The sequence below is a fragment of the Flavobacterium sp. P1_E4 genome, from assembly GCF_056405915.1.
This window is the reverse complement of record NZ_JBFUBE010000011.1, coordinates 1-115,343: the sequence shown is the minus strand read 5'-3', so window position 1 is coordinate 115,343 and position 115,343 is coordinate 1. Positions and strand designations below refer to the sequence as shown.

The following is a 115,343-nucleotide window of genomic DNA, read 5'->3' as shown; positions in this document are numbered from 1 at the left end:
TCTCTTGATTTATCACTAATGATTCGATCCTCATTGTAATCATCGGTACGATAATGTTCATCGTCCCCTTCCAGTATTTTGAGATAACTGTTATAACGGGACCAAGCAATTTCATCTTTTTCTAATGCAGCTTTTATGGCGCAATGTGGTTCTTCTTTATGCAAACAATTATTGAACTTACATTGATCTTTCAATTTAAAAAATTCCGGAAAATATCCGCTAATTTCTGCAGGATCCATATCAACCATTCCAAAACCTTTGATTCCGGGAGTATCTATGATTTTGGCTCCAAAAGACAAATCATACATTTCTGCAAAAGTGGTTGTATGTTGTCCTTGTTTACTTGCAACCGATATCGTTTTGGTTTTTAAATGCAAAGAAGGTTCCATTGCATTTACTAAAGTTGATTTCCCCACACCTGAATGTCCAGAGAACATACTTACTTTACCCACCATCATTTCTTGTAAAGCTTCGACTCCCTTATTCTCTGTCGAGGAAACTCGCAAACATTTATACCCTATTTCCTGATACACATGTTGCATATACAACTGTTCATCAAGCGTAACCTCATCCAAAGTGTCTATTTTATTAAAAACCAAAATAGCTTCAATTCCGTAAGCTTCGGCGGTTACCAAAAAACGGTCAATAAAATTGAATGTAGTTGGAGGATTGTTTACAGTTACCAACAGAAACACTCGATCAATATTGGAAGCAATAATATGCATTTGATGAGATAAATTCACAGCCTTACGAACAATATAATTCTTTCTTTCATGAATATTATGAATTGTTCCAGTAATAGTATCTGAGGTTTCTTCAAGCTCGTAATCGACAATATCACCCACAGCAATTGGATTGGTACTTTTAATTCCTTTGATTCGGAATTTCCCTTTCATACGGCATTCTATAAAATCTCCTTTTTCGGATTTTACGGTGTACCAACTTCCTGTAGATTTGTAAACGAGTCCTGTCATTATTTGATTTAAGAATTTTAGATTTTAGATTTTAGATTAAACCTAAGACTTTGCAAAGATAATTAGTTTGTTTTAGGTTTAAATATTTAATAGCATGTAAATATTTAATAAAAAAAGGTTGTGAAAGAATCACAACCTTTTAAAATTTTATTGTTCTAAAATTAATCTTCCCAGTTTATCTTGTTTTTTCCTTGATGAATACAAAATAAATTCACTTTCATTCTTTCTATAATAAACTCCTGGACGAAGTACCAATTCATTTTTCACAACTTCTTCAGGGTCTTTTCTTGTAATCTCTCCTTTTTCATCAAATATAAAAAGAGAAGGAACTGAACTATTATAATTCCCAAGTGCTTTTATTTTTTCAATGTCAGTAATTCCTTTATTTTTAATATTATCATTAAAAATCACATTCAACTTACCATCTCTATACATTGGAATTGCTCCAAGATATTCGGGGCCTTTTCCTAAATCAACTAATGGTATGTTTAAAGATGCTCCAACAGTAAAACTCCCATTTCCTGCAATAGCACCTAATGATAAAGACATTGTAGTAATTGATGCCACTTGTTCTTTTGGCAAAACATTACCCCAATCTAATGACCCGTCAGGATTTAAAGAGGTTACAATAATCTCGTTTTTGGTATAGGTAACCGGGGTAAATTGCAACGGTCCAAATCCTGCACTTTTACCATAATAAACAAATTGCATTTCTGAAAGAACAATTAACCCTCCATCATTTCTTTCAATTAATGTTGTAATGTTATACAGTGGCTTCACGTCTTTTCCGTTTTTAGCTCTTCTCTCTCCTAATAACTTAACTTTTGTTTCATAATCAAATTCATCAAATTTCACTTCTGGTATTGCTGTACTAGCAAGATCTAATGTTGCATTATAAATTCCTTTTAACTCTTTATTTGCTTTACCATTTTCACGGACACTTGAATAAAATCCGACTAGTTTTAATGTGTTTTTTGCAGTAGAAATCATTTTACAGTTAATGATTTCTTTCCCTTTTATATTAATATCGACAACAATTTTTTTATAATCATTTGCTCTTTTGAAAGTATGAATCTGAAATTTCTCAATTTGCTCCTTCTTTTTAGAGTCTCTATAACTTTCATTAACAACTAAAAAAACATCATTTTGAAAATTTAATTCAAAATCTGAAATAGTAAATTCATAATCTTTTTTACTATCATCAAACTTTACTTTTTCTGCATTTGCAAAAAGTACATTTAATTTATTGTCTAGTAATTTCACTTCGTACTGAACAGCATCTTCTTTCGAAAATAAAGAGGTGTGCATAACTAGCAAGTTCTTTTCATCAGGAGAAAGTTTAAAATAAAACAATCCTTTTTCTGATTTTTTTTCAACAACAGAATTAAACAAAAGGATCGATTTTTCGCTTAAAGTACCTTTATCAGAAACTGACACTCCAACCAAATTAAACGTTTTTTCCTTTCTATTATAAACGCTTCCGATAGCATATAAATTCTCGTTTAACAAAAATATTTCTTCAAAATCAACTTCTTTGTCTTCAAGTTTAGGGATAGCGATAGGATTTGAAGAAATTATTTTCATTGTTTTTGATTCGAAAATCTTCAAAAAATAATCTTCTTTACCCGCAATGGCTAAAGCATAAATTTTATCATTGGATTCTCCAATAATTTTCACAATTTTTTGATTATCATCTGGTAATTCTTCACCATAAGTCATGTTCAGTTTTTCAATTTTGTTTTGTGCAGACAAACTCATACAAGACAAACCAAACAATAAAAAAGCAAATGTAATTTTTTTCATTTTTAAATTTTTAATAATACTAATAGTATGTTTTTTTTAGATAACATAAAAAAACCTTCCGCATGACACAGAAGGTTCATTTTATTTAACAATATTAATACTTATTTTTTTAAAATTAAGCGTTTAATACTTTTTCTTGGTGACCAATACTTTCTTGGTGGATATTTTTGAACAATTTAACTATAAATTCTTCTGTTAATCCTTTTTTAGCACCTTCTGCAATCATTTTTTCTTGGATTTCATTCCAACGATTATTTTGAAGAATTGCAACATTATTTTCTTTTTTTACTTGACCAATTTCGTCAGCTACTTTCATTCTTTTTCCTAATAAGTCCAATAAATTTGCATCAAGGACATCGATATTAGCTCTTAATTTGGTCATTTTACTTGTAAACTCATCAGTATCTCCACTCACTTTTCTAACTTTCAAGTCTTTAAAAATTTGTTTCAAAGCAGCAGGAGTTACTTGTTGAGCAGCATCACTCCAAGCATTATCAGGGTCATTATGAGTTTCGATAATCATACCGTCATAATTTAAATCCAATGCTTCTTGAGTTACTTCAAGGATCATATCACGGTTTCCTGTAATATGTGATGGATCAATAATCAAAGGTAAATCAGGGAATTTATTTTGCAATTCAATAGCAATCTGCCATTCTGGAATGTTTCTGTATTTAGTTTTTTCGTAAGTAGAAAAACCTCTGTGAATTACTCCCAATTTCTTAATTCCAGCTGCATATAAACGCTCTACACCACCTAACCATAAAGCCATATCTGGATTTACTGGATTTTTAATCAATACAATTTTATCAGTTCCTTTTAAGGTATCGGCGATTTCCTGAACAGCAAAAGGATTTGCCGTTGTACGAGCACCAACCCATAAAACATCAATATCATTTTCTAAAGCCAATTTACAGTGTGCTGCAGTAGCAACCTCTGTACCCATAAGCAAACCTGTTTCTGCCTTAGCTTTCTTTAACCATTTCAATCCAATCTCTCCAACACCTTCAAATCCTCCTGGACGAGTTCTTGGTTTCCAAATACCTGCTCTAAAAACGCTTACATCTGAATCTTTCAATTCGTGAGCAATTTTCAACACTTGCTCTTCTGTTTCAGCACTACAAGGTCCTGCTATTACAAATGGGTGAGATAATTTGAATTCATTCAACCAATCTCTCATTTCTTTCTTGTTTTCCATCTTTTCTAAAATTATTTACTTTTTTCCCTCTCCTCCCGATAGCTATCGGAACTCCCCAAACAACTGGAGGGAGCAAGAGAGATCTTTATTATTAATTGCTTACTACTACTTTATTTTGTTGTTCTTTTTTATTTTTCTTAAAACGGGTTATTGTTACTTTTTAGCATTCATTCCGTTCAATATTTCCTTAATTCGGTTGACGCTTTCCATTTCGTGGTAAATCGCATCATAATCTTCATTTTCCAAAAGATCTTTAAACTTAGACAGGTTGGAAATGTATTCTTCCAATGTTTTTATCACCTGTTTTTTGTTTTGTTTAAAAATCGGGGTCCACATCGCTGGTGAACTTTTTGCCAAACGAACGGTACTTTCAAAACCGGATCCGGCCATGTCAAAAATATCCTGTTCGTCTTTTTCTTTATTGATTACCGTTTTCCCGAGCATAAACGAACTGATATGTGATAAATGTGACACATAAGCAATATGTTTATCATGCGATTTTGGATCCATATATCTAATTCTCATTCCGATTGCCGTAAAAAGCAACAACGCTTTTTCCTGTAATTTGAAAGTTGTTTTTTCAACTTCGCAAATGATATTTGTTTTCCCTTGAAACAAACCTCTAATAGCTGCCGATGGCCCCGAAAACTCCGTTCCTGCAATAGGATGCGTAGCAATAAAATTCCTTCTTCTTGGATGATCCGAAACCGCTTCGCATATTGGCGTTTTTGTCGAACCCACATCAAAAACAATAGCCGAATCCGAAATTAAATCCAATACCGTTGGCAAAACCACAATCGCCGTATCCACTGGAACCGAAACAATCACAAAATCCGCTTTGGACAAATCATCAAAAGTGGCTGCTTCATCAATAACCCCTAACGCTATAGCTTCCTGCAAATGCTTTTCATTACTGTCAATTCCAAAAATTTTGGCATCAGGATTTAAACCTTTAGCATCCAATGCTATTGATCCTCCTATTAATCCAACACCTATTACGTATATATTCATGTTCTGCTTTTTTGGAGCTAATCCTGCTATCCGTTTCAATCTTTTACTTTTAAAAGAAAAAGTAAAAGGATTTCCACTACTATCAGGGCTAGGGCATCCCGTTTTTTTAGAAATTTTATTTTATAGCTAAGTTTCTAAAATCGATCAATAGCTTCCTGTACTTTCTCTTCTTTTACACAAAGTGCAAATCGAATATAACCTTCTCCATTGCTTCCAAAAATGGTTCCCGGTGTTATAAAAATGTGTTTCTCGTATAATATTTTATCGATAAAATCCTCCGCAGATGCTATTCCTGCAGGCAATTTGGCCCAAACAAATAGTCCAACGCCTTCTTTGTACACTTCACAACCTAGTTTTTCGGCCAATTGTTCAGTAAGTACACGACGTTTTTTATAAACAGCGTTCATCGAGTCAAACCAAGACTGATCACTTTTCAAAGCTTCAACAGCACCCTTTTGGATTCCGTAGAACATCCCACTGTCCATGTTGCTTTTTACTTTAAGAACCGAATCAATCAGCGTTGCACTTCCCAAAACCATTCCTACTCTCCAGCCTGCCATATTGAACGTTTTACTCAAAGAATTCAGTTCCAGTGCCACATCTTTTGCTCCTTCTACCTGCAACAAACTCATCGGTTTATCATTCAAAACAAAACTATACGGATTGTCATTAACTAATAATATATGATGCTTTTTGGCGAAAGCTACCAGTTTTTCAAACAATTCCAAACTTCCTCTCGCACCTGTAGGCATGTGTGGATAACCAATCCACATAATTTTCACTTTGGTTAAATCTAGTTTTTCCAAAGCGTCAAAATCAGGTTCCCAATTATTCACTTCTTTCAAATCGTAATAAACAGGCACAGCTCCAACTAGATTCGTTACTGAACTGTATGTCGGATATCCTGGATTCGGAATTAAAACGTGATCTCCTTCATTCAAGAAAGCCATAGAAATATGCATAATACCCTCTTTAGAACCAATCAATGGCAAAATTTCCACATTAGGATCCAAGGTTACGCCATAATTATTTTTATAAAAATCAGCCATTCCTTTTCTAAGTTCAGGCAATCCTTGATAACTTTGATATTGGTGTGCATTCTCATCTTGCATTGCCAAAATTACGGCATCCATAACTGCTTTTGATGGCTTTAGATCCGGGCTTCCAATTCCCATATTGATAATTGGTTTTCCCTCTGAGGCTAATTGTCTCACTTCTCTCAATTTAGATGAGAAATAGTATTCTTCAATTATATCGAGACGTTTTGCTGTTGTAATCATGCTATTTTATATTTCTCTTTTCAGAGTTTATTTTATCTTTAAAAACTTTTGACTTGTAACTTTTGACTAATTATGGTTTGGTATTTTTATATTCTCCCAATACTTTAAAATATTCAGCCATTATCGTTAACAGTGCTTTTGATTTGGCAAAATCTTCATATTTATCAAAAGTAACATCAACAAAAAAAGAATATTTCCAAGGTGTTTCAATTTTTGGCAACGATTGTATTTTGGTTAAATTCAATTTACAATCACTCATTACATTCAAGACTGCTGCAAGGCTTCCTCTTTTATGATCCAATTCAAATTTAATCGAAGCTCTGCTGATTTCATTTTCGTCTGCAAATTCTTTTTCCTTTTTAATAATGACAAAACGAGTCATATTATTGTTTATCGTTTGAATTTCTGGTGCCAGAATTTCCAAATCATACATTTCAGAAGCTGTTTTGCTTGCAATTGCTGCAATTCCTGTTAACTGTTTTTCGTGAATCCTTCTAGCGGTTTCGGCAGTATCCTTGTCTTCAACTAATTTTATGTTTGGGTATTTTTTCAAGAATTCCATACATTGCAATAAAGCCATCGGGTGAGAATGCACTTCTTGAATATCTTCTATTTTTTGTCCTTTCAGCGCCATTAAATTTTGATGAATATCCAAATAATGTTCACCTATAATATGCAGATTGTTTTTGTCAATTAATGCATAATTTGGAATAATAGGCCCAGCAATAGAATTCTCTATAGCCATTACTGCCTGATCTGATTTTCCCGTCAGTAAACTAGCTACCAATTCCTCAAAAGACAGACATTCGTCCACTTCGATGTTTTGATAAAAATAGTCTTGGGCCACTTGATGGTGGAAAGATCCTTTAATTCCTTGTATTGCAATTTTCGTTCTCATTGGGTCAAAAAAAAATCCTGATTTTCATCAGGATTGTATATTAGTTTTATTTGTTTTTTGTTCTTCAAATAACCATAGCACAATCCCTTACTTCCTAAAGAAGAAATAAAAAGAGTTGCTAAAATAAAAACGGTTATTAGACATGATGTGCTTTGTTGTTCAATTATTTATTGCAAATGTATGACATATTTCGAGTCAGCCAAAATAAAAATAATCTTTTATGTAACAAAAAAAGATTCGTTTGTTAAAAGGGATTTTAATTCATTATTTCATAAAAATAAAGCTCTTTGAGACGTTAAAATTATTGAATTCAAAACAGAAATTAAACACCAAATGGCTATTTGGATAAAAAACAGTGTTTATTTTAATCCATTGCTTTTGAAAGTTGATGAAAAAACGGCTCGTTTCTGGGTTAAACTAAACATCTTGCTAGCCGAGTGAGGGATAGAAGCTAGCTACCAAAGTAGCGGATAGCCCGACCCAAGTGATTTTTTTATGTTATTTAGGTAATACTTTGACTGATCCATTTCTTGCCTTCGGAGATTCTGGTGACTACCATTGCACAGACCAAATCACCATTGGCATTCAGTAAAGTCGCGATTGGATCGACCAAAGTTCCAATAATCATTGCGGCCGGCAAGGCTTGTTCCATCGGCAAACCATAAACGGTTATGGCAAGAATTTCTCCTATATATCCACCATTTGGAATACCACCTTCGACCACGGATACTATTATGGTGATGCCAATTGCTGTTAATAAAGTGTAAGGATCCGTAAAATCCTTGCCGAATAAGGCAAAAATGACGGCGATTTTGACAATCGATGACATACTCGAACCGTCTTTGTGTAAGGGTGCTCCAAGTGGAATTACGAGATTCCGAATGTGACTCGGAATGTTCATTTGCTCTGCGGCTTCGAGATTAGCTGGGATAGTTGCAATACTACTGCACGTTCCCACCGCCGTCAATGCAGGTGTAATGTTGTTTTTCCAAAATATTTTAAGGCCTAGTTTTCCGCCTGCAAAAAAAGCATATAAGCTGAAAAATATGATGAAATAAAAAGTACAAACGGCATAATACAAAGCTAGTGGTTTGGCATAAGCTCCAAACAATTGTGGTCCGAAGATACCGACTTGATATGCAAAATAAGCTCCAAGACCAATTGGAGCCGTTTTCATAATAAGATGCAGTAATTGTTTCATCACTTCGTTTCCAGAATTAAGAAATCTTGCAAAATCTTTTCCTTTTTCGCCAGCGCGCAAAGTTGAAAAACCAATTAGAAAAGAAAATAATATGAGCGCCAGCATATTTTTTCGAGACAATATCTCATAGAAATCATTGACTGTTACCAATTGTGTGATTTGAGAACCAGTGCTGCTTTCTTGAATGTTTTCTAATGCAACTTTTGAAAGTACTATGCCTTGATGAATTGGGAAAATCAAAACACCGATAATCATTATAATAGCCGAAATAATTACAGTTGTTAGAAACACTCCTAAAACTATCCCGAAAAGCTTTCCGAGTTTTTCAGATTTCTGCAAATTGGCAATTGAGGAAGCAATGGTAAAAAACACTAGCGGTATGATTGCCGTAAAAAGTAAATTCAGAAATATATCTCCTAATGGTTTTATGACTTCTACCCCATTCCCGAAAACCAAACCTAATATGCTACCAACGATTATTCCGCCAAGTAGCAACAAAATACTACTATAATTTTTCAAGAAACTGCCTGATTGATTATTTTCCATATTGATTTAGTTTGATTGTAAATATATAAATCTTAATGATAAAGCCATCATTCTTACTAACGTTTGTTAAAGTTCAATACTTTGACAAAAGCTAAAGGTTCATTGTTGGACAAAAACAATAAATAAAAGTTTTTTCTGTTTACTTTTGCAACAAATAAAGTTTTATGTCAATAGAAGTAAAAAACATTTCGAAAAGTTATGGTGCCCAAAAAGCATTGGACAACATTTCTTTTTCTGTTAAAAAAGGAGAGATTGTTGGTTTTTTAGGACCGAATGGTGCCGGAAAATCGACCTTGATGAAAATTTTAACGACATATCTTCACGCCGACTCTGGTGTTGCGCTAGTCAATGACTTTGATGTAAACACCCAGGAAAAATCGGTACAGCTTTCTATTGGGTATTTGCCAGAACACAATCCATTGTATTTGGATTTGTACGTGAGAGAATATCTAGCTTTTAATGCCGACGTTTATAAAGTAGATAAATCAAGAATCGAAGAAGTAATTCAGTTGACAGGTTTGCAAACTGAAAGTCATAAAAAAATAGGACAATTATCAAAAGGATACCGCCAACGTGTGGGATTGGCCAATGCATTATTGCACAATCCCGATGTTTTGATTCTGGACGAACCTACAACTGGATTGGATCCAAATCAATTGGTCGAAATCAGGAATGTGATTAAAAACGTAGGGAAAGACAAAACGGTTTTTCTTTCGACACACATTATGCAGGAAGTGGAAGCGATTTGCGACCGAGTAATTATTATTGACAAAGGACAAATTGTTGCCGATAAAAAATTGGACAATTTAATTTCTGCCGATAAAGAACAGGTAATCGAAGTCGAATTTGATTTGAAAGTGGAAGAAGGCCTAATTCCTCAAATTCCACATTTAAAATCGTTTAAAAACATCAACGGTTGCTCTTGGGAATTGACTTTTGTTTCTGATAAGGATATGCGCCCAACTGTTTTTGATTTCGCATACGATAATGGGTTGAAAACTTTACAACTCAACCAAAAGAACAAGAATTTGGAAGCTGTCTTTAGAGAAATTACGAAGTAAGTTGAAAGATTGCAGATAAAAGAAAGCTCGTTTAAAATGGATTTAAACGAGCTTTCTTTTTTATTTTACCAATGACTTTAAATAGATTGTAAATAGTAATGATAATACGATTGCAGAAAGGCGAACCATATTTTTCACAAGTGCACTATTAAAATTTAATGAAGGTAAATTGGATTTTGTTTTTAGAAAAAAGACAACAAGTTTTTTATACTCTAATAAAATCAAAAACAAAACACCAATCGTTAATACAACAGATTGCAATAATGCACCAGCATTCATTTGATAGAAAATATTAATTAAAGTCAAATTGGCCAGTAGCGAAAACAAAATTATAGCACCTATTAATAATGTTCTTCGAAACAATAATAGATAACCACCGACTATTTGGATAAGTGCTATTATAATTCCAAAAGCCGGTGAGTGTCCAAAATAAAACCAAGTTAACCATTCCCCAGACTGTTGATTCATAGGTAAACTTGCGATTTCTGTTGGCACAATAAATTGAAGTCCATAAAACTTTTTCCATCCAAAACTGGCAATATTAAACGCAATACAATATCTAATACCACTATACAAAAAACCATATACTTTTACAGAATTCATTTTCTGCTTGTGTTCTAAATAATGCCATAGAAAAGGAAATAGAAGAGCACTTAATAAAGTAATCCCAACTAAAGAAAAAACTACTATTGGTGGAAACCAAGAAATATTACCGCCGTTACCAAGCATTAATAGCAAAGCGGAAAACACAAGTCCCAGTATTAAAGTTGTACTGTTTTTTTTGGCTATTGAAGTTGAAACTTTTAGATTTGACTGTTCTAACATAACTTTTTTATTTGAATTAATAGACCTCAAAATTGGCTATTAATCAAATATCAAGCGTTCCGATGTACCCGTTCGAACGTAATTAAATTTCCTTCTTTTCTAAAATCCTATTTGATTTTACAAAATCTGTTGGAGACACTCCTGTATACTTTTTGAAAGTCGTATTAAAAGTAGTTTTGGAATTAAATCCAGATTCATAAGCAATTCCTAGAATGTTTAATCGATTGTATTTCTCAGACAACAATAATCTTTTTGCTTCTTCAATTCGGTATTTATTGACAAAATTATAAAAGTTATCTCCATATAATTCGTTAATCACAAACGAGGCTTCATTACAAGTTGCCTCCATACTTTTGGCTAATTTTGGTAAACTTAAATCATTCTCCAAATACACTTTTTCAGAATTCATAAGTATATGTAATTTTTTATCTAACTCATTCAATCGATTCTCTGAAACTCTTTTTGGGTTCTCTCTTTTATACTCTTTAATAGTCGACAACTCATCTAAATCATTTTTATTAAAATCAAAAATTTCTTTTTGCTGTAAAGAAAAATAAGCTAGAAAAAACACAGATAAAAGATATAATAAAGGGGTAAACCGAGTTATGTTTTCCAAGTTAAAAAAGACAAGATTGAGCCAAGCAATTATAATTATTACTAAAATCAATAAAAAATATTTTAGCCAGGAAAGATCAATTTGCTCCGTTGATGATGAAAATTGACGTATGTATTTTATGTGTGTTTGCAATTTACTAAAAGACAAATACCAATAAACTATAGTTTGGAGAGGCAATGCAATCTGTAGCACAAAAAAAACTATTCTGCCTACAGGATAACTGAATTCAATGTTTTTTCCAGTAATAAAAAATGGAAATCTGAAAATAAAAAAAATTAAAAAGGGCAAAAAATGCCATAAAATTTTCTTGTCAAATTTTTTAAGCAGTGAAGTAAAATATAAAATACTGATATAAAGAGCAGGAGCAGTTAAGAATCGCATCAATCCAATTAAATCAAACAAAACAGGGTGATTTGACTGAAAATTTTCTGAAACTAAAAATATTTCCAACATCGCTAATCCAAGAGTTACAACAAATAATCCCAACCAGCGATTTGCAATACTGTTGATTTTTTGCGGATGCATAATAAGCAGAAAGCCTAATAAAAAGGCTGCCCCAGAAGTAATACCCATTATGATTGGAAAATTCATCATATCAAAAAAATATAATTTTTAAGGTACTGCTAAAAAGAAACAACTTACTTCACAAAATAGTTATTATCTTCAAACCAATCCGTTAATCTTTGTGGCCAAGTCTTTAAAGAATTAGACTTCGCTCTTTTTCCCATGTTAAAAGCATGTCCTCCTTTGGAATACAAATGCATCTCTATAGGAACATTCGCTTGACGGTATTTATTTAGCAAATCAACTATCGGTGCGGAACAACACATATCATCATTAGCAGCCAATAGAAATACTGGTGGCACATCCGACTTAATTTCTTTTGGGATAAACAAAGGACCAGGGTAGATTAGTATTTGAAAGTTGGGTTGTGCATCTTGTTTATCGATTACGTCAGAACTATTTTCTAAAATATTTTTAGCATTATAAGCGACCAAAGCCACAACTTCTCCCCCAGCAGAAAACCCCATTGCACCTATTCGGGTGGGATCTATTTTGAATTCAACCGCCTTGCTTCTTATTAATCTCATAGCTCTTTCGACATCCTGCTTCACATGTGTTTCTAATTTATATGGCGATCCAGCTTCTCTTGCCAAACGGTATTTTAGGATAAAAGCTGTTACTCCAATACTTGTAAAATATTCCGCAGCATCTCTGCCCTCTGAGTTGAAAACCAAATTTTCATGCCCCCCTCCAGGACAAATAAGTACAGCCATACCATTTGGCTTTTCCGGGAAATAAGCCGTTATCGATGGGTTATGAATATTTCTTACCCACCAATCTTTGGCCTGTTCAGGTTCGTCTTTACGATTTTCAAAACCAGGGGCGCCATTTTCCCAAAGAGAAATTTTCAAGCCCTTTTCCTGTGAAAACCCTTTATTACAAATAGTTAAAAAAAACAAACAGACATACAGTTTCACCCTTGTTTTCATTCAAGACACATTTAAAAATACTAGTTTCTAAATATACTACAAAAACATTTATAATCTACTGTGTCACAACTGTTGAAATAATTTCCTTCATTACTTCTATCACTATTTTAATATCATTTTCATTCGTTCTCCAATTGACAAACGAAGCTCGAATTCCTTTGCGGTTTTGATACACTGTTGGCGTCATAAACACTTTGCCTGTATCGTTGAGATGAGTCAGAAATAAATTTACTTTTTCCTGATTTTGTTCTCCCACCAAAGTAAAACAAACATTATTGAGACGAGTTGGCGCCAATAATTCGAAGCTTTCATCATTAGTTATAAAAGAATCCAACTGCAATGCCATCTCAACACTATTTTCTACAATGTCTTGAAATCCCTGTTTCCCATACGCCAATAACGAAAACCAAACTGGCAAAGCTTTTAAACGTCTAGAATTTTCAGGCAAGAAATTCAGGTAACTGAAATTCTCCAATGGATCTCCCAAATATGGGGCATTAGAATTTTGAAACGTTTCCACTTGTAGATTTTTATGTTGTTCCTTTACCAAGTAAAAAGCACTTTCGTAAGGAACATTCAGCCATTTATGGCAATCTATGGTGATACTATCAGCGTTTTCCCAACCGTTTATCAGGTGTTTGTATTTTGGAGAACAAGCTGTGAAACCTCCGAAAGCAGCATCGATATGCCACCAAAAATTATATTTTTCTTTAAGTTTTGTAATTGCATTAAAATCATCAAAATCGGCTGAGTTGACAGTTCCCGCACTCGATATTAAAATAAAAGGCTGACCATTTAGATCTTTAATATTTTGCTCCAAATCAGTTATATCAATAGCTTCACGATTTCCTTCAACTGTTTTTACTTTGGTGAAATTCTTACTTCCAATTCCTAACATCGCTAAACATTTTACTGAAGAGGAATGTGGTGTTGCCGCAAGAATATTTAGGGGTGAGGTAATTCCGTTTTTTGCAAAATCTAGACCCAATTGTTTTCCGAACCATTGTCGAGCTACCGCCAAACTTGTAAAATTTGACATTGTAGCGCCTGTTACAAATCCACCCAAAAATGATTTTGGTAAGTCCAATAATTGCAATAATAGATTAATGGTTTCTATTTCTATCAAAGCCGAAACTCCTCCTTGCGCTTTTGTAGCCTGTGCATTTGGATCATAAATAGTCGTTAACCAATCACCAACTATAGAAGCCGGTGTTGCCCCTCCCGTAACAAAACCCCAATATCTGGGCCCAGCCTGTGAAACCATCAAAGGAGCCAAACGTTGATTAAACTCTTCCAAGGCAGACATTGCTCCTAAACCAGAATCGTTTAGATTCCTATCGGTCGTAATTGTATTTTGGGTTGAAGTGGGAATATCATCAATAACATTAAGAAAATTAATTCCTTGTTGTTTTACTTTTTCGAGAATGTTTTCAATGTCTTTTAAATCTTGTTGGAGGATTGGATTCATATACTTTTATTTAAAGATTAAAAAAAATACCCGATTAGTTAAAAACAACCAATCGAGTATTTCAAATTGAAATTAATAATAATTCTTTATTTAAAAAACCTGGCTTGCTATTTGTCTGATATTTTCTGATTTTCCCATAGAATAATAATGCAACACAGGAACTCCCGCTGCTTTCAATTCTATTGATTGCTGGATAGCCCACTCGATACCCACTTGACGTATTTCGGCGTTGTTCTTGCATTTATCAACTGCGCTTATTAAATCTTCCGGTAAATCGATACGGAAAATTTGAGGCAAAATTTGTAAATGTTTTTGAACTGCAATTGGTTTGATTCCCGGAATAATTGGAACAGTAATTCCCATTTCCCTTGCTTTGGCTACAAACTCAAAATATTTGGCGTTCTCAAAAAACATTTGAGTTACCACATAATCAGCACCTGCATCCACTTTCTCTTTCAGTCTTTTCAAGTCCGACAGCAAAGAAGGAGATTCCAAATGCTTCTCCGGATAACCAGCTACTCCAATGCAAAAATCGGCTTTGTTATCTGCGTCCATAACATCGTGCAAATACTTTCCGCAATTCAATTGATTGATTTGTGAAACCAAATCTACCGCAAAATTATTCCCACCCGCTTTTGGCACAAAAGACTGTTCGTCTTTCATCGCATCACCGCGAAGTGCCATCACGTTATTGATTCCAAGATAATGACAATCAACCAACATATACTCTGTTTCTTCTTTGGTAAAACCTCCACAAAGCAAGTGCGGTACGGTATCCACATTGTATTTGTGTTTTATAGAAGCACAAATCCCCAACGTTCCCGGACGCATTCTGGTCAATTTTTTGTCCAATAATCCGTTGCCCTTATCAATATAAATATACTCCTCACGTGAAGTCGTTACATCTATAAAAGGCGGTTTGAACTCCATCAACGGATCAATATTATCGTATAGCTCCTGAATGCTTTTGCCTTTTTGTGGCGGAATAATTTCGAAAGAGAATAACGTTTCTCCTTTGGCATTTTCTATATGTTCTGTTACTTTCATTTTATTTGTTTCAAGTTTCAAGTTTAAGGTTTAAAGTTCTCTCGAGTAACTTGAAACTTTAAACTTGAAACAAATTTTTTAATCTGCTATATTCGGATTCAACCATTTCTTGGCAACATCTGTTGAAACACTTCTTCTTTTGGCGTAATCAATCACTTGGTCTTCTTTTATTTTTCCAAGACCAAAATACTTACTTTCAGGGTTTCCAAAATAATATCCCGAAACCGATGAAGCCGGCCACATCGCCATACTTTCGGTTAAGGTTACTCCTATTTCCTTCTCTACATTCAGCAATTTCCAGATCGTTGGTTTTTCCAAGTGATCGGGACAAGCAGGATAACCCGGTGCCGGACGAATTCCTTTATAATCTTCTTCGATAAGTGCTTCTTTGCTCAAAACCTCATCGGCTGCATAACCCCAGATTTCTTTACGAACTTTTTCGTGTAAATATTCAGCGAATGCTTCTGCAAAACGGTCAGCCAAAGCTTTAACCATAATCGAATTGTAATCGTCCAAATCCTTTTCGAATTCAGCCGCCCATTCATCTACGCCAAAACCGGTGGTAACACAAAATGCTCCCATATAATCCACTTTTCCACTCTCTTTTGGAGCGATAAAATCGGCTAATGCGATGTTTGGTGCTCCTTTTGTTTTTTGTGACTGCTGACGCAAAGTCAAGAATGTCTGCAATGATTTTCCGTTTTCGTCAGTCAACTCGATATCATCATCATTGATTTGGTTCGCAGGGAAAATTCCGTAGATTCCTTTGGCTTGTAATTTTTTCTCTTTCAAAATTACTTCCAACATTGCTTGAGCATCCGCAAAAACAGAAGTCGCTTGCTCTCCCACAACTTCATCCGTCAAAATCGCTGGATATTTTCCAAACAATTCCCAAGTTCTAAAAAACGGAGTCCAGTCAATGTACGGAACCAATACATCCAAATCTATTTCGACAATTTGCTCCCCTATAACTTTTGGTTTTACAGGTTCAAAATGCCTCCAATCCAATTGCAATTTATTCTTACGGGCTTGCTCAATCGTCAAGAAATTCTTGTCTCGAGAACGATTCAAAAATGTTTCTCTAAACGCATCATAATCGGCTCGAATATCGCTAGCGTAAATTTTTCTGTTGTGATCCAATAAGTTTCCTGCTACTGTAACGGCTCTTGACGCATCGTTTACGTGAATCACTGTTTCTCTATATTGTGGGGCAATTTTCACGGCAGTATGCGCGCGCGAAGTAGTTGCACCACCAATCATTACAGGAATTTTCAGCCCTCTTTTATCTAATTCTTTTGCGAGATACACCATTTCGTCCAAAGACGGCGTGATCAATCCGCTCAATCCAATAATATCAACGTTGTGTTCAATAGCCGCTGCAATAATTTTTTCGGGAGGCACCATAACTCCAAGATCTACAATCTCATAATTATTACAGGCCAATACCACCGAAACAATATTTTTACCAATATCGTGTACATCTCCTTTTACGGTTGCCATCAGGATTTTTCCGTTCCCCGATTTATCGCCTACTTGTTTAGCAGCTTCGATAAAAGGCAATAAATAAGCCACGGCTTTTTTCATTACACGAGCCGATTTTACCACTTGCGGCAAAAACATTTTACCAGAACCAAACAAATCTCCAACAACATTCATTCCCGTCATCAAGTTGATTTCGATAACTTCGATAGGTTTTGTGGCAGCCAATCTCGCTTCCTCAACATCAATTTCTATAAATTCATCCACTCCTTTTACCAAGGAATGCGTAATTCTTTCCTGAACCGTTCCCGAACGCCATTCTTGAACCGCTTTCTCGTTGCTCTTTACATCGCCTTTTACATTTTCTGCAAAATCCAATAAACGTTCAGTGGCATCGTCGCGTCTGTCGAGAATTACATCCTCAACGTGCTCCAATAAATCTTTTGGAATTTCATCATAAATCGAAAGCATCTCCGGGTTTACAATTCCCATTGTCATTCCGTTTTTAATGGCGTGATACAAGAAAACCGAGTGCATCGCCTCTCTCACGGTATCATTTCCTCTAAACGAAAACGAAACGTTACTCACTCCACCACTAATGTGTGCGTGCGGTAGATTTTCTCGAACCCATTTGGTTCCCCTAAAGAAATCCAAAGCATTCAAGCGGTGTTCCTCCATACCTGTTGCTACGGGGAATATATTCAAATCGAAGATGATATCCTGTGGAGGAAAATCTACTTTATTTACCAAAATATCATACGAACGCTGGCAAATTTCAACTCTACGATCGTAATTATCAGCTTGTCCAACCTCATCAAAAGCCATTACGATAACCGCAGCTCCATAACGTTTGATTAGTTTGGCGTGATGAATAAAGGCGCTTTCTCCTTCTTTCAACGAAATCGAGTTTACCACACATTTTCCCTGCACCACTTTCAAACCAGCCTCAATGATTTCCCATTTCGAACTGTCAATCATAATGGGCACACGAGAAATATCCGGCTCGGCAGCAATCAAATTCAGGAATTTGGTCATTGCATAAACGCCGTCAAGCATTCCCTCATCCATATTGATATCGATGATTTGCGCCCCTCCTTCTACCTGCTGTCTCGCAATATCGAGTGCTTCCTCATATTTTTCCTCCTTGATCAATCGAAGGAACTTTCTCGAACCTGTTACATTGGTTCTTTCCCCAACATTCACAAATACGCTGTCCGGCGTAATGATCAAAGGCTCTAATCCCGATAATACAAGGTTTCTTCTATTTTTATTGTGTCCCATTTTTTTATTTTGAGTTACTAAGTTTCTAAGCAGCTTAGATTCTTAGTTTTTATTATTTTGTCTACGGTTTAAAAAACTGTAGGTATATTTTATTTTAATTTCAACTTTATTTGGGCGTGACCACAAGGGTCGGGCTATTCGTTCCCGCTTTTTTTCTTGATGAAAAATCAAGAAAAAAGAGCTCCACTGCTATCCCTCACGCGGGCATTGTGCAATTCAACACTATTTTTCATTCAACTGATAAATTTCATTGCTACAAAATTTATTGTTCCTACGAAACTCATCCACTTTTCCACCCAGCTTGTCATTCCGACGGAGGAGGAATCCCATCAAGTAATTCTCGCAATGTGATTCCTCCTCCGTCGGAATGACAAACTAGACTTAATTCTCTTTGCGGGCACGGATTACAAATCCGCGCTATCGGACGGAATGAATTTACAACCACTCTACACTATCACAAACGTTTTATAAACCACCTGTCTTTTTAAAAGCCTGAATAAATTTCAAGTACTTATTTAATGCTGATTTTATGTTAGAAATATCCTTTTGTGTTTTATAAACATCTCTATCTTCTGAGGTATTTTGCAGATTTACTGTTACTTTGTCAATTATCTCTTTTGTTAATTGTTCATTAATAATATTGTATCGTAATGAAATAAATCTCAACCAAGAAATATAATTGTTTTTAGAATTTTTAGCTTTCGGTCCATTTACAATCATAAATTTTAAAAAACTTTCTTCATATATTATTTCATTCATAATTCCCTTATTTACAAAACATTAATCCCACTAGATAAATCTATCCCCATTAGATTGAATTTCTAATCTATCGATATCCTTATTAATTACATCACCGCAGTCGAAACTCTCGGCTTATAATCCTTTGCGATATCAGCAATCAATTTAATATGATTTGGAGTTGTTCCGCAACAACCGCCTATGATGTTTATTAAATTATCGTCTAAATAACTTTTAATCTGTGCTTGCATTTCTTCCGGTGTCTCATCGTATTCGCCAAAGGCGTTTGGCAATCCTGCATTTGGATGCGCCGAAATGTTGAAAGAAGTGTTATGTGACAAAGTCTGCAAATAAGGTTTCAACAAATCGGCACCAAGGGCACAATTGAATCCCACGCTCAACAATGGAATATGCGAAACTGAAACCAAAAACGCTTCTACCGTTTGTCCAGAAAGTGTTCTTCCCGAAGCATCGGTTATCGTTCCTGAAACCATAATAGGAATATCAAGATTTCGTTCTTCTTTTACTTGTTCGATTGCAAAAAGTGCCGCTTTGGCATTTAGCGTATCAAAAATAGTTTCCACCAAAAGTAAATCGCAACCACCATCCATTAAGGCTTCCACTTGTTGTTTGTAAGCAATACGCAAATCATCAAAAGTTACGGCTCTGTATCCTGGATCGTTTACATCTGGCGACATACTCGCCGTACGGTTTGTCGGGCCAATTGAACCGGCAACAAAACGAGGTTGGTTTGGATTTTTGGCAGTGAATTCATCGGCTACTTCACGGGCAAGTTTTGCCGATTCGTAATTCAATTCATAAACGTATTCTTCCAGGTAATAATCCGCCATTCCGATGGTGGTTCCTGAGAAGGTATTGGTTTCCACAATATCGGCTCCTGCTTCAAAATAAGCTGCGTGTACAGCTTTGATAGCCTGTGGTTGCGTTAAGGACAATAAATCATTGTTCCCTTTCAGCGGATGTGGAAAATCTTTGAATCGTTCGCCACGAAAATCTTCTTCAGAGAAATTATAACGTTGCAGCATTGTCCCCATTGCTCCATCGAGCACGAGTATTCTCTTTTTTATTTCTTCTTGAATTCTTGACATAACTTATTTTAAACCGCTAAGACGCTAGGACGCAAAGCTTTTGATTACTATTTTTCCAAAAATTCCTAATTCTGGCTCTTTAGCCCCGATTGCAGTGAAAATCCTTTTTGTTTTTTCTTTAAAAACAAAAAGATTGCAACGGAAAGCGGGAACGTTGACTGCAAAAAATGCGCCAATTATTCGCTCTAGATACTGAAATGAATTCAGTATGCTAAAATTATCAAAATGTTGTCAGGAAAAGGTTTGAAAAATACAGGGATGTATTCTTGTGTTATCTATCCGCGCAATGCGTGGTAGAATGTAGCACCTTCTTTAAAAAAGTAAAGGGTTGCTAAGGTTTCATCGGGTCTTTTCCCTCCGCCTTTCGTGATAACTTTCAATAAAAATAGGAACAGTGCAAAGAAACGACATAACGCCAACAATTGCAAGTTTTTTTTTTAGATTCTAAGGTTCTGAGCTACTAAGCCTCTAAGTCAAAATTTTCATTCATAATCATTATAAAAAAAACTCAAAACTATATTGCAAGTTTGAGCTTTTTTTGAAAATCTTAGCTTCTCAGCTTCTTAGTAACTCAGAATCTTAAAAAAACAGTTTAGTGCTTTATTTTTTGCTTAGTACCTCTTAAATTAACGATTTCAATTCGTCCCATCTTAGTGTTTATTCTGTAAACCAGATAATTATTTTTATCTATAATTGCTTTATGCAAAAGAGGATGCGTTTCGGATTTTGGGAATAATTCAGGGTAAAGAATTATTAAATTCGTAACCTGTTCTATTTTTTCTTCTAGCTGCAAAATATCTTTTATAGACCAAAATTTCTCCAAATAAATAAGCACGCTTTCTAAACCCTTTTCTGCTTGCGGAGTCCATTTAATCTTTAATGCCATTTCTTGAATTTATCCATAACTGTTGAATGGCTTAACAATTCATTATTGTCAGCTTGAGAAATTCCAATTTCAATTTCTTCTTTTTCTTCTGCTGACATTTCGCTGTACCAATCCTTTTTGCTTGCCTTTACCAACAGTTCCAATTTCTCCAAAAGACTTTCATCTACATTGGATAATTCTTGAATAAAATTATATTTTCTAGTTGCTAAATTCATAATGCACCGTTTTTTACTTATAACAAAGATATAAATAAAAAAGCTCAAACTATATTACAAGTTCGAGCTTTAGTATTTTAAAATCTTAGCTTCTCAGCTTTTTAGTAACTCAACAACTTAAACAATTGCTTTCACTACCGCTTTTGGAGCTTCTTTCCGAGTACCGTCGAATCCGTCAACTCCGGAAACGGTGGTGTATTTCATAACATATTTTTTACCTGGATTGATAATTTGGTAAGCCGCTTGACACATTAAAGTAGCCTCGTGGAATCCGCAAAGAATCAATTTCAATTTGCCTGGATATGTGTTTACGTCACCAATGGCGAAAATTCCAGGAATATTTGTTTGGTAATCCAAAGCGTTGTTTACTTTGATTGCATTTTTTTCGATTTCCAATCCCCAGTGTGCAATAGGGCCTAATTTTGGTGTTAAACCAAAAAGAGGAATAAAGAAATCAGTTGGGATGTTTTGATGTGCTCCATCAATATCTACATCAACAGACTCTAAATGTTCTGCTCCGTTCAAACCAATAACTTCTCCTGGAGTGATCATTTTGATTTTTCCAGCATTTTTTAATTCTTGGACTTTTTCAACAGAATCAAGAGCTCCTCTAAATTCGTTTCTGCGGTGAATTAAAGTAACCTCTGAAGCAACGTTTGCCAAGAAAATACTCCAGTCCAAAGCTGAATCTCCTCCTCCGGAAATAACAACTCTTTTGTCTCTGAATTTTTCTGGATTCTTGATAAAGTATTTCACTCCTTTATCTTCGTAAAATTCGATATCTTCAATAAGTGGTTTTCTTGGTTCAAAACTTCCCAATCCTCCAGCAATGGCTACAACAGACGCGTGGAATTTTTTTCCTTTATTTGAAGTAACAATAAAACTGCCATCTTCTTGTTTTTCGATAGTTTCTGCACGCTCACCAAGAGTAAATCCAGGTTCGAACTGCTTGATTTGTTCCATTAAATTATCCACTAAATCTCCCGCCAATACTTCAGGAAATCCTGGAATATCGTAGATAGGTTTCTTTGGATACAACTCTGATAATTGTCCTCCCGGTTGTGGTAAGGCATCCAGAATATGACATTTTAATTTTAATAATCCTGCTTCGAAAACGGCGAATAGACCTGTTGGCCCGGCTCCTATTATGAGTATGTCTGTTTTAACCATTATATTTAAATTTAACTTCTTTATATTATTTTTATTTTGTGCGCAAATAAACGAATGCTTTCAATTTCTGAATATGATAATTATCAGAGAATTTTATCCGTTATTTCTATATTCATTATTTTTTCAGTCCTTCTGTAATTTCGTTCATCTTTTGAACTTTTTCTTCGAAATTGCCTTTCAAAGTCTTTCGATATTCATTCAGGTTTTGAACCATTTTATTGATGTCTTCCGGAATTACTTCTTCAAAAAACTCGCGTAATCTTTTGGCTGTTGTTGGCGATTTTCCGTTGGTCGAAATGGCAATTTTCACGTTTCCTTTGGTCACGATTCCACCCAAATAATAATCACATAAATCGGGCGTATCAGCAATATTGCAAATGAGATATCTTTTTCGAGACAAATCATATACTCGTTTGTTTACTTTCAAGTCATCAGTACAGGCAATGACCATATTGCGTTTCTTGAGCATTTTTTTCTTGAACTTCGCTTGTGTCAATTTTACCGAAGGATGCTTTTCGACTAATGCTTCCAATTCGGGCAGAAACTTTGTCGCCACCACCTCAACATTGGCGTTGGGACTGGATTTCAACATAAACGACAACTTTTCTAAACCCACATTTCCACCACCAACAATAAGCACATTGATGTTGTGTAGTTTTAAAAAAATAGGATATAATTCGTTTCTTTCCATTATAACTTTATTTCAGCAGCTACAAACTCTTCGTAGAATCCTTTTAACTGATTGCTTTCTTTGACCACTTCTCCAATTACAATAATTGCAGGCGAACTTAATTTATTTTCGGCAACCACTTCTTGAATAGTATCAATTGTTCCAACGCCTATTTTTTCATTTGGTGTTGTTCCGTTTTGAATAATCGCAACGGGAGTTCCTCCTTTGGATTCTTTTTGAAATAAACTAACAATTTGTGATAGTTTACTCATTCCCATCAAAATCACAACAGTCGCTGATGATTTTGCTGCAAGAGCGATATCACTAGACAAATTTCTGTTGGAAGTGGTTCCTGTGATTACCCAAAAACTTTCGGAAGTTCCTCTTTTGGTCAATGAAATTCCCTGATAAGCGGGAACTGCAATCGCAGATGAAATTCCGGGTACTACAAATGTAGGGATTCCAAAACTTTCTGCGTAATCTATTTCTTCACTTCCTCTTCCGAAGATAAATGGATCTCCTCCTTTTAACCGAACCACGTGCCCGTAAGTAAGCGCATTATCGACAATCAATTGGTTGATTTGATCTTGCGAATATTCGTGACATCCGATTCTTTTCCCCACAAATATTTTTATGGCATTTTGAGGAGCATACTTCATTATTTCCTCATTGGCCAAGGCATCATACAAAACCACATTCGCTTCAGCAAGTGCTTTTACGCCTTTAAGCGTAAGCAAGTCTGGGTCGCCAGGTCCTGCGCCTACTAAAGTTACTTTGGGTTGTATCGTTTTATGCATTAGCTAAATCTTTTGTTCTGTATGCTTCTATTTTTCCGAAGAAAGCTATAGCATCTTGTATATATTTTTGTGCAAACGCTTCTGATGGTTCGTTAGCTCTGATTTGATAAACCAAATCTTTGAAATCTGATCCCAATTCTATTTTTTTGCTTTCGATGAAAACAGTATCAAACAAATCAATAATTCCAGCGTGGTGGTTTGTTTTTTCGTTTTCAGCCAATAATAATGCTTTGGCTCCATTTACAAATCCAGCGTAAGCCAAATAAATTGCGTCAGACCATTTTTTATCATCAAAAGCTTCTTGAGCAAACGTTAATTTATCTTTGGCTTCAAATAATAATGTAGCTACTAAATCAATTACAACACCGGCACATTCTCCAACTCCAACTGCTTTTACGTAGTTATCAGCATTACCCCAATCTACGAAATCAGCTTCGGTTAAATTCGTTACATCTGCCAATGGTTTCAAGAACTCATAGAAATATTTCTCTCCTTTGGCATCATAATAATCCACGAAAGGCTGTCCGTTTCCATTGGCTTCAAAATCATTTAAGATTAATCGCAAAGCATCTGGTCCTCTTCTGCTAGGTATTTTGATTACTTTATCCGAAAAACGTCCTACTCCATTTCCAATATTCTTTCCTCCCAACAATACCTGAAGGGCTGGAGCTACCAGTTTTCCTGCATTGATAGACATTCCTTGGAAACCTATTTCGGACATATTGTGCTGTCCACAAGCATTCATACACCCGCTAATTTTTATGGAAATATCAACATTGCTATTAAATTGCGGATATTCTGATGCTATAACTCTTTCCAATTCTTCGGCAATACCAGTACTGCTCGCAATTCCTAAATTACAGGTATCAGTTCCGGGACAAGCCGTGATATCAGCAACGGTATTGTATCCTAAAGTAACAAAATCCAATTTGGCTAATTCTTTATAGAAAAACGGTAGATTTTCTTCTTTGATGTTACGGATAAGAATGTTTTGTCTTAATGAAAAACGCAATTCATTGGCACCATAATTTTTAACCAAATCCGCTAATAATCTTGCTTTGTCGATATAGAAATCTCCCAAAAGAATTTTAATTCCAATAGCAACATATCCAGCTTGTTTTTGTGCAATCACGTTCGATTTTTTCCAAGCTTCGTAAGCTTCAACATTATCAATCGTTACTGAAGGTACTTCCAATAAAGGTTCCGTAATTACTCCTTCAAAATCAGTAGTGTCTATTTCGTATGTATGGAAAGCCAAAGCTTTTTTCTCTTCGTCAACCAAACGCATAAATTCATCACGCCCCAAATCTTTGATTAAGAATTTCAAACGTGCTTTCAAACGTTTTGCTCTTTCTCCGTGACGGTCAAAAACCCTAATTACACCTTCAGCAGTTGGGATAATTTGATTAACCGGCACAAATTCTGAAAGCAATTCAGCGTGGCTTGGTTGTGAACCTAAACCTCCACCTAACATTATTTTGAAACCTTTTTCACCATTTACAATTTTTGGAATAAATCCTAAATCGTGCAAATAACTCAAAGCGGTATCTTTATCAGAAGATGAGAATGATATTTTGAACTTACGCCCCATTTCTTGACAGATTGGGTTACGCAATAGATATTGAAACAAAGCGTGTGCATAAGGCGATACATCAAAAGGCTCATCTACATCAATTCCGGCAGTTTCGCTAGCCGTAATATTTCTTACCGTGTTTCCACAAGCTTCTCTCAAAGTAATATCATCTTTGGCCAAGTCTGCCCAAAGTTCTGGCGTTCTATCCAAGCTCACATAGTGAATTTGAATATCCTGACGCGTTGTGATGTGCAAACGACCTGTAGAATATTTTTCCGACACATCGGTGATTCTTCTCAGTTGTTCGCTAGACACTTTTCCGTAAGGTAATTTAATACGTATCATTTGAACGCCTTCTTGACGTTGACCGTAAATACCACGTGCTAAACGAAGACTACGAAAACGCTCATCATCAATTTGTCCACTGCGGAAAGAAAAAATCTTTTTCTCTAAATCGATAATCTCTTTTTGGACAATTGGGTCCTCTATTTCTGTTCTAAAACTTTGCATATCTTTTTTAGCTTTGAGCCTTGGGCTATGAGCTTTGGGCTGTTATCTGTATTTTAAACTTGTATCTTTTGAGATTTACTCTAAATAATTAATTATTCAAAAGCTCTAGGCTCAAAGCCCATAGCTGAAAGCTTTCAACTATTTAATAAATCCAACTCCTGCTGTTGTATTGGTTGCGGCATCAATTAAGATGAAAGCTCCATTTGATTTGTTATCATTGTAAGCATCAAAATAAATGGCTTTGCTCAATTTAATTGTTACTTCTCCAATTTCATTAATAGCCAATTGACTTGCTGGAGTTGTTCCAGAATAATCAGTTGCGATTACATTTTTCACACTGTCAATTTTGGCCAAAACTCTATTTGTGTTATGTTGTACAAAATATTTTGCACCTGCCACCAATTTTTTACTGTCCATCCAACAAACTGTCGTTGTGATATCTTTTTCAATTTTAGGAAGCTCACTTGATTTTACAATCATATCTCCTCTCGTAACATTGATGTCATTTTCTAATTCGATAGTAATTGAAGAACCAGCCGTAGCTTCATCAAACTGTTGGTCAAAAAAGTGAATATTAGTCACTTTTGATTCTGTTAATGAAGGAAGTACCGTAACGGCATCTCCTACTTTAATTTTGTTTCCGTATAATTTTCCAGCATATCCTCTAAAGTCGTGATACTCTTCAGTTTTTGGACGAATTACTGTTTGAACTGGGAAACGAGCTTGTCCATTATCGTAAATATCTTTTGGCTCTAAAGCTTCCAAATGCTGCAGAATAGTCTGTCCAGTATACCAAGGCATTTTTCCTAATGTTTCCACCACATTGTCTCCTGTCAAAGCACTTAATGGAATGTAGCTTACGTTTTGTTCTTTGTAAGCGCTTTTTGCATTTAATGCTTGAAAATCGGCTTTGATTTTGTTGTATACTTCTTCCGAATAATCAACCAAATCCATTTTGTTTACTGCAACAATCACGTCTTTCACTCTCAACAAATTATTGATAAAAAAGTGACGGTAGGTTTGCTCAATCACACCTTTACGAGCATCAATCAAAATGATAGATACTTGTGAAGTCGAAGCTCCAGTAACCATGTTACGAGTATATTCTACGTGACCGGGAGTATCGGCAATGATGTAACTTTTTTTCGCTGTAGAAAAATAAATATGCGCTACGTCTATAGTGATTCCTTGTTCTCTCTCTGCAACCAAACCATCAGTAGCCAAAGAAAAATCTAAATAATCGTATCCTTTTTGCTTACTGCTTTTTTCAATTGCTTCTAATTTATCGGTAGTTAAAGATTGTGTATCATATAATAACCTTCCGATTAAAGTACTCTTTCCGTCATCTACACTTCCTGCTGTTGCTATTTTTAAAACTTCCATTCTTATTTTTTTGTTTAAAGTTTAAGGTTTAAAGTTTTCCTGAACACCTCTTTACAAACTTCTAAATTTGATTTTTTATTTTAAATGTTGAATTTTAAATTTTAAATGTTTCGGAACAATTCATAATTTATAATTCATAATTTATAATTGTTTTCTAAAAGTATCCTTGTTGTTTTCTTTTCTCCATTGCAGCCTCAGAACGTTTGTCATCGATTCTGGCTCCTCTTTCTGAAATAGTCGAAGATCTGATTTCGCCAACAACTTCAGCAATTGTTGCTGCATAAGAATCTACCGCAGCGGTACAGCTCATATCTCCAACAGTTCTAAAACGAACAATTCTTTCTTCGATTTCTTCATCTTCTTCTTGGTAAACAAAAGGAGAATGTGACCAAATCATACCGTCTCTAATAAACACTTTACGTTTGTGTGAAAAGTAAATCGATGGAATTTCGATTTGCTCTTGTTCGATATAACTCCAAACATCCAATTCAGTCCAGTTTGAAATTGGGAAAACACGAACGTTTTGACCGTTTTCAATTTTTCCGTTCAAAAGATCAAACAATTCAGGACGTTGATTTTTTTCATCCCACTGACCAAAATCATCACGAACAGAAAAAATACGTTCTTTAGCTCTCGCTTTTTCCTCGTCACGACGTGCTCCACCGATACAAGCATCAAATTTGAATTCTTCAATAGCGTCCAATAATGTAGTCGTTTGCAAACTGTTTCTGCTAGAATATTTCCCAGACTCTTCAACCACTTTCCCTTCATCAATGGCATCTTGCACGTTACGAACGATTAATTCCAATCCTAATTCGGCTACCAATTTATCTCTAAATTCAATTGTTTCAGGAAAATTGTGTCCTGTATCCACGTGTAACAATGGAAAAGGAATTTTTGCCGGAAAAAATGCTTTTTGCGCCAAACGCACTAATGTAATTGAATCTTTACCGCCAGAAAAAAGCAAAACGGGTTTATCGAATTGAGAAATCACTTCTCTGAATATGTAAATTGCTTCGCTTTCTAAAGCATTTGTTTTTAAAACTGAACTCATTATTATTTGGTAATTTGTTTATCTGTTTTCCGTTAAACGATTAAACTTATAAACGATTAAACTTTTATTTTTGATGTAAACCACATTCTTTATGGCTTGATTCCCACGACCATCTTCCTGCTCTGATATCTTCTCCTTCGGCAATCGCTCTCGTACAAGGCGCACAACCGATGCTTACAAATCCTTTTTTGTGCAAGGCATTTTGTGGCACATTATTCTCATCAATATATTTTTGAACGTCTTCCAAACTCCATTTCAATAATGGATTGAATTTTATGATATTGAAATGAGCGTCGTATTCAAAGGCAGCCAAATCATTTCTGTTTTCCGATTGCTCAGCACGTAAACCTGTAATCCAAATTTCATTTCCTTTCAAAGCTTTGGTCAAAGGCGCTACTTTTCGAATAAAACAACATTCTTTTCTGTTCTCAACCGATTCATAGAAGCTGTTCGGTCCTTTTTTATTCAACAGATTTTCTACATCGCTGGCCTCTGGAAAATAAGTTTGAATAGCTACTTTGTATTTTTTTATTGTTCTATGAAAAACATCATAGGTTTCTTGAAACAATCTTCCGGTGTCAAGTGTGAATATATTAATTGGTAACTCATTCTTAGCAATTAATGCAGTTATAACCTGATCTTCTTGCCCAAAAGAAGTTGAAAAAATCACTTTTCCTTTGTACTCATTAGCCAAAAAAGCTAATGTTTCCTCAATGGAAAAACCTGCTGTTTTTTCTAATAAAGTATTTGCTACTGCTGCGCTCATTTTCTTTTGCTTTTAATTTTAAATCTATTACCCTATCGGCTTAGTAGATTACTTTGCAAAAGTAACACTTTTTTTTAAATTCAAAATTAATTTTAAATAAATTTTAATAAATTAGAATGCAATGTCTGCCAGAGAGTTACTTTCAAGGATCTTAAGTGTATTATCCCTAACCTGAGTCATTAAGCGACGTGCGGCACAAGTAGTTTCATCATCACAATCATCACATTTTTCATAAAAATTGTGACTTGCGCACGGAAGCAAAGCAATTGGGCCTTCAAGAATGCGATATACTTTGGCCATACTGATATCTTTTGGATCTTTTATCAAGTAATAACCACCGCCTTTTCCTTTTTTGGCACCCAGAAAACCAGAGTTTCTGAGTAATAGCAAAATACTTTCCAAAAATTTAATCGAAATATGTTCATTTTTAGCAATTTCAGCAATTTGAACAGGTGTATTATCTTTTTGGCGAGCCAAAAAAGTAAGTGCCTTTATTCCGTATTTAGTTTTCTTTGAAAGCATTATGATTTTAAATTGTAGATTTTTGATTTGTATTTGTTACGAAACTACAAACTTTATCCTTTTATCAGCAAATTGTATGAATCTTTTTTAAAATTTCGTCACAAATTAAAGTTGCAAAATCTTTTTCAGTATAAAAATTGTGTTCCTTATTTTTTATAATCTGAAAATCTATTGAATACTTTTCAAACCAATCATTGCTTGGTTTGTTTCTGTCATTTTCTCCATAATAGCCTTTTATTGCTCCATTAGGAATTTTATCTTCATATCGCAATCTCGTTGATGAAACGGCAAACAAACTTCTAACATTCAATCCCATCAAAGCAGCTTTCCAAGCAATTGTTCCACCAATACTAAAGGCTAGAATATCGATTTGATTCTTTTCTGTTTTCAAAAGATTGGCAACCGCTTTTTCTATTCCGCCATTAATAAACTGGCGGTGGAGATTTTCTTCGGTATAATTGGTTTTGTCAATTTCTCCCAATTCACAACAATCATAATATTGAATTTCGAATTTATCTTTCAATAATTCGATATAATTAGAAACCCAATCTGATTTTTCTTTTCCCCATAAATCCGATAAAATGATTAATCTTGGTTTCATATGATTTTAAAATGGCTAAAAACCAAATTTACAATTTTAACAAATCAAAACACATTTATATTACAACCTGAATTCTATTATTGTTCTTTTTCTTTTTTCGATGACGGCAAAAAAGCAAAATCTCTCCATTTAGCCCCGATTGCAGTGGAAATCCTTATGTGCCGGGGTTCGGCACATAAGATTGTAACGGAAAGCGGGACGATATTTCCAAAAATGCCAAATCTTTCTGCTCCAAATTAATTGTTTTATAATAATATCTCCACTAAAAACACAAAACCCACGGTTTAAACCGTGGGCTATGTTTATAATTATATATTCTTAAGAAAGCGCCTGTTTCAAATCGGCAATCACGTCTTCTACGGTTTCTAGTCCTACGGATACGCGAACCAAACCATCTGTAATACTCACTGCCAAACGTTCTTCAACAGTTAATTTACTGTGGGTTGTAGAGGCTGGATGTGTAACGATTGTTCTTGTATCTCCCAAATTTGGTGACAACGAACATAATCTTATTTTATCCAAAAATGCTCTTCCTGCTTCAATTCCGCCTTTGATTTCAAAGGCAACAATATTACCACCCAATTTCATTTGCTTTTTGGCTAATTCGTATTGCGGGTGTGATTTCAAGAAAGGATACTTAACGGTATTTACGTTTGGATGACTTTCTAAAAATTCAGCTACTTTCATTGCATTATCACAGTGTCTATCTACACGAATAGCCAAAGTTTCTAAACTTTTTGATAATACCCAAGCATTAAAAGGAGATAATGAAGGACCTGTAAGTCGAGAAAATAAATAAATATCCTTTATCAAATCTGCATTTCCAACGGTGATTCCGCCTAATACTCTTCCTTGTCCGTCAATCAATTTAGTTGCGGAATGCACCACCAAATGAGCTCCCCATTTTATCGGTTGTTGAAGGTAAGGAGTTGCAAAACAGTTGTCGATAATCAAAATCAAATTATGCTTTTTGGCAATAGCTCCCAAAAGTTCCAAATCAATAATATCAACAGCTGGATTAGTTGGCGATTCAGCAAAAAGTATCTTTGTATTTGGTTTTATAAAACTCTCTATGGTTTCCGGTTTATTTAGATCAAAATAAGATGTTTCTATTCCCCATTTTGGAAAATAATTCACAAACAAGGAATGGGTTGCCCCAAAAACACTGCTGGCAGAAACGATATGATCTCCTGATTTCAACAAAGCCGCAAAAGTAGAATAAACAGCCGCCATACCCGATGCAAATGCAAAACCAGCCTCAGCACCTTCCATCGCACAAATTTTATCTACAAATTCGTTGGTATTTGGATTACTGTATCGGCTATAAATATTACGATCTTTCTCTTCTGCAAAAGAAGCACGCATATCTTCAGCATCTTCAAATACAAAACTAGACGTTAAGTACAGAGGAACTGAATGCTCCAAAAATTGTGTTCTTTCTAATTGATTACGGATGGCTTGGGTTTCAAAACCAAATTCTTGTTCGTTCATTTTTTCTAATATTTCACACGAATTGCACACACGAGCGACAGCGAACTGACGAAGTAAATTTGCACGAATTCATATTGTTTTAAATTTCATTGACTAAACAATTCAAAAGTTTTGTTTAGTCTTTATTTTATATGTTTCTTGAAGTTAAATTTAGATTTTGGCTATTTCCTCTCCGTTCACGACTACTTTATAATGAATGGTTACATTTGGTTCCAATGTTTTGGAAACCGAACAATATTTTTCGAATGAAAGTTGTGCTGCTCTGGCCGCTTTCTCTCCGTTTACTGTTCCTTCCAAATAAAATACTACGTGAATATCTTTGAATGGTTTTGCCTCATCTACTTGTACACGTTCGCCTTCAACCTCAGCTTTGAAAGAGGTAATTTCCTGGCGTTGTTTCTTTAGAATTGAAATCATATCAATTCCGCTACAACCTGCAACTCCCATTAATACTAATTCCATTGGACTAGGTCCCATATCACTTCCGCCAAATTCAGGACGACTATCTACATTTACAATATGACCTCTTTCATTTTTTAATTCAAAATGGAAGTTGTCATTTACTCTGTTTAAGGTTACTTTCATTGTTGTTGTTTTTATATCTTAAATCTAAAATTATTATCCTTTATCCGATAATCTCAAAATATCTCCAAATACACCTCTTGCTGTTACTGCTGATCCTGCTCCTGCTCCTTGAATCACGATAGGTCGATCTCCATAAGATTCTGTGTAAATTTCGAAGAATGAATCCGACCCTTTCAATCCACCCAAAGCGGTTTCTTTTGGTACTGAAACCAATTTCACTTCCAGATTTCCTTTGTCGTTTTGCAAGTCACCCGATAATTCTCCAATGTAACGCAATACGTGATTTGGTTCTTGATCTGCTTTAATTTTGGCATAAATCGGATCAAACTCTGACAATTTGTTTAAGAAATCAGAAACATCACCTTCACGTAAATGCTCAGGAATTAAGTTCTGAATCGAAATCTCCTCGAATTCATTTTGTAAGTCCAATTCTCTAGCCAAAATCAATAATTTTCTACCCACGTCGTTTCCACAAAGGTCTTCTCTTGGATCTGGTTCGGTGTAACCGTTATCGATAGCTTCTTTTAATATTTCGCTGAATGGAGCGTCTTTTGCAGAGAAATTATTGAACAAATAACTCAATGTTCCTGAGAATACTCCTTTTATCTTGGTAATATTTTCACCCGAAAGGTGTAATAATTTTATAGTATCAATCAATGGTAAACCAGCACCAACATTCGTTTCATAAAGATACGTCTTTTGATTGTCTTCCAATACTTGTCTCAACTGTTTGTAAAATGAGTAACTCAACGTATTTGCCACTTTATTGGACGAAATCAAATCAAAACTATTCTCTGCTAATTTTATATAATTTTCAACAAAAGAGGTACTTGCCGAATTGTCAATCGCAATCAAATTCTCCAAGTGATTCTCATTGGCATAAGCAATAACATCATCAATAGTATAAGAAGTTCCGTTGGTTTGAATTTCATTTCTCCAGTTTGGAGAAACCCCTTCTTTATTTAAAAGCACGCTTTTAGAATTGGCAATTGCAAAAACATTCAGTTTGATTCCTTTGCGTTTTTCGATAGCTCCAGCCGATTCCAAAATTTGGTTAATCAACGTTCCTCCTACTAATCCGTGACCAAAAATGGCAATATTTATTTTCTTGGAAACCCCAAAAATCTCTCCGTGAATTACATTCAAAGCTTTATTCAACTCCGATTTTTTCACCACCAAACTCACGTTTTTACCCGTAACTGTATTGTTGAAAAGGATAGGGACAATTTTATTTTTGATTAAAGCCGTGTAAGGTTTATGAAAAGTGCTCAAATCCTGTCCAATAATCGAAATCACCGAAACATTGTCCGTAACTGTAATTTTATTGACATCTTTCGAGTAAAAGTCACTTTCAAATTCTCGTTCGAGTTCAATCATCGCGCGAGTCGCTTTATCGGCATCAACCACAATTCCGATTCCTCTTTCAGATGAACCTTGCGAAATGATGCTAACGCTAATTTCGTTATCACCCATCACTTTGAAAATACGGGCATCAACACCCGTTTTTCCTAGCAATCCTCTTCCTTCCAAATTTACCAAAGCCACATTTTCCAAAACCGAAAGCGTTTTAATTCCTTCTTTATTTGCATTTGAAGTAATTAACGTTCCTTGATTTTCGTGATTGAAAGTATTTAAAATACGAAGCGGAATATTTTTTTCCAACAAAGGAATAATAGTCTTCGCGTGCAAAATTGTTGCTCCAAAATTGGCCAACTCATTCGCTTCGTTAAAAGTCAAATGATCTATTTTTTTGGCATCTAAAACCAAATCAGGGTTAGCCGTATAAATTCCGTCAACGTGTGTATAATTTTGAAGTTCCGTAGCATCCAGATAATTTGCCAACAGCGAAGCCGTGTAATTACTGCCGTTTCTTCCCAGTGTCGTTGCTTCATTTTTACTATTGGAACCAATAAAACCGGTAACAACATTCACCGTTTCCCCATTATGTTCCTTAAAATAAGCTACCACATTTTTCTTCGAAAGCTGCTCAACCGGTTGTGCATCTCCGTAATTCGAGTCCGTTTTTATCAATTCTCTCGTGTCTGAAAAATTTGCTTTTATTCCGTTTTTAACTAAAATAGCAGTAAGTAATTTAGCCGAAATCAACTCTCCTTTGGACAGCACTTCGTCCTTAATTTTGACGCTATAATCCCCAATCAGGCTAACTCCTTCAAAAAGTTTTTCCAGTTTATTGAACTCTTCAGACAAATCTACATCATCATAAACGTCTTGTTGGTAGCTTTTAAAATCCTCAAAAAGCGGTTTATAATTACCGTTTTTAGACGCCAAAGCCAATATCTCTTCCAATTCGTCCGTAGCATTTCCACGCGCCGAAACCACAACTGCAATCTGTTCCCCATTATTCACTTTCCCGGCAATAATCGCCACCACCTTATTGATTCCGTCTCCATTTGACAAAGACTTACCTCCAAATTTTAATATTTTCATCTTGATATATTTTTCTAGCTTAAAAAACTCCTTTAAGCAAATTGTCTAATTGTTTATATTCAATCAAGAAAGCATCGTGTCCGTGAATGGAATCAATCTCTTGAAACGTTACATTCTCTTTGTGCTTTTTTAATTTTTCGTATGTCTCTTTATTTTCATTTACCGTAAAAAACAAATCCGAATTGATTCCAATAATATGGATATCAGCTTCTATTTGAGCTGCCACGGCAAGAAAAGATTCTCTATTTCTGGAAATATCTATTGTTTTCAGCAATTGATTCATCAACTTATACGCTGAAAGTTGAAAACGTTTTTGCAGTTTCTTTCCGTGATGATTCAACCAACTTTCAATATTGAAAATAGCCAGTTCCTCATTACTAGTTCGGTCAAATTTTGCCTTAAAAGATTCTGGTGTTCTATAGCACAACATTGCGTGAATACGCGCGTCTTCTATTGGCTTAGCCGAATTATTTAAAATTTGCTCCTGCAAAAAACAATTGGCAATCAACCAATCGGTAGATTTCCAATCAGTTGCAATCGGAATTAAGTGTTTTGTTATTTGTGGTGACAATGCTGCTATTTCCCAAGCAATTCCGCCACCAACAGAACCTCCAATAATGGCAAACAATTGATTAATTTGAAGTGATTTTAGTCCTTCTATAAAAAGTCTGGCCACATCTCTGGCTGTAAAATCCAAATAGTTTTCTATAATGGTATCATCAAAGCCATTTCCCGGAACATTAAAAGCTAGTATCGTGTATTTATTGGTATCTATTGTTCTTTTTTCGCCAATAAGTACATTCCACCATCCCTTTAAACCCACAACTTGTGAATTCCCAGTTAATGCATGATTGACCAAAACAATAGGCGCTGTATGCAATGCCGGACCAAAAAGATTATAACTCAAATTGATCGTAGCATAAAAAGCACCACTTTCGGTAGTGAAATTTTGTATTGTAATTGTGGTTGGTTTATTTTCCAATTTCAAATCTTTTTTGATTTTTTGATTTGTACCTGGAAATATTATGAAGAAAGCTAGAAAAACTAGTTGAATTCTTAGTGTTATCTTTCCACGTTGGGCGTGGTAGAATGCAGCACCTTCTTCGATAAATCGAAGGGTTGCTAAGGCTTCATCGGGTCTAATCCCTCTGCCTTTCTTTATAACATTTCAATACGTTTCTGAACTTAAAGGTGCAAATTAACTACAATTTTATGAAACAACCAAATTATTATTCAATTCATCTTTGAAACAATGATTGTTCATCAATTAAAAAATTGCCATGAAATGCACTAATTCTCACGAATACCTTTTCACTAAAAAAGGATTTCGTGTTTTTATCCGTGCATTTCATGGCAAATAATTTTTACCTACACATTTCTTGAGATACTCATCATTTAACTCTCAAATAAAAAGAGTTTCGTTTTCTTTAGAATACATGTGAAACAATAAAGAACTCTTGCCTTTTCTTGCTTTCAAATCGAAATTCTCATCTACATGAAATCTTGTGTGGTCTAACTCTTTCATCGGGTTAAACGGTTCTGCTTTTATTGCTTTTAATATTCCTTTTTTTAGTAACTCTACTCTGTTTGTGATATATGTTATAGTTTTCATGATACTTTATTTTTGTAATTAATGCTTGCTTTTATGGCTTATATTTTAGTTTTATTTATAGCACAATGAGTTTCGTTTTCTAAAAAATCAATTGTGCTTTTTATGCTTGCAATTCGGTAAAGACTTTTAAAATCTTCCGATCATCTGTTCTTCTCGAGAGTCGAATCAAATCTTTGTTTATTCCCTTGACGACCTGCTCTGCATCTGACATCTGCTGACATCGCATACTGGCTGGGTGCATAATCAAGGACTTGGTATTTTCGATATTGGCCGAAATAGAAAATAACTTTATAATGTTGGCTGTACTTTTCGCTGTAAAATTGGTTGAACTCATAATTCCTTTTTTTTATGGTTATTTTAAACAAAGCTTATTCAGCTTTTATATTCATTCTTTATATTCTTGCTTTCATCTCCCTTGCGGACAGAAAAACAAAAAACCCTTTTAGACACATATCCAAAAGGGTTTTAAGTTGTACATAAACTTATACTTTTGGAATCAACGTATACAAACACACACCATGGCGTACTTACGCATCATAATTTTCTTTGCCTGGCAAACGGTAATGTTAATAGTGTAGAGTTGGGGCATGCTTAATTATTGTTTTACTTAATCTTATTATTTTTTTAACCTTTAAATGGCAAAAAAAAACCTCCCAAATTATTGAGAGGTTTTTTGCTATATATTATTTAATTTAAAATAAAGCTATATACACCTCCCCTTGCAGGTTTTCACCTGAATGGCTTTTTTAGACATATTGCATAAATTAAATTTCATTTTTCCTCTTTTTATTTCTGTTCAACAAATATCTAAACTTTTTTCCAATAATCCAAACGCGAAACGTAAATTTAATAATTAAGAAACAAATAATTAAAATTATAACACATTAAACATCAGATTATTATTTAAAAACAAGATATGCAAGCTATAGTATTCCTATATTTTTTTAACAAAAATTTCTCATTTTACTGCTTTTTGAAAACACAAATTAGGTTGAAAAAAGAAACTCTTGGTATTTTGAATGAATTGTTTGGTAAAATAGCATTCCTACAATTCCTAACAACACGACCGCAAATAACAGAAGTTCATTAGAAAAAAAGGAAAGAGCAATACAACTAATAATACCTATTCTCAAAAATTCTAAATGAAAAATCCATTTCTTTTGTTCCAACATTGCCCCTGTGACAATTACACTCAAAATAATAAATCCCGTGAATAAGAAAATAACATAAGCTGATATGTATTTAGAGAAAAGTATAGTAAAAAACAAAACTACCAATGTTATGATTGTTTTTGTTATAATCGCATTTATCAACTTCTTTGAATACTGAATATCAACTTCTTTTTTAGAAAACTTCCTTTCCAGAAGTAATCGTATCCTACCATCAATGTCATTTGGCCCTCCAAAAATTACTTTTGCTTTTTGTCTGAACGTTTTGGCCATTCTAAATGCTACCATTAACTCCAAAACATAATGAAAATGCTGCCACAAAAAACTGTAACTACCCAACGACTTGGTTAAACCATATTGAGGTTCTACAGTTTCTTCCACATAAGTTCCAAAAATTTTATCCCATATAATAAGCATGTCTCCATAATTTTTATCCAAATATTCAGGATTACTGCTATGATGAACTCTATGATGAGATGGCGTAACTATAATATATTCCAGCCAACCCAATTTTCCCACTAATTGTGTATGCGTAAAAAAAGGATAGGTTCCATGTATCAACAACAATATAGTAATCATTTCTGCTTTGAAACCAATAATTGGCAAAACACACCAAAACAAACCTCTGGCTATGGCCTGAAAAACCGTTATCCTAGCTGCAGCTGTATAATTAAAATCATCACTTTGATGGTGAACAATGTGTGTTGCCCAAAAAAGATTGACCGTATGCCCTAACCTATGATACCAATACCAAAGCAAATCGGTAGCCAAAAACAAAAGAACCCAAGTTGTGACAGAAGATTCTATCGAGAAAAGAGAAAAATTTGCATTGAGCCAAGAAAAAATGAAGAAAAATGTTCCCGTGGTCAGAAGATCAGTGATCCGTTCTGCTATCCCAACATTCAGATTCGCAACACTTTCATTAAAATGATGTACTTTTTTATCTTTTCTTTTACTGATATAATATTCCAAAAGCATAAATGATGCAAAAAAAGGAACTGCAAAAGCAATATAATTTAATTTCATTTGTTTTTTTTATATGACCTAAAGCCAAATTGTTTCTTTTATTTTAATTTTTTCTGCCACTTTTAAGATATCGGTTAAAATTCCCCTGGCTACAGTTGCTGTCTTCTTTCCCGAACTATTACCATGCACGATGATTGGAACATTACCTTGAGATTTAGTATAGATTTCAAAAACAGTCTCTGATCCTTTCAATTGCCCAATCGCCGAAGTAATTGGTTCTGAAATCAACTTTACTTCCAATTTCTCATCAGCAATAGAGATTTCACCCACATACCGCAACACTTCATTTTTTACCTGAGTGATTTTGGCTATTTCAAGATATTTGTCAAGTATATCTGCATCGAAATAAAATTTAGATTTGAGATTTGGCCCTTCTAAATCATTATACAACAGCGAACTGATTTTTATATCCAAAAACTCTGAATCATTCCCTAATTCTCTAGCCAAAACAAGCAATTTCTTTGCAACTTCAATACCCGAAAGCTCATCTCTTAAATCTGTTTTTAGCAAGCCTCTTTTTTCAGCATCATTTAGAATTTTCGAAAAAGGAACATCCTCGGATGAAAACCTATTAAAAATATAACTTAATGAATCTGAAAAAACACCTCTGATTTTAGTAATTTTTTCTCCCGAATAATACAAATCACTAATTAACTTCAAGACTGGAATTCCTGCTTCAATATTAGTCTCATACAGAAAAGTCCTGTCGAACTTTTTTAGGTTTCTTCTTATTTCTTTATAAAAATCAATATGCAATACATTCGCATTTTGATTGACTGCAACAATGTCAAATCCATTTTGAATTAAAGGAATATAATGCTTCACCAACTCCGAACTTGCGGTTGCATCTACAACTATTACATTCTCAAACCCTTGATTTTTGACAAACTCAATAATATCATCTATTGTGAAAGGAATTGCCAATTGGTTAAAATTAGCCTCCCAAACATTTTTGACTCCTTCTTTTTCAAAAAAAGCCAAACTAGAGTTGGTTATTATAGGAAAGCGCAAATCAATATTTCTTTTTTCCAGAAAGAATTGCTGACTCTCCAGAACTTGATTAATTAACGCACTTCCTATATTTCCAATTCCAAAAAGGATAACATTTATTCTAAGCGCTGACATATCTTTGTTCTTTATGAAGGTTAAAAATAGGTCTCAAAATATCTGATAATTGATTGAACTCTATTAGATAAGCATCGTGTCCGTGAATGGATTGAATTTGGTGATAAAAAACATTTTGTTTCTTGTTGGTCAATTCCCTGTAGGTTTTGCGTGTTTCTTCGGCAATAAACAAATAATCCGTATCAACAGTAATAAGATGAATATTGGCCTCAATAGCATTAGCCACTGTTAGGAAATCGGGTCTGTTTCTGGTAATATCAATTGTTTTGAGTAAATGATTCATCAGTTTATAAGCAGCCAATCGATACCTGTTTTTTAATTTAAAACCATGATCCAATAACCAATTTTCAATCTGCAAAACCGATAATTCGTCCAGTTTACTTCTCTTAAATCTTTGATTCACATATTCCGGTGTTCTATACAATAATGTGGCATGTAACCGGGCATCAACAATCGGATCATCTGAATGATTTAGAATTTGGTCTTGAATCAGAACATTGGCAATAACCCAATCGGTAGCTTTCCAATCAGTCGCTATCGGAATCAAATTGTCTATTTTATCGGGTTGTAAAGCGGCCATTTCCCAAGCTATTGCACCTCCTAAACTTCCTCCAATTACTGCATAAACATTTTGAACTTTTAAGAAAAACAATCCTTCCCAAAAGATCCGTGCAATGTCACGAGTACTATAATCCCGGTAATTGTCAATCAAATTATCCACGTTATCGTCAAATCCATTTCCTGGAATATTAAAGGCGATAACTGTAAAATAATCAGTATCAACAGCCTTTTTTTGACCAACGATTCCACTCCACCATCCTTTTTCACCAGTAACAGTAGAATTTCCCGTCAAAGAATGATTCACCACAACAACTGGCGCACTTCCTAATGGTTTACCAAAAACTTGATAAAACAACGGAAGGTAAGCCTTCTGTTTTCCTATTTCTAAATCAAAATTAAAGAGATCTATTTTTTCTAAATTTTCCATTTTGAATACTTTTTTAAGTTATTTTTTTAAAAACTGCCTTAGACTATAATCAATAACTAAGACAGTTTTACCTAACAAAAACTAACACTTTTTTATACCAATTGAGGGGTTTTTATGGTTTCAAAAACAGCTTTCAAATCTGCTTTTAAATCATCTATATCTTCTAATCCAACAGAAAGTCGAATTAAATCTTTTGTTACTCCGGTAGCAATTTGTTCCTCATCGGACAACTGCTGATGTGTGGTGCTGGCAGGATGAATAATTAGCGATTTGGTATCTCCAATGTTGGCCAATATTGAAAACAACTTGGTGTTATCCGCCACTTTTTTGGCAGCCTCAAAACCAGCTTTTAGTCCAAAAGTTACCACTCCACTTTGTCCTTTTGGCAAATATTTTTGCACCAAAACATAATACTTACTCGATTTCAATCCTGGATAGTTGACCCAGGCAACTTCATCTTGAATTTCTAGCCATTGGGCTAATGCCAAAGCATTCTCACTATGCCTTCTGATACGAATTTCTAAAGTTTCTAAACCCTGTATGATTTGAAAAGCATTAAACGGACTCAAAGCTGCTCCAAAATCGCGCAATCCTTCAATACGTGCTTTTGCTATAAAAGCTGCATTTCCCAATGCTTCGTGGTACACCAAGCCGTGATAACCAACAGAAGGTTCTGTGAATTCAGGAAATTTCCCGTTGCTCCAATCAAATTTTCCTGCATCAATGATTACTCCACCTAATGAAGTTCCGTTTCCAGAAATGTATTTGGTCAAAGAATGAATTACGATATCTGCACCATACTCAATTGGATTCAATAAATAAGGAGAAGCAACAGTATTGTCAACTATAAAAGGAACTTTAAAAGCTTTGGCTTCATCCGAAATTGCTTTTAAATTCAATACGTCTAATTTTGGATTCCCCAAACTTTCTACAAAGAAAGCTCTGGTATTTTCCTTGGAGGCTTTGGTGAAATTTTCAGGATTTGTTGGATCTACAAATGTGGTTGTGATACCTAACCTAGGCAATGTCACTTTTAATAAATTATAGGTTCCTCCATATAAACTGTTCGAAGCTACTATGTGATCCCCTGCTTTTAGCAATACCAATAATGCTGTCGAAATTGCCGATGCTCCAGAAGCGGTAACAACTGCTCCAATTCCTCCTTCCAGAGTTGCCAATCGTTGTTCCAAAATATCATTGGTTGGATTATTTAATCTGGTGTAAATATAACCGGCCTCGGCTAGACCAAATAAATTGGCCGCATGGTCTGAATTATTAAATACATAAGAAGTCGTTTGATAAATTGGAACAGCTCTCGTTCCTCCATTTTTAGTTACGTCGTGTCCTGCATGTAATGCGTTTGTTGCAAATTTTTGTGTGCTCATGATTTTAAGTTTTTAAATGTTATATATTAGTTTTAATGATTTTGCTTTATATTTTGAATAAATTCTGGGAATAAAAAAACCCCTTTGGATGATTTACCAAAAGGGTTTATAGTTTTGACTATAACAAGGATTAAGTCCTTCACTTTTGGCAATAGGGAATTGGGATGCACATACACATCATACAACACATCATCATTTTATTCCCTATCGTTTTCATCTCTTTACTTATTTGTTTAGAACCAAAATCCTATTTGTTAACAGAGGACTTTTTTCTTGTATTTTTTTAAATCATTACAATAACACTTCAGGAGCTTTCTTCATCATACTACATCCATTACACGTCATTAACTTCAGTTTATTCCTATTTGATGGAGCAAATGTGCAAACTATTTTTTAAACCACCAAGCAAAAATCAATTTATTTTCATAAACTCTATAGAATTAGTATAGTTTGTTAAATTACTCTTAATTAATTAAAAAAAACAAAAGAATAATTTGCAATTCAAAATGGTTTCATACATTTGCACCCGAATACAAGAGGAAAAATTTGAACTGATTGCAACCTCTTCATAATGAAACGGATTCATTATGGATGCTGAAAAATTTTCAGTAGAAAAAATGCTAAAGCAGAAACTCTCCTTTAGCCTTTCTAGCAATTGTTTTTCCTCGATTAATTTTAAAATTTATAATTATTATGGCTTATTTATTTACGTCAGAATCTGTAAGTGAGGGACACCCAGACAAAGTTGCAGATCAAATTTCAGATGCATTAATTGATAACTTTTTGGCATTTGATGCTGACTCAAAAGTAGCTTGTGAAACGTTGGTTACAACTGGTCAAGTAATTTTGGCTGGTGAAGTAAAGTCAAATACTTACCTTGATGTACAACAAATTGCTCGCGAAGTGATTCGTAAAATTGGTTATACAAAAAGCGAATATATGTTTGAAGCCAATTCTTGTGGTATTCTTTCGGCAATTCACGAACAATCTGCAGACATTAATCAAGGTGTTGACAGAGCAAGTAAAGAAGAGCAAGGAGCTGGAGACCAAGGAATGATGTTTGGTTATGCTACAAATGAAACTGAAAATTATATGCCATTGGCACTTGATTTATCTCATAAATTATTGCAGGAATTAGCTATCTTGAGACGTGAAAACAACGAAATTAAGTATTTACGTCCTGATGCAAAATCTCAAGTTACCTTAGAATATAGTGATGACAACAAGCCAACACGCATTGATGCTATCGTAATTTCTACACAACATGATGACTTTGACGAAGAAGAGGCTATGCTTGCTAAAATCAAAAAAGACATCATCGAAATATTGATTCCAAGAATCATTGCAAAAAATCCAACTCACGCTCATTTATTCAATGATAAAATTCAATACCATATTAATCCAACCGGTAAATTCGTAATTGGAGGACCACACGGAGATACTGGATTGACAGGAAGAAAAATCATTGTAGATACTTACGGTGGAAAAGGAGCTCACGGTGGTGGTGCTTTCTCTGGAAAAGATCCAAGTAAAGTAGACAGAAGTGCTGCTTATGCTACCCGTCATATTGCAAAAAACCTTGTTGCTGCTGGTGTTGCTGATGAGATTTTGGTACAAGTTTCGTATGCAATTGGAGTAGCAAAACCAATGGGTATTTTTATTGATACTTACGGAACTTCAAAAGTGAATTTAACTAATGGTGAAATTGCTAAAAAAGTAGAAGCTATTTTTGATATGCGTCCTTACTTCATCGAGCAACGTTTGAAATTAAGAAATCCAATTTATAGTGAAACTGCTGCTTACGGACATATGGGACGTACTCCAGAAACCGTTACAAAAACGTTCTCTGCTCCTGGTGGATTAACTAAAACAGTTACTGTTGACTTGTTTACTTGGGAGAAATTAGATTTTGTTGATCAAGTGAAATCTGCTTTTGGATTGTAAAAATCTAAATTCATTATACAAAAAAACCATTCGGAATCGAATGGTTTTTTTGTATAATGAATTTATTTATCTTTCAAATTTTACGTTAGGTAAAATCTTTGGACGCGTTGGGTCATTAGCCAAAATCCAACCTGTTCTGTAGATCCACTCAGTCATTTTATGCAACTTAAAAAAATCAATATTCTCTGATTCATCCATAGGAGTATGATACTGGCTGTGCAAAACACTTGTAAAAAAAACTGAAGGAATCCCTCGTCTGGCATAAGGAAGATGGTCTGAACGAAAAAAGAAATATTCTGGATGTTCCGGTTTATCCCATAATTTATCCAAATCAAATTTAGTTCCTTCATCATTGGCTTTCTTAGCGATATTAACTAAATCTGAAGAATTTTCGTGAGGAGAAGACGAACCTAACAAGGCGGCTTGATTGATATTATTTCTACCTATCATATCTCCATTTAACACGGCCACAATTGCTGCTTCTGGCACTGTAGTGTGTGCCGAATACCATCTTGAGCCTAACAAACCGCGTTCTTCTGAACCATGAAACACAAACAAAGCACTTCTTTTGCCAGGCTGTTTTTTGAAAGCTTTGGCAATAGCTAACATCGCAACACAAGTACTTGCATTATCATCTGCTCCATTATATATTGAATCCTGACCATATTTTTGTCGAACTCCATCATGATCTTGATGTCCGCTAAACAATACAAATTCATTCTTTAGCTTAGGATCTGTACCTTCAATTTTTCCAACAACATTAACAGAAGGATATTTGTAGGTCTCTGAGAAAACTTGTGCAGAAAGCGTTTCCTTAGTGTTTTTCAAAAATTCCAACTGATCATTATGGACCCAAAAAACAGGCATTGTAGCCCCAATTTTATCACGAAGACCTTCAATACCATATACACCACGTGTCATTTGAGGTTCGACTTGTGACCAGCTTTTTTCTGCATCAGAATCGGCAACAAAAATAAGAGCTGCCGCTCCGCTCTTAACTATTAAATCGTAATATTTGGTTCTTACCAATCCTGGGTATCGCCTGTCAAAAAGAGAAATATCATTAGCAATTCCTTCTTGAGAAGCTAATATAACAACCGCTTTACCTTTAATATCTGTAGCTTCTATTTGTTCTTTTGTAGCTTTACCAAGATAAATTAAAGGAGCCTCCGCTTTTATGTTTGTTGTTTCGGCAACCAAAACTTCTTTCCATAAAACATAAGATTTTTGACCAATTTTAAAACTAGTGCTTGGAGTCACTTGATGCCTGTACAAATCGAAAAACTGAAAAAAAGTACCATCGTCTCCCGCGGGAACCATTCCTGCCGCTTCAGCTTTTTTGGCCAGCCACATCGATACTTTTAATTCATCTAATGTTCCAGCTTCTCTACCGTTAAAATGGTCTCCCGCCATCTGATACATATCGACTTTAAGGTCTTTTACTGTAATTGCTTCAACTAAAGGTCTTTTAATTGCCTGTGAAAAACAGACACTTCCGGCAACCATAAATAGAGAACAAACAAGAGCTCTTTTGTTTTTCATGTGCAGATATTTATTCATTTTAAATTGTATTTAAGTATCATCCCGATTCTAAAAATTTGAAATCAGATTCCTCAAATTTAACAAAACAAAACTATTCTTTTTTGAATTTAACATCTATTTCGAAAACAATAATTTGTTGTGATTTCCTGTTAGCCCCGATAAAAATGAAAATCCTTTCTTGAATAAAGATTGAAAAGGATAACTGGATTAGCTCCTTATATATTATACTTAAAAGACAAAATCAAATACCTTGGCTGAACTTTATATTGTGAAGTCTTTGTTGAAAATTGAGAAAAACTATCCTCATTTATGGATTTTGTGTTCAAGATATTCGTACCGCTAATTTTATATTCCAACTTACTGCCTTTCTTTTGATAAATCAAACTGGCATTCAGAAAATCATACTTATTGTCAACCGTTTTTTCATTATTGTAATAGTGATAAAACTCATACTCTGTCACAAGTGAAAAGCAATCCAAGAAATAGTAATCCAATTTGGCAAATGGTTTATCTGTGTAAAAAATACTGTTATCATAGTTATTGATTACAGAATTGTAACCAATTTCTAGGTTTGGAAGATCTTTATAATTTGTAGCTCCTTTTATGGTATAACTTTGGGTAAAACTCTCTTTGGAGGACAATATATTGTTTTGTATATTATTAAAAAGTGACCAATTGATATTAGCAGCCAAAGATGCTTTATAATTTTTCAGGAAAGAACGCCCGTAAGATCCGCTTCCTGATATTGTTTCATCGGCAAAATCCGAATTATAAGGCATTGAAGATTGGTTTACACCATCATAGAAAGCTTTGGTTTTTACCGCATCAATTTGTTTGGAATAGGTTAAAAAGGCAGTTATGTTTTCCAAATTAAACATATTGTATTTAAAATAACGCAACGAATGTTGTATGGCTGTTGCATTTTCAAGTGCCCTGCTTCCTTTTCTTAGACTGTTATAATTGCTTAACACAAAACCTTCAGCCAATTGGTTAATATCTGTAAAACTATTGGTGTAAGAGTAATTATAGGTCAATGTCTCCGATTTCTTTATTTGATAAATTGCCAAAAAGTCCGGTAAAAATCTAGAGAAATTTTGAGTAAAATTAGTCCCCAATTGTTTATTAGTCATATTATAACTATGTATGCTCACCCCCGGCGTGAACGTAAACTTCCCTGTCAAAATCTTATAATGCAATCCCAAAAAGGCATCGTCAAAATTATAATTGACATCATTTACATTGACTGGATTGTCTAAGTTATTAACCTCTTGATTATCCAAAATCTGATAAATACCGGAATTAAAATTTTGATAAGAATAAGTATTCCCCAATGTGATATTGATATTGCTTTTTGGTGTTAGCATATAAAAATAATCCACTTTTGCATCAAGCTTACTGGTCGTCACAAAACGGTTTTGAGTAATGTCATTTCGGTTTTGTCCTGGAATATAACCAGCTAAACTAAAGGGTTGAGATTTTAAGTTTGCATTATAAAAAGGATCTTCCTCTTGATACAAATGCTGCATTTCGAAAGCAAAAATATTTTTCTCATTTAGAGTATAAAACAAACTTAAGTTTTGATTTACTGAAATTGGCGATTGCTTCTTTGACGTATTAATAATTTCAGTAGTCGAAACATTATTGACAATAGATTCCCTCACCAAAGGAGATTCCTCATCTTGTTTGGACAGTTTCGTCAAAATATCATAATCAAATTGAAAGTCTGTTGATGGCTTGTAACTGGAACTCAGCTTGAACATCCCCAAATTACTTTTTTGATTTGCCAATTCTTTCCTATTCTCCGTCGATTGAATTTCAGAAGAATTGGGTTCTAAAATATTAGTCTGCGACAGCGTTTCCAAATCGGTAATCGATGAAGATATTATACCAAACCCGCTTAAACTCCATGCTTTATTTACATTGTAAGAGAAGTTTGCAGCTCCAAATTGAGTTTCTATTTCTTTGGCTCGGTTGTTCCTCAAAAGTGAAATACCCAAGTCATTTGAAGAAATATTAAAACTTGAACCTCCTTTGGCCATCATACCTCGAAATCCCCCAGTCATTTTAATATAATCTTGGATTGTCAATGGCAATTCGCCAATATTATTAAAATTAGAAATTAGGTTAATGCTGTATTTCGGGCTGTAATAAAACACTTTTGGGTTAATCACATAACGGCTATCTGTTTGTGCAACTCCTATTCCTGCGGTCATGTCTCCAAACCAGAAATTCTTTTTTCCTGATTTTAGTTTGATATTCATAGCGACATTGTCTTGATTGTTTTCAACTCCTTTAAGAATTGAATTTTCATTGAAATTTCGAAGCACCTGAACCTTATCAATGGCATCTGCTGGAATATTTTTAACTCCTAATTTGGTATCACCGTCAAAGAAATCTTTTCCTTCCACCATTAATTTGGTTACTTTTTTTCCTTCAACCTCGATTTCGCCATCTGCGTTTACTTCGACTCCTGGCAACTTTTTCAAAACATCTTCTAGTTTTCGCTCTGTTCCCGATTTAAAAGAATCGGCATTATAGACAATTGTATCCCCTTTGATAGAAACCGGCATTTCTCGAACAATTTCAACTCCGTCAAGCTCAATCTCCCCAGAATCCATCACAATGCTTTGTGTCATATTTTCATTGGAAGTAGCCATTGCCATTTCCTTATTCTTCATTCCAAGATAACTTATCTTTATGGAGTACTTGGCATTGGGTTTTAGGTTCAAAATAAACTTTCCTTTGTCATTGGTAATGGCATAGGAATCCATTGCTTTGGTATCACTATTCACAGCCATAACATTGGCCATTTCAAGAGGAGTTTTATTACTGTCAAGAATTACTCCTTCAAATCGAATATTTTGAGAAAAGGAAACAGTCGTTAAGAGCAAGAAAAAGAGGTATAATATTTTTTTCATTTAGAATTCTTTCTAAAATTAGTGTTTGATGTAATTATCCTCCTATTCGCATTGGCATTCCTCCACCGTTTCCTCTGTTTCGCTCTCGCATTTCACGCATTTCTTCCATCTTTTTAACCACTATATCATCGTACTCTTTCTGAGAAACCACTTTCCCATTTGTAGATTCCTTGATTTGTGCTTTATCCTTAACATTCATCACCACTTTAGAACATAGAATTGTAGTTTTTCCATCGTTGACTTCCAAAATCAATCCAGGCAAACCCCAATAATTTTCAGGCCCTTGGTTAACAGGGATTTCAGGAGTGTACCAAGCAGTAACTGTAACCTCTTTAGGCATTTCTAATTCAGACATAAAAGAAGTTTTTTTGTCTTTATCTTCTGATTTTACTGCTTCTGGTTTATCCTGATTTTTAGGTCTAAAGTTTCTAAAATCGGTTTTGCTGACTGGTCGAACAGCAGTTGCTTTAAAACAATTATATCCTCCAATAACTCTCGTTTCAGACTCCATTTTCCATTTCAAATCAGGAAGAGAATCTTTAATCAAAAACTCTTTTCCCATAAATTCTTTATCAACAGTATAGGATTTATTTTTTACGTTTTTATAAAAAGTTCCTCCACCGCCCATCATGGAACTCATCATACGCATTCCGCCGCCGCCGCCACCTTGCCCTGGTGCTTCCAATTTTTCCTCTTCTTTGTATATTGATGCCGATTTATCGAAGTTGAGTATAAATGTCTTTTCAAACATTTGTTTCATTCGCTCTTCCATATTCTTTTGCATTTCTGGAGTGATGTCTCTACTTCCCTGCATTCGGTTTTTAAAGTCCGAAGTACTGGTTTTAGATTCATAAACTGCCATCCCTTGAAATTCTTGGGCTTGCATTTGTATTGCTGTTACTGCCAATGCGAAAGTGAAAATTAATTTTTTCATATGTTTTTATTTATTATTGAATTATGAAGCGCACAAAACCATCCTAATTTTTAATTTTTTAGATAATGCCAAAAAGACAAAATACTAACTCTTAGCCCCGGTTGAAGTGAAAATCCTTTTGTGTGCAGTCTCCTCTTTTTTGAGGAGACTGCACACAAAAGATTGCAACGGAAAACGGGACGATACTGGCAAAAAAGCCTAATCTTTCTGCTCCTAATTAATAAATGAACTCCCTTTTATACTGCTGCCGAATAAAAGAAAATTGCACCAAGCGCATCTATACTGAAATCACTTTCAAAAGTATAATTAACATTTCTACTTCGAAAATTGAATATACAAATGGGTAAGAATTAAAGACAGAGAGCCTTTATCTCCTGATTAAAAGATATTGGACACAGTTTTCCCATAAAGGTTTAATGGATAAACCCACAAAAGAAAGAAAAATAAGATTTTAGCCAAAAAAGCGGTTTAACTAGAATGTTTTACCACTCATTTACTTTATTGGCATCCATTTTAATAAAAATGAACAGTAAAATGGTGAATCCCCACAAACCTGATCCTCCATAAGAAAAGAACGGTAATGGAACTCCAATAGTTGGAAAAACTCCAACAACCATGGCAATATTTACAAAAAAGTGTGTAAATAATATTCCCGCAACACAATAACCATATACTCTACTGAATTTGGTTTTCTGTCTTTCGGCAAGATAGATTATTCGAAGAAATAAACCAGCAAAAAGACCTATGACTACTAAGGATCCAACAAACCCCCACTCTTCACCAACAGTAGTAAATATATAATCAGTATGTTGCTCTGGTACAAAACCACCTTTGGTTTGTGTCCCTTCAAGAAATCCTTTACCAAGCCAACCACCAGAACCAACAGCAATCTCAGACTGATTAGTATTATATCCAATACCTTTCATATCTACCTCTTTACCTAACAATATATTAAAACGATCACGGTGGTGTTGTTTGAAAACGTTAGTAAAAACATAGTTTACAGATAAGACAAAACCGGATATGGCAGCAAAAATCATACTACTCAACACAACGTTTCGGTCTCCTATTCTCGATTTATAATGTATAAGAACAATAACCAATAAAGCTATTAAAATAACATATTGAGGCTCTAAAACCAGCGTTAACATAAAAAGCAATATAGTTATAAAGCCAGTCCATACATACCAAGACGGCAATCCTTCTCTAAACAAAACAATAATAAAAATACTGTAGATCAAAGCACTTCCTGGATCGGGCTGTGGCAGTATGAGCATAACCGGCAAAAACACAATTGCCAATGCCTGTAATTGTCTATTAACATCTTTCAAGTTTATTTGCGTATCACTTAGATACTTAGCCAATGCCAAAGATGTGGCTGCTTTAGCAAACTCAGAAGGCTGCAAAGTGAAGCTTCCAAATCCATACCAACAGCGTTGACCAGCAATTGTTTTACCGAAAGCAAATAATCCTAACAAGGATAGTAAAGAAATTACAAATATAATACTGGCATACTTTTCATAAAATTTGCCATCAATATACAATAGAATAAAAATCAAAGGAACAGATAAAGCAATAAATATAGCTTGCTTTTCATAAGTCCCCTCAGTAGAAGACAATGAAGAAGAATAAATATTTAGCCAACCTAAAAACACAAGCAATATGTAGATAATGATACATATCCAATCAATATTACTTGATAAACTTTGATTTTTCATTTGATATGAATTATTGTTTTTTGGTTTTTAATGAGTCTAATTTTTGTGCTGCTTTTATTTTACTGTTCGTAATAGAATCTTGAATGCGCAGTTGTTTTTTCACTTCTTCTGAAAGGCCACCAAGTTTTGCGTAACGACTTTGTAAACTGATATTCAACACTCGAGTTTCCAAATCTGTTCTGGTGATTTTTTTTCTCAAATATTTTTCTATCATTAAACTCGCGATTGGCCCTGCTATAGTTGCTCCAAAACCTCCGTTTTCAACCAAAACAGCTATAGCTATTTTCGGATTGTCCTTAGGTGCAAAAGCGACAAAAATAGAGTGGTCTTGCATTTTAGTCTTTACTCCGTCAATTTTAGCAAAGTTTTCAGCGGTACCCGTTTTTCCGCATATATCAATCCCTTCTACTCGCAAACCATAAGCTGTACCTCTGTTGTAAACATCAAACAGTCCACTAATCATTGGAGGGAAATATTTTTTGTCAATAGTTGTAACGTGTTTTGTGGTAAACTTGGTATCTATTTTCTCTCCTTTTATCTTTTTGATAATATGAGGAGTATAATAATAACCCTCATTAGCTACTGTCGCCATCATGTTTGCCAACTGAATAGGAGTCAACAATACCTCCCCTTGACCGATAGCATTAGAAATAATCGTTTTTCCGCTATAACCCCACCCTGGATACATTCTTTTATACGTTTTTGAAGTAGGAATCTTTCCACTTTTACCCGTTGGTAAATCGTAACCCATAAACTGTCCGAGTCCAAAACTTTTAATATGGTTACTCCAAACATCCACAGCGTAAGGAGTGTTTTTATATTTTCCAATAGTCCTCAAATACACATTCGAAAAATAAGCGTTACACGATTTGTAAATACCAACATGCAGATCCAATACACCACCACCGCAATGACAACGTTGAAATCGGCCGGGAGCATAATAAAAACCGTGACTACAAACAAAAGTCGTTTTTTCATCTATGACCCCCTCTTGTAATCCAACCAGACCAGTCATAATTTTAAATGGAGATCCCGGTGGATACTGTGCCAATAACCCCCTGTCAAAAAGTGGATTTGCAATAGAATCATGATATAATTTCGTGTAATTTTTGGAACGCTGTCTTCCTACCAAAATTCCAGGATCATAAGACGGAGCAGTTACAAGTGCTAAAATCTCACCTGTTTTAGGCTCAATAGCGACAATTCCACCTCGCTTATTTACCATCAACTGTTCTCCGTATTTTTGGATTTCAGCATCAATAGTCAAGTTTATATCCTCACCTTGAACAGCAATTGTATCAAATTTACCTTCTTTATAGGAACCTATCTCTCGATTGAATTTGTCTTTTTGAAAATACTTAACACCTTTAACACCGCGAAGAATTTTTTCATAACTTTCTTCAACTCCTTGTTTTCCGATTAAATCTCCACTTTTATAATAATGGTTTTTTTCAATTAGTTTATCATTTACTTGTGTTATGAATCCAAAAATATTGGCTCCATAATCAACTTCGTAATCACGCAAAGCACGTTTTTGAAAATAGAAACCTTCAAACTTTCTGATTTTTTCCTGAAAAGCGGCAAACTCATTTTTATTCAATTGAGCCAAAAATACAGATGGTAATCTTGGACTATATACTTTTGCTTTCTCTATTCTTTTTATAAAATCATCCTTTGTAATATTCAATAATTTACAAAACTCAAGAGTATCTGTTTTATTCAACTCTCTCGGAATTACCATGATATCGTAAGAAGGCTGATTTGCAACTAACAACACTCCATTTCTATCATAAATATAACCTCTCTCCGGATAATCATATTTGATTTTAATCGCATTATTTTCTGATTTTAACTTAAAAGAATCGTCAATAATTTGCAAGTAAAAAACACGTATGAGTAACAAAGATGCACCAATAATAATTAAAGCTGGCAACAAGACTTTTCTCATCTTTTATTTGGCTTTATTAGGTAAATAAGAATAATACAAGTTAAAATAGTAAACAGTGTGCTTAAAAAAGTTCTAAGTAGAACGTCAAAGAAAAAAGTAATTTGAAAAGATTCCAATAAGAATAAGGCAATATGATGTGTTGTAACTGCCAATAAAATAAACGTAAATCGCTCTGGGGTTAGGACATCATTTAGTTTAATAGTTTGATATTCATAACTAAGTCCAAATGAAAATTTAAAAAAGTAAGGTCTTAAATAAGCCAAAAGAACACATGCTGTAGCATGAACCCCCCCCGAATTACTAAATAAATCCATAATTAAACCCAGAAAAAAACTAGCAATAAGCAGATTTGCTTTGTTTCCGTTTACAGGGTAAAGAATGATGAAAAGGATATAGGGAAATGCGCTTACATAACCTCCGAAATTCATATTATTAAAAACTAGAATTTGTAAAGCTAATAAGAGCACAAAACGAAAAATATTCACTAATAACGTGCTATTCATCTTTTTTTCTTTGGTTTTCTAAATTTTTAATTTCTTCGCTATTTTCAGATTTTATAATATAAACATGACCCAAATTGGTCATATCATTAAATAATTTTACGTTAATGGTGTAATAATGAGTTTTGTCACCGGGGATATATATATTCTCAATAGTACCAATTCCAATGTTTTCTGGAAATATAACCGATTGCCCACCAGTAACGATGGTGTCACCTTTTCGAATACTTGCTAATCTTGGTACGTCAATCAATTGTACAAAACCTGCATTTTTTCCGTCCCAATTCAAAGTCCCAAAATGATCTGAATTCTTGATTTTTGCGTTTATTTGAGATTTTGTATTTAAAATACTGATTACTGTCGAATAATTTTCGGACACATTATCAGTGATTCCAACAATTCCAAGACTATTAATAACTCCCATATCGGGTTTAACACCTGATTTTGAACCAGAATTCAAAGTTAAAAAATTCTCATACACATTAAATGAGTTATGAATAACTTTGGAAACAATAATATCTTTTGGCAGAACACCTTTTAGACTGTCTAAATTAGGAATCTTTGTAGAATCTTGAGTTTTAAACAATAAACTTTTCAAGTTAGCATTCTCTCGCGCAAGTTCGTCATTTTGTTCTTTCAAGTGAAGGTATTCTTCCACAGAATTAATTCTTTCATAAACACCACCGCTCAGAAAATTGGCTGAACTGATAACTTTGCTTCTATGAAAAGAATGAGATTGTATGGTAAGGGATAACGAAATACCCAAAAGCAGCAAAAACAGTATTCTATTACTGTTTTTTATAATAAATGAAAATATTTGCTGCATTTCTTAACGGTATATTGAATGTTAGATATAAAGTAACTTCAGTAAAAGGTATTACTTAATCAAAATGTTTTTAAACTTTGTAATATTCTTAAGAGCCATTCCAGTTCCTCTTACTACCGCTCTCAATGGGTCTTCGGCAATATAAACCGGTAAATCTGTTTTTTGGGAGATTCTTTTATCAAGCCCTCTCAACATAGATCCACCACCTGCAAGATAGATACCTGTATTGTAAATATCGGCAGCTAATTCTGGAGGAGTTTGAGATAATGTTTCCATTACTGCATCTTCAATTCGTTGAATTGATTTATCCAATGCTTTTGCAATTTCTCTATAAGAAACCTCAACCTGTTTTGGTTTTCCTGTTAATAAATCTCTACCTTGAACTGACATATCTTCAGGAGGAGTTTCCAAATCTTCAATAGCAGCACCAATTTGAATCTTTATTTTTTCAGCAGTACTTTCCCCAACAAATAAGTTGTGTTGTGTACGCATATAATAAACAATATCATTGGTAAAAACATCTCCGGCAATTTTAACTGATTTGTCACAAACGATTCCACCTAATGCAATTACTGCAATTTCAGTTGTTCCACCACCTATGTCAACAATCATGTTTCCTTTTGGCTGCATAATATCGATTCCGATACCAATTGCAGCAGCCATAGGCTCATGTATTAAGTATACTTCTTTACCGTTTACTCTCTCACAAGATTCTTTTACCGCTCTCATCTCCACTTCGGTAATCCCAGAAGGAATACAAACTACCATTCTTAAGGCTGGTGTAAACATCCTTTTTTTCAATGCAGGTATGCTTTTGATGAACATACTGATCATTTTTTCTGAGGCATCAAAATCAGCAATTACACCATCTTTTAAAGGCCTGATTGTTTTAATGTTTTCATGCGTCTTACCTTGCATCATATTGGCTTCCTTACCAACTGCAATAATTTTGCCTGATATTCTATCACGCGCAACAATAGACGGGCTGTCAATTACGACTTTGTCATTGTGAATGATTAAAGTGTTTGCTGTACCAAGGTCTATCGCAATATCCTCGGTCATGAAATCAAAAAATCCCATATGCCTTTTAGGGGTTAAAAAGTTATAAATAAATTACGCACAAAGTTAAACAAATTAATGTTTAAAATGACGTGTTCCTGTAAATACCATCGCAAGATTATTTTCATTGCAATAATTAATACTCAATTCGTCTTTGATTGATCCTCCTGGTTGAATCACGGCTGTTATTCCAGCTTTCTTCGCTATTTCAACGCAATCTGGGAATGGGAAAAAAGCATCACTTGCCATAGAAGCACCTTCTAAACTAAATCCAAAAACTTTTGCTTTTTCAATAGCTTGCAATAATGCATCTACTCTTGATGTTTGTCCTGTTCCCGAAGAGATTAAAGTACCGTTTTTAGCGAAGACAATCGTATTTGATTTAGTATTCTTACACACTTTAGAAGCGAAAATCAAATCTTCAATTTCTTGCTCCGTAGGTGCTGTTGTTGTAACGGTTTTTAAGTCAGCTTTAGTATCAGTGATATTATTTCTTTCTTGAATTAATAAGCCATTCAAACATGTTCTCACCTGCTTTTGAGGTAGTTCAACATCATTTTGAATTAAAATAATTCTATTTTTCTTTTCTTGTAAAATAGCAATTGCTTCGGCATCATAAGATGGAGCGATTACAACTTCACAGAATAATTTATTTATTTCATTGGCAGTAGCCACATCTATTGTCGTATTAGCAATCAGCACACCTCCAAAAGCAGAAGTAGGATCACAAGCCAATGCAACATTGTAAGCCTCAGAAATAGTATCTCTTGTAGCTAATCCACAAGCATTGTTATGTTTTAAAATTGCAAATGTTGGGCCGTCAGTCTTGAATTCGTGAATTAAGTTTACCGCAGCGTCAACATCCAATAAATTGTTATATGATAATTCTTTACCGTGAACTTTAGTGAACATAGCGTCAAAATCTCCGAAGAAAAATCCTTTTTGGTGTGGATTTTCCCCATATCTTAATACTTGTCCGTTTTCTATACTAGCTTTATAGATAGTTTCGTCAGTATTGAAATAATTAAAGATAGCTCCATCATAATGAGAAGAAACATGAAAAGCTTTGGTAGCCAATAATTTTCTGTCTGCCAATGTTGTACCTCCATTTTGAGCAGTAATCATGTCCAAAAACAGACTGTATTGATCCATAGAAGGAACGATTACGGTATCTTTAAAGTTTTTTGCGGCAGCACGAATCAATGAAATACCACCAATATCTATTTTTTCAATAATATCTTCTTCACTAGCTCCTGAAGCTACTGTTTTTTCAAAAGGATATAAATCAACAATTACCAAATCAAGCTGCGGGATATTGTATTCCTGCATTTGTTGTACATCACTTTCATTATCTTGACGGTTTAAGATTCCACCAAAAACCTTAGGATGCAATGTTTTAACTCTTCCACCTAAAATAGAAGGATAAGAAGTTACATCTTCAACAGGAATAACAGGGATTCCTAAATTTTTAATGAATTCCTCGGTTCCTCCTGTAGAATAAAAAATTACATTTTGCTCGTGCAGTTTTCTTACAATTGGCTCAAGACCTTCTTTTGAAAAGACCGAAATTAATGCTGATTGGATTGTTTTTGTTGTGTTCATTGAGTAGTTATGATTATAAAGTGCAAAAATAGTTTTTTTTGATAATATAATTCAATAAAAAATATGTAACAATGTCTTAAAATAACATACCAATTGTTAAATGTATTTTTTTTAGGTTTTTGAAACCGCTCAGACGAAATTTCTTCACACTTAAAAATAAAAAGCGGTTCCTGACAACCAAATTTTAAATACTTTTCGGAAGAAATAAAAAGATAGAATTTTACACTAATACAAATTCAAAAAACATGCTAGTTTACCTACGATTATTAAAAGAGAGTTTTGGTTTTGCCATGAATGCTTTACGCAGTAATAAATTAAGAACACTACTTTCTCTATTGGGGGTTACTATTGGTATATTTTCTATAATAGCAGTACTTGCGGCAGTAGATTCATTAGACAGAAAAATTTCAAGTGAGTTAAGCAGCCTGGATAAAAACACTATTTATTTATTGAAATTTTCGTTTGGCCCTTCGGACATACCACAATGGAAAAGAGAGCAATTTCCTAATGTAAAATATACAGAATATGTTTATCTAAAAAACACAATGACTCACACAGAACAGATAGGATACCAAATATTTACCAAAAGCGAATCAATAAAATACGAATCCAACACAGTGAGTGACGTGAATATTGTTCCTGTTTCCTATGAGTTTATAGATATTCAGGGATTGAAATTTGAAAAAGGAAGATTTTATAATGAATCTGAAGCCAACTCAGGAACTCCGGTAATTGTAATAGGTAACGATATTGCAAAATCACTTTTTAATGACTCTGAACCCCTAGGAAAAAATGTGAGATTATATGGTCAACGATTTACCGTAATAGGCGTTTTAAAGAAAGAAGGCTCTTCGCTTGGTGATAGCAATGACACTGCTGCTTTTATTCCAGTTAATTTTGTTCGTAGGCTGTATGGCGATAATAATCCAAATTTAACGAATGTAATCATATTCAAACCCGAAAATGGAGTGGATATGGAAGAGTATAAAAGTGAGATAACGCAAAAACTAAGAAATTTTAGAGGACTGAAAGCTGGTGAAATTGACAATTTCTTCATCAATGTTTTTGGTGGATTTCTCGATCTCATCAATGGAATAATAAGTTCTTTACGATTAGGTGGTATTTTTATAAGCTTTTTTTCCTTTCTCGTTGGAGGCTTTGGAGTTGCTAATATCATGTTTGTTTCCGTAAAAGAGCGAACCAATTTAATAGGTATACAAAAATCATTAGGCGCCAAAAACAGATTTATATTATTCCAGTTTTTATTTGAAGCTATCATTCTTTGCGTTATTGGAGGCACAATTGGTTTATCAATTGTCTGGTTATTATCAATCTTATTGACTAATTTATTAGATTTTGAATTTGTTTTAAGTTTTTGGAATATCTTAATCGGCTCAGGGTTGTCAATTATTGTTGGGATAATTTCAGGAATTCTTCCAGCAATTAGCGCATCCAAACTAGATCCTGTGGAAGCCATTAGAACCGGAATGTAGTATGTTGTATTTTCGTTATTTAATTGTAAATTTTGAAGACTAGAAATAATTAGGTATTTTTGGTAAGCAGACCTATTTAAAAAATAAATAAATGAGCTTTATTCTAAAACCTGTTGATACTGTTGAGTCTATTACTAGAGAAGATTTTAAAAAAAATTATTTAGATAAAAGAAAACCATTAATTATAAAAGGACTAACTAAGGATTGGCCTGCAAGAGAAAAATGGTCAACCGATTATTTCAAGCAAATTGCGGGAGATATTGAAGTAAAACTAGTGGACAATTCCAAAGCTGATCCAACTAAAGTAATTAATGCCTCTATTGCCAGTATGAAATTTGGCGAATATCTGGATTTAATAAAAAGAGAACCTACAGATCTGCGTATTTTTTTCTTTAATCTATTCAAACACAAACCCGACTTAGTTAATGATATAAAAGTTCCAAAAGACTTAATGGGTGGGTTTATCGAAAGCATGCCTGCTATGTTTTTTGGAGGCTCCAAGGCTATTACCTTTTTACATTACGACATCGACTTACCTCATCTTTTCCACACTCATTTTGGAGGAAGAAAACACATTATATTATTTGACAATAAATGGAAAAAAAGGCTTTATTGCATTCCCAATACGACTTATGCATTAGAAGATTATGATGTTGCCAATCCAGATTTCGAAAAATTCCCTGCATTAAAAGGAGTTGAAGGTTATGAAGTTTTTTTAGAACACGGCGACACCTTGTTTATGCCAACAGGGATGTGGCACTGGATGCGCTACATAGATGGCTCTTTCTCACTGACGCTTCGTGCATGGGATCGATCTATTACTCGCAAAATGTCCAGTGTTTGGAGTTTATTCATGCATGGTGCTGTAGACAGCGCCATAAAAGTAACCTTCAAAGGGCGTTATGCAAAATGGCGAGAAAAACTGGTTTTTAAAATAGCCGAAAAAGAGCTTAAAAAAGGAAGACCGAAAAATTAGCACAATTTAGAATTGCCTTTTTCTGAAAAGCAGATGTAAAAAAGAGATTGTCTATACTTTTTAGACTGCACTCTTTTTATCTTTAGTTTTTCCTTTTAACAAATTCAATAGGTTCTTGAAATTTTATTCTTTTTTTATCCCATTTAATATCATCGGAATCATAATGTTTATTTTTTTTTATATAAAAAATAACAGTATCTTCTTCTTGAGTTGTTCGTCGTATAGCAACAAAATCTCGATCTCTCTTATAAAAGTTTAAAGATTTACGTAAATCGAAAAAAATTTTAGAATTTATAGTATCGGAATGTGATGCAATAAAAGTTGCATTTCTAAAATCATCATTGTAATTCAACTTTATAAAATCAAAAATGTTTTTATTTGAAATTTCAATTAAATCTCGGGGATTTAAATCTACAAAATAAGGAATTGTATCTGCTGTAAGTGTCCCACAAATCATACCTATTCCTTTGTTTTTCATGTAATAAACAGTAGTGTCAGAATTAATAATAAAGGTATCAGTTCCATTAAATAGCCAGCCAGGAATAGGCGGAGGAGGAGGAATTGTATCACTACCACTAATTTTTTCTTTGCTTTCATGAGAAATTATATAAGGAATGTTTTTTTTTATACTTTCTTTCTTGTGACAATTCCCAAAGAAGAAACAAATAATTAAGCCAATAAAAATTCTTGTCATAAACGGTAAGATTAAAATTAAAGATATAAAAAAATCCCAAGAAAAATTTTCCTTGGGATTTTATGTTTTTAGAAGTTTAAAAACTATCTAATTTCATTATTTTGAATCAAATCGATGTATAAGTTAATCTTATCTTTCAATTCTTTTCTAGGCGTAATAAAATCTAAGAAACCATGTTCAAGAAGAAACTCGGCAGTTTGAAATCCTTCCGGTAAATCTTTACCTGTTGTATCTCTTACCACACGTGGACCAGCAAAACCAATTAAGGCACCTGGCTCAGAAATATTGATATCTCCCAACATTGCATAAGAAGCAGTTGTTCCTCCTGTAGTTGGATCGGTACAAAGTGAGATATAAGGTAATTTAGCTTCGGCTAGTTGTGCCAATTTTACAGATGTTTTTGCCAATTGCATTAAAGAATAAGCAGCTTCCATCATTCTGGCACCACCAGATTTGGATATCATTACAAAAGGTAATCTATTCTTGATCGCATGATCAATTCCTCTTGCAATTTTCTCTCCTACAACTGCCCCCATAGATCCACCGATAAAGGCAAAATCCATACAGCAAATTACTAATTCTCTCCCTTTTGATTTTCCAACTCCAGTGCGCACTGCATCTTTAAGTTGGGTTTTGTCCATAACCTCTTTTAATCGATCTGCATATTTCTTGGTATCAACAAAATGCAATGGATCTTTAGAAGTCATATTTTTATCTAATTCAACAAACTCATTGTTGTCAAATAAAATATCAAAATAGGCTTCACTCCCAATTCTAACATGGAAACCATCTTCGGGACTTACAAATAGATTACGAGCTAATTCTTCAGCGTCAATAATTTTCCCTGTAGGTGATTTGTACCAAAGCCCTTTTGGAATATCCATTTTGTCTTCAGTAGCCGTAGTGATTCCTTTTTCTTTTCTTTTAAACCAAGCCATTTTTTTTTATTTTAGATCAAAATTTAAGGTTTTAGATTTCAATACGAAATATAAAACCTTAAATATAAAATTATAGTGTATTCACATTATTTAAATCAGCAAATGCTTGCTCAAGTCTTGTATTGAAAGTTACTTCACCTTCACGCAACCATTTTCTTGGATCGTAGAATTTTTTGTTTGGAGCATCAGCACCTGTTGGGTTACCAATTTGAGTTCTAAGGTACTCAACATTGTTTACCATAAAATCACGAATACCTTCAGTAAATGCAAATTGCAAATCAGTATCAATGTTCATTTTTACAACTCCGTAGCTAATTCCTTCTCTGATTTCTTCCAATGTAGAACCTGATCCACCGTGGAAAACAAAATCAACAGGATTTAATCCAGTGTTGAATTTTTCTTGAACATAATCCTGAGAATTTTTCAAGATTTTTGGAGTTAATTTTACGTTTCCTGGTTTGTAAACACCGTGTACGTTTCCAAAAGCTGCTGCAATTGTAAATTTCGGACTTACTTTAGATAATTCTTCGTAAGCATAAGCAACCTCAGAAGGTTGAGTATATAATTTTGAGCTGTCTACATCAGAGTTGTCTACACCGTCTTCTTCACCACCAGTGATTCCAAGTTCGATTTCTAGAGTCATCCCCATTTTGCTCATTCTTTCTAAATAACCTTTACAGATTTCGATGTTTTCTTCGATTGGCTCTTCAGATAAATCAATCATGTGAGAAGAGAACAATGGTTTTCCAGTTGCTGCAAAATGCTCTTCCGAAGCATCTAACAATCCATCAATCCAAGGTAATAATTTTTTAGCACAGTGGTCAGTATGCAAAATAACTGTTGCTCCGTAAGCTTCTGCTAATGTATGAATGTGTTTTGCTCCAGCAATACCACCTGCGATAGCGGCTTTTTCTCCAGCATTAGAAAGTCCTTTTCCAGCATTAAACTGTGCTCCACCATTTGAAAATTGGATAATAACTGGTGCGTTTAATTTAGCTGCAGTTTCTAATACTCCATTAATTGTGTCTGATCCAACAACGTTTACAGCAGGAAGTGCAAATCCTTTTTCTTTTGCGTAATTGAAAATCTCTTGTACTTGATCTCCTGTAGCCACTCCGGGTTTGATATTGTGTGCCATTGTAATTTTTCTTTTAATTGTTTTTTTTTAGTTTTTAGATTATAATTTGCAAAAATAAGAATTAATTAGCACTTAGAAAGGGTAATTGATGCCAAAATTAAATACTGAATTTGCAAAATTATATTGTGTGAACCATCTATCTCCCATTTCTAAGGCAGGATTGTATGTTTTGAATCCCATATCAACCCTAACAGCAAAAAAACCTAAATCATAACGGATACCAAATCCAGTACCTAAAGCTATTTCTTTTAAATCTTCTATCGAATTAAATTTTGCAGGCTCATAATTAACTACATCCAAAACATTCCAAATATTTCCGGCATCAGCAAAAAGAGCTCCATTCCATTTTCCAGTAATTAAAAATCGATACTCTCCACTGATTGCAATTTTCATATTGGCTTCGTTAAAATCATTAGAGAAAGAGCTACTTCCCGGCCCCAAATCATAAGGCTGCCAAGCTCTATTATCATTGGCTCCACCCGCATAATAACTCTTTGAAAAAGGAATAGAATTTGAGTTTCCATAGGGAATGGCAATACCGAAAAAAGCTCTCATCGCAAAAACATTTGCCTTATTTACATTCCAATGTTTGATAAAATCAAATTCTGTTTTTATATATTCCGAATATTCTAAATTAAAAATTTCATAATTCCCATTTTCGTTCTTAGGGATGTTACTTACATTTGAAATTAAAGATAGTAATGTTCCAGCAGATTCAATTTTGGTTCTAAAAGTATAAAAGGTATTATCTTGTAGATCTTTCTTACTTGTTTTGGTAAAATTAAAATTAGTAGCCAAAATAAAATCATTATCCGTAAGTCTTATCCTTTGTTGTTCAATATTGCTTACGTCTTGGTATTCTTGATTATCTGGTCGCAAAACTGTTTGTAACGTTAAAACATCTTTTGTAAAACCAGAGGTTCCGCTTTCAATAATCAAATTATTCTGGCCATCAACATAAGTTGGATTGGTATTATATGTTTTCCCTATATTATTTAAAGCATCATAAGAACTATTATAAACATTAAAATAATTTTCGGGATTCAAATTACGAACGTACTGAAAATTCAATAGATCAAACCTCGTGGTAGTGTTCTTTTTAGGAGTCCAGTTATAAGAGAGCGATCCTGTAAAATTTTCTTTATCCAGTCCAATATTTGTTTGCTTGGAAAGACCTAGACTAACAACCGTGGATGGTATCATACTTTTCGGAATTATTTTTTCTGTTTTAATGGGGAATAGAATCCTCGGAAAATTTAGTTTCGCATCTAAGCCATATTCTGAAACATTGAAAAAACTATCATTGGAATCAGCAATATCATTGGAAGCACCAATATTTCCTCTGGCCGAAAGCTCTAAAGTCTCAGCTCCATTAAAAACATTTCGGACTGTTTCTGTAATACTACCTGTAATCCCAAAATCTTCTATATTAGAATGGGTAGCATCCAAAGTATATCCAAAACTATATTTTTTACGTGGACTTAAATAAATTTTAGCAATCAAGGACTGACCTAATGTATCTTTGGGATCGATCTGATATTGTATGGTCGGATAATTAAATACCTTTAAATTATTCAAATATCGAGTAGTTAAAACAGTTTTGTTATCATTAAAAAGACTTCCCTTAGTTAAGAAAACAGCATCTGTTATAGCATGCGGACGGTATTTTATTTTTTCATATCCATACAAATTCATGTTATTATAGGTCACACTGTCTTTTATCGCCAAATCATGTCTTTCCGTCTTATAATCGGTGTAGATTTTAATCTCGCTGATTTTGTATAATTTAAATGGCTCTGTCTTTGTAGAATCATTCTCCTGATAAGAATAATCTCCAACATTCAAAATTACACTGGCTTTGCCTTTTTTATTTATCGTATCAATATCAAAAGTGACATAATTAGCCTGAAAACGGTAGGCTCCGTGGTTTCTAAAAAGAGTCGTTAAGCGATTCTTTTCATTTTCAAAATCTTCTGTTTTATATTGTTTCCCTGGGACAATAAGTGATTTTGAAGTTTTATAAATAGAGTCTAACGCAGGTGTTTCAATTGCAGTTCTTAAAGAATCAATAAAATATGGATTCCCAGTTGTTAAATAGTATTTTAACTGGGCACTTTTAGGAGCCAAAGAGTCTCTCTTATAAGTGGCATCTACGTCAAAATAACCATTATTAAAATAATAACTTTTAAGTCGCGTAAGTGATTTTTTAGCTTTTATAGTATCCAAAATTACAGGCGCCTCCCCTGTTTCTTTTAAAAAATTATGTCTCCCAAGGTACCAAAAAGATTTACGAAGCCCTTCTATTTGTTTTGCCGAAAGCCATTTAACTTCCCTATCATATTTCTTTTTATTGTTTAAGTATTTTAAATTAAATGTAGAATCAGGATTTGGGTTTGCCAAGTTATACAAATTCAACAAAAATCGATACCCAACTATAGGCACTTTACTATTTGGCTGCTGATACAATTGATCATAGATAGTTTGATTCTTGAGTAATTTACCGTTTTCAAAAATTTCATTTTTGACAAGAAGCTGTTTTCTAGCAGGAACCCTCTTTTCTGAATTACAAGCATAGAAAAGAACGCTAATTAGGATAAATAATGATATTTTTGCAAGATTCTTTTTCTTCTCAAAAAGTATGGATTGCTCAAGATACCCAGCAAACCGCTTTTTTGTTTTAAAGGAAGAAAAAAATTTATTCATGAGGGGACTCGTATTATAGAATATTTAATTCAAAAGTACATTTTTTTATGCTTAGTAAAAACCAAACAAAGCTTATATCTAGTTTACAACAAAAAAAACATCGTTTTGCAAATCAATTGTTTTTTGCAGAGGGTGTAAAAGTAATTCAAGAATTAGTAAAATCAAATTTTGAATTAGAACATCTTTACACAACCAATGAAGACTTTAATGATATTGCCTCTCATAAAAGAAGCGTTATTTCAGAAAATGAATTAAATAAAATTAGCGCTTTATCCACACCGAATACTTGTTTAGCAGTATTCAAAATTCCTCAAGAAAGCGAGATCATTGAATCTGGACTTGTTGTTGCCCTTGACTCTATCCGTGATCCTGGCAATTTAGGAACAATTCTGAGACTTTGTGATTGGTTTGGAATCCAGCAACTAATATGCTCAAAAGAGACGGTTGACATTTATAATCCTAAAGTCGTTCAGGCCACAATGGGTTCTATTGCAAGAGTAAATGTCAATTATGTTGACTTAGATATCTTTATAACAAAAACTAAATTACCTGTTTTTGGAACCTTTATGGACAGTGAAAACATTTACAAAACGACTTTACCTCAAGAAGGCATTATAGTTATGGGAAATGAAGCCAACGGAATTTCTGAAAATATAGAAAAACTGATTACCAAAAGACTTACCATTCCACGTTTTGGAGATCTTCAAATCACCGAAAGTCTAAATGTGGCTACTGCAACAGCCATTATCCTAAGTGAATTCAGAAGACAAAATTAAAAGTAGTTAATTTTAGTGAAAGGTAAAATTAATCAAAACCCCTCTCGATTTCATAGCCTCAATATTACCTGTCCAAGGACTGTTAGGATCTTTGTCACGTATTAATTCGTCAGAAATTCCAAATTGTCCTCGAATCGATGGAGAAAATATAAAGTATTCTGAAAAAATATCAATCCCAAAACCCAACTCGTAATTGGTGGTCCAGCTTTTTACTCTAAATCGCTCTTCTAGATTGTCGTCTAAGGATTTCGCATTACTAGACAAATTCAAATTTGCTGATACTCCTCCCAATAAATAAGGACGAACGTTTCCAGTTCGAAGAGAAGAAAATTTCAACAATAAAGGAAAATTAATATAAGTACTGTTTATATCTCTGATTGCATCGTTTGGACTATTAAAACCAATATTAGGAGGATAATGTAACGTTCTATTGGCGTAATAAAGTCCTGGCTCAAAACGCAAGTCCAAATATTCCATCAATCTTACATTGGTCACTAATCCAACATTGAATCCCACAGCATTGTCCGTTTGAATATCTGTTGAATATGCTGGATCCGTTTCCATTTTTTTATAATCAATCTTAAAATCATAAGAGTTAAATCCTAAAAAAAAACCAAAATAGATTTTTTTCTTTTGCCAGTTTTCTAAATTTATAATAGGATCCTTACCGAAAATACTTTTTGAATTTTGTGCGTTTCCTTTTATGGCAATAGTCAATAGAATTAATACAATTATTTTTTTCATAATTATGCTGAATGTTTTCAGTATTATTTTTTAGAAGCCGAGTAAATAGTTGCAACTCCAAAAGTCTGTGGCATAGCCTTTACATTTATAAACCCAATTTTCCTTAAAATATTGTTTAATGCTTCTCCATAAGGAAAAGAAGCAGCAGATTCGGATAAATAACCATAAGCTACATTGTCCTTTGAAAACAGCTTTCCTATTAATGGTAAAATATTTTTGGTATAAAAACTATACCCTTGTTTATAAGGTGTTTTCTCCGGTACGGAAGTTTCCAAAATAACAAAAATTCCTCCTGGTTTTAGAACCCTCAAAATTTCTGTCAACCCTTTTTCAAGGTGTTCAAAATTTCGAACCCCAAATGCTACGGTTATTGCATCAAAAAAATGATCTTCAAAAGGCATGTTTTCGGAATCTCCCAAGACCATCTCAATAGTTTGAGACAGCTTTTTTTCTTCAATTTTTTTTACACCTATCTCCAACATTCCAGCCGAAATATCAAGTCCGATGATTTTTTTAGCTCTCGTTTGCGCCATCAAAATAGCAAGATCACCAGTTCCTGTTGCAATATCCAATATTTTTTCAGGATTGGTCTTGGCAACCAACTGCAACACTTTTTTTCTCCATTTAACATCGATACCAAACGATATTATTCGATTAAGGCTGTCATAGTTCCCTGAAATATTATCAAACATTTTGGCAACTTGTTCTTTTTTACTGAGTGAAGAGTCTTTATAGGGTGTGATTTCTTTTGGCATTTTTTTTGTTTGTACAAATATAAACAAACTGTATAAACTATAAATGTGTTTTTGGTTTTGGTTAAAATTTTATTTGAAAATCTACTTTTGCATTAAATATCAGATTTAAAAACAAAAATGAAAATAATTGAAATATCACCAAAAGTGGGTATTGTGGAAACTGTTTTTATTACTGATGTTTGTACTTTAAAATTTAAATATTTTTTTTAAATGATTAGACGGGAATTAATGACCCAAATCAAATGGATGCTTCTTGCGCTATTTATCTCATTTGTTCTTGTATTATTTTTTGAAGGTACCGTCAGTAATGGCAGTATTATTTTAAAAGCGCAAAATACGTTCTTAGGATTAAATTTGTTTTTGGAAATTTTAATTTTCTTTGCCTTTAGTACCTTTGTGGTATTTGGTACTAAAGGCTTTTTTGAGTTGTACTCTCAAAGATTATCAAACTATATTGTTCTCATTTCGGGGATAGTATTGATATTTGTGATTTGTATATTATGTTATCAAATCTTAGTACAAGAATGAGTCATCCCGCTAATCATTAAAAAAAGCATCCTAATATTTAGGATGCTTTTTTTTTGAGTTTTATTTAAATGTTACCTTAGAATCAAAACAATAAACATTTACACTTTGACGAATGTTTGATAGGTATAAGCAAATTGATGCTTATCGTCTATAGGATTAAATTCTGATTGAATTTCTTTCCAATCATCGGAATTGATTTCTGGAAAAAAAGCATCTGCATCAAAGCTATGATGCACTCTCGTGATTTCAAGCTGGTCTGCAAATGGGAGCCCCAAATTATAAATTTCTCCACCACCAATAATAAATGAAGTTTCATTTTCCGGGCAAATTGCAATTGCTTTTTCGATACTATCAACTACAACACAACCTCCTGGATTATAGTCTTTATTTCGTGTTATAACAACATGTGTTCTATTAGGAAGTGGCTTTGGAAAACTTTCAAAAGTTTTTCTCCCCATTATTATATGATGCCCTGTAGTTAAGGATTTGAATCTTTTGAAATCATTGGGTAAATGCCAAACTAGCTCGTTATTTTTTCCAAGTGCATTATTTTCTGCAACGGCAGCAATCATGATAATCATACTTAATGGTGTTATTTAGAATTAGTTTCTTCAATTTTGGATTTCAATTGCTCTATTTTTTTTTGCTGTAAAGCTACAAGCCGATCAATCTGGTCTCTTTCCCAATTTTTATTCATAAAACGATCAGTTATAAAAACTTTTATAAAATGTAAAATAAAAAAGAATAACCATAAAGTAATCCCCCAAACACACCAATGTATATTCAATCCCGTATCAAAAAAATAAGCTGCTGCAATCAAGAAAATACTGAACAACATCAAGAAAACAAAATGATAGTATAATCTTTTCTTTTGTTTTATTCGGTTTCTGGCGTACTCATATTGTTCGTGTAATTCTTTTTCCATGATTTAAAATTTTGCTCATAAAGGTAAAATTTATTTTCAAAAGTCTCCATTATGATTATTGAATATTTAAAGAGAAAACGTTTTCTTTTTTTTAAATTAAGATTTAAACGATTCAATTTCCTTTTAAAAGTAAAAAAAAGAATACTTTTTTGCTATTATGCTAAAAATGAGGTGGTTTGTGAAAACTTAAAAATATTTCATTTACTTTGTTATAACTTTAAAAATGAAATAGTTATGTCTGTAAAAAAACAATTTATAAAAACTAAGCCCGTTTGTAAGGTTACCTTTTCTGTAGAAGCAAAAGAAGCCAATCAAGTATCTGTAATTGGTGATTTTAATAATTGGAAAGAAGAAGAAGGAGCCTTAAGCAAATTAAAAAATGGAACTTTCAAAGGGTCTTTTGACTTAAATAAAGATTCAGCATACGAGTTCAAATATGTAATTGACGGTGCTTACGTAAATGAGCCAGAAGCCGATTCATTCAAGTGGAATGATTTCGCGGGAGCCGAAAATAGTGTATTACTAGTATAACAATCAAAAAAAATCCGCTTTAAGCGGATTTTTTAATTTTATACAGCTACACTTCCCTTGATTAGGGCATGTGGCTCATATCCTTCTAGTGTAAAATCATCAAAATCAAAATCGAAGATGTTTTTCACATTTGGATTTAAAATCATTTTCGGCAATGGTTTTGGTTCACGAGTAAGTTGTAACTCGAGTTGCTCAAAATGGTTATTGTATATATGTGCATCGCCAAATGTGTGTATAAATTCACCTACTTCAAGGTCACAAACTTGTGCGATCATCATAGTTAACAATGCATAAGAAGCTATATTAAAAGGAACTCCCAAAAAGACATCAGCACTTCGTTGATACAATTGGCAGGAAAGTTTCCCTTTCGTCTCTCCTTTAGATTCATCTGGAGAAGCTACATAAAACTGAAAAAAGGCATGACAAGGAGGCAATGCAGCTTTATTATTGGCAACATTTTCCTCAAAAGACTTCGTTGTATCCGGTAAAACCGATGGATTCCAAGCCGAAATTAACATTCTTCGGCTGTTTGGATTTGTTTTTAATTCAGTAATAAGTTGGCTAATCTGGTCAATTTCCTCACTGTTCCAATTACGCCATTGGTGACCATAAACAGGGCCTAAATCACCGTTGCTATCTGCCCAGGCATCCCATATTTTAACTCCGTTTTCTTGAAGATATTTGACATTGGTATCTCCTTTAAGAAACCAAAGCAATTCATAAATAATCGATTTTAAGTGTAATTTCTTGGTAGTTACCATCGGAAAACCTTCACTCAAATCAAATCGCATTTGATAACCAAATACGCTTTTTGTACCAGTTCCGGTGCGATCTCCTTTTTGACAACCATTATGCATAATATGTTGTACTAAGTCTAGATATTGCTTCATTTGTATTTGATTGTTAAACTGTTTATTCGTTTATTCGTCAATTTGTCTAACAAAAACGATTAAACAAATTACCGATTAAACTATTCTAAATTATGATTCTCTCTTAGAAATTTCATCACGAATTTTGGCCGCTTTTTCATAATCTTCATGCTCCACAGCTTGTTCCAGCAATTCATTTAATTCCTGTAAAGTATGATTAGAATATGTACTACCCGATTCGTTGCTTTCAGTATTTCCAAAAGTTTCAGGATTAGAAAGAATATCTTCCATTTCATTTGGCGAATCTGTTTCAAGAGGATTCGCTTTCAAGAAAATACCCGCTTTGTCCAAAATGTTTTTATAGGTAAAAATAGGAGCATTAAATCGAATAGCTAAAGCAATAGCATCCGAAGTTCTGGCATCAATTATTTCTTCAATTTTATCTCTTTCGCAAATAATGCTAGAATAGAAAACACCATCTACTAGTTTGTGAATAATCACTTGTTTTACCACAATATCAAATCGCTCTGCAAAATTTTTAAACAAATCATGTGTCAAAGGACGTGGTGGCTTAATTTCTTTCTCTAAAGCAATTGCAATAGACTGAGCCTCGAATGCTCCAATAACGATAGGCAATTTCCTTTCCCCATCAACCTCATTTAAAATTAACGCATAAGCGCCATTTTGAGTTTGACTGTATGAAATTCCTTTTATAGATAATTTAACTAAGCTCATGTTGGTATAATGGGAAGCACTAAGTACTCTAATTAATTATGTCTTTTTCCTTGTTTTAAATAATGTGCAATTTTAATCAAAATATATGGAACAAAAAAGCTACCTAAAGCAAAGATACGATTATCTTATTTTTAGGTAGCTAATTATAGTAGAAATTAAATATCTATGATTGTTGCTCTTTAAAAGCTTTGAATTTTGTTATTAATTGTGGTACAATTTCGAACGCATCTCCTACAATTCCATAGTCGGCTACTTTAAAGAAAGGAGCTTCTGGATCACTATTGATAACCACTTTTACTTTAGAAGAGTTGATACCCGCAATATGCTGAATAGCTCCAGAGATTCCAATAGCTATATATAAATTCGTAGCAACTGGTTTTCCAGTTTGACCAACGTGTTCTCCATGAGGTCTCCATCCTAAATCAGATACCGGTTTTGAACAAGCAGTTGCAGCTCCAAGAACTGACGCTAATTCTTCAATCATTCCCCAGTTCTCAGGTCCTTTAAGGCCACGTCCTGCAGAAACAACGATATCAGCATCTGCGATAGAAACTTTACCTGAGACTTTTTCAACAGATGTTACTTTTACTCCAAAATCAGCATCTCCGATAGTTGGATTAAAATCTTCTTCGGTTAATGATGAAGCACTTTCAAAAATACCATAAGAGTTTTTACCGATTGATAATACTTTTACATCGGTATTGATTTCTGTTATATTGAAAGCTTTGTTTGAAAAAGCGGTTCTTTTTACTTGAAATGGCGAAGTGCTTACTGGCAAACCAACAACATTTGAAGCATAACCAGCTTCTAACGCTACAGCTACCAATGAAGCTAAGTAAATACTGTCTGTTGTAGAAGATAACAAAACCACTTTAGTAGCCTCTTTCTGTGCAGCTTGTTTGATAACATCAGCATAAGCTTTGGCAGTAAAACCAGCTAATTTATCATTGCTTACTTTCAAGACTTTGTCTACTCCGTATTTTGACAATTCAGAAACATCTCCTGCGTTTACAGTCACTGCCGTTACGGTTGTTCCTAATGATTCTGCTACTTTTTTGGCATAAGAAGCTAATTCTAATGCTACTTTTTTAAATTTTCCTTCTGCAGATTCTGCATATATTAATATTGACATATTTTTTTATTTTAAATGTTGAATTATAAATTTTAAATGTTTTGAGAATGTTAGTTCACAACTTAAAAATTCATAATTTAAAATTATATTACCTTAGCTTCGTTGTGCAATAAATTAATTAATTCATCCAAATTATCAGCCGAAATTAATTTAACCGCCGATTTAGGAGCTGGCTTTTCAAACTTCACCGCTTTGGTATTTACGGCAGCGTCAACAGGCTCAAGGATTGTTAATGCTTTAGTTCTAGCAGTCATAATTCCTCTCATATTCGGGATTCGTAAATCTTTCTCCTCTACAATTCCTTTTTGACCTCCAATGATAATAGGTAATGAGGTACTTACTGTTTCTTTACCTCCATCTATTTCACGAACAGCAGTTACATTAGCTCCATCAACGGTGATACCTGTACATGAGTTCAAAAAGTTGTATCCTAAAATCCCAGCAATCATTCCAGGAACCATTCCTCCATTATAGTCTAATGATTCTTTTCCGGCAATCACGACATCGTAACCTCCATTTTTAATTACTTCTGCCAATTGTTTCGCTACAAAAAATCCATCCGTAGGATTAGCGTTGACACGAATGGCTTCATTAGCACCTATCGCTAATGCTTTTCTCAAAGTAGGCTCTGTTTCTGGCCCACCAACATTTACTACTGTAACTATAGCACCTTGTTGCTCTTGAAACCAAATGGCTCGGGTTAGACCAAATTCGTCATTTGGATTAATTACATATTGAACTCCATTGATATCAAACTCAGCGTCTCCGTTAGTGAAGTTGATTTTTGAAGTAGTATCAGGAACGTGGCTGATGCAAACTAATATTTTCATAATAATATATATTAAATTCTTTTTTTTCTTTGACAAATTTAAAATAATAAATCGAATAATATACTATGCATGCATAATATTTTTTACAACTATTACGATTTCGCAAATCACATTAGAGTAATTAATGTTTTAATCAGAATTATTATAAATAACTGAGCCAATTTTGTGATTTAAGCAACTTATTCAGATCTGGCATTCATCCAAATGAAATTTTGATACCACAATTTTCAATTCAGCAACAATTCCCTAGCCCAGATAGTAGCGGCATCCTTCTTGTGGCCTCGTTTTTTTCTAACGAGACCACAAGAAGATATAGCGGATAGCTGGAAATAGCTCCTAAAAAAAACAATAGTATAAAACCTTGTTATTTTAAAGTGATTTATGCTTTTAAGTAATTTAAAATAATTATTTTTGCATTTCTAAAAATTACACACAGACTATATAAATATGAGAACGATACAATTTAGAGAGGCCATTTGTGAAGCAATGAGCGAAGAAATGCGTCGCGATGAGTCCATATACTTAATGGGTGAAGAGGTAGCGGAATACAATGGTGCCTATAAAGCATCTAAAGGAATGCTTGCCGAATTTGGTGAAAAAAGAGTAATTGACACGCCAATCGCCGAACTTGGTTTTACTGGAATTGCAGTTGGATCAGCAATGAATGGATGTCGCCCGATCGTTGAATATATGACTTTCAACTTTTGTTTGGTTGGAATTGATCAAATTATAAATAATGCTGCCAAAATGCGTCAGATGACTGGTGGGCAATTTAATGTGCCAATCGTTTTTCGTGGACCTACTGCTTCGGCAGGACAATTGGGAGCAACACACTCACAAGCAATCGAGAACTGGTTTGCCAATACTCCAGGACTTAAAGTTGTGGTTCCATCGAATGTTTATGATGCCAAAGGTTTATTGAAATCGGCTATTCGTGATAATGACCCAGTTATTTTCATGGAATCAGAACAAATGTATGGTGATAAAGGTGAAGTTCCAGATGGTGAATACACTATTCCTATTGGAGTTGCTGATATCAAACGTGAAGGAACAGATGTAACTATTGTTTCTTTCGGAAAAATCATCAAAGAAGCTTATATCGCTGCCGATGAATTGGCTAAAGAAGGTATTTCATGTGAAATTATCGACTTGAGAACTGTTCGCCCAATGGATAAGGATGCTATTTTAACTTCTGTTAAAAAAACGAATAGATTAGTAATTCTTGAAGAAGCTTGGCCTTTTGCAAGTGTATCTTCTGAGATTGCCTTCTTAGTTCAAGAACAAGCTTTTGATTTCCTTGATGCGCCAATACAACGTATTACAACTGCTGATACTCCAGCACCATATTCTCCAGTATTATTGAAAGAATGGTTGCCAAATGCTGCAGATGTTGTGAAAGCGGTTAAGAAAGTATTATACAAATAATAGAAAACAACAATTTAAAAAGCTTCATCAACCCTCCATTTGATGAAGCTTTTTTTTATATCATGAAGAAAATCCTACCGATTATAGCCTTCTTTTTATTTGTGGTAACACCCCAAATTTTCGCACAAACAAAAGTGAGCGGCATTGTTATTGACAAATCCAAACAGCCAATTCCATTTGCCAATGTAGTCTTTAAAAACTCCAGTATAGGAACTGTCACGAACGAAGACGGGCGGTTTTATATGGAATCTCCAAATAGCTATACTACGTTAGTAATAAGCTCAGTTGGTTTTTCTGAAAAAGAAATTACCCTTACCAAATCAGTCAATTATAATTTTACAATCGAATTAAGCGAACAGGAAAGCTTGAAAGAAGTGGTTGTCTATACCGGTAAAACTTCCAAAAAGAACAATCCTGCACTTGACATTCTGAGAAAAATTTGGGCTAAAAAGCGTAAAAATGGTCTGTATCAATTTGACCAATACCAAATGGAGAAATATGAAAAAGTTGAATTTGACATTAATTCCATTGACAGCGCCTATAGAAAACAAAAGATTTTCAAAGGTATGGAATTCATTTTTGACCATGTGGACACTTCAAAAGTAACTGGAAAAACCTATCTACCTATTTTTGTTAATGAAGCATTGATAGATGTTTACGGTGATAACAAAATACCAAAAGTAAAAGAGATTACAAAAGCCAATAAAACTTCTGGCTTTGAAGGAAATCAGCAAATTTTGTCTTTTATAAAAGATCTGTATTCGGATTATAATATCTACAATAATTACATTGCATTATTTGATAAAACCTTCACCAGCCCTCTTTCTACAACAGGAATAGATGTCTACAATTATGTTTTGAGAGACAGCACCTATATTGACAAAAAATGGTGCTACAACATTGTTTTTTATCCAAGACGAAAAAATGAACTGACTTTCAAAGGAGATTTTTGGGTTAATGACACCACATTTGCCATCAAAAAAATCAATATGGCCGTTACCAAAAGTGCTAACATCAACTGGGTAAAGGATATTTATGTCGAACAAGAATTTGATGTCTTGAACGACTCCATTTTTCTGCTGACCAAAGACTACTTGATGTCAGATTTTGCCGTAAACAAAAAAGAAAAATCAAAAGGAATCTACGGAAAGCGAACGACCTATTATCAAAATCATAAATTCAATATCGAAAAACCCGCTAAGTTTTATAAAGAAGAAGTGAATTTTATCGACAACGAAGTATATAAAAAGAGTGATGAATATTGGGAACAAAATCGTTTCGAAAAATTAAGCAAAGACGAGCAAGGCGTTTATAAAATGCTCGATACACTACAAACCGTCAAGGCATTTAAGCGACTCACGGACATAGTAACAATACTCGCAAGCGGATATATAAATTATGATGGATTTGATTTTGGGCCTATTTTTTCCAGCTTTGGATACAATGAGGTTGAGGGTTTCAGGACTCAATTAGGAGGTCGAACCTATTTTGGCCCCAATGATCCTTGGCGCATACAGGCATTTACGGCCTATGGATTTGACGACCATAAATTCAAATATGGTTTTGCCGGAAAATGGATGATAGAAAAGAAAAACCGAATTATTATTTCTGGTGGAAACAGGCGTGATATTGAACAATTGGGAGCTAGCCTGACCACAACCAATGATATATTGGCTAGGAATTTTGGTTCTTCGGCTTTTTTCACCACGGGATCCAATGGAAAATTAACCAATATAGGACTGACCAATGCCTACATTGCAATGGAGCCTATAAAAAACTTAACATTTCAAACGGGACTAACATACAAAACACTGGAATCGGCCTCGCCTGTTTTTAGTCTGGATTATTATACTACTTTGCCCTCGGCGGCAAATCCCTCAGGTATTGTAAAAAGCACCACAACTCAATCGGAGTTCAATATTCAAGCTGAGTATACACCCAACCGAAGAACTATTGCTTATGGTGTTGAAAGAAGCATAGCGAGTAGTCCATACACCACCCTATTTGTAAATTACAGCCAAGGGTACAAAGGAATTATCAATAGCGATTTTAATTATAAAAAAATTGAAATATATTACAAACAGCCTATAATTATTGGCCCGCTTGGTCGTACCAATCTGATATTGGAACTTGGAAAAACTTTTGGAACTGTTCCTTTGGGATTGTTGAGCATTGTACCTGGAAACCAGACATTTTTCACTATTGAAAACACATTCAGCAATCTTAATTATTACGAATTTATAACTGATAAGTATGCTACATTCCAATGGAATCATGATTTCAACGGAAGGTTGTTCGCCAGAGTTCCTTTTATGCGAAAACTTAATTGGAGAGAATTCGTAGGTGTAAAAGCCGCTTACGGAACCGTTTCGGATGCCAACAGAGCCATAAATGCTTCGGGAGTTGTCTATACGGCCCCCGAGAACCCGTATTGGGAATACAACGTGGGAATTGGCAACATCTTCAAGGTGTTCCGATTGGATTTTTCTTGGAGAGGCAATTATCTTGACACACCAAATGCAAATAGATTTGCCGTAAAAGGCTCGTTTGGTTTCTATTTTTAATGTTAAATTAAATTTGCTTTCTTCAGGTTATATGAGTACAATTTTAGAAAACAATAAAACCGCTTGGACAAACAACCTAAGGGCTGTAGCGACATTTAGTGTAATTTTTTTGCACGTCTCGTCTGGAATTTTAAGCCAATATGGGAGTGTGTCAAATTTTATTTGGTGGACAGGTAATATTTATGATAGTATAGTTCGTTTTTGTGTACCCTCTTTTTTAATGCTTACTGGTGCCTTAATGTTGAATAAAAATTATGAACTGAATGATTTCTTGAAAAAAAAATTTTTCAGAATTGTTTTACCTTTCATGTTTTGGAGTTTTTTTTACATATCATTTGCCTTAAAAAACAAACTTTCACAAAAGCCTGAAATGTCTATTTTTGAAATTCTTAAATGGTCTTTTAATTTATTTAAAAACGGAAGTTCATTCCATTTATGGTATGTATATATGATTATAGGTATTTATCTCTTTATTCCAATCCTAAACAAATGGATTCAAAATGCTAACGAAAAAGAGATTTTATATTTTATTTTTCTTTGGTTGTTTACCTTGTTAATTGAACTGCCTTTTTTATCTAAACTTAAAATCAATATCGATTTAACTTATTTTACAGGTTTTCTGGGGTATTTGGTTTTAGGCTATTATCTTTCAATTAAGAAATTTAGATTCAGCAAGAAAGCAACTAAATTGATTGCTACTTCCTTAATATTTTTGGGTGTTATCACTACTATATTGGGAACATATTTTTTGTCGAAAAGAGACGGTCAGTTTAATAGTTTTTTTTATGATTATTTGACCATAAATGTTTTAATCGCCACTGTTGGTTTTTTTCTTTTCTTTAAAAATTTAAATATTTCTAATTGCATTATTTTGAAAACGATTAATTTTATTAGCAAATATAGTTATGGCATTTACCTTGTTCATATTTTAGTTTTAAAATTCATGGAAACTTTAGGGATTAACTATAAATTTATAGAACCTATTTTTGCCATTCCGTTAACAACTTTGATATGTTTGCTTATTTCTACTTTAGTTATATATTCCATAAACAACCTCCCTTATGGTAAATACATCTCAGGATAATCTATTTACATAAGTAAAGTAATGGGCTAAAAAATCCAATCATGCAACAAGCAATCGATTATCTTTTTCAAAAAGATTCCATATTCAAACACATTATAGATACTTACGGATTACCGCCAATCCCGAAAAGACCTCAAGGATTTGAGACTTTGGTGTTATTGATTTTAGAGCAACAGGTTTCCATCGATTCGGCTAAAGCCACATTTATAAAAATCAAAGCACATACAAGCTGTAATCCCGAAACGATGTCTGTTTTGTCAGACGAAGAGTTTAGAGCTTTGGGAGTTAGCCGTCAAAAAACCAATTATATAAAAATATTAGCCCAAGCTGTTCTAAATAAAGAACTTGATATTGAAGGTTTGTCTACCAAATCAGCACTACAAGTTCGTGAAGAGTTAATCAAATTAAAGGGAATCGGAAATTGGACCATAGATATTTACCTGATGTTCTGTCTTCAAGAACCTGATTTAATTCCATTAGGCGACATTGCTGTAATCAATACAATTAAAGAATTACTTGACATTCATGACAAACAACAAATGGAAATTCATACTGAACAATGGAGTCCATACCGTTCTTATGCTACATTTTTGCTTTGGCATTATTATCTTAAAAAGCGTAAACGAACAATAGTTTATTAGTTTCAAAATAGGTAAGTTTAAGTTGTAAAGAATTAATACATCCAACAGAGAATAGACCGAAGCAATAGTTGATTTTTTTAAGTATTTTTTTATAAAGTGTTAGTGGTATGATTATTGCTGTTAAATAAAAGCAAAAATAATTTTCCAAACCACTAACTTAAATTACAATGAAAAAAACTTATCTATTAGTACTCCTGCTCTTAGCTTTACAAAACATATATTGCCAAGACACCATACAATTAAAAGATGTTGTTATCTCTGATAAAAAAACGAATAGAAAAGAAATTAAAACGATTCTTGAAAAAATCAGATATAATTTAAGAAAAAATTACAATCTAGGATACGTTGACTATACGACCAAACATTTTTCTGTAAAAGACAACAGAGATACATTAGTTAACAGGGTAATGGTAAATCACTTGGATATAAAGACCTTAGATCAATTCTATATTCACTATATGTTACTTGAGGACCCAAACAATCCTTTTTATACAGATACTTCTCCTTATTTTAATTATCAACCACATAATGATTCTTGGCTTTCTTTATCCATATTTTACGATAGTTTACATGTTATCGATTTTGATTTTTTTCATCTGAGTTATAATTACAAGTATGAAATGTCAAAAATAGATAATGTCACTACAGTTCAATTCACAACCGATAAATATTTTTGTGGCTATTTTACATTTAACAATAAAAATTTTAATATAATCCGGATAGCTTTTAAAAACACAAAGCCCTATAAATATTATTCGGATTCATCTCCAAGGAATCCAGTATTTAAACACCCAGAATTTGAATCGGAATGGAATTATAATAAAGTAACTGTTTTATTGGATTTTAAAGAAATAGATGACGGAAGACTATTACTAAAAAAATTGGATGCCATGCAAGAATTAACCAATTTTGAATATAGACGATATAATAGAAACAATGATTTAATAGTTCAAGATAGAAATTCAAAATTTCACACTACATTAAGTATGCGGCTTTTAGAATAAGCCGTTTTATTTTATCCAAGAAAAGCAACTCAGTAACTTTAACGAAAACGTTATAGTTATATATTGCCTTTTTTTATTGCAGAAAAGCATTCTTTGATTACTTTTGCAGTCGTTAATAAATTAAGAAAAGATAAAAGAAGAATGACTGCAGACAAATTAAAAACTTTTGATGTATTAATCGAAATACCAAGAGGAAGTAGAAATAAATACGAGTACGATTTTGCCATAAAAAGAATGCGTTTTGATAGAATGTTATTCTCTTCTATGATGTACCCAGCTGATTATGGTTTCATTCCTGAAACTTTAGCTTTGGATGGTGACCCATTAGACGTTTTAGTATTGGTAAACGAGCCTACTTTCCCTGGTTGTGTAATGGAAGTAAAACCTATTGGTGTTTTCCACATGGCAGATGATAAAGGACCAGACGAAAAGGTAATCTGTGTACCAGTTTCTGATCCAATTTGGAATTCATTAGAAAACCTTTCTGATATCAATCCACACTTATTGAAAGAAATCGAGCATTTCTTCCAAGTTTACAAAGATCTTGAAAACAAACAAGTAGACGTTGAAGGTTGGGGTGATGTAAATGAAGCGTACGCCATTATTAAAGAATGTACAGAACGTTTTGATCAAATAGAAAACAAACCAGCTGGATTATTTAGTATTAAATAATTTTAGTCCTCATATTTTATAAAAAAAGCAATACTCTTCAATGAGTGTTGCTTTTTTTGTTTAAATTGCTATCGATTAAAATTTTATACTAACAAACCAAAAAGAATATTTATGAATTCAATTATGATTTATGTGCCAATTTTTATGGCAATAATAGGGCTTATTTTTATGGCTATCAAAAGATCGTGGGTGTTAAAACAAGATTCTGGAGATGGTAAAATGAAAGAGATATCAGATCACATATATGAAGGAGCTTTGGCTTTCTTAAAGGCAGAATACCGATTATTGGCTGTCTTTGTATTAATCGCAAGTGTTGTATTAGCAGGAGTCACTCAAATCCCTGGAGTTAAAACAAATATATTAATAGTAGTTGCATTTATTTTCGGAGCATTTTTCTCAGCATTGGCAGGGAATATGGGAATGAAAATCGCAACAAAAACCAATGTAAGAACTACTCAAGCTGCTCGTACTAGCTTACCACAAGCTTTGAAAGTTTCTTTTGGCGGTGGAACTGTAATGGGATTAGGCGTAGCCGGTTTAGCTGTTTTAGGGTTGACCGGTTTTTTTATTGTTTTTTTCCAAATCTTCATGAAAGGACAATGGACTTCTACAGAAGATATGACGGTAGTTTTGGAAACATTGGCTGGTTTCTCACTTGGAGCTGAATCCATTGCCTTGTTTGCCCGTGTGGGTGGAGGAATTTACACCAAAGCTGCAGATGTAGGTGCCGATCTAGTTGGTAAAGTAGAAGCTGGTATTCCAGAAGATGATCCTCGCAATCCTGCTACAATTGCAGATAACGTGGGAGATAATGTAGGTGACGTTGCCGGAATGGGTGCCGATTTATTTGGATCGTATGTAGCAACAGTTTTGGCGGCTATGGTTCTTGGTAACTATGTTATCAAAGATATGGGCGGAAACATTCAAGATGCTTTTGGTGGAATAGGACCTATTTTATTACCAATGGCTATTGCAGGTTTTGGAATTCTGTTTTCAATCATTGGAACGATGCTGGTTAAAATTACAGATGAGAATGCAAAAGAAGCACAAGTTCAAAAAGCATTAAACATTGGAAACTGGGTTTCTATTGCTTTAACCGCAATCGCCTGTTTTTTCTTAGTTCAATATATGCTTCCAGAAACGATGAGTATGACTTTCTTTGGTGAAGGATCAATGGACATTTCATCAATGCGTGTGTTTTATGCTACGCTTATTGGATTAATTGTTGGTGGAGCTATTTCGTCAGTAACCGAATATTATACAGGTTTAGGAACAAAACCAGTAATGGCAATTGTTCAAAAATCAAGTACTGGTGCAGGAACAAACGTAATTGCAGGTCTTGCAACAGGGATGATTTCTACTTTCCCAACTGTATTGTTATTTGCAGCAGCAATTTGGTCTTCTTATGCTTTAGCAGGATTTTATGGAGTAGCATTAGCAGCTTCAGCAATGATGGCAACTACAGCAATGCAATTGGCTATCGATGCATTCGGACCTATATCTGACAATGCTGGTGGAATTGCCGAAATGAGCGAATTACCAAAAGAAGTTCGTACCAGAACCGATATTTTGGATTCTGTTGGAAATACAACAGCGGCTACAGGTAAAGGTTTTGCGATTGCTTCAGCGGCTTTGACGTCTTTAGCATTATTTGCTGCCTATGTGACTTTTACAGGAATTGATGGAATCAATATCTTCAAAGCGCCTGTTTTAGCGATGCTTTTTGTTGGAGGAATGATTCCTGTAGTTTTCTCAGCTTTAGCGATGAATTCAGTGGGAAAAGCAGCTATGGACATGGTGTATGAAGTACGCCGTCAGTTCAAAGAAATTCCAGGAATCATGGAAGGGACAGGAAAACCTGAATATGCCAAATGTGTTGATATCTCAACCAAAGCGGCGTTACGTGAAATGATGTTACCTGGTATTTTAACGATTGGTTTCCCAATTGCAATTGTACTTTTAGGAAAATTAGTTTACGGAGATAACAATCAATTAATTGCCGAAATGTTAGGTGGTTATATGGCCGGAGTTACTGTTTCGGGTGTTCTTTGGGCTGTTTTCCAAAACAATGCCGGTGGTGCTTGGGATAATGCTAAAAAATCTTTTGAGGCAGGAGTTATGATTAATGGCGAAATGACCTACAAAGGTTCAGATGCACATAAAGCAGCTGTTACTGGAGATACTGTTGGAGATCCATTCAAAGATACTTCTGGACCATCTATGAATATCTTGATTAAATTAACGTGTTTGATCGGATTGGTTATGGCTCCAATTTTAGGTAGTGGTGGTAGTACTATTGATAATAATGGTTCTTGCCATATGAAAGTAATCAAGATGGAAAAATGCACAATGGGAGAAGGAGACATGATGATGGGGAAATGCGACATGTCTAAATGTGCAAAAATGACCAAAGAAGAATGTGCAAAAATGTGCGACAGTCTAAAATGTACTCCTGAGCAAAAAGAAATGTGTTTGTCTCACTATGATAAAGACGGGAAATTTGTTGAACCAAAAGGAAAAGCCTGTTGTGCTAAAAAAGGAGAAATCAAAAAAGAAGTAAAAGTTCAACTGATAAACAAAGACGGAAAAGCAAAAGCAACCGTAACTACTTCAGAAAACGGCGATGAAAATGTACAGGTTTTTGAAGGCTCATTGGAAGAAGTTAAAGCCAAAGTAGAAGCTTTACAATAACATTTGATTCTATTGATTGTAATAAATAAAAAATGCCTCGAAATTTCGAGGCATTTTTTTATCTGAATAATCCAAAAGTTTATTTTTTAGAACAAACCATTTAATTCGGCATCAATTCGATTGATGATATTCCCTAAGTCTTCTGGATTATCAACAAAATTAATATTATCTACATCGATAATCATAATTTTTCCTTTGTTATAAGTATGTACCCAAGCTTCATAACGCTCGTTGAGACGACTTAAATAGTCTATTGAAATAGTATTTTCGTATTCGCGACCACGCTTGTGAATTTGTCCCACTAAATTTGGAATAGAGCTTCTTAAATAGATTAATAAATCTGGTGCTTTGACAAGAGATTCCATCAATTCAAAAAGTGAAGAATAATTCTCAAAATCACGATGTGTCATCAATCCCATAGCATAAAGATTGGGAGCGAAAATATGGGCATCCTCGTAAATAGTTCTATCCTGAATTATTTTTTTACCGCTTTCACGGATTTGCATTACCTGGCGAAAACGGCTATTCAAGAAATAAATTTGCAAATTAAACGACCAGCGTTCCATTTGATGGTAAAAATCATCAAGATAAGGATTGTCAACTACTTCTTCAAAATGTGGTTCCCATTTGAAATGTTTGGCTAACAAACGAGTTAATGTTGTCTTTCCTGAACCTATGTTTCCTGCTATAGCTATGTGCATTACGGTATTGCGGTTTTAATATTTATATACATCCAAAGATGTAAAAATAGATAAAATTTATTTTGTCTACAGAATTTAATGAACCATTTTTAAAATATTGCTCTCGGTTTTTCTAATCCAAATATTTACTCGATATAACATCGCAGATATTTAATTATTTAAAATAAAAAACACATTAATCTCAAAACAATCGTTAAATTTTCTAACGAGTATAAACTAATAACAAAAAAGTAGGCTGTCTAAAAATACAGACAGCCTACTTTTTCTCTTTAAAACATTATTTTTATGATTTAACTAACTTCCCTTTTTTATCAACAGGAATGTTGGTTTTCACAATTGATTTTGATTGTAAATCATCCAAAACATTTAAAGCCTCTTCAACATAAATGTCTTTCGACAAGCTTTCATGCCATCTTTCTCTCTTTTCTTTTAGAATCGGATCTTTGTTTATTCCTTCTAATTCATAAGGCAATGATGTGAACTTCAAATTATTTTTATAATCAATGATTGGTTTAAACTTTTTGGCTGTTTCTTCAATTTGATTTTGTTCAGCTTTAAATTTATCAATGTTTAAGCTATAATTATTTTCAGCATTTTTACTGTCAATCCATTTAGCGTTTTCTTCGATTAATTTAAATTGACCATTATTTTCAATTCTCTTTTTACTGTTGACAATTGCTTGTTCAAATTTTGAAGTATTATTCCAAACCATATAAGAAGCTGGATCAATTTTATCCCATGACAATGCATGTATTTCATCACGTTCTCCCATTTTTAAATAAGCATAACGATCTGGCATGACCACATCACTGCTTACCCCTTCTAATTGTGTTGAGCCACCATTAATTCTGTAGAATTTTTGAATAGTTGTTTTTAAAGCTCCTAAATCCCCGAATGTACTTTTCCCAATATATTGATTCAGGTCGATTACTCTTTGAACAGTTCCTTTACCATAGGTTTGCTTGCTTCCAATGATAATCCCTCTTTTATAATCCTGCATAGCGGCCGCCAATATCTCGGATGCAGAAGCTGAAAATTCATTTACCATAATTACCAATGGGCCATCCCATGCTATTTTCTTATCGGTATCATACAGAATTTCCTTTTTTACAGCTGATTTAACCTGAACAATTGGCCCTTCTTCTATAAACAAACCTGCAATATTTACAACTGCCTCCAAAGAACCCCCTCCATCGTCACGAACATCTAAAACAATACCATGCACTCCCGCTTTTTTCAGACGATCCACTTCTTGTGCCATATCTTTAGCAGCATCTCTTCCTTTTCCATCTTTGTTATCRAAATCAATATAAAACTTGGGCAAATAAATAACCCCATATTTCAAACCGTTTTTCTCAACAATACTTGATTTTACATACGTTTCTTCAATCTCAACAATATCTCTAATGATTGGAATAATTTGTATGGAACCATCTGCCTTTTTTACAGTAAGACGAACTTCAGAACCTTTTGGTCCTTTTATTTTTTTTATAACATCCGCCAAACGCATTCCTACTATATCTACAGCAGCAGCATTAGATTGAGCTACTTTAATAATTAAATCCCCTTTTTCCAATTTTTTCCCTCTCCACGCCGGCCCTCCAGAAATAAGTTCTAAAACTTCAATGTAATCGTTTTTCTTTTGCAACTGGGCACCAATCCCTTCAAATTTACCACTTATGCTTACATCAAATTTTTCTTTTTCATCAGGAGCGAAATAAGAAGTATGCGGATCAAATTGAGACATAATAGAATTAATGTACAATGTGAACCAATCTTCCCTTTTTAATTCATTCATAAACCCAAAAGACTCATTCAATGATTTCATTGAATTTTCTCTTGTTTCCTTTTCCAACACAGCTTCTGATTTTACAATATAAGCCGGATCTTTAATTTTTTTTTCTTCTTCTAATTTCTGTTTTTCAGTTAAGGAAGAAAGCGTAGATAACTTAATTTGTTTCCTCCATTTTTCTTTCAGCTCAGTATTATTTTTAGCATACGGCGCTTTATCATAATCCACATTGAAATCCTCTTCACTTTTATATTCAAAAGGAGTACTTAATACCTCTTTGAATATTTTGTTCCCTTCTTCCATACGAAGCATCAAACGATCGTAAGTAAGATTAAAGAAAGTCAAATTTTTATCCGTTAACTGATCATCCAACTCTAATTGATATCTAGAAAATTCATTTATATCGGACTGCAGAAAAAAACGTTTGGAAGGATCCAAAGATTCTATATACTCTTTGTAAACTCCTTTAGAAAAATTATCATCAATGGCAACAGGATTATAATGTCCTTTCTTTATTACAAACATCAATAATTCCAATAGCAACTTGTCTTTATCCGGATCAGTTGCTTTTTTTGAATTAACTGTAAAGGCAAATAAGGTAGCCGAAAGGCATATTACAGCTATGAGTTTTTTATAATTTCTTTTCATTTGGGGCAGGTTACTTTTGCTTTCCCGATAGTACAGGGGATGCAATAAATTCACTGATATGCGCTGTTATTTATGACCTTTTTTTTCATACTCATTGCATAAAATTAAAATATTTCGCTAAAGATATAAATTAGTTTTTTTAACTTAAAAAATTAATTGGCTGAAAAGCCGTTTATTATATTATTTAACATTTATATTTTCATTCATAAAAAAAACGCTTCAAAAATTGAAGCGTTTCTTATTACTATGAAATTATTTAAAATTTATGATTTAACTAACTTTCCTTTTTTGTCTCCTGGTATACCAGTTTTTACAATTGATTTTGGTTGCAAATCATCCAAAACATTTAATGCTTCTTCAACATAAATGTCTTTTGACAAACTTTCATGCCATCTTTCTCTCTTTTCTTTCAGAACAGGATCTTTGCTGATTCCTTCCAATTCATAAGGTAATGAAGTAAATTTTAAGCTATTTTTATAATCAACAATTGGTTTAAACTTTTTAGCAGTCTCTTCAATTTGATTCTGAGCAATTTTAAATTTATCAATATTCAAGCTATAATTATTTTCAGTACTTCTACTGTCAATCCATTTAGCATTTTCTTCGATTAATTTAAATTGAACATTACTTTCAATTCTCTTCTTGCTGTTAATAATAGCTTGTTCAAATTTTGAAGTGTTAGTCCAAACCGTATAAGGAGCTGGATCAATTTTATCCCATGGCATTGCATTTTCTTCATCACGCTCTCCCATTTTTAAATAAGCATAACGATCTGGCATAACCACATCACTGCTTACCCCTTCTAATTGAGTTGAACCACCGTTAATTCTATAAAATTTCTGAGTAGTTGTTTTCAAAGCACCTAAATCTCCTGCAGAACTATTACGCACAAATTGATTCAAGTCAATTACATTTTGAACAGTTCCTTTACCATAGGTTTGTTTACTACCAATTATAATTCCTCTTTTGTAATCTTGAATAGCCGCTGCCAAAATCTCAGAAGCCGATGCCGAAAATTCATTCACCATAATTACCAATGGTCCATCCCATTCAATTTTTTTATCTGTATCGTACAAGATTTCTTTTTTCTTACCTGCCGATTTTATTTGAACGATAGGTCCTTGCTCAATAAATAAACCTGCAATATCCACAACAGTTGACAAAGATCCACCGCCATCATCACGTACATCAAGAACAATTCCATTCACTCCCTCCTTTTTCAAACGATCCACTTCTAATGCAATATCTTTACCGGCATCTCGTCCATCTTTGTTTTCAAAGTCGATATAAAATTTAGGCAAATATATTACGCCATATTTCAAACCATTTTTATCAACCACACTGGACTTGGCATAAGTCTCTTCAATCTCAACAATATCTCTTATGATAGAAATCACTTGAATAGTTCCATCAACTTTTTTTACTGTAAGACGAACTTCAGAACCTTTAGGTCCTTTAATTTTTTTAACTACATCATCCAAACGCATTCCTACAACATCAACAGGAACACCATTACCTTGTGCTACTTTCATCACTAAATCTCCTGCTTCCAATTGTTTTCCTCTCCAAGCAGGTCCGCCTGAAATTAATTCTGAAATTTCAGTGTAATCATTTTTCTTTTGCAATCTGGCACCAATACCTTCAAGTTTACCACTCATGCTTACATCAAATCTTTCTTTTTCTTCAGGAGCAAAATAAGTGGTGTGTGGATCAAAACGCGACATAATTGAGTTGATGTACAATGTAAACCAATCATCTCTTTTTAAATCATTCATAAATCCAAAAGACTCATTTAATGAATTCAAAGAGCCTTCTCTTGTTTCAACATCAAGATCTGCATCCGTTTTCATTACGTAATTAGGATCTTTTAATTTCTTATCCTCTTCCATTTTTTTCTTGTCTGTAAAAGATGAAAGTGTTGACAATTTAATTTGTTTTCTCCATTTCTCCTTCAATTCTGTAGTATTTTTAGAATAAGGAGCTTTATCGTAATCTACATTAAAATCCTCATCAACGCTATAGTCAAACGGTTTTCCTAAAATGTCTTTAAATATTTTTTTACTTTCTTCCATACGAAGCATCAAACGATCGTAAGTAAGGTTAAAGAAAGTCAAATCTTTATTAATCAACTGATCATCCAATTCCAATTCGAATTTGGAAAACTCATTAATATCCGATTGCAGGAAGAAACGTTTCGATGGATCTAATGCAGCTATATAATCTTTGTAAACCCCCTTTGAAAAGTTATCATCTATAACAGCAGGATTATAATGTCCTTTTTCAATTACAAATGTTAATAGCTCCAAAAGCAATTTATCTCTTTCTGGATCAATGGATTTTTTTGAATTAATATTAAAGGCGAATAAGGTAGCCGAAAGGCATACCACAGCTATGAGTATTTTATAATTTCTTTTCATAAAGCTAATAATAGAATTCATCAATTTTTTTTATCTAAGTTACATTAAAAACTATGTCAGCCCCCTAGATACCTACATAATTTTTTGTTAAAGGTATAAAATTGATTTTTTAAGTTTCAAAAATCAAACCCAAAAAATATATTTTATTTGTTCGCAATATAAGATTTTGTGTTAGTACATTTGTTTCTGAAGTCAAAATTTATGAAAATTTATATATTTTTAACAGCATCGAAATGAAAAATGAAAGGCCTTTAATACTAATAACGAATGACGATGGAGTTTCAGCTCCGGGCATAAGAGCTTTGATCGAAGTAATGGCAACAATAGGAGATGTCGTTATCGTCGCTCCAGATAAACCCCAAAGTGCCATGGGTCACGCCATTACCATAAACGACACTTTATATCTCAATAAAATTTCAAAAGATACGGATGCAATTACTGAATATAGTTGCTCAGGAACTCCAGTAGATTGTGTTAAAATAGCCGTACACGAAATTTTAAAACGAAAACCAGATCTTTGTGTATCTGGCATCAATCATGGTTCCAACTCATCCATAAATGTCATCTATTCTGGAACGATGAGTGCCGCAGTAGAAGCCGGAATCGAAGGTATCCAAGCTATTGGCTTCTCTTTATTGGATTACGATTGGAACGCCGATTTTGAACAGATAAAATCATATGTCAAAACTATTACGCTCGAAGTCTTGAAGAACAAACTTCCTGAAGGTGTTATTTTGAATGTGAATTTTCCAAAATTAAAAGAAAAAGAAATTAAAGGAATCAAAATTTGTCGCCAAGCGAATGCCCTTTGGACGGAAAAGTTCGACAAACGACAAACTCCGCAAGGAAAAGATTATTATTGGCTTACGGGAGAATTTGTAAACCAGGACAAAGGTGAAGACACAGATGAGTGGGCTTTGCAAAATGGTTTTATTTCCATAGTCCCTGTACAATTTGACTTAACCGCGCATCACGCAATACAAAACTTAACCAAAAGAGATTGGAATGAATAAAGAAATGAATAAAATAGACTTACTTATCGGGTTCATAATAGGAATTTTAGCTTCCCTCTTGGGAATATTCCTCTACCTTACGCTTATCGTTCATACTGATTTTATGTCAGGAATTCAATCTATGAAAGCCGAAGGACATCTAGGAAAATTAGTCACTCTTGGCTCCGTACTAGATTTAATCGCCTTCGGAATTTTATTAAAATTGAATAAAGAAATTATGGCAAGAGGTGTCGTTTTTGCAGTTATCATGCTTACTATTGTTACTTTATTTCTTTAGAACTGCTGAGTCACTAAGTTGCTAAGATTCTAAGTTTTTTTTTAAAAATATCTGCTTTATCTCAACAACTTAGTATCTCAGAATCTTAGCGTCTAAAATATTATCTTTGTTCATTCAAAAAACACACAAAAATGAAATACTATATTATTGCAGGAGAAGCTTCTGGAGACTTACACGGTTCCAATTTGATGAAAGCACTCTACGAAGAAGACCCAAATGCCGACATCCATTTTTGGGGTGGTGATTTGATGCAAAATGTAGGCGGCACTTTGGTAAAACACTATCGTGATTTGGCTTTTATGGGTTTTGTCGAAGTGCTTTTCAATCTGAAAACCGTTTTGAATAACATTGAAATTTGCAAAAAAGACATTGCACAATTCAATCCAGACGTAATTATTTATATCGACTATCCAGGTTTCAACATGCGAATTGCCAAATGGGCGAAGCAAACTGGATATAAAAATCATTATTATATTTCTCCTCAAATTTGGGCTTGGAAAGAAAACCGAATCACCGCCATCAAGCACGATGTTGACAAAATGTACGTCATTTTGCCTTTCGAAAAAGACTTTTACGAAGTCAAACATAAATTCCCTGTTGAATTCGTAGGTCATCCATTGATTGATGCCATTCATAACCAATCGGGAATTGATGCTAATACTTTCAGAACCGAAAATCAATTGTCCGAGAAACCGATTATCGCCATTTTACCCGGAAGCCGAAAACAGGAGATCAGCAAAATGCTGTCGGTGATGTTAAGCGTTGTCAAGGATTTTCCTGATTATCAATTTGTGATTGCAGGAGCACCAAGCCAGGAATTTTCATTTTATCAACAATTCATTTCTAGCGATAATATAAAATTTATCTCTAACAAAACCTATGCTTTATTGCGCAATGCCTCAGCAGCACTGGTAACCTCAGGAACAGCCACTCTCGAAACCGCTCTTTTCAAAGTTCCCGAAGTCGTTTGTTACAAAGGAAGTTGGGCTTCCTATCAAATCGCTAAACGTATCATCACCCTAAAATACATTTCACTTGTCAACCTAATAATGGATCGAGAAGTGGTAACCGAATTAATCCAAGACAATTGCTCCACCAAACGCATCCGCGAGGAATTAACCAAAATCTTAGAACCAAACTACCGCAAAACCCTTCTCGAAAACTACGATTTACTGGAAGAAAAACTGGGCGGAATAGGTGCCAGCAAAAAAACAGCACATTTAATTGTTGATTCTATAAAGTAGTTTTAAAATAAGTTGGGCGTGCCACCATAAAGAAAAGGAGCCAAATCATCTTTGTGTGATTCGGCTCCTTTTCTTTATGGTGTCGGGCTATACGCGCTACTTCGGTAGCTTGCTTCTATCCCTCACGCAAACAATCAACACCTTCAAAAATACCTAACAAATTAAAAAACTGTTAGAATAGCCACATCTCCTAACTGGTCTCCAAGACCTAATAGATATCTCAAAAGCAAAAAACACATGTTGAATTCATAAGTCCCTGCCAAAGCTATAATTAAAAAAGACTTTATTTCTTACAAAATATTTGTATTTTGGTATTATGAAAGTAATAAAATTCCCCCTAGCAAGAATCACGATAACCTTTGTCGCAGGTATACTTATCGCCTATTCGCTAAAGCCAAGTCCTACGGTTGCATTTGTTTTTCTTGCAGTAACCTTAGTTATTTTTATTGGAACGTATTATTTATCCAAAACCAATACAAAATCCCAACTGCATTTTGGCATTGCAACTTGTCTTCTAGCTTTTTCCATTGGCACCACCACTCAAACCGTTCACACAGATTCCAACAAACAAAGCAACTACACCTATTACAAAAACATCTTTGAGAAAAACCACATTTTCACGCTCACATTAAGAGAAAAATTAAAATCTGCAACTTTCAACGAACGTTATATTGCACTGCTCAATTCAATTGATAATGAAAAAGCATCTGGCCGAATTCTGCTCAACATTAACAAAGACAGCTTGAAACATTCTATTGCCATTGGCAGTCAATTAAAAATCAATGCACTTTTACATAAAACTACGAGCCAAAAGAATCCAAACCAATTTGATTACCAGAAATACCTCGAAAACAAACAAATCTATGCCCAACTTTATACAGAGCCAAATGAAACACAAGTCAATTATAAGATAACAAAAGACATTTGGTATTACACGGCACAATTAAGAACTCGGATTATCCAAAATTTGGAAAAAAGCAAATTCGCCAATAAAGAATTGAATGTTGCTGTAGCATTGATAATGGGCCAACAGCAAGACATTGACTCAGAAATTATTCAGGATTATCAATATGCAGGAGCCGTGCACATCCTATCAGTTTCGGGATTGCATATTGGATTTATATTACTGTTCGTCACTTTCCTGCTAAAACCATTTCCTAATACAAAAAAAGGCGCTTTCGTCAAGCTGTTACTTACACTCGCAGCCTTGTTTCTTTTTGGGATTTTGGCTGATCTGGCACCTTCGGTAGTCCGTTCAGTAACCATGTTTTCCTTTGTTGCAATTGGGCAATATTTGAGAAGAAGTGTCAATATTTATCACACACTTCTTGTATCGATTTTACTTATTTTATTGTTTCAACCTTCATTTTTATTCGATGTAGGTTTTCAATTAAGTTATGTAGCATTGTTTTTCATCGTTTGGTTACAGCCTCTTTTATCAAACTTTTGGAAACCCAAAAACAAAATCCTTAACTACTTTTGGGATATACTGACCGTTTCATTTGCTGCACAAATTGGCACTTTGCCTCTTAGCATTTATTACTTCCATCAGTTTCCAGGCTTGTTCTTTGTTACAAACATCATTGTGATTCCGTTCCTAAGTATCATTATGGGAGTTGGGTGTCTAGTAATGATCCTTGCAGCTTTTAACTGGGTTCCATTTTATCCAGCGAAAATTTTAGAAATAAGCATTTATTATTTGAACAAAATAATTGGATTCATTGCCTCATTGGAACAATTCATAATCAAGAACATTCCTTTAAACACATCTCTCTTAATCAGCAGCTATTTGGTGATCATCGCAGTAATTATAGCTTTTCAACAAAAACAATTTAAGAACTTAGTTTGGGTATTAATTACCATTATAGCCTTCCAATTGTCTGCTATTGCAACAAAATGGGAAGTTCAAAATCAAATCGAGTTTGTTGTTTTAAATACTTCAAAAAACACGCAGATCATAGAACGAAATGGAGCTACTGCGATTCTATATGCCAGTGACAGTATTTTAAAAAATTCCAAAGTCAATAAAGTGTTGACTTCTTATCTCACGGCAAACTTCAGCGAATTAACAGAAAAACATAAACTGAAGAATCTGATATATTTTAAAGGAAACAAAATACTATTGATAGACAGTTCTAAAGTATATACAAAAAACGTACAACCTGATATTTTAATAATCACTCAATCGGCAAAAATCAATTTCGACAGGTTATTACAAACTACAAAACCTAAAATGGTTGTTGCCGATGCATCTAATTACAAATCGTTTCAAAAAAGATGGAAAGCAACTTGCTACAAACAAAAAATCCCTTTTCACTCAACCAGTGAAAAGGGATTCTATAAAATTAATTAATTGCAATCTTTATGCTTTTTTAGATTTTTTTGCTTTTGTAGATTCAGAACTCAAAGCAGGTTTTTTTACAAAAGGATCGGCAACCGCTAACCATGCAGTTGGCCCGCCTGCAACATAACCTGTACTACCTAAACCTTCAAAATTCACTTTCCCCTCTTTATTTACTGTAGCATTTGCAAAATAAACTGTTGGAAATCCTTGTATCCCAAATGCTTGTTGCAATTCGTTATTCTGTTTTTTAATTTCATCAGATTGAGCCGTTCTTCTAGGATAATCCAATTCAACCAGTATAACACTTTCATTAGCCCATTTACTGAATTCAGGTGTTTTCAGCACTTCATTTTGCAAACGAATACACCAACCACACCAATCACTTCCCGTAAAGAACAACATCAATGGTTTTTTCTCTTTATTCGAAACTTTGATGGCTTCTTTAACATCTGTGTACCATTTTAATTCCTGAGCTTGAGTTGCAACAGCTCCAATTAAAAATAATGTTATCAAAAATACTTTTTTCATTTGCTATATTTATTTTTTTTTGATTGAAATAGAGGCACACAAAAATTAAATCTTCTTTTTGTTTACTCTCTAACTGATTTCTTATTTACAAATTTAAACAAAAATAATACCAAAATTTGTCTGCTACTTTACTTCTTGCATTAATTTTTTTACCAATGGAGAAATTACTATTAAAATCACCCCAGCAATCAAAGCATAAATAGCCAATTGTTTATACCCATCGGCATACACACTTAACTTTTCAAGATTGGTAGCATGCTCTGAAGCCTCAGCGATATTGGCACCTAACAATCCTGCAAAATATTGACCGTAAGAACTAGCCAAAAACCACATTCCCATTATTACCGCTTGCGTTTTTAAAGGTGAAAGTTTTGTCATGGCAGACATACCAATTGGCGACAAACAAAGTTCTCCAAAAGTAATAATGAACCAACCGAAAGTAAACAATCCCAATGATGTTCTTCCATCAGCACCAGCAAAGAATTTAGTATAATAAAAAATCCAGAAACCAGCAGCTAGAAATAAAAACGCCAACCCGAATTTAATAACCGTATTTGGCTCAATTTTTCTTTTAGCCATCCATAACCAAACCAATCCCACTAAAGCAGCAAACCCAATTACGAAGAATGAATTAGCAGAATTGTTCACCCCATTTGGACTTAATTTCACCCCAAGAATAGTGTTGTTTAAATTATTCACAGCAAAAAGACTTAAAGAGCCTCCACTTTGTTCAAAAAATGCCCAAAAGAAGATAGAGAATATAATGAAAATCAACGCTGCAAATAATTTTTTATTTTCAACTGCTGAGAAGTTTTTCATCTCATACAGCAAATATATAATAGAAGCCGGTCCAATGAACATCATAAAATAGTCTGTATAAACAGTATTGGCAACCATGATAATAATTACTGGAATAATCAATAACGAACCAACATAAGTCAGTGTTTCCATTTTTTTTCTTTTGGAGCTTTCGATTTCCAATAATGGCGAAATCCCAATATTTCCAAGTTTCTTTTGAGTTTGGGTAAATGTCAAAAGACTAATAATCATTACAATTGCGGCGAATCCGAAACCAACATTCCAACGAAGATGTTCTGGAACCATCGATTGCCACATAGAACCCTCGGCAACTGCTATACAAATATATCCTCCAATTAAGGCTCCAAGATTTACTCCCATATAAAAGAATGAAAAACCGGCATCTCTTCTCGGATCTCCATCTTGATATAGTTGCCCAACCATAGATGAAATATTCGGTTTAAAAAATCCAGTACCAACAATGGTAAACCCAATACCTATAAAAAAGAAGTTTTTAGGATTAATCGAAAGAATGACACTTCCGATAATCATTAATATTCCACCCCAAAATAAAGATTTTCGTAAACCTAGGATCTTGTCAGCAAACAATCCTCCAATAAATGTAAACGCATACACCCAGGCTTGAGTAGCACCGTATTGCAAATTGGCAACTCTATCATTCATCCCTAACTGACCAACCATAAATACAACCAACATTCCTCGCATTCCATAGAAACAAAAACGCTCCCACATCTCACTAAAAAACAAATACCACAATTGTTTAGGATACTTACCTTTAAAATTTTGTATTTGTTCTAGACTTAAATTTTGTTCCATTATAAAATTATATTAAAAGAGTTTAAATAAAAAAACATCATCTCCTTGATTGGATCAAAGAGATGATGTTTTTAGTTTATTTTTATTTTATTGAATTATCGTACACCGTGCATCATTTTTTTCAAAAATGGAGTTAGTGCAAACAATAGTATTGCTGCAAGACCAGTCAAACTAACAAAAACCATGAAAAATTCAAATAAATTGTGAATTTCGAAACCTACAAAAATTGGATTATGATCCATAATTTGATGTTTATCTAATAATTGCAATTGCTCCGCGGTTGGTATAATTTTTTTGTCTAATACAGCTTGCAAATCAATTCCTAATTCTTTTGCTTTAGTAAATTTATCTCCTGTCGCTGGTAATATTGACCCTAAAGTTCCCGCTAGCGCATATCCTGATGCATTCGACAAGAAAAACACTCCATACAATAAAGAAGAAAAACGCTTTGGTGATAATTTCCCAACCAATGATAAACCAATTGGTGACAAACATAACTCAGCACAAGTATTCAATAGATATAATAATATTAACCATTTAACAGCTAACAACCCTGAAGTTCCTAAATCTTTTACCTGATTGGCAATCATAAAGAAACTTATAGCAATTATTAATAATCCGAAAGCCAATTTTACTGGAGAAATTGGTTCTTTGTCATTAGCTCTTAATTTATCCCATAGCATGCTGAATGGAACTGCTAATGCAACAACAAACAATCCATTAAAAATTTGAACCATTGATGCTGGCATTTGCCAACCAAAAAAGTTTCTATCCGTTTGATTATCTGCAATAAAAGTTAATGAAGAACCTGCTTGTTCAAATGCAGCCCAAAAGAAAATAATGAAAAAGGAAATAATATAAATAACCCAAATTCTATCTTTCTCTACTTTTGTTAATGAACTATCCGACAAAATTAAACCAGCTAAAGTGATACCACAGGCATAAATAATTGGGTAAATAATTGTTTTAACAACATTATCCCCATCTACCGAAAAATGAAACAGCAAGAACATTCCAACAAAAGCGAATACTGATACTATTAATGCTTTAGAAGAAAAAACGGCACTTTGTGCTTCTCCTTCTTCATAATCAGATGAAACATTTTTAGAAGGAAGTCCACCTAATGGATTACCATCTGGAGTTACTACATATTTATTTTTCAAGAAATAAAACACCAATGTCCCTATAATCATTGCCATAGCTGCAGCAAGGAATCCCCATTTGAAAGCATGAATATCTCTGATTCCTTCAGTTTTTACATCACCTACCAATGGGCAAATAAACTGACCTAAAAAAGCTCCTATATTAATTCCCATATAGAAAATAGTAAAGGCCGTATCTAGTTTGCTTTTTTCTTGTTTTGGATACAAACTACCCACCATACTTGAAATGTTTGGTTTGAAGAAACCATTCCCAAAAATGATTACACCTAATCCAGAATACATTATAGCAGTTGCTAAACCTAAATTATCTCCAAAAACGCTGGCACTGGTAAATAATAACAATTGTCCAATGGCCATCAATAATCCACCAAGCATAATGCAATTTCTATTCCCAAAAAAACGATCTGCAATAAAACCACCCAACATTGGAGTCAAATAACATAACCCTAAAAAACCTCCATAAATTAAAGAGGCATCTTCCTCTTTCATTAATAGAGAATTTACTAAAAATAGGGTCAACAGGGTTCGCATTCCGTAGAAGTTGAAACGTTCCCACATTTCGGTTCCAAATAACACCCAAAGTCCTTTTGGATGTGCTGTTTTCGTTTGAGTTTCTGTCATTTTTGTTTTTGGTATTTGTTTTTTTATTTTGGTTTGTAAATTTTCTTTGATATAATTAGTTATTTCGGCTTCCAATTGTATTCTTGAACCACCTTCAATAATTCAATCCACTTATTTTGGCAGAATTAAGGTTGTACATTACCTTGTTGCTTTGGATCATTATTACTTCCCAAAGTTTCGTTTATAAAATTAGTCATTTTCGTATACAACTGTATTCTAGTTTTACCTCCATAAATACCATGATTTTTATCTGGATATATTTGAGAATCAAATTGTTTATTAGCTTGAATTAACGCTTCCATCATTTGCATAGAATTCTGTACATGAACATTGTCATCACCTGAACCATGAATCAAAAGGAATTTCCCTTTTAATTTGTCTACATGATTAATTGGTGAATTATTATCATATCCGCTTGCATTCTCTTGTGGAGTTTGCATATATCTTTCTGTATAAATACTGTCATAAAAACGCCAGTTGGTTACTGGTGCCACTGCAATTGCCATTTTGAAAACGTCGGCTCCTTGAAAAATACAGTTGGATGCCATAAATCCACCATAACTCCATCCCCAAATTCCAATTCTTGAAGCATCTACATAAGGATAAGACCCTATTACTTTTGCAGCATCAATTTGATCTTCAACTTCAAATTTCCCTAATTGTAATTGTGTTACTTTCTTGAAATCGGCACCTTTAAAACCAGTTCCTCTTCCATCAACACAAGCGACAATGTACCCCTGTTGTGCCAACATCATAAACCAATATTCATTAGAGCTACCCCATCCATTTACCACTTGTTGTGATCCTGGTCCTGAATATTGAATCATAAAAACTGGATATTTTTTGGAAGCATCAAAATCTTTTGGTTTCATAATCCAAGCATTAAGTTCGTTTCCTTTTGCTGTTTTTAAAACAAAAAATTCTTTTGCTGGTAAATTATAAGCTAACAGTTTAGCGGAAAGTTCTTTATTGTTCTCAATAACCTGAATTTCTTTCCCTGTTTTTGACTCGTTTAAAGTATAGGTCGTAGCTTGAGAAGCACTTGAGAAAGTATTAATAAAAAATTGGAAATTTGGACTAAAAGTCCCTGCATTTGTTCCTGTGTTTTTAGATAAACGAACTTTGTTTTTACCGTCTAATCCTATGCGATAAATATCTCTGTTGATAGAACCATTTTCTGTAGATTGGTAAAAAATGGTTTTTGTTTTTTCATCGAAACCGTAGTATGAAGTAACCTCCCAGTTTCCTTTAGTAACTTGATTTTTTAGTTTTCCAGTTTTATCATAAAGATAAACGTGGTTGAAACCATCTTTTTCACTTGTCCAAATAAAGCTATTATCTTTTAAGAAAGTTAAGTTATCCGTATCAATAAAATCAATATAACCTTTTTCTGTTTCATTAAAAACAACTTTAGAGGTTCCAGTTGTTCCCTCAACGAATAATAAATCTAAATTATCTTGATGACGATTTACTATTTTGGCAGACAAGACATTGGCATCATTTGTCCATTCTATTCTTGGAATATAAAAATCATTATATTTCCCTAAATCCACATTTATTAAAGCCTTAGAATCTACATTATATAAATGCAATGAAACTAACGAGTTTTTCTCTCCAGCCTTAGGATATTTGAAAGTCTCAACTGTTGGATATAAACTTTTTTGAAAAATAGACATTGAAAATTCTGGCACTGCACTTTCATCAAAACGAATATAAGCTAGTTTTTTGCTGTCTTTACTCCAATCAAAGGCACGAACAAAAGCAAATTCCTCTTCATAAACCCAATCAGTAATTCCATTAATTATAGCATTCTTTTTCCCATCGGTAGTAACTGCTGTTGATTTTTTTGAAGCTACGTCATAAACATATAAATTGTTTTCTTTGGCATAAGCAATTTTAGTTCCATCAGGAGAAAAAGTAGGCTCTTGAACCTGGAAATCAAAAAGTTTTGTTAGGGTTTTAGCAGCAATGTCATATAAGAAATAATCTGCTGTAAAAGAGTGACGGAAGATTTTGTTTGAATGACAAGCAATTAGTATCTCTTTTTCAGAATCATCAAAAGTATAACTATCAATCCCGCCTGCTAGTTCTTTGAAACTTTTAGTATCAATAAGGTTTGAAACTTTTTTTAACGTTGCAAAATCATAAAGATCGATTTGCATACTTCTACTTGCTCTATCAGAATTTAATACCGTGTACTGATTGGTATTTTTCATTGATTGCAATTCATCCATTCCTTCGGCACGAAAAGCACCTGTAAAAATTTCATCAACAGTAATTTTTTGTTGCCCAAATACAGTAACACACAAAAAGAAAAGTAACACAGTAATCTTATTCGAATTCATATTCTAGGTAAATTTATTTTCTTTTGGGATATATAATTAGTATATCATAATTAGCATTTCTACCAATTTAATGTCATACTCTTTACATAATATGGATTAAGTTATAAAAGCGACAATTTTAGTGAAAATTTTATAAATAAAACACTTTTGCATTGTTAAATGTTATAAAAAATTATTTTTAACAATATCAGTGAATATTTTTGAACAACTGAACAAAGTACAATCATTCTTTACATTGATTTTGTAGTATTTAAAATTTTATAATAAAAACAAAGCTTTTTACCATATAATAAGCATACAATTTTAAACATCAAAAAATCAATCCTCTAAATAAATTAATCTAATTCGCAATACAGATTCATTTAGAAAAAAGCAATAAAATGGAATGTGTATCTTTGCGATTATAAAGCTATAATTTATACCTATGAACAACGCTGTTGCTGGATTTTCTAAATTATCCAAAGAAGAAAAAATAAACTGGATCGCCAATCACTATTTTTCAACTCCAAGTGAAGCCATAGCACTACTTAAAAACTACTGGAATTCTGACGAAAAAATTCAAAAACTACACGATGAATTCATAGAAAATACGATTTCTAATTTTTACATTCCTTTGGGTGTTGCCCCAAATTTTCTGATTAATGGAAAATACACCACAATCCCAATGGCTATTGAAGAAAGCTCAGTTGTTGCAGCCGCTTCCAAAGCAGCAAAATTTTGGTCAACTCGAGGAGGCTTCAAAGCAACCGTTATTAGTACTGAAAAAATTGGTCAGGTACATTTTATTTACAAAGGTGACGAATCCAAACTGACGTTATTCTTTGCCCAATTAAAATCTAAATTATTTACAACAACCGAAAGCATAACCAAAAATATGCAAAAACGTGGTGGTGGTATTTTGGATATCATCCTAAAAAATAAAACCAGTTTATTGCCGAATTACTATCAACTACATGCTACTTTTGAAACCAAAGACAGCATGGGTGCCAACTTCATCAACTCTTGTTTGGAACAATTTTCCAAAACATTAAAAGAAGAAGCGCTAACTTTTGAGATGTTTACCGAAGAAGAAAAGAACATACAAATAGTTATGAGCATTCTCTCCAACTATGTTCCTGATTGCATCGTTCGTGCCGAAGTTTCTTGCCCAATTGAAGATTTAGCTGAAAAACACATTGAATATCCTCATGAATTTGCAACCAAATTTGTTCAAGCTGTTCAAATTGCCGAAGTGGAACCATACCGTGCCGTAACTCACAATAAAGGAATTATGAACGGAATTGACGCTGTTGTTCTTGCAACCGGAAACGATTTTAGAGCTGTAGAAGCTGGAATTCACGCCTATGCTTCTAGAAAAGGACATTACTCCAGTTTGTCCCATGCCAAAATAGAAAACGGAATTTTTAGTTTTTGGCTGGAAATTCCTTTAGCATTAGGAACAGTTGGTGGATTGACATCACTTCATCCTTTAGTGAAATTGTCTTTAGAAATGCTTGAAAAACCTTCTGCCAAAGAATTAATGCAAATTGTTGCAGTAGCAGGCTTGGCACAAAACTTTGCCGCATTGCGTTCTTTGACTACAACAGGAATTCAAGATGGACATATGAAAATGCATTTGAACAATATCCTAAATCAGTTTGAAGCCAATGAAGAAGAACGTATTTTGATAAAAAAACACTTCAAACATCATGTTGTTTCCCATAGTGCCGTAGTTGATTACATTGAAGATTTAAGGAAATAATTACCCTTAAGCTTTGTCAAAATTTAAAACTTTATCAAGGCTGTTTGAGTTTATAAAACAATGAAAAAAACATTTTACAGTAACGGAAAACTTTTGATAACAGGAGAATATCTCGTTCTTGATAGTGCAAAAGCATTGGCTTTGCCAACAAAATTTGGACAAAACCTGATTGTAGATAAAAATGGAAACCAAGAAATAAAATGGAAAAGCCATGATGCGGATGGAAGTGTTTGGTTTGAAGACACCATTCCGTTTTCGGCAATTATTTCCAACACTCCATTTGAAAAAGAATCTGTAAAAAACACTCTAATTACCATTTTACGATCCGCCTATCAATTGAATCCAGATACAATTTTAAATTCAGAAGGCTATACCGTTTCAACCCAATTGAGTTTCCCGAAAAAATGGGGATTAGGAACTTCTTCTACATTAATAAACAACATCGCCCAATGGTTTAATATTAATGCCTTTGAACTGCTTAAAAACAGTTTTGGAGGCAGCGGTTATGATATTGCCTGTGCGCAAAATGACAATCCCATCATATATCATCTCGAGCAAGGAAAGCCAGTTGTTGAAAAAGTAAAATTCCATCCAACATTTACAGAAAAACTATACTTTGTTTATCTTAACCAAAAGCAAAATAGCAAAAGTGCCATTGYTTCCTATAAAGAAAAAAAAAGCAATTTAGAAGACGCGAAAAAAATTATCGATCAACTTACTGAAACTGTTTTGAACGCAAAAGACGAAAACACTTTTGCGCAAGCGTTAGAAAAACACGAAAAAGAACTGAGTTCCATTCTTGAAATAAAAACCGTTAAAGAATCCTTGTTTCCCGATTTTGATGGAACCATAAAAAGCCTTGGGGCATGGGGAGGCGATTTTGTATTAATCCTTTCTAAAGAAAATCCTAGTCCTTATTTTAGGTCCAAAGGATTTGAAACCATTATTCCTTATCATGAAATGATATTATAATATCTACCACAAATACTGACTCAAAAATCAATAAAACAAAAAACCCGATACTTKCAGTTTATAAGTATCGGGTTTTTTATGTTTGAAAATTACTGTTTAGTAATTAAAATCTTTTCTGTTATCTTTAATATCAGCACCTTCTTTTAAAGCTGGCAATACTCTGTTTATTTCAGAAGCATTTTGTGCTTTTAATTTGGTTACATTATCAGCATAACTTTTTAAAACTGGCGCTTTAACTGTGCTTATGTTTTTCACTACATAAACTCCAGTAACTCCTTCAATTGGAGCTGACAATTTATTAGCAGCCAATGCAAATGCATTCCCTACTACTTTTGGTTCTTGACCAACACCACCTGTTAAAACTGGATTTTCCAAAGTAACATCAGTAGCTTGTTGTACAGTCGTACCAGTAGCTTTTGCGATAGCTTCCAATGAACTTCCGCTCATTTTAGCTTTTAACAACTCTGCTTTTTTCTTGTTTTTAAGAATTTGCTCTACATAAGGTCTAGCTTGATCTACTGGAACTAATCCAGAGTTATCAATAGTTTTAACTTTTGCAATTACGTGCCCTAAATTAGCTACTTCAAATCTTTTTACAGCACCTTCTTTAGTGTCTTTTTCAAAAGCCCATCTTACAATAGTTCTTTGATTTCCTAGAGGACCAAAATTTTCATCCATTGCTTTTACTGAAACCGCTGGTGCTACAGTAAGAGCCATATCTTTGGCTACTTTATTAAAATCTTTATCAGCAACATCCATTTCAAATTTAGTTGCTTGGGTAAATACTTTATCAGAAGTAGCTTCTGAAGCTTCAATTTTTTGAGCTACAGTTGCCAAACGAATTCCGTCTTGTTTGTCAGTGATTTTAATGATGTGGTAACCAAATGGAGTTTCTACCAACCCAACTTTTCCAATTCCATTATTGAAAACGAAATCATTAAAAGGTTTCACCATTTGACCTTGTCCAAAATATCCTAAATCTCCACCTTGTTGTGCAGATGAATCATCTGAACTAGTGAAAGCCAACATCAAGAAACTATCTGGATTTGCAGTTACTTGAGCTAAAATTTCTTCAGCTTTAGCTTTAGCTTCCTCTTTAGTTCTTTTTTCTCTTTTATTAGGAACTTGAGTTCCTTCATAACTAATAAGGATATGGCTTGCTTTTGCATTCACACCTGCTTTTCTTCCCAACGATTTTGAAAGACAGTAGTATTTCCCAAAAACATATGGTCCATAAACTTCACCTGGTGCTAAGTTGTACAATTTATCAGCATCAACTGCAGGCAAATCTTTTTTGGCAACATATGAAGAATCGTAAGGCACATCAGAATTTGAATTTACAAATTCAATCACATTTTTAGTATTTTTAAAACCTGCTAAAGTATCATTTTTACCAGTTGCTTGATTGTAAACTACACTTCCTGTCAATAATGAATTAACTTTAGTTTTAACTTCATTTACATCTGCCGGAGATGCTTTATCTTCAATTAAAACATATTCAACTTTACGAGTTTCTTCAGATTTGAATTTTTTTGGACTCGCTTTCATGTAATCCAAAATATCAGCGTCAGTAACTTTAACTTCACTGTCTTTTATACTAGAAAATAGACCAGCAACATAAGCAAAGTTCACTTTGTTACTTCCCATTTCGTAATTGAATTTCCCTTCACTTTCAGTTGTATAAATACCCGCTTTTAATAAAGTATTATAAATTTGAAATTTAGCATTCAATTCAGCGCTTTTTTCTCTGTCTTTCAAATATTGTGCTTGCTCTGGATTTGCTTTGAAGTACTCTTTGAATTTAACAACATCAAACATACCAGCAGCATTTAAAAACATTGGATTTTTACCAATATTTTGATCTGCTTTAAGAACATCCATAATATGCTTCTCTCCTACTCTTAATCCTAATTTATCAAATTCAGCAGAAAGCAAAGCAATAGTCACTTCTTGATCCCACACTTGTCTAGAAGCTTCTGTTGAAGAAATTCCCTGTCCACTTTTTTCTACATTGCTTACTTTAACCCTAAAGTCTTCAAATGCGATATCCTTTCCATTGATGCTTCCAACATCCTTTGAGCTCTTACCAAAATTTCCTTTCGTAAAAAGATCCTGGATTATAAATGAGAATAATGCTAGAGCAATAACTCCAATCATTATAGCGGAATGTTGTCTAATTTTTGATAAAACTGCCATTGTATATTATTGTTTATTTTAAAATTTTGTTTGCGAAAATACAATTATCTAATTAATAATTATAGAACTACTGTTTTTTTTTTGTTTTTTTTTAAATTAAAAAAAGAATCTCAGTCTTTGATAGTCATTTTAACCAATTCAATCTTCTTATTTGTCGCTTCTTCTATTACAAAATGATAGTTTTCGATGGTAATCTCATCTCCTTTTTGAGGAATTTCCTTGGTAAAATCTACAATAAATCCTCCAAGCGTGCCATAAGAATCACTTTCAGGAATGGCCAATTTATAGGTCAGATTCAAATATTCGACGTCAAAACGGGCAGAGAATAAAAAAACCCCCTCTTCAAGTTCTTTTTCTATCAATTCTTCATCCAAATCATGCTCGTCTTCAATTTCACCAAAGAGTTCTTCAACTATATCCTCGATAGTCAGAATTCCCGATGTCCCGCCATACTCATCCAATACAACCGCCACGCTTTTTCGCTTTTTGGTCAACAAACTCATAGCGTCTTTTACATAGATAGCTTCTGGGATAAACTCAACTGGAATAACAATCTCCTTAATCGTTGAAGGTTTTTTGAACAAATCAAAAGAATGGACATAACCAATGATATCGTCTAATGAATTTTGGTAAATTACCATTTTTGAATACCCTGTTTCTATAAACAATTCTTTGAGATTTTCCAGCGATTCATCCATTTCTAGTGCAGCAATTTCAGTCCTTGGCGTCATTACATCCCGAGCCTTTACTCCCGAAAAATCCAGCGCATTTCTGAATATCTGTATTTCAGAATCCACTTCTTCATGGTCTTCAACCGTACTCATTTGCTCGTTGATATAGTTCCCCAATTCTACTTTACTAAAATAAAGCTGTACTTGATCCCCTTCAGTTTTAAAAAATCTTTTCAAAACAAAATCAGAAATCCAAATCAGAAAAGTAGAAATGAAATAGAATAATTTATAAAAGAAATAGGCTGGAATGGCAAAAAACTTAATCAGTGAATTGGCATAAATCTGAAAAAAGACTTTCGGAAGAAACTCAGCTGTCATTAAAACAATAAATGTTGAAATTACAGTTTGAATCAAAAGACTCGTAAAATCGGAAAAATGTAAATTAAATAGCTGCAACCAACCCATTAACAACTCACCCATGAAAAAACCATAAACCACAAGTGCTATATTGTTACCAATAAGCATTGCTGCAATGAATTTTGAAGGTTTCTCGGTAAGTCGTGTAAGAGTTTTTGAAAGAAAACTGTCTTGTTTTTTCTCTAATTCTAAATAAATTTTATTCGAAGAGATAAAGGCTATCTCCATTCCTGAAAAAAAAGCACATAGTATTAAACAGAATATTATGATACCTATTTCCATAGTATTTAGGATTGTTTATTTCTGTCTTCAAATTTCTTGGAAAACTTTCTTCTAAAGAAAAACATAAAAATGGCAAGACCAGCAATTATAAAACTCAACAAAGGTGTTTCGTTAGTATTCCATTTTGTATATGCATCGTAAAGAAAATAGATTCCAAAAGCTAAGTAAAGGTATGAGGTATATTTTAAGAAATTCATGTTATTATTTTTTATTATTCTGAAGATTCAATCTCTCCTTCTATTCGTTGCGAATTCACTACTTTAAAGTCTTTGCTGAAATCAATTCCCTGTCCAGTTGAACCGCCTTTCGCATCTGTCAATTTAAATTTTTTCTCAGTATAAAACCATTGATTTTTTTGGTCAAAATACAACTGTTCCGTTTCTAGCATTTGCCCAGATTCCGAAGTGATTTTTACTTTCCCCTGTAAATCTATAATACTGGTTTGTTTATAGGAAACTGCATAATTAGACTTGATGAAAGTTCTTTTACCTTTCTCATCATAAATTGTTACGTCAACCCCTTTAGGAAATTCCGTAAATGCAAAATCAACATTTGCATAATCAAACATTTTTGGACTCACCAATATGGATTTTATTTTTCCGGAATCTGTGTATTTTAAATTCACATTGTCGGCATCACCACTGGGAACAAATTCTGAATAATCATTTTTTTGAACTTCCTTAAAATTACTCTCACAGCCCAAAACCATACTAACAACAATAGCTGGCAACAAAAACAATAGGATGTATTTTTTATAGAAAGTCATAATAGAATATCAATTAGGAAAACAGATTTTACTTGACTTGTAATTAGTCAATTTTTCTGTGTCCAAACCATTTGTCATTAAGAGAGAAACTCACTGCAAAAGTAAAATAATTTTCTTGAACTAGCCCTTTAGCAGTTGTACCTCTTTGCCCGTATTCTAAACCAACATTAACATTGGACAAACTACCAGAAATTGGTAATCCAAAACCTAGAGTTATTCCTTTATCATCAATCTCTTCTGACTTGATGATAGTACCTGTTTTTGTGTATTTCAAACCAGCTCTATATACTACTTTTTGATAATATTTAGAAAAAACATTATAATTCGGAACATAATAACCTCCTAAGGTATAACTAGAATATTTCCCATAAGTTGTATTGCTTGAAGTATTATAATCAGATGCTAGTTTTCCAACGTTTTGGAAAACCATTTGGGTACCTATCATCCATTTCTTAGTTTGCCCCGCACCAAATCCGAAAGAGATTTTTTCAGGAATCATCAAATCTGTTCTAATTTCTCTCGCATCCACGGCATCAATAACACCCACATCAAAATTAGAATTATAGTTTACCGTAGAAATTGTTCTAGTATTGGTAGAAGACAATTTACTTTGCGGAGTGAATGTAAAGCTACTATATAAATTTATTTTTTTATAGATTTTGTGTTTATACATTGCACCAAAATTAGCTGTAAACCCATTCAAATCTGCTTTATTCTCCTCTTGAGTTCCTACAGTCACTCCTGAAATATACTCTAGATTTGTATTATTAATTCTTCCAAAATTATACTGGATATCAGCCCCAACCACTAAATTTGGAATAACCGTATATCCCAATGAAAAAAAAGCTTTGTTTAAACCACCAGTCCCCTTCATTACATTATTTACTCCATCTGGTTCTGAACTTGTCGATTGAATATTATATCCAACTGAAGTATAAGGCAATAATCCAAATCCAACACCAATTTTCCCTAATGGCAAAGCAACCGCCAAATAATCCACAGTTGTTCTTTGTGCATTTTCTTTATTGGAGTCAGTCTTCAGACTGGTAGAAGTATAATTCCCCCCAATAGTAAAAGTAGTAAACCTCGTGCTGGCAAAACTAGCAGGATTCAAAATGTTAATATGAAGACTGTCTTGCTCGATATTCAAACCTCCCATAGAACGATTTTCAAGATTCCCTTTAAATCTGGATTCACCAATTCCGAAAAAAGAGTAAGGAGAGGCAGATCCACTTTGAGCATTAGACATTAGTGAAAAAAAGAAACATGCAATAACAATAATTTTTTTAATCATTTTCTATTTTATATTGAAAAATTTGGTTCAAACTCTCTAACAGAAAATTTGAATTGGCAAATATGGTATTTTTTAATCGTTTAGMCAAAAATTCTGTGTCTCCACCCGTTAAAATTATTATAAAATTTGAGTATTTTGATTGATATTCATCGACAAAACCATTAATCTCATAGACCAATCCATTTACAACTCCTGAATGAATTGCTTCTGCGGTTGAATCTCCAATGAAATCTTTAGGACTCTCAACGGTCAACAAAGGTAGTTTTTCGGTGAAGTTGTGTAACGATTCGTATCGCAAACGTAAACCTGGAGAAATAGCTCCACCATGATACACATCATTTTGATCTACAAAATCGTACGTCACGCAAGTTCCAGCGTCTATAATTAATCGATTTTGACCTTGAAACTGCAAAGTTGCACCAGCAGCCAATACCATCCTGTCTATACCTAAGGTTTTTGGAGTAGCATAATTATTGGCAAAAGGAAAAGCATCTTCATGGGAAACAAACCATACATCAAGTTTTTTTTGAAAATATAAAAACGAATTTTTATCTATACTCCCAACTGAAGCCACAACCAAATACACGACTTTTTCATATTTTTTTAAAATACTTTCTATTTTTTCCTGAATTTCATCTTTAGAAAAAATAAAAAACTCTACTGTCTTATACTCCTCAAAAACAGCACCTTTGATTCTTGTATTCCCTACATCAATAGTTAAAACCATAGTATCTTTTTTAAAAATGCTAAGATACGAATAGATTTTTTTTAAAAAATGTATTGTTTAATTTAAAAAAGATTCTATATTTGCACCCGCAAACAAGTTCACAGAACTCCTATGAAAATAGCAGCAAAGTGGGCTAATAAGCAAGGTACCTTAGCTCAGATGGTAGAGCAATGGACTGAAAATCCATGTGTCCCTGGTTCGATCCCTGGAGGTACCACAAAACCCACTCAAACGAGTGGGTTTTTTGTTTTTCATACCTTTCCAAAAAATGCTTAATTTTAATGGATCAGGGGATCAGGTGCAAAAGGGATCATGCCATAATACTTTTTATAGCCTTCTGAATTTATTTTAAAAAAAAGCCACCAAAACTTAATTCGGTGGCTGATTAAAAATAAACTAATCCAAAATATTTTTTTTATTTAATCTATTGTTTGATGAACTTCATCACTTTTACTTGATTTTCGTCGTTGTAAGCCTTAACAAAATACATTCCGTTATCTAAATCGCTAACACTATATTGCTGGTCTTTAGTTTTACTTTTGTTGAACGTTTTAACTAATTGACCTGTTATAGAATAAATTTGGACTTTGCTTGTATTGGTATTTAACGTAAAATAACTAGAAGCTGGATTCGGATAAATGTAGAGATATTTTAATACTTCAAAATCAGTAGTGGCCAAAGTAGCCGTTTTATTTCCGTAAATTCTAAATTCACCAGGTTGTAAAGTAATGGTAGCAGTGGTATTTGTAACAGTGTAAGGTGAATTATCCATTAAATTGTACCAAGCTCCCGTATATTGGAAGCCTGTAGCCACATTTTTGGCCGTTACATCAAAATTGGCAATGATAAGAACATCTTTAAGATCTGTACTTGACAAAGCACTATTTGTAATTTTAATATTCGGTGTTAATGTTGTTCCTGATGCTATAGTGGCTGTTCCTGAAAATACAGCTTCGGTAGTTTTTAAAGTAATCATTCTGGCCCAATCATTGTAAATTTTATTACGGTAGCCATCATTTAGCCAGTTATTCACCCATTGAGGTTGTGGTTTGGTTGATAATTTACAATCTCCTGCTATTGTTGAGGAATTGTCATTCACTATGCCATCAGTACAGGTGTAAATTGATTTTTCCCATCCTAAATCTCCAAAATGCCAAATCATTTTTGGACCAGGAATTAATAAAGAAACGGCTCCTATTGCTGACATTCTTGATAAAGCAACGTTAAGATTTTTTACATTATGGGAAGAGTTTGTACTGTTTCCATTTTGTAAATTTTTATACATCAATCGCTCTTCATCATGGCTTTCAGCATAGCCCATTACTCTATTTCCTAGAAAACCACTATGCTTTGGTCCATACATTCTTGAAATATCATTGCTTGAATTATAACCCATTGATAATTGGTTGTAATTGTAATTCATATTTCCCCACATCATAACTCCTTTACTAATGGGATCGTTAATCCTATAATTGGCCCATTCCTTTTCTTCAGTATCAGTTCCTAAGTGTTCAAAAATTGTATAATGTGTAGGGTCTAGAGACCATGAGTAATCTGCGTAGCCCTTTAAAATGTCAACTCTGTCTTGTTGATAATTTCCTGTACAAGCGTCTTGTCCGCCCGAAACTGTGGAAGGGCAATTTTGTGTAAATCCTTTGGTTAAATCCCAACGGAATCCATCAATTTTGTATTCTTCAATCCATTGTTTAATTACTCTTTTAACATAATTTTTTGTATAAGTTGAAGAATGATTAAAATCTTCGCCTACGCTATAGCTGTGCATTGCAACAGTATTGAAATAAGGGTTTTCTGCAGTTGGAGAACCATATCCATCTCCTTCAGGATCATTCATCCACATACGTATCATTGGATTTCTTCCAAAAGCGTGATTTAAGGCTACATCCAGAATTACCGCAATTCCGTTTTGATGGCATAAGTCAATCAATTCTTTTAATTTGGTAGAAGAGCCATAAAACTTATCCAATGCCATGTGGAAAGAAGTGTTGTATCCCCAACTATCGTTTCCTTCAAATTCCATAACTGGCATTAGTTCGATAGCATTGATTTTTAAGTTTTTAAAATAATCGATACGGTCTATTAAATTTTGATAATTTCTATTGGCATCAAAATCTCTTACTAACACTTCATAAACTACCAATTTATCTTTTTCTGGTTTTACAAAATTAGTCGTTGCACTGCTCCAAGCATAAGGAGTTTGCCCAGTTTGCAAAACGGTTACTTCTTTGTCTTGACCTACAGGATATTCAGGCATATTAGGGTAAGTTGAAGAAGTAATTGCCTTATCTTCAGAGGATAACACTAAAGTTGAATAAGGATCTGCTGTTTTTACAAGGGCAGGAGAGTTGGCGATAGGAGTTGTTTCTCCGACCCAATATTGATAGGTATAATTTGTTCCCGATACTAATCCTGTCAATTCTATCCAAAATTTTGTTGATCCAGAGGTAGCATCTTTTTTCATTGTATAAGATGTGCCAGGTTGCCAGTTATTAAAACTACCCGCTACATAAACAAAATCTTTTAAAGGAGCGTCTAAAACTAAAGTTGCTTTGGTGTCATCATTTGAATTGTAATTGATTCCATCGACCATACCAGCAGGAATGGCTTCAGAAACTGTATTTGGAGTTATAACTACGCTGAATTTTTTAGTTAAAGTTGTCGTCCCTTGAGTTATTTCTAGTTCATAGTTTTGATTGTTAGTAATATTAGTGTGGATGAACGAATAATTCGAAGTACTCGCATTTGTATTGATGCTAATTCCATTTGATTTTAAATTATAACTTGCAACCCCATTGGTATTCGTAGCAGCAATCGAAAGACTTCCGCCAGACGTTAAAATTGTGGTACTGTTTTGGATAGGCGAAGTTAAATTAACTTGGAAATTTCCAACATTAAAGATGAAGTCTTTGCAAGTAGGCGCCAATTTTAGAGTTGCAGATCCAGAAGCATTGCGAAATACCATTCCTAGCTTTGTAGCGGTAGCTTGTTGGCTGGCACTTAAACCAAAATAAGTGCTAGGTGTAATTGTTTTGCTCCAAGTACCGTCAACATTTTTTGTCATTAAACCAAGACTGTCATCAGCTCCCCAATTTCCAACCACTGCATATCCAAATGCGTTGGTGTCATCTCCAATACCAGAATGCATATATACTTTTGCAGGGTTTGAACCCATCGTATTACATGTTGCTGATGCAAATGAAACAGTTATGGTTATTTGGTCTGTAACGTTAAATGTAGAGGGAGATATGGTAACTTGCTGTGCCATGCTCCCTAAGGATAAAAAAAGCAATAATAAAAGTATAGTTTTTTTCATAATTTTAATTTAATTCTATTTTAGTTTTTGATTTCTTATAAAGATAATACTATAATTAAGAGCCAGTAACAAACAATTTACGATAACGTTGTAGTGTTAAAAACTTTGTTTTTTTAGGATGTTTTTTCGCATAAGTGAAAAATATCTACTTCAATTTTGATTTTATTATCTAATAGTTAATTTTCTAAATTGATAAAATATGCGTTCTATTAAACGCATATCATCTGTAATAATATCGGCATGACCCATTAGCTCTTTATCGAATTTTAATTTTTTATCAAAATTTGTAGTCAATCCATTAGGAATAGTAATTTCTATAAAATAGTTACCATCCTTATCTGTAACAGTAGACATTGTTTGAATTTTACCCTCTAACATACCGTATTCCTGATATGGAAAATTATCCAGTTTAATTAGTACTTTCTGGTTTTGTTTTATTTTCCCTGAATTCTGAGACAAAACCATTAAGTTTCCTATAAATTGTTCTTGGTTCTCAGGTAAAATGGTTGCCAATAAATCACCAGTTTTGATTAGTTGGTTTTCTTTCCATGAATTTTGAAATTGAAAAACGCCATCATAATTAGCAATAAATTGATAGTTTTGTTGCCAAATGTGAATGCTTTTTTTTAATTCATCCAAGGCTTGATAAACAGAACTTAAATTAGTAATATCTGTTTTTTCTTGAGATATCTGACTGCCTATTATTTGTTTGTGCGTTTGATTAATAGCCTCTTTTTGTTGTGAAATAGCTAAATTGGTCTGGTCATAACTTTGTTTTGCCTGTAAGTTATTTACTTTTTGAATTTCTAAATCATAGCCTGAAATTACTCCTTTGTCGAAAAGTTGTTGAGATCGTTTAAATTGTTGATCGCTTAAAGATAATTTTGCTAATTCTAATTTTTGTTGAGCATAAAGAGATGAAAGTCTATTGCTATTTTCATTCTGTGAACTTAGACCTGCATTAATTTCCTGTGAGTAAGGTTGTAGTTTTTGATTTAATTCATTTTCAATATAAGCTTTGTGGAATTGAATATAAGCCGTTTGAATTTCTCCAAGTTGGAGGTTTTTCAATTTGTCAAATGGAAAACTAAAGTTTTGATAATTTGTGTTAATCGCATTGATTGCGTTTGTTAACGTTAGTACATCTTGATAATTTGCGGTACTCTCCAATATTGCTAAGATATCCCCTTTTTTTACTTTTTTAGAATTAGCAACGTATATTTTGGCGATACTAGAATTGACTTTCGATTCTAGTCTTTCTGGAGGGTTTACGGAAGTAATGACAGCTTTTGCAGAAATAATATCAGGATATTTTACAAACCATGTACCAATAAGAGTGAGTATCATTATTATAAAAATGATAGAAATTCCATAGAGTAAAATCCATGCTGGAGGATTAGACAGTACTTCCTGAACAGATTCTGAACGTAATTCGATGTCTTCTAAAACATTTTTTTTTGTCATTTTATATATTTTATTGAAAATAATTAATTTCCTAATTCTAATTGATTTTTTACTAATTCAAAGTAATTACCTTTCAGAATAATTAAATCTTTGTGAGTTCCGATTTCTACTATTTTTCCTTTTTCTAAAACTACTATTTGATCTGCATTTTTTACGGTTGAAAGACGATGAGCAATAACAACTGCTGTTTTTCCTTTTAAAAATTGATTTAGATTTTCCATAATTACCTTTTCATTATTGGCATCAAGTGAAGAAGTCGCTTCGTCAAAAAATAAATAATTGGGATTTTTATAAACTGCTCTAGCTATTAAGAGACGTTGTTTTTGCCCGCCAGAAATTCCCGTTCCTTCATTTCCAATTTTAGTATTGTAGGAGAGAGGCAAGCTTTCTATAAATTCCTTAATATTGGCAGTTTCAACTGCGTGCAAAAGTTTGTTTTTATCTACATAATCATCTCCTACTGCAATATTATTTGCGATGGTATCATTAAAAATGAATCCTTCTTGCATTACGACACCACAATTTGACCTCCAAGCACTAGGTGAAATATTATCAAATTTGATATTCCCAAGGATAATTTCTCCATTATTTGGTTCATAAAACTTCATAATGAGTTTTAATAGAGTCGTTTTTCCGCTTCCACTAGTCCCAACAATAGCTGTTGTTTTTTGCTTAGGTATATGTAAATTCAAATTTTCCAATACATAATCTGGGTTACCTGTATATCTAAAAGATAAATTTTTTATACTAATATCAGAATGTTGTAAATCGTGAATTTTAGGATTTAATACGTCCTCTTCATCTTCTTTATCGTGAATTTCGCCTAGTCTTTCTAAACTAATTTTGGCATCTTGAAGCGAACGAACAAATTCTACCATCTGCATTAATGGACTATTCAATTGACCAATTATATACTGTACCGAAAGCATCATACCTAGGGTTAAATCTCCTTTTACCACTAATGTTGCCGAGAAAAAGGTAATTAATAAGTCTTTAAGATGGTTAATAAAGTTCGATCCTACAGATTGCCATTGTTCAAGTGTTAGGGATTGCATACTTACCTTAAAAAGACGAATTTGTACAAACTCCCAGCCCCAACGTTTTTGCTTTTCGGCGTTATGCATTTTTATTTCTTGCATTCCGTTGATTAGCTCCATGACTTTGGATTGCTCACTAGAGACTTGAGAGAAACGTTTGTAATCTAATTCTTTTCTTTTTTTTAAGAAAAACAATATCCACCCGAGATATACGATACTGCCTATAAGAAAAACTAGGAATAATTGGATGTTGTAAAAAGCAAGTACAAAACTGAATACTACTAAGTTTACCAATGAAAACATTACATTGAGTGAGCTTCCTGTCAGTAATTGTTCAATTCTATGATTATCCCCAATGCGTTGCATAATATCTCCTGTCATACGACTATCAAAATAACTAATTGGGAGTTTCATTAATTTTATAAAAAAATCTGAAACAAGAGAAATATGAATTCGGGTACTCAAGTGTAGCATTATCCAAGACCGAAGGACTTCGATCGAAGTTTGTCCAGCAAAAAGCATTAATTGAGCCAAAAGCATTAAATAGATGAAATTTAAATCTTGGGTTTGAATTCCAATATCTACAATACTTTGTGTAAGAAACGGAAATAAGAGAGAGAATAAACTTGCGGCAGCCAAACCTACTATTAGTTGAATAACCAGACCTTTGTAGCGAAATAAGTACTTAGTTAAGTATCCAAAACTTCTTTTGGATTTTTCTGAATCCCATTCATTTTTATGGAACTCTGGGGTTGGTTCCAATAAAAGAGCAATCCCTTCTTCTGTTTTCTCATGGGCGTTCTTACCTATCCAAAATTTAATGAAATCCTCTTTAGAATAGCTTATTAAGCCATGGCTAGGATCTGATATATAG

The 115,343-nt window shown here is 33.6% G+C and carries 92 protein-coding genes, 1 tRNA gene and 2 riboswitches (1 of these 95 running past the window's edge); of the genes, 20 read left to right on the top strand and 73 right to left on the bottom strand.

Annotated elements, in window-relative coordinates; translation table 11 throughout:
• From rsgA to AC1DY0_RS11950, 7 genes are all read right to left on the bottom strand, one after another.
• Window positions 1-974, bottom strand: the 5' portion of a protein-coding gene (rsgA, locus tag AC1DY0_RS11980) for a ribosome small subunit-dependent GTPase A (RefSeq protein ID WP_477188832.1). It extends 4 nt beyond the left edge of the window; the window shows 974 of its 978 coding nt (coding positions 1-974); its start codon is at window positions 972-974; its stop codon lies off the left edge, out of view.
• Window positions 975-1,121: 147 nt separating this feature from the next.
• Window positions 1,122-2,777: a hypothetical protein gene (locus AC1DY0_RS11975; RefSeq protein ID WP_477188831.1), complete on the bottom strand. Its 1,656-nt coding sequence runs from the start codon at window positions 2,775-2,777 to the stop codon at window positions 1,122-1,124.
• A 115-nt stretch (window positions 2,778-2,892) separates the two neighbouring features.
• Window positions 2,893-3,975, bottom strand: a complete 1,083-nt coding sequence (locus AC1DY0_RS11970; RefSeq protein WP_477188830.1) for a chorismate mutase — start codon at window positions 3,973-3,975, stop codon at window positions 2,893-2,895.
• Window positions 3,976-4,128: 153 nt separating this feature from the next.
• Window positions 4,129-4,986, bottom strand: a complete 858-nt coding sequence (locus AC1DY0_RS11965) for a prephenate dehydrogenase (RefSeq protein WP_477188829.1) — start codon at window positions 4,984-4,986, stop codon at window positions 4,129-4,131.
• 134 nt (window positions 4,987-5,120) lie between these two features.
• The gene (locus AC1DY0_RS11960) at window positions 5,121-6,266 is read right to left on the bottom strand and encodes a pyridoxal phosphate-dependent aminotransferase (RefSeq protein ID WP_477188828.1); all 1,146 of its coding nucleotides are present in this window, start codon (window positions 6,264-6,266) and stop codon (window positions 5,121-5,123) included.
• Between the two features lie 70 nt (window positions 6,267-6,336).
• Window positions 6,337-7,164, bottom strand: a complete 828-nt coding sequence (locus AC1DY0_RS11955) for a prephenate dehydratase (protein WP_477188827.1) — start codon at window positions 7,162-7,164, stop codon at window positions 6,337-6,339.
• A 502-nt stretch (window positions 7,165-7,666) separates the two neighbouring features.
• Entirely contained in the window at window positions 7,667-8,911 is a 1,245-nt protein-coding gene (locus AC1DY0_RS11950) for a dicarboxylate/amino acid:cation symporter (protein ID WP_477188826.1), read from the bottom strand.
• A gap of 164 nt (window positions 8,912-9,075) precedes the next feature.
• Between AC1DY0_RS11950 and gldA the strand changes: the two genes are divergently transcribed.
• Window positions 9,076-9,972, top strand: a complete 897-nt coding sequence (gldA, locus tag AC1DY0_RS11945) for a gliding motility-associated ABC transporter ATP-binding subunit GldA (protein WP_477188825.1) — start codon at window positions 9,076-9,078, stop codon at window positions 9,970-9,972.
• Between the two features lie 60 nt (window positions 9,973-10,032).
• Here the strand turns inward: gldA and AC1DY0_RS11940 are convergent, their stop codons facing one another.
• The 29 genes from AC1DY0_RS11940 to AC1DY0_RS11800 all read right to left on the bottom strand — a co-directional run bounded on the left by AC1DY0_RS11940 (window position 10,033) and on the right by AC1DY0_RS11800 (window position 42,004).
• Entirely contained in the window at window positions 10,033-10,797 is a 765-nt protein-coding gene (locus AC1DY0_RS11940) for a hypothetical protein (RefSeq protein ID WP_477188824.1), read from the bottom strand.
• Window positions 10,798-10,879: 82 nt separating this feature from the next.
• The gene (locus tag AC1DY0_RS11935; protein ID WP_477188823.1) at window positions 10,880-12,007 is read right to left on the bottom strand and encodes a helix-turn-helix domain-containing protein; all 1,128 of its coding nucleotides are present in this window, start codon (window positions 12,005-12,007) and stop codon (window positions 10,880-10,882) included.
• 44 nt (window positions 12,008-12,051) lie between these two features.
• A complete protein-coding gene (locus AC1DY0_RS11930) occupies window positions 12,052-12,906 on the bottom strand; it encodes an alpha/beta hydrolase (RefSeq protein ID WP_477188822.1) in 855 nt (284 codons plus the stop codon).
• 55 nt (window positions 12,907-12,961) lie between these two features.
• Complete coding sequence (locus AC1DY0_RS11925) at window positions 12,962-14,374, bottom strand: pyridoxal phosphate-dependent decarboxylase family protein (RefSeq protein WP_477188821.1); 1,413 nt, start codon at window positions 14,372-14,374, stop codon at window positions 12,962-12,964.
• A gap of 90 nt (window positions 14,375-14,464) precedes the next feature.
• Window positions 14,465-15,421 (bottom strand): methylenetetrahydrofolate reductase [NAD(P)H], encoded by a 957-nt coding sequence (gene metF / locus AC1DY0_RS11920; RefSeq protein ID WP_477188820.1) that lies wholly within the window; start codon window positions 15,419-15,421, stop codon window positions 14,465-14,467.
• 78 nt (window positions 15,422-15,499) lie between these two features.
• Window positions 15,500-18,214 carry a methionine synthase gene (gene metH, locus AC1DY0_RS11915; RefSeq protein WP_477188857.1) on the bottom strand — a complete coding sequence of 905 codons (2,715 nt, stop codon included), beginning with the start codon at window positions 18,212-18,214 and terminating at the stop codon, window positions 15,500-15,502.
• Between the two features lie 432 nt (window positions 18,215-18,646).
• On the bottom strand, window positions 18,647-18,940 hold the full coding sequence (locus AC1DY0_RS11910; protein WP_477188819.1) for a hypothetical protein: 294 nt from the start codon (window positions 18,938-18,940) through the stop codon (window positions 18,647-18,649).
• Window positions 18,941-19,026: 86 nt separating this feature from the next.
• A complete protein-coding gene (locus AC1DY0_RS11905) occupies window positions 19,027-20,028 on the bottom strand; it encodes a homocysteine S-methyltransferase family protein (protein ID WP_477188818.1) in 1,002 nt (333 codons plus the stop codon).
• Between the two features lie 268 nt (window positions 20,029-20,296).
• Window positions 20,297-20,404: riboswitch (SAM riboswitch) on the bottom strand.
• Window positions 20,405-20,620: 216 nt separating this feature from the next.
• Window positions 20,621-20,914: a type II toxin-antitoxin system RelE/ParE family toxin gene (locus AC1DY0_RS11900; protein WP_477188817.1), complete on the bottom strand. Its 294-nt coding sequence runs from the start codon at window positions 20,912-20,914 to the stop codon at window positions 20,621-20,623.
• Window positions 20,905-21,129 carry a hypothetical protein gene (locus tag AC1DY0_RS11895; protein ID WP_477188816.1) on the bottom strand — a complete coding sequence of 75 codons (225 nt, stop codon included), beginning with the start codon at window positions 21,127-21,129 and terminating at the stop codon, window positions 20,905-20,907. The genes AC1DY0_RS11900 and AC1DY0_RS11895 overlap by 10 nt, the downstream gene beginning before the upstream one ends.
• 117 nt (window positions 21,130-21,246) lie before the next feature.
• On the bottom strand, window positions 21,247-22,299 hold the full coding sequence (locus tag AC1DY0_RS11890) for an NAD(P)/FAD-dependent oxidoreductase (protein WP_477188815.1): 1,053 nt from the start codon (window positions 22,297-22,299) through the stop codon (window positions 21,247-21,249).
• 115 nt (window positions 22,300-22,414) lie between these two features.
• Window positions 22,415-22,990 (bottom strand): precorrin-2 dehydrogenase/sirohydrochlorin ferrochelatase family protein, encoded by a 576-nt coding sequence (locus AC1DY0_RS11885; protein WP_477188814.1) that lies wholly within the window; start codon window positions 22,988-22,990, stop codon window positions 22,415-22,417.
• Window positions 22,990-23,766, bottom strand: a complete 777-nt coding sequence (gene cobA, locus AC1DY0_RS11880; protein WP_477188813.1) for a uroporphyrinogen-III C-methyltransferase — start codon at window positions 23,764-23,766, stop codon at window positions 22,990-22,992. The genes AC1DY0_RS11885 and cobA overlap by 1 nt, the downstream gene beginning before the upstream one ends.
• Window positions 23,759-25,849: a nitrite reductase gene (locus AC1DY0_RS11875; protein WP_477188812.1), complete on the bottom strand. Its 2,091-nt coding sequence runs from the start codon at window positions 25,847-25,849 to the stop codon at window positions 23,759-23,761. Before AC1DY0_RS11875 ends, cobA begins: the two co-directional genes overlap by 8 nt.
• A 138-nt stretch (window positions 25,850-25,987) precedes the next feature.
• The gene (locus tag AC1DY0_RS11870; RefSeq protein WP_477188811.1) at window positions 25,988-27,232 is read right to left on the bottom strand and encodes a sulfate adenylyltransferase subunit 1; all 1,245 of its coding nucleotides are present in this window, start codon (window positions 27,230-27,232) and stop codon (window positions 25,988-25,990) included.
• A gap of 154 nt (window positions 27,233-27,386) precedes the next feature.
• Entirely contained in the window at window positions 27,387-28,286 is a 900-nt protein-coding gene (gene cysD / locus AC1DY0_RS11865) for a sulfate adenylyltransferase subunit CysD (protein ID WP_477188810.1), read from the bottom strand.
• 64 nt (window positions 28,287-28,350) lie between these two features.
• Window positions 28,351-29,052 (bottom strand): phosphoadenylyl-sulfate reductase, encoded by a 702-nt coding sequence (locus AC1DY0_RS11860; protein WP_116797010.1) that lies wholly within the window; start codon window positions 29,050-29,052, stop codon window positions 28,351-28,353.
• Between the two features lie 111 nt (window positions 29,053-29,163).
• The gene (locus AC1DY0_RS11855; protein ID WP_077373556.1) at window positions 29,164-29,574 is read right to left on the bottom strand and encodes an RrF2 family transcriptional regulator; all 411 of its coding nucleotides are present in this window, start codon (window positions 29,572-29,574) and stop codon (window positions 29,164-29,166) included.
• 64 nt (window positions 29,575-29,638) lie between these two features.
• Window positions 29,639-30,175, bottom strand: a complete 537-nt coding sequence (locus tag AC1DY0_RS11850; protein WP_477188809.1) for an alpha/beta hydrolase — start codon at window positions 30,173-30,175, stop codon at window positions 29,639-29,641.
• A gap of 318 nt (window positions 30,176-30,493) precedes the next feature.
• Entirely contained in the window at window positions 30,494-31,666 is a 1,173-nt protein-coding gene (locus tag AC1DY0_RS11845; protein WP_477188808.1) for a trans-sulfuration enzyme family protein, read from the bottom strand.
• A gap of 150 nt (window positions 31,667-31,816) precedes the next feature.
• Window positions 31,817-32,251, bottom strand: coding sequence for an OsmC family protein (locus AC1DY0_RS11840; protein ID WP_477188807.1), 435 nt, complete (start codon window positions 32,249-32,251; stop codon window positions 31,817-31,819).
• 33 nt (window positions 32,252-32,284) lie between these two features.
• Window positions 32,285-34,699 carry a bifunctional aspartate kinase/homoserine dehydrogenase I gene (gene thrA / locus AC1DY0_RS11835; RefSeq protein ID WP_477188806.1) on the bottom strand — a complete coding sequence of 805 codons (2,415 nt, stop codon included), beginning with the start codon at window positions 34,697-34,699 and terminating at the stop codon, window positions 32,285-32,287.
• 19 nt (window positions 34,700-34,718) lie between these two features.
• Window positions 34,719-35,681, bottom strand: coding sequence for an alpha/beta fold hydrolase (locus tag AC1DY0_RS11830; RefSeq protein WP_477188805.1), 963 nt, complete (start codon window positions 35,679-35,681; stop codon window positions 34,719-34,721).
• Window positions 35,682-35,758: 77 nt separating this feature from the next.
• A riboswitch (SAM riboswitch) is annotated at window positions 35,759-35,866 on the bottom strand.
• A gap of 235 nt (window positions 35,867-36,101) precedes the next feature.
• Window positions 36,102-36,311, bottom strand: a complete 210-nt coding sequence (locus AC1DY0_RS11825; protein WP_477188804.1) for a hypothetical protein — start codon at window positions 36,309-36,311, stop codon at window positions 36,102-36,104.
• A 100-nt stretch (window positions 36,312-36,411) separates the two neighbouring features.
• Window positions 36,412-36,645 carry a PLP-dependent transferase gene (locus tag AC1DY0_RS11820; RefSeq protein ID WP_477188803.1) on the bottom strand — a complete coding sequence of 78 codons (234 nt, stop codon included), beginning with the start codon at window positions 36,643-36,645 and terminating at the stop codon, window positions 36,412-36,414.
• 652 nt (window positions 36,646-37,297) lie between these two features.
• Complete coding sequence (locus AC1DY0_RS11815; RefSeq protein ID WP_477188802.1) at window positions 37,298-38,506, bottom strand: sterol desaturase family protein; 1,209 nt, start codon at window positions 38,504-38,506, stop codon at window positions 37,298-37,300.
• Window positions 38,507-38,524: 18 nt separating this feature from the next.
• On the bottom strand, window positions 38,525-39,631 hold the full coding sequence (locus AC1DY0_RS11810; protein WP_477188801.1) for a homoserine dehydrogenase family protein: 1,107 nt from the start codon (window positions 39,629-39,631) through the stop codon (window positions 38,525-38,527).
• Window positions 39,618-40,619 (bottom strand): alpha/beta fold hydrolase, encoded by a 1,002-nt coding sequence (locus AC1DY0_RS11805; protein ID WP_477188800.1) that lies wholly within the window; start codon window positions 40,617-40,619, stop codon window positions 39,618-39,620. The genes AC1DY0_RS11810 and AC1DY0_RS11805 overlap by 14 nt, the downstream gene beginning before the upstream one ends.
• 92 nt (window positions 40,620-40,711) lie before the next feature.
• Complete coding sequence (locus AC1DY0_RS11800) at window positions 40,712-42,004, bottom strand: O-acetylhomoserine aminocarboxypropyltransferase/cysteine synthase family protein (protein ID WP_477188799.1); 1,293 nt, start codon at window positions 42,002-42,004, stop codon at window positions 40,712-40,714.
• Between the two features lie 693 nt (window positions 42,005-42,697).
• Between AC1DY0_RS11800 and metK the strand changes: the two genes are divergently transcribed.
• Window positions 42,698-43,948: a methionine adenosyltransferase gene (metK, locus tag AC1DY0_RS11795; protein WP_477188798.1), complete on the top strand. Its 1,251-nt coding sequence runs from the start codon at window positions 42,698-42,700 to the stop codon at window positions 43,946-43,948.
• A 66-nt stretch (window positions 43,949-44,014) separates the two neighbouring features.
• Here the strand turns inward: metK and AC1DY0_RS11790 are convergent, their stop codons facing one another.
• The 9 genes from AC1DY0_RS11790 to purH form a co-directional block, all read right to left on the bottom strand.
• On the bottom strand, window positions 44,015-45,490 hold the full coding sequence (locus tag AC1DY0_RS11790; protein WP_477188797.1) for a M28 family metallopeptidase: 1,476 nt from the start codon (window positions 45,488-45,490) through the stop codon (window positions 44,015-44,017).
• A gap of 215 nt (window positions 45,491-45,705) precedes the next feature.
• Window positions 45,706-48,408 (bottom strand): carboxypeptidase-like regulatory domain-containing protein, encoded by a 2,703-nt coding sequence (locus AC1DY0_RS11785; protein ID WP_477188796.1) that lies wholly within the window; start codon window positions 48,406-48,408, stop codon window positions 45,706-45,708.
• A 34-nt stretch (window positions 48,409-48,442) separates the two neighbouring features.
• On the bottom strand, window positions 48,443-49,342 hold the full coding sequence (locus AC1DY0_RS11780) for a GLPGLI family protein (protein WP_477188795.1): 900 nt from the start codon (window positions 49,340-49,342) through the stop codon (window positions 48,443-48,445).
• A gap of 482 nt (window positions 49,343-49,824) precedes the next feature.
• Complete coding sequence (gene rodA / locus AC1DY0_RS11775) at window positions 49,825-51,060, bottom strand: rod shape-determining protein RodA (RefSeq protein ID WP_477188794.1); 1,236 nt, start codon at window positions 51,058-51,060, stop codon at window positions 49,825-49,827.
• A 10-nt stretch (window positions 51,061-51,070) separates the two neighbouring features.
• A complete protein-coding gene (mrdA, locus tag AC1DY0_RS11770) occupies window positions 51,071-53,008 on the bottom strand; it encodes a penicillin-binding protein 2 (RefSeq protein WP_477188793.1) in 1,938 nt (645 codons plus the stop codon).
• Entirely contained in the window at window positions 53,005-53,511 is a 507-nt protein-coding gene (gene mreD / locus AC1DY0_RS11765; protein ID WP_477188792.1) for a rod shape-determining protein MreD, read from the bottom strand. Before mreD ends, mrdA begins: the two co-directional genes overlap by 4 nt.
• Window positions 53,504-54,334 carry a rod shape-determining protein MreC gene (mreC, locus tag AC1DY0_RS11760; protein WP_477188791.1) on the bottom strand — a complete coding sequence of 277 codons (831 nt, stop codon included), beginning with the start codon at window positions 54,332-54,334 and terminating at the stop codon, window positions 53,504-53,506. Before mreC ends, mreD begins: the two co-directional genes overlap by 8 nt.
• Before the next feature lie 51 nt (window positions 54,335-54,385).
• On the bottom strand, window positions 54,386-55,414 hold the full coding sequence (locus tag AC1DY0_RS11755; RefSeq protein WP_100433056.1) for a rod shape-determining protein: 1,029 nt from the start codon (window positions 55,412-55,414) through the stop codon (window positions 54,386-54,388).
• A 54-nt stretch (window positions 55,415-55,468) separates the two neighbouring features.
• Complete coding sequence (gene purH / locus AC1DY0_RS11750) at window positions 55,469-56,995, bottom strand: bifunctional phosphoribosylaminoimidazolecarboxamide formyltransferase/IMP cyclohydrolase (RefSeq protein WP_477188790.1); 1,527 nt, start codon at window positions 56,993-56,995, stop codon at window positions 55,469-55,471.
• Between the two features lie 245 nt (window positions 56,996-57,240).
• On the opposite strand from purH, the gene AC1DY0_RS11745 reads away from it, so the two are divergent.
• The gene (locus AC1DY0_RS11745; RefSeq protein WP_477188789.1) at window positions 57,241-58,488 is read left to right on the top strand and encodes an ABC transporter permease; all 1,248 of its coding nucleotides are present in this window, start codon (window positions 57,241-57,243) and stop codon (window positions 58,486-58,488) included.
• A gap of 91 nt (window positions 58,489-58,579) precedes the next feature.
• Entirely contained in the window at window positions 58,580-59,464 is an 885-nt protein-coding gene (locus AC1DY0_RS11740; protein WP_477188788.1) for a cupin-like domain-containing protein, read from the top strand.
• A gap of 82 nt (window positions 59,465-59,546) precedes the next feature.
• Here the strand turns inward: AC1DY0_RS11740 and AC1DY0_RS11735 are convergent, their stop codons facing one another.
• From AC1DY0_RS11735 to tamL, 4 genes are all read right to left on the bottom strand, one after another.
• Window positions 59,547-60,158 carry a hypothetical protein gene (locus AC1DY0_RS11735; protein WP_477188787.1) on the bottom strand — a complete coding sequence of 204 codons (612 nt, stop codon included), beginning with the start codon at window positions 60,156-60,158 and terminating at the stop codon, window positions 59,547-59,549.
• Between the two features lie 83 nt (window positions 60,159-60,241).
• Complete coding sequence (gene accD, locus AC1DY0_RS11730) at window positions 60,242-61,096, bottom strand: acetyl-CoA carboxylase, carboxyltransferase subunit beta (protein ID WP_477188786.1); 855 nt, start codon at window positions 61,094-61,096, stop codon at window positions 60,242-60,244.
• Window positions 61,097-61,166: 70 nt separating this feature from the next.
• Entirely contained in the window at window positions 61,167-62,234 is a 1,068-nt protein-coding gene (fbaA, locus tag AC1DY0_RS11725; protein WP_477188785.1) for a class II fructose-bisphosphate aldolase, read from the bottom strand.
• A gap of 72 nt (window positions 62,235-62,306) precedes the next feature.
• Window positions 62,307-64,937 (bottom strand): translocation and assembly module lipoprotein TamL, encoded by a 2,631-nt coding sequence (tamL, locus tag AC1DY0_RS11720; protein ID WP_477188784.1) that lies wholly within the window; start codon window positions 64,935-64,937, stop codon window positions 62,307-62,309.
• 47 nt (window positions 64,938-64,984) lie between these two features.
• On the opposite strand from tamL, the gene AC1DY0_RS11715 reads away from it, so the two are divergent.
• Window positions 64,985-65,713, top strand: coding sequence for a TrmH family RNA methyltransferase (locus AC1DY0_RS11715; protein WP_477188783.1), 729 nt, complete (start codon window positions 64,985-64,987; stop codon window positions 65,711-65,713).
• Window positions 65,714-65,725: 12 nt separating this feature from the next.
• On the opposite strand, the gene porT is transcribed toward AC1DY0_RS11715, so the two are convergent.
• From porT to AC1DY0_RS11695, 4 genes are all read right to left on the bottom strand, one after another.
• Window positions 65,726-66,457 (bottom strand): type IX secretion/gliding motility protein PorT/SprT, encoded by a 732-nt coding sequence (porT, locus tag AC1DY0_RS11710; RefSeq protein ID WP_477188782.1) that lies wholly within the window; start codon window positions 66,455-66,457, stop codon window positions 65,726-65,728.
• 23 nt (window positions 66,458-66,480) lie between these two features.
• Window positions 66,481-67,212, bottom strand: a complete 732-nt coding sequence (gene ubiE, locus AC1DY0_RS11705) for a bifunctional demethylmenaquinone methyltransferase/2-methoxy-6-polyprenyl-1,4-benzoquinol methylase UbiE (RefSeq protein ID WP_477188781.1) — start codon at window positions 67,210-67,212, stop codon at window positions 66,481-66,483.
• Between the two features lie 626 nt (window positions 67,213-67,838).
• Complete coding sequence (locus tag AC1DY0_RS11700; RefSeq protein WP_477188780.1) at window positions 67,839-68,321, bottom strand: dihydrofolate reductase; 483 nt, start codon at window positions 68,319-68,321, stop codon at window positions 67,839-67,841.
• An 11-nt stretch (window positions 68,322-68,332) separates the two neighbouring features.
• A complete protein-coding gene (locus tag AC1DY0_RS11695) occupies window positions 68,333-68,665 on the bottom strand; it encodes a 2TM domain-containing protein (protein WP_477188779.1) in 333 nt (110 codons plus the stop codon).
• A 234-nt stretch (window positions 68,666-68,899) separates the two neighbouring features.
• On the opposite strand from AC1DY0_RS11695, the gene AC1DY0_RS11690 reads away from it, so the two are divergent.
• Window positions 68,900-69,196 (top strand): isoamylase early set domain-containing protein, encoded by a 297-nt coding sequence (locus AC1DY0_RS11690; RefSeq protein WP_477188778.1) that lies wholly within the window; start codon window positions 68,900-68,902, stop codon window positions 69,194-69,196.
• 38 nt (window positions 69,197-69,234) lie between these two features.
• Here AC1DY0_RS11690 and AC1DY0_RS11685 read toward each other — a convergent pair whose 3' ends face one another.
• The 4 genes from AC1DY0_RS11685 to AC1DY0_RS11670 all read right to left on the bottom strand — a co-directional run bounded on the left by AC1DY0_RS11685 (window position 69,235) and on the right by AC1DY0_RS11670 (window position 72,762).
• The gene (locus AC1DY0_RS11685) at window positions 69,235-70,086 is read right to left on the bottom strand and encodes a thymidylate synthase (RefSeq protein ID WP_477188777.1); all 852 of its coding nucleotides are present in this window, start codon (window positions 70,084-70,086) and stop codon (window positions 69,235-69,237) included.
• A 90-nt stretch (window positions 70,087-70,176) separates the two neighbouring features.
• Window positions 70,177-70,800 carry a bifunctional nuclease family protein gene (locus AC1DY0_RS11680; protein WP_477188776.1) on the bottom strand — a complete coding sequence of 208 codons (624 nt, stop codon included), beginning with the start codon at window positions 70,798-70,800 and terminating at the stop codon, window positions 70,177-70,179.
• Window positions 70,801-70,963: 163 nt separating this feature from the next.
• A complete protein-coding gene (locus tag AC1DY0_RS11675; RefSeq protein ID WP_477188775.1) occupies window positions 70,964-71,932 on the bottom strand; it encodes an electron transfer flavoprotein subunit alpha/FixB family protein in 969 nt (322 codons plus the stop codon).
• Window positions 71,933-72,015: 83 nt separating this feature from the next.
• Entirely contained in the window at window positions 72,016-72,762 is a 747-nt protein-coding gene (locus AC1DY0_RS11670) for an electron transfer flavoprotein subunit beta/FixA family protein (protein WP_477188774.1), read from the bottom strand.
• A 447-nt stretch (window positions 72,763-73,209) separates the two neighbouring features.
• Between AC1DY0_RS11670 and AC1DY0_RS11665 the strand changes: the two genes are divergently transcribed.
• From AC1DY0_RS11665 to AC1DY0_RS11635, 7 genes are all read left to right on the top strand, one after another.
• The gene (locus AC1DY0_RS11665) at window positions 73,210-74,187 is read left to right on the top strand and encodes a pyruvate dehydrogenase complex E1 component subunit beta (protein WP_477188773.1); all 978 of its coding nucleotides are present in this window, start codon (window positions 73,210-73,212) and stop codon (window positions 74,185-74,187) included.
• Between the two features lie 62 nt (window positions 74,188-74,249).
• The gene (locus AC1DY0_RS11660; RefSeq protein WP_477188772.1) at window positions 74,250-76,751 is read left to right on the top strand and encodes a DUF5686 and carboxypeptidase-like regulatory domain-containing protein; all 2,502 of its coding nucleotides are present in this window, start codon (window positions 74,250-74,252) and stop codon (window positions 76,749-76,751) included.
• Between the two features lie 31 nt (window positions 76,752-76,782).
• Window positions 76,783-77,835 (top strand): acyltransferase, encoded by a 1,053-nt coding sequence (locus AC1DY0_RS11655; protein WP_477188771.1) that lies wholly within the window; start codon window positions 76,783-76,785, stop codon window positions 77,833-77,835.
• A 41-nt stretch (window positions 77,836-77,876) separates the two neighbouring features.
• Complete coding sequence (locus AC1DY0_RS11650) at window positions 77,877-78,476, top strand: DNA-3-methyladenine glycosylase family protein (RefSeq protein WP_477188770.1); 600 nt, start codon at window positions 77,877-77,879, stop codon at window positions 78,474-78,476.
• A 167-nt stretch (window positions 78,477-78,643) separates the two neighbouring features.
• Window positions 78,644-79,480, top strand: coding sequence for a hypothetical protein (locus tag AC1DY0_RS11645; RefSeq protein ID WP_477188769.1), 837 nt, complete (start codon window positions 78,644-78,646; stop codon window positions 79,478-79,480).
• Between the two features lie 141 nt (window positions 79,481-79,621).
• Window positions 79,622-80,152 carry an inorganic diphosphatase gene (locus AC1DY0_RS11640; protein WP_116796977.1) on the top strand — a complete coding sequence of 177 codons (531 nt, stop codon included), beginning with the start codon at window positions 79,622-79,624 and terminating at the stop codon, window positions 80,150-80,152.
• Window positions 80,153-80,263: 111 nt separating this feature from the next.
• Complete coding sequence (locus tag AC1DY0_RS11635; RefSeq protein ID WP_477188768.1) at window positions 80,264-82,843, top strand: sodium-translocating pyrophosphatase; 2,580 nt, start codon at window positions 80,264-80,266, stop codon at window positions 82,841-82,843.
• 86 nt (window positions 82,844-82,929) lie between these two features.
• Here the strand turns inward: AC1DY0_RS11635 and AC1DY0_RS11630 are convergent, their stop codons facing one another.
• From AC1DY0_RS11630 to AC1DY0_RS11620, 3 genes are all read right to left on the bottom strand, one after another.
• Entirely contained in the window at window positions 82,930-83,544 is a 615-nt protein-coding gene (locus tag AC1DY0_RS11630; RefSeq protein WP_111411158.1) for a deoxynucleoside kinase, read from the bottom strand.
• A gap of 283 nt (window positions 83,545-83,827) precedes the next feature.
• A complete protein-coding gene (locus AC1DY0_RS11625) occupies window positions 83,828-85,984 on the bottom strand; it encodes a carboxy terminal-processing peptidase (protein WP_477188767.1) in 2,157 nt (718 codons plus the stop codon).
• Between the two features lie 263 nt (window positions 85,985-86,247).
• Window positions 86,248-88,422, bottom strand: coding sequence for a carboxy terminal-processing peptidase (locus tag AC1DY0_RS11620; protein ID WP_477188766.1), 2,175 nt, complete (start codon window positions 88,420-88,422; stop codon window positions 86,248-86,250).
• Window positions 88,423-88,634: 212 nt separating this feature from the next.
• Here AC1DY0_RS11620 and surE point away from each other — a divergent pair, with 212 nt between their 5' ends.
• The 4 genes from surE (at window position 88,635) to AC1DY0_RS11600 (ending at window position 93,288) form a co-directional block, all read left to right on the top strand.
• Window positions 88,635-89,414 (top strand): 5'/3'-nucleotidase SurE, encoded by a 780-nt coding sequence (surE, locus tag AC1DY0_RS11615; protein WP_477188765.1) that lies wholly within the window; start codon window positions 88,635-88,637, stop codon window positions 89,412-89,414.
• The gene (locus AC1DY0_RS11610) at window positions 89,407-89,691 is read left to right on the top strand and encodes a hypothetical protein (protein ID WP_477188764.1); all 285 of its coding nucleotides are present in this window, start codon (window positions 89,407-89,409) and stop codon (window positions 89,689-89,691) included. Before surE ends, AC1DY0_RS11610 begins: the two co-directional genes overlap by 8 nt.
• 131 nt (window positions 89,692-89,822) lie before the next feature.
• On the top strand, window positions 89,823-90,935 hold the full coding sequence (gene lpxB, locus AC1DY0_RS11605) for a lipid-A-disaccharide synthase (RefSeq protein ID WP_477188763.1): 1,113 nt from the start codon (window positions 89,823-89,825) through the stop codon (window positions 90,933-90,935).
• A 316-nt stretch (window positions 90,936-91,251) separates the two neighbouring features.
• Window positions 91,252-93,288 (top strand): ComEC/Rec2 family competence protein, encoded by a 2,037-nt coding sequence (locus AC1DY0_RS11600; protein WP_477188762.1) that lies wholly within the window; start codon window positions 91,252-91,254, stop codon window positions 93,286-93,288.
• A gap of 9 nt (window positions 93,289-93,297) precedes the next feature.
• Here AC1DY0_RS11600 and AC1DY0_RS11595 read toward each other — a convergent pair whose 3' ends face one another.
• The 4 genes from AC1DY0_RS11595 to AC1DY0_RS11580 form a co-directional block, all read right to left on the bottom strand.
• On the bottom strand, window positions 93,298-93,807 hold the full coding sequence (locus AC1DY0_RS11595; protein ID WP_477188761.1) for a thioredoxin family protein: 510 nt from the start codon (window positions 93,805-93,807) through the stop codon (window positions 93,298-93,300).
• 123 nt (window positions 93,808-93,930) lie between these two features.
• Window positions 93,931-95,442, bottom strand: a complete 1,512-nt coding sequence (locus AC1DY0_RS11590; protein WP_477188760.1) for a peptide MFS transporter — start codon at window positions 95,440-95,442, stop codon at window positions 93,931-93,933.
• A 95-nt stretch (window positions 95,443-95,537) separates the two neighbouring features.
• Window positions 95,538-97,226: a peptide MFS transporter gene (locus AC1DY0_RS11585; protein WP_477188759.1), complete on the bottom strand. Its 1,689-nt coding sequence runs from the start codon at window positions 97,224-97,226 to the stop codon at window positions 95,538-95,540.
• A 125-nt stretch (window positions 97,227-97,351) separates the two neighbouring features.
• The gene (locus tag AC1DY0_RS11580) at window positions 97,352-99,571 is read right to left on the bottom strand and encodes a S9 family peptidase (RefSeq protein WP_477188758.1); all 2,220 of its coding nucleotides are present in this window, start codon (window positions 99,569-99,571) and stop codon (window positions 97,352-97,354) included.
• A 424-nt stretch (window positions 99,572-99,995) separates the two neighbouring features.
• Between AC1DY0_RS11580 and AC1DY0_RS11575 the strand changes: the two genes are divergently transcribed.
• Both AC1DY0_RS11575 and AC1DY0_RS11570 read left to right on the top strand, forming a co-directional pair.
• The gene (locus AC1DY0_RS11575; protein ID WP_477188757.1) at window positions 99,996-101,312 is read left to right on the top strand and encodes a hydroxymethylglutaryl-CoA reductase, degradative; all 1,317 of its coding nucleotides are present in this window, start codon (window positions 99,996-99,998) and stop codon (window positions 101,310-101,312) included.
• Between the two features lie 60 nt (window positions 101,313-101,372).
• Window positions 101,373-102,284, top strand: a complete 912-nt coding sequence (locus AC1DY0_RS11570) for a GYDIA family GHMP kinase (RefSeq protein WP_477188756.1) — start codon at window positions 101,373-101,375, stop codon at window positions 102,282-102,284.
• A 96-nt stretch (window positions 102,285-102,380) separates the two neighbouring features.
• Here AC1DY0_RS11570 and AC1DY0_RS11565 read toward each other — a convergent pair whose 3' ends face one another.
• From AC1DY0_RS11565 to AC1DY0_RS11540, 6 genes are all read right to left on the bottom strand, one after another.
• Window positions 102,381-104,480 carry a peptidylprolyl isomerase gene (locus AC1DY0_RS11565; protein ID WP_477188755.1) on the bottom strand — a complete coding sequence of 700 codons (2,100 nt, stop codon included), beginning with the start codon at window positions 104,478-104,480 and terminating at the stop codon, window positions 102,381-102,383.
• Window positions 104,481-104,590: 110 nt separating this feature from the next.
• Complete coding sequence (locus AC1DY0_RS11560; protein WP_477188754.1) at window positions 104,591-105,850, bottom strand: hemolysin family protein; 1,260 nt, start codon at window positions 105,848-105,850, stop codon at window positions 104,591-104,593.
• A gap of 5 nt (window positions 105,851-105,855) precedes the next feature.
• Window positions 105,856-106,047: a hypothetical protein gene (locus tag AC1DY0_RS11555; protein ID WP_477188753.1), complete on the bottom strand. Its 192-nt coding sequence runs from the start codon at window positions 106,045-106,047 to the stop codon at window positions 105,856-105,858.
• Between the two features lie 14 nt (window positions 106,048-106,061).
• The gene (gene lptC, locus AC1DY0_RS11550; RefSeq protein WP_477188752.1) at window positions 106,062-106,616 is read right to left on the bottom strand and encodes an LPS export ABC transporter periplasmic protein LptC; all 555 of its coding nucleotides are present in this window, start codon (window positions 106,614-106,616) and stop codon (window positions 106,062-106,064) included.
• Window positions 106,617-106,659: 43 nt separating this feature from the next.
• Window positions 106,660-107,910 carry a BamG family beta-barrel-assembly machinery protein gene (bamG, locus tag AC1DY0_RS11545; protein WP_477188751.1) on the bottom strand — a complete coding sequence of 417 codons (1,251 nt, stop codon included), beginning with the start codon at window positions 107,908-107,910 and terminating at the stop codon, window positions 106,660-106,662.
• Window positions 107,903-108,637, bottom strand: coding sequence for a type III pantothenate kinase (locus AC1DY0_RS11540; protein WP_477188750.1), 735 nt, complete (start codon window positions 108,635-108,637; stop codon window positions 107,903-107,905). The genes bamG and AC1DY0_RS11540 overlap by 8 nt, the downstream gene beginning before the upstream one ends.
• 144 nt (window positions 108,638-108,781) lie before the next feature.
• Between AC1DY0_RS11540 and AC1DY0_RS11535 the strand changes: the two genes are divergently transcribed.
• Window positions 108,782-108,854 (top strand) — tRNA-Phe (locus tag AC1DY0_RS11535).
• Window positions 108,855-109,061: 207 nt separating this feature from the next.
• Here the strand turns inward: AC1DY0_RS11535 and AC1DY0_RS11530 are convergent.
• From AC1DY0_RS11530 to AC1DY0_RS11520, 3 genes are all read right to left on the bottom strand, one after another.
• Window positions 109,062-111,968, bottom strand: coding sequence for an alpha-amylase family glycosyl hydrolase (locus AC1DY0_RS11530; RefSeq protein WP_477188749.1), 2,907 nt, complete (start codon window positions 111,966-111,968; stop codon window positions 109,062-109,064).
• A 165-nt stretch (window positions 111,969-112,133) separates the two neighbouring features.
• Entirely contained in the window at window positions 112,134-113,432 is a 1,299-nt protein-coding gene (locus AC1DY0_RS11525; protein WP_477188748.1) for an HlyD family secretion protein, read from the bottom strand.
• A 23-nt stretch (window positions 113,433-113,455) separates the two neighbouring features.
• On the bottom strand, window positions 113,456-115,343 hold a 1,888-nt coding region (locus AC1DY0_RS11520; RefSeq protein ID WP_477188747.1), incomplete at its 5' end, for a peptidase domain-containing ABC transporter.

Coding starts and splice junctions, on each gene's coding strand:
- AC1DY0_RS11975 (WP_477188831.1), bottom strand. CDS start 2,777: ATGAAAAAAATTACATTTGCTTTTTTATTGTTTGGTTTGTCTTGTATG.
- AC1DY0_RS11970 (WP_477188830.1), bottom strand. CDS start 3,975: ATGGAAAACAAGAAAGAAATGAGAGATTGGTTGAATGAATTCAAATTA.
- AC1DY0_RS11965 (WP_477188829.1), bottom strand. CDS start 4,986: ATGAATATATACGTAATAGGTGTTGGATTAATAGGAGGATCAATAGCA.
- AC1DY0_RS11960 (WP_477188828.1), bottom strand. CDS start 6,266: ATGATTACAACAGCAAAACGTCTCGATATAATTGAAGAATACTATTTC.
- AC1DY0_RS11955 (WP_477188827.1), bottom strand. CDS start 7,164: ATGAGAACGAAAATTGCAATACAAGGAATTAAAGGATCTTTCCACCAT.
- AC1DY0_RS11950 (WP_477188826.1), bottom strand. CDS start 8,911: ATGGAAAATAATCAATCAGGCAGTTTCTTGAAAAATTATAGTAGTATT.
- gldA (WP_477188825.1), top strand. CDS start 9,076: ATGTCAATAGAAGTAAAAAACATTTCGAAAAGTTATGGTGCCCAAAAA.
- AC1DY0_RS11940 (WP_477188824.1), bottom strand. CDS start 10,797: ATGTTAGAACAGTCAAATCTAAAAGTTTCAACTTCAATAGCCAAAAAA.
- AC1DY0_RS11935 (WP_477188823.1), bottom strand. CDS start 12,007: ATGATGAATTTTCCAATCATAATGGGTATTACTTCTGGGGCAGCCTTT.
- AC1DY0_RS11930 (WP_477188822.1), bottom strand. CDS start 12,906: ATGAAAACAAGGGTGAAACTGTATGTCTGTTTGTTTTTTTTAACTATT.
- AC1DY0_RS11925 (WP_477188821.1), bottom strand. CDS start 14,374: ATGAATCCAATCCTCCAACAAGATTTAAAAGACATTGAAAACATTCTC.
- metF (WP_477188820.1), bottom strand. CDS start 15,421: ATGAAAGTAACAGAACATATAGAAAATGCCAAAGGAGAAACGTTATTC.
- AC1DY0_RS11910 (WP_477188819.1), bottom strand. CDS start 18,940: ATGAATGAAATAATATATGAAGAAAGTTTTTTAAAATTTATGATTGTA.
- AC1DY0_RS11905 (WP_477188818.1), bottom strand. CDS start 20,028: ATGTCAAGAATTCAAGAAGAAATAAAAAAGAGAATACTCGTGCTCGAT.
- AC1DY0_RS11900 (WP_477188817.1), bottom strand. CDS start 20,914: ATGGCATTAAAGATTAAATGGACTCCGCAAGCAGAAAAGGGTTTAGAA.
- AC1DY0_RS11895 (WP_477188816.1), bottom strand. CDS start 21,129: ATGAATTTAGCAACTAGAAAATATAATTTTATTCAAGAATTATCCAAT.
- AC1DY0_RS11890 (WP_477188815.1), bottom strand. CDS start 22,299: ATGGTTAAAACAGACATACTCATAATAGGAGCCGGGCCAACAGGTCTA.
- AC1DY0_RS11885 (WP_477188814.1), bottom strand. CDS start 22,990: ATGGAAAGAAACGAATTATATCCTATTTTTTTAAAACTACACAACATC.
- cobA (WP_477188813.1), bottom strand. CDS start 23,766: ATGCATAAAACGATACAACCCAAAGTAACTTTAGTAGGCGCAGGACCT.
- AC1DY0_RS11875 (WP_477188812.1), bottom strand. CDS start 25,849: ATGCAAAGTTTTAGAACAGAAATAGAGGACCCAATTGTCCAAAAAGAG.
- AC1DY0_RS11870 (WP_477188811.1), bottom strand. CDS start 27,232: ATGGAAGTTTTAAAAATAGCAACAGCAGGAAGTGTAGATGACGGAAAG.
- cysD (WP_477188810.1), bottom strand. CDS start 28,286: ATGAGTTCAGTTTTAAAAACAAATGCTTTAGAAAGCGAAGCAATTTAC.
- AC1DY0_RS11860 (WP_116797010.1), bottom strand. CDS start 29,052: ATGAGCGCAGCAGTAGCAAATACTTTATTAGAAAAAACAGCAGGTTTT.
- AC1DY0_RS11855 (WP_077373556.1), bottom strand. CDS start 29,574: ATGCTTTCAAAGAAAACTAAATACGGAATAAAGGCACTTACTTTTTTG.
- AC1DY0_RS11850 (WP_477188809.1), bottom strand. CDS start 30,175: ATGAAACCAAGATTAATCATTTTATCGGATTTATGGGGAAAAGAAAAA.
- AC1DY0_RS11845 (WP_477188808.1), bottom strand. CDS start 31,666: ATGAACGAACAAGAATTTGGTTTTGAAACCCAAGCCATCCGTAATCAA.
- AC1DY0_RS11840 (WP_477188807.1), bottom strand. CDS start 32,251: ATGAAAGTAACCTTAAACAGAGTAAATGACAACTTCCATTTTGAATTA.
- thrA (WP_477188806.1), bottom strand. CDS start 34,699: ATGAAAATATTAAAATTTGGAGGTAAGTCTTTGTCAAATGGAGACGGA.
- AC1DY0_RS11825 (WP_477188804.1), bottom strand. CDS start 36,311: ATGAAAACTATAACATATATCACAAACAGAGTAGAGTTACTAAAAAAA.
- AC1DY0_RS11820 (WP_477188803.1), bottom strand. CDS start 36,645: ATGAGTTCAACCAATTTTACAGCGAAAAGTACAGCCAACATTATAAAG.
- AC1DY0_RS11815 (WP_477188802.1), bottom strand. CDS start 38,506: ATGAAATTAAATTATATTGCTTTTGCAGTTCCTTTTTTTGCATCATTT.
- AC1DY0_RS11810 (WP_477188801.1), bottom strand. CDS start 39,631: ATGTCAGCGCTTAGAATAAATGTTATCCTTTTTGGAATTGGAAATATA.
- AC1DY0_RS11805 (WP_477188800.1), bottom strand. CDS start 40,619: ATGGAAAATTTAGAAAAAATAGATCTCTTTAATTTTGATTTAGAAATA.
- AC1DY0_RS11800 (WP_477188799.1), bottom strand. CDS start 42,004: ATGAGCACACAAAAATTTGCAACAAACGCATTACATGCAGGACACGAC.
- metK (WP_477188798.1), top strand. CDS start 42,698: ATGGCTTATTTATTTACGTCAGAATCTGTAAGTGAGGGACACCCAGAC.
- AC1DY0_RS11790 (WP_477188797.1), bottom strand. CDS start 45,490: ATGAAAAACAAAAGAGCTCTTGTTTGTTCTCTATTTATGGTTGCCGGA.
- AC1DY0_RS11785 (WP_477188796.1), bottom strand. CDS start 48,408: ATGAAAAAAATATTATACCTCTTTTTCTTGCTCTTAACGACTGTTTCC.
- AC1DY0_RS11780 (WP_477188795.1), bottom strand. CDS start 49,342: ATGAAAAAATTAATTTTCACTTTCGCATTGGCAGTAACAGCAATACAA.
- rodA (WP_477188794.1), bottom strand. CDS start 51,060: ATGAAAAATCAAAGTTTATCAAGTAATATTGATTGGATATGTATCATT.
- mrdA (WP_477188793.1), bottom strand. CDS start 53,008: ATGAGAAAAGTCTTGTTGCCAGCTTTAATTATTATTGGTGCATCTTTG.
- mreD (WP_477188792.1), bottom strand. CDS start 53,511: ATGAATAGCACGTTATTAGTGAATATTTTTCGTTTTGTGCTCTTATTA.
- mreC (WP_477188791.1), bottom strand. CDS start 54,334: ATGCAGCAAATATTTTCATTTATTATAAAAAACAGTAATAGAATACTG.
- AC1DY0_RS11755 (WP_100433056.1), bottom strand. CDS start 55,414: ATGGGATTTTTTGATTTCATGACCGAGGATATTGCGATAGACCTTGGT.
- purH (WP_477188790.1), bottom strand. CDS start 56,995: ATGAACACAACAAAAACAATCCAATCAGCATTAATTTCGGTCTTTTCA.
- AC1DY0_RS11745 (WP_477188789.1), top strand. CDS start 57,241: ATGCTAGTTTACCTACGATTATTAAAAGAGAGTTTTGGTTTTGCCATG.
- AC1DY0_RS11740 (WP_477188788.1), top strand. CDS start 58,580: ATGAGCTTTATTCTAAAACCTGTTGATACTGTTGAGTCTATTACTAGA.
- AC1DY0_RS11735 (WP_477188787.1), bottom strand. CDS start 60,158: ATGACAAGAATTTTTATTGGCTTAATTATTTGTTTCTTCTTTGGGAAT.
- accD (WP_477188786.1), bottom strand. CDS start 61,096: ATGGCTTGGTTTAAAAGAAAAGAAAAAGGAATCACTACGGCTACTGAA.
- fbaA (WP_477188785.1), bottom strand. CDS start 62,234: ATGGCACACAATATCAAACCCGGAGTGGCTACAGGAGATCAAGTACAA.
- tamL (WP_477188784.1), bottom strand. CDS start 64,937: ATGAATAAATTTTTTTCTTCCTTTAAAACAAAAAAGCGGTTTGCTGGG.
- AC1DY0_RS11715 (WP_477188783.1), top strand. CDS start 64,985: ATGCTTAGTAAAAACCAAACAAAGCTTATATCTAGTTTACAACAAAAA.
- porT (WP_477188782.1), bottom strand. CDS start 66,457: ATGAAAAAAATAATTGTATTAATTCTATTGACTATTGCCATAAAAGGA.
- ubiE (WP_477188781.1), bottom strand. CDS start 67,212: ATGCCAAAAGAAATCACACCCTATAAAGACTCTTCACTCAGTAAAAAA.
- AC1DY0_RS11700 (WP_477188780.1), bottom strand. CDS start 68,321: ATGATTATCATGATTGCTGCCGTTGCAGAAAATAATGCACTTGGAAAA.
- AC1DY0_RS11695 (WP_477188779.1), bottom strand. CDS start 68,665: ATGGAAAAAGAATTACACGAACAATATGAGTACGCCAGAAACCGAATA.
- AC1DY0_RS11690 (WP_477188778.1), top strand. CDS start 68,900: ATGTCTGTAAAAAAACAATTTATAAAAACTAAGCCCGTTTGTAAGGTT.
- AC1DY0_RS11685 (WP_477188777.1), bottom strand. CDS start 70,086: ATGAAGCAATATCTAGACTTAGTACAACATATTATGCATAATGGTTGT.
- AC1DY0_RS11680 (WP_477188776.1), bottom strand. CDS start 70,800: ATGAGCTTAGTTAAATTATCTATAAAAGGAATTTCATACAGTCAAACT.
- AC1DY0_RS11675 (WP_477188775.1), bottom strand. CDS start 71,932: ATGTCAATATTAATATATGCAGAATCTGCAGAAGGAAAATTTAAAAAA.
- AC1DY0_RS11670 (WP_477188774.1), bottom strand. CDS start 72,762: ATGAAAATATTAGTTTGCATCAGCCACGTTCCTGATACTACTTCAAAA.
- AC1DY0_RS11665 (WP_477188773.1), top strand. CDS start 73,210: ATGAGAACGATACAATTTAGAGAGGCCATTTGTGAAGCAATGAGCGAA.
- AC1DY0_RS11660 (WP_477188772.1), top strand. CDS start 74,250: ATGAAGAAAATCCTACCGATTATAGCCTTCTTTTTATTTGTGGTAACA.
- AC1DY0_RS11655 (WP_477188771.1), top strand. CDS start 76,783: ATGAGTACAATTTTAGAAAACAATAAAACCGCTTGGACAAACAACCTA.
- AC1DY0_RS11650 (WP_477188770.1), top strand. CDS start 77,877: ATGCAACAAGCAATCGATTATCTTTTTCAAAAAGATTCCATATTCAAA.
- AC1DY0_RS11645 (WP_477188769.1), top strand. CDS start 78,644: ATGAAAAAAACTTATCTATTAGTACTCCTGCTCTTAGCTTTACAAAAC.
- AC1DY0_RS11640 (WP_116796977.1), top strand. CDS start 79,622: ATGACTGCAGACAAATTAAAAACTTTTGATGTATTAATCGAAATACCA.
- AC1DY0_RS11635 (WP_477188768.1), top strand. CDS start 80,264: ATGAATTCAATTATGATTTATGTGCCAATTTTTATGGCAATAATAGGG.
- AC1DY0_RS11630 (WP_111411158.1), bottom strand. CDS start 83,544: ATGCACATAGCTATAGCAGGAAACATAGGTTCAGGAAAGACAACATTA.
- AC1DY0_RS11620 (WP_477188766.1), bottom strand. CDS start 88,422: ATGAATTCTATTATTAGCTTTATGAAAAGAAATTATAAAATACTCATA.
- surE (WP_477188765.1), top strand. CDS start 88,635: ATGAAAAATGAAAGGCCTTTAATACTAATAACGAATGACGATGGAGTT.
- AC1DY0_RS11610 (WP_477188764.1), top strand. CDS start 89,407: ATGAATAAAGAAATGAATAAAATAGACTTACTTATCGGGTTCATAATA.
- lpxB (WP_477188763.1), top strand. CDS start 89,823: ATGAAATACTATATTATTGCAGGAGAAGCTTCTGGAGACTTACACGGT.
- AC1DY0_RS11600 (WP_477188762.1), top strand. CDS start 91,252: ATGAAAGTAATAAAATTCCCCCTAGCAAGAATCACGATAACCTTTGTC.
- AC1DY0_RS11595 (WP_477188761.1), bottom strand. CDS start 93,807: ATGAAAAAAGTATTTTTGATAACATTATTTTTAATTGGAGCTGTTGCA.
- AC1DY0_RS11590 (WP_477188760.1), bottom strand. CDS start 95,442: ATGGAACAAAATTTAAGTCTAGAACAAATACAAAATTTTAAAGGTAAG.
- AC1DY0_RS11585 (WP_477188759.1), bottom strand. CDS start 97,226: ATGACAGAAACTCAAACGAAAACAGCACATCCAAAAGGACTTTGGGTG.
- AC1DY0_RS11580 (WP_477188758.1), bottom strand. CDS start 99,571: ATGAATTCGAATAAGATTACTGTGTTACTTTTCTTTTTGTGTGTTACT.
- AC1DY0_RS11575 (WP_477188757.1), top strand. CDS start 99,996: ATGAACAACGCTGTTGCTGGATTTTCTAAATTATCCAAAGAAGAAAAA.
- AC1DY0_RS11565 (WP_477188755.1), bottom strand. CDS start 104,480: ATGGCAGTTTTATCAAAAATTAGACAACATTCCGCTATAATGATTGGA.
- AC1DY0_RS11560 (WP_477188754.1), bottom strand. CDS start 105,850: ATGGAAATAGGTATCATAATATTCTGTTTAATACTATGTGCTTTTTTT.
- AC1DY0_RS11555 (WP_477188753.1), bottom strand. CDS start 106,047: ATGAATTTCTTAAAATATACCTCATACCTTTACTTAGCTTTTGGAATC.
- lptC (WP_477188752.1), bottom strand. CDS start 106,616: ATGACTTTCTATAAAAAATACATCCTATTGTTTTTGTTGCCAGCTATT.
- bamG (WP_477188751.1), bottom strand. CDS start 107,910: ATGATTAAAAAAATTATTGTTATTGCATGTTTCTTTTTTTCACTAATG.
- AC1DY0_RS11530 (WP_477188749.1), bottom strand. CDS start 111,968: ATGAAAAAAACTATACTTTTATTATTGCTTTTTTTATCCTTAGGGAGC.
- AC1DY0_RS11525 (WP_477188748.1), bottom strand. CDS start 113,432: ATGACAAAAAAAAATGTTTTAGAAGACATCGAATTACGTTCAGAATCT.